The sequence below is a fragment of the Exiguobacterium sp. CH10 genome (genome assembly GCF_018617635.1).
Taxonomy (GTDB): domain Bacteria; phylum Bacillota; class Bacilli; order Exiguobacteriales; family Exiguobacteriaceae; genus Exiguobacterium; species Exiguobacterium aestuarii_A.
Genome location: NZ_JACSKO010000003.1, coordinates 1 through 115343, shown reverse-complemented (window position 1 = coordinate 115343; position 115343 = coordinate 1). Strand labels below are relative to the sequence as shown.

Annotated in this window: 112 protein-coding genes (1 of these 112 running past the window's edge); 36 read left to right on the top strand and 76 right to left on the bottom strand. The window is 46.0% G+C overall.

Annotated features, from left to right (window positions below; translation table 11 throughout):
- Window positions 1-200 carry the beginning of a MerR family transcriptional regulator gene (locus KNP04_RS11045; RefSeq protein WP_214876060.1) on the bottom strand. The gene continues 247 nt to the left of window position 1, outside the view, so only the first 200 of its 447 coding nucleotides appear in the window; its start codon is at window positions 198-200; the stop codon falls past the left edge of the window.
- 81 nt (window positions 201-281) lie between these two features.
- Here KNP04_RS11045 and KNP04_RS11040 point away from each other — a divergent pair, with 81 nt between their 5' ends.
- A complete protein-coding gene (locus KNP04_RS11040) occupies window positions 282-1031 on the top strand; it encodes an SDR family NAD(P)-dependent oxidoreductase (RefSeq protein WP_214876059.1) in 750 nt (249 codons plus the stop codon).
- 82 nt (window positions 1032-1113) lie between these two features.
- On the opposite strand, the gene KNP04_RS11035 is transcribed toward KNP04_RS11040, so the two are convergent.
- The 4 genes from KNP04_RS11035 to KNP04_RS11020 all read right to left on the bottom strand — a co-directional run bounded on the left by KNP04_RS11035 (window position 1114) and on the right by KNP04_RS11020 (window position 7016).
- Entirely contained in the window at window positions 1114-1971 is an 858-nt protein-coding gene (locus tag KNP04_RS11035; protein WP_214876057.1) for an MBL fold metallo-hydrolase, read from the bottom strand.
- 31 nt (window positions 1972-2002) lie between these two features.
- Window positions 2003-2713, bottom strand: a complete 711-nt coding sequence (locus KNP04_RS11030; RefSeq protein WP_214876055.1) for a P-loop NTPase family protein — start codon at window positions 2711-2713, stop codon at window positions 2003-2005.
- A 2-nt stretch (window positions 2714-2715) separates the two neighbouring features.
- Window positions 2716-5886, bottom strand: coding sequence for an EAL domain-containing protein (locus KNP04_RS11025; protein ID WP_214876053.1), 3171 nt, complete (start codon window positions 5884-5886; stop codon window positions 2716-2718).
- 137 nt (window positions 5887-6023) lie between these two features.
- The gene (locus tag KNP04_RS11020; RefSeq protein WP_214876050.1) at window positions 6024-7016 is read right to left on the bottom strand and encodes an LLM class flavin-dependent oxidoreductase; all 993 of its coding nucleotides are present in this window, start codon (window positions 7014-7016) and stop codon (window positions 6024-6026) included.
- A gap of 260 nt (window positions 7017-7276) precedes the next feature.
- Here KNP04_RS11020 and KNP04_RS11015 point away from each other — a divergent pair, with 260 nt between their 5' ends.
- Both KNP04_RS11015 and KNP04_RS11010 read left to right on the top strand, forming a co-directional pair.
- Complete coding sequence (locus tag KNP04_RS11015) at window positions 7277-8650, top strand: YjiH family protein (protein WP_214876048.1); 1374 nt, start codon at window positions 7277-7279, stop codon at window positions 8648-8650.
- A 73-nt stretch (window positions 8651-8723) separates the two neighbouring features.
- Window positions 8724-9374, top strand: a complete 651-nt coding sequence (locus KNP04_RS11010) for a C39 family peptidase (RefSeq protein ID WP_214876046.1) — start codon at window positions 8724-8726, stop codon at window positions 9372-9374.
- Here the strand turns inward: KNP04_RS11010 and KNP04_RS11005 are convergent.
- The gene (locus tag KNP04_RS11005) at window positions 9340-10164 is read right to left on the bottom strand and encodes a hypothetical protein (RefSeq protein ID WP_214876043.1); all 825 of its coding nucleotides are present in this window, start codon (window positions 10162-10164) and stop codon (window positions 9340-9342) included. The genes KNP04_RS11010 and KNP04_RS11005 overlap by 35 nt on opposite strands.
- A gap of 92 nt (window positions 10165-10256) precedes the next feature.
- Here KNP04_RS11005 and rluF point away from each other — a divergent pair, with 92 nt between their 5' ends.
- The gene (gene rluF, locus KNP04_RS11000; protein ID WP_015880301.1) at window positions 10257-10967 is read left to right on the top strand and encodes a 23S rRNA pseudouridine(2604) synthase RluF; all 711 of its coding nucleotides are present in this window, start codon (window positions 10257-10259) and stop codon (window positions 10965-10967) included.
- A 33-nt stretch (window positions 10968-11000) separates the two neighbouring features.
- Here the strand turns inward: rluF and KNP04_RS10995 are convergent, their stop codons facing one another.
- Entirely contained in the window at window positions 11001-11438 is a 438-nt protein-coding gene (locus KNP04_RS10995; protein WP_214876030.1) for a hypothetical protein, read from the bottom strand.
- 60 nt (window positions 11439-11498) lie between these two features.
- Complete coding sequence (locus KNP04_RS10990) at window positions 11499-12248, bottom strand: SDR family NAD(P)-dependent oxidoreductase (RefSeq protein WP_214876028.1); 750 nt, start codon at window positions 12246-12248, stop codon at window positions 11499-11501.
- Window positions 12249-12347: 99 nt separating this feature from the next.
- Here KNP04_RS10990 and KNP04_RS10985 point away from each other — a divergent pair, with 99 nt between their 5' ends.
- Window positions 12348-12998, top strand: coding sequence for a TetR/AcrR family transcriptional regulator (locus KNP04_RS10985; protein WP_251129925.1), 651 nt, complete (start codon window positions 12348-12350; stop codon window positions 12996-12998).
- A 32-nt stretch (window positions 12999-13030) separates the two neighbouring features.
- On the opposite strand, the gene KNP04_RS10980 is transcribed toward KNP04_RS10985, so the two are convergent.
- The 4 genes from KNP04_RS10980 to gloA2 all read right to left on the bottom strand — a co-directional run bounded on the left by KNP04_RS10980 (window position 13031) and on the right by gloA2 (window position 17474).
- Complete coding sequence (locus KNP04_RS10980; protein WP_214876025.1) at window positions 13031-14467, bottom strand: glycoside hydrolase family 32 protein; 1437 nt, start codon at window positions 14465-14467, stop codon at window positions 13031-13033.
- Window positions 14468-14529: 62 nt separating this feature from the next.
- Entirely contained in the window at window positions 14530-15915 is a 1386-nt protein-coding gene (locus KNP04_RS10975; protein ID WP_214876023.1) for a PTS transporter subunit EIIC, read from the bottom strand.
- Between the two features lie 128 nt (window positions 15916-16043).
- Window positions 16044-17030 (bottom strand): LacI family DNA-binding transcriptional regulator, encoded by a 987-nt coding sequence (locus tag KNP04_RS10970; RefSeq protein WP_214876021.1) that lies wholly within the window; start codon window positions 17028-17030, stop codon window positions 16044-16046.
- 63 nt (window positions 17031-17093) lie between these two features.
- On the bottom strand, window positions 17094-17474 hold the full coding sequence (gene gloA2, locus KNP04_RS10965; protein WP_214876019.1) for an SMU1112c/YaeR family gloxylase I-like metalloprotein: 381 nt from the start codon (window positions 17472-17474) through the stop codon (window positions 17094-17096).
- A 278-nt stretch (window positions 17475-17752) separates the two neighbouring features.
- Here gloA2 and htpG point away from each other — a divergent pair, with 278 nt between their 5' ends.
- The gene (gene htpG, locus KNP04_RS10960; protein WP_214876016.1) at window positions 17753-19621 is read left to right on the top strand and encodes a molecular chaperone HtpG; all 1869 of its coding nucleotides are present in this window, start codon (window positions 17753-17755) and stop codon (window positions 19619-19621) included.
- 34 nt (window positions 19622-19655) lie between these two features.
- Here htpG and KNP04_RS10955 read toward each other — a convergent pair whose 3' ends face one another.
- The 5 genes from KNP04_RS10955 to dcm form a co-directional block, all read right to left on the bottom strand.
- Complete coding sequence (locus KNP04_RS10955; RefSeq protein ID WP_251129924.1) at window positions 19656-20342, bottom strand: HNH endonuclease; 687 nt, start codon at window positions 20340-20342, stop codon at window positions 19656-19658.
- Window positions 20343-20492: 150 nt separating this feature from the next.
- Entirely contained in the window at window positions 20493-21917 is a 1425-nt protein-coding gene (locus KNP04_RS10950; protein WP_214746574.1) for a 3'-5' exonuclease, read from the bottom strand.
- Between the two features lie 196 nt (window positions 21918-22113).
- Window positions 22114-24738, bottom strand: coding sequence for a hypothetical protein (locus KNP04_RS10945; RefSeq protein WP_214876010.1), 2625 nt, complete (start codon window positions 24736-24738; stop codon window positions 22114-22116).
- Entirely contained in the window at window positions 24731-27760 is a 3030-nt protein-coding gene (locus KNP04_RS10940; protein WP_214876007.1) for a UvrD-helicase domain-containing protein, read from the bottom strand. The genes KNP04_RS10945 and KNP04_RS10940 overlap by 8 nt, the downstream gene beginning before the upstream one ends.
- 253 nt (window positions 27761-28013) lie before the next feature.
- Window positions 28014-29348, bottom strand: coding sequence for a DNA (cytosine-5-)-methyltransferase (dcm, locus tag KNP04_RS10935; RefSeq protein ID WP_214785481.1), 1335 nt, complete (start codon window positions 29346-29348; stop codon window positions 28014-28016).
- Between the two features lie 178 nt (window positions 29349-29526).
- Here dcm and KNP04_RS10930 point away from each other — a divergent pair, with 178 nt between their 5' ends.
- Window positions 29527-30861, top strand: coding sequence for a MutH/Sau3AI family endonuclease (locus KNP04_RS10930; RefSeq protein WP_251129923.1), 1335 nt, complete (start codon window positions 29527-29529; stop codon window positions 30859-30861).
- A gap of 69 nt (window positions 30862-30930) precedes the next feature.
- The gene (locus KNP04_RS10925) at window positions 30931-31377 is read left to right on the top strand and encodes a very short patch repair endonuclease (RefSeq protein ID WP_214746560.1); all 447 of its coding nucleotides are present in this window, start codon (window positions 30931-30933) and stop codon (window positions 31375-31377) included.
- A 13-nt stretch (window positions 31378-31390) separates the two neighbouring features.
- On the opposite strand, the gene KNP04_RS10920 is transcribed toward KNP04_RS10925, so the two are convergent.
- On the bottom strand, window positions 31391-32077 hold the full coding sequence (locus tag KNP04_RS10920) for a BglII/BstYI family type II restriction endonuclease (protein WP_214876001.1): 687 nt from the start codon (window positions 32075-32077) through the stop codon (window positions 31391-31393).
- 318 nt (window positions 32078-32395) lie between these two features.
- Here KNP04_RS10920 and ahpC point away from each other — a divergent pair, with 318 nt between their 5' ends.
- Window positions 32396-32959: an alkyl hydroperoxide reductase subunit C gene (gene ahpC / locus KNP04_RS10915; protein ID WP_015880295.1), complete on the top strand. Its 564-nt coding sequence runs from the start codon at window positions 32396-32398 to the stop codon at window positions 32957-32959.
- An 11-nt stretch (window positions 32960-32970) separates the two neighbouring features.
- Entirely contained in the window at window positions 32971-34494 is a 1524-nt protein-coding gene (gene ahpF, locus KNP04_RS10910) for an alkyl hydroperoxide reductase subunit F (RefSeq protein ID WP_074036831.1), read from the top strand.
- Window positions 34495-34533: 39 nt separating this feature from the next.
- Here the strand turns inward: ahpF and KNP04_RS10905 are convergent, their stop codons facing one another.
- On the bottom strand, window positions 34534-34935 hold the full coding sequence (locus KNP04_RS10905) for a hypothetical protein (RefSeq protein ID WP_214875998.1): 402 nt from the start codon (window positions 34933-34935) through the stop codon (window positions 34534-34536).
- 138 nt (window positions 34936-35073) lie between these two features.
- On the opposite strand from KNP04_RS10905, the gene KNP04_RS10900 reads away from it, so the two are divergent.
- The 3 genes from KNP04_RS10900 (at window position 35074) to KNP04_RS10890 (ending at window position 37285) form a co-directional block, all read left to right on the top strand.
- Window positions 35074-35421 carry a PadR family transcriptional regulator gene (locus tag KNP04_RS10900; protein WP_214696655.1) on the top strand — a complete coding sequence of 116 codons (348 nt, stop codon included), beginning with the start codon at window positions 35074-35076 and terminating at the stop codon, window positions 35419-35421.
- Window positions 35408-36370 (top strand): HAAS signaling domain-containing protein, encoded by a 963-nt coding sequence (locus tag KNP04_RS10895; RefSeq protein WP_214875994.1) that lies wholly within the window; start codon window positions 35408-35410, stop codon window positions 36368-36370. Before KNP04_RS10900 ends, KNP04_RS10895 begins: the two co-directional genes overlap by 14 nt.
- 78 nt (window positions 36371-36448) lie before the next feature.
- Entirely contained in the window at window positions 36449-37285 is an 837-nt protein-coding gene (locus tag KNP04_RS10890) for an aldo/keto reductase (RefSeq protein ID WP_214875991.1), read from the top strand.
- Between the two features lie 31 nt (window positions 37286-37316).
- Here KNP04_RS10890 and KNP04_RS10885 read toward each other — a convergent pair whose 3' ends face one another.
- From KNP04_RS10885 to KNP04_RS10870, 4 genes are all read right to left on the bottom strand, one after another.
- Window positions 37317-38132 carry a MetQ/NlpA family ABC transporter substrate-binding protein gene (locus KNP04_RS10885; RefSeq protein WP_214875988.1) on the bottom strand — a complete coding sequence of 272 codons (816 nt, stop codon included), beginning with the start codon at window positions 38130-38132 and terminating at the stop codon, window positions 37317-37319.
- A gap of 20 nt (window positions 38133-38152) precedes the next feature.
- Window positions 38153-38815 carry a methionine ABC transporter permease gene (locus KNP04_RS10880; RefSeq protein ID WP_214875985.1) on the bottom strand — a complete coding sequence of 221 codons (663 nt, stop codon included), beginning with the start codon at window positions 38813-38815 and terminating at the stop codon, window positions 38153-38155.
- Window positions 38808-39554, bottom strand: coding sequence for a methionine ABC transporter ATP-binding protein (locus KNP04_RS10875; RefSeq protein ID WP_214875982.1), 747 nt, complete (start codon window positions 39552-39554; stop codon window positions 38808-38810). The genes KNP04_RS10880 and KNP04_RS10875 overlap by 8 nt, the downstream gene beginning before the upstream one ends.
- 109 nt (window positions 39555-39663) lie before the next feature.
- Complete coding sequence (locus tag KNP04_RS10870; RefSeq protein ID WP_214875979.1) at window positions 39664-40404, bottom strand: hypothetical protein; 741 nt, start codon at window positions 40402-40404, stop codon at window positions 39664-39666.
- A gap of 194 nt (window positions 40405-40598) precedes the next feature.
- Between KNP04_RS10870 and adhP the strand changes: the two genes are divergently transcribed.
- The 3 genes from adhP to KNP04_RS10855 all read left to right on the top strand — a co-directional run bounded on the left by adhP (window position 40599) and on the right by KNP04_RS10855 (window position 42802).
- Window positions 40599-41630: an alcohol dehydrogenase AdhP gene (adhP, locus tag KNP04_RS10865; protein WP_214875976.1), complete on the top strand. Its 1032-nt coding sequence runs from the start codon at window positions 40599-40601 to the stop codon at window positions 41628-41630.
- A gap of 111 nt (window positions 41631-41741) precedes the next feature.
- A complete protein-coding gene (locus tag KNP04_RS10860; protein WP_214875973.1) occupies window positions 41742-42167 on the top strand; it encodes a MarR family winged helix-turn-helix transcriptional regulator in 426 nt (141 codons plus the stop codon).
- A gap of 80 nt (window positions 42168-42247) precedes the next feature.
- Window positions 42248-42802 (top strand): CarD family transcriptional regulator, encoded by a 555-nt coding sequence (locus KNP04_RS10855; protein ID WP_251129922.1) that lies wholly within the window; start codon window positions 42248-42250, stop codon window positions 42800-42802.
- Window positions 42803-42953: 151 nt separating this feature from the next.
- On the opposite strand, the gene KNP04_RS10850 is transcribed toward KNP04_RS10855, so the two are convergent.
- Together KNP04_RS10850 and KNP04_RS10845 are read right to left on the bottom strand one after the other, a co-directional pair.
- Entirely contained in the window at window positions 42954-43151 is a 198-nt protein-coding gene (locus KNP04_RS10850; protein WP_214875970.1) for a hypothetical protein, read from the bottom strand.
- A gap of 116 nt (window positions 43152-43267) precedes the next feature.
- Window positions 43268-44767 (bottom strand): malate:quinone oxidoreductase, encoded by a 1500-nt coding sequence (locus KNP04_RS10845; protein ID WP_214875966.1) that lies wholly within the window; start codon window positions 44765-44767, stop codon window positions 43268-43270.
- Window positions 44768-44958: 191 nt separating this feature from the next.
- Here KNP04_RS10845 and KNP04_RS10840 point away from each other — a divergent pair, with 191 nt between their 5' ends.
- From KNP04_RS10840 to KNP04_RS10830, 3 genes are read left to right on the top strand one after another with little or no spacing between them, the layout of a single operon-like run.
- On the top strand, window positions 44959-45417 hold the full coding sequence (locus KNP04_RS10840) for a DUF2691 family protein (protein WP_214875962.1): 459 nt from the start codon (window positions 44959-44961) through the stop codon (window positions 45415-45417).
- A gap of 27 nt (window positions 45418-45444) precedes the next feature.
- Window positions 45445-45705 carry a histidine phosphatase family protein gene (locus KNP04_RS10835; RefSeq protein WP_214875959.1) on the top strand — a complete coding sequence of 87 codons (261 nt, stop codon included), beginning with the start codon at window positions 45445-45447 and terminating at the stop codon, window positions 45703-45705.
- On the top strand, window positions 45702-45986 hold the full coding sequence (locus tag KNP04_RS10830; protein WP_483297973.1) for a histidine phosphatase family protein: 285 nt from the start codon (window positions 45702-45704) through the stop codon (window positions 45984-45986). The genes KNP04_RS10835 and KNP04_RS10830 overlap by 4 nt, the downstream gene beginning before the upstream one ends.
- 26 nt (window positions 45987-46012) lie before the next feature.
- On the opposite strand, the gene KNP04_RS10825 is transcribed toward KNP04_RS10830, so the two are convergent.
- From KNP04_RS10825 to KNP04_RS10810, 4 genes are all read right to left on the bottom strand, one after another.
- Window positions 46013-46876, bottom strand: coding sequence for a DegV family protein (locus tag KNP04_RS10825; RefSeq protein ID WP_214875953.1), 864 nt, complete (start codon window positions 46874-46876; stop codon window positions 46013-46015).
- 116 nt (window positions 46877-46992) lie between these two features.
- On the bottom strand, window positions 46993-47475 hold the full coding sequence (locus KNP04_RS10820; RefSeq protein ID WP_214875950.1) for a methylated-DNA--[protein]-cysteine S-methyltransferase: 483 nt from the start codon (window positions 47473-47475) through the stop codon (window positions 46993-46995).
- Window positions 47462-48355 (bottom strand): DNA-3-methyladenine glycosylase family protein, encoded by an 894-nt coding sequence (locus KNP04_RS10815; protein WP_214875947.1) that lies wholly within the window; start codon window positions 48353-48355, stop codon window positions 47462-47464. Before KNP04_RS10815 ends, KNP04_RS10820 begins: the two co-directional genes overlap by 14 nt.
- Window positions 48352-48900: a bifunctional transcriptional activator/DNA repair enzyme AdaA gene (locus tag KNP04_RS10810; protein WP_214749608.1), complete on the bottom strand. Its 549-nt coding sequence runs from the start codon at window positions 48898-48900 to the stop codon at window positions 48352-48354. Before KNP04_RS10810 ends, KNP04_RS10815 begins: the two co-directional genes overlap by 4 nt.
- 172 nt (window positions 48901-49072) lie before the next feature.
- Between KNP04_RS10810 and mprF the strand changes: the two genes are divergently transcribed.
- Complete coding sequence (mprF, locus tag KNP04_RS10805) at window positions 49073-51565, top strand: bifunctional lysylphosphatidylglycerol flippase/synthetase MprF (RefSeq protein ID WP_214875944.1); 2493 nt, start codon at window positions 49073-49075, stop codon at window positions 51563-51565.
- Between the two features lie 47 nt (window positions 51566-51612).
- Here the strand turns inward: mprF and KNP04_RS10800 are convergent, their stop codons facing one another.
- The 4 genes from KNP04_RS10800 to KNP04_RS10785 all read right to left on the bottom strand — a co-directional run bounded on the left by KNP04_RS10800 (window position 51613) and on the right by KNP04_RS10785 (window position 55962).
- Window positions 51613-54003, bottom strand: coding sequence for a carbohydrate binding domain-containing protein (locus tag KNP04_RS10800; protein ID WP_214875940.1), 2391 nt, complete (start codon window positions 54001-54003; stop codon window positions 51613-51615).
- A 181-nt stretch (window positions 54004-54184) separates the two neighbouring features.
- Window positions 54185-54727, bottom strand: coding sequence for an NUDIX hydrolase (locus KNP04_RS10795; protein ID WP_214875937.1), 543 nt, complete (start codon window positions 54725-54727; stop codon window positions 54185-54187).
- Window positions 54728-54740: 13 nt separating this feature from the next.
- Complete coding sequence (locus tag KNP04_RS10790) at window positions 54741-55235, bottom strand: LURP-one-related/scramblase family protein (protein ID WP_214875934.1); 495 nt, start codon at window positions 55233-55235, stop codon at window positions 54741-54743.
- A 61-nt stretch (window positions 55236-55296) separates the two neighbouring features.
- Entirely contained in the window at window positions 55297-55962 is a 666-nt protein-coding gene (locus tag KNP04_RS10785) for an HAD hydrolase-like protein (RefSeq protein ID WP_214875931.1), read from the bottom strand.
- A 145-nt stretch (window positions 55963-56107) separates the two neighbouring features.
- Here KNP04_RS10785 and KNP04_RS10780 point away from each other — a divergent pair, with 145 nt between their 5' ends.
- Entirely contained in the window at window positions 56108-56557 is a 450-nt protein-coding gene (locus KNP04_RS10780; RefSeq protein WP_251129920.1) for a hypothetical protein, read from the top strand.
- Window positions 56558-56613: 56 nt separating this feature from the next.
- Here KNP04_RS10780 and KNP04_RS10775 read toward each other — a convergent pair whose 3' ends face one another.
- The 3 genes from KNP04_RS10775 to KNP04_RS10765 form a co-directional block, all read right to left on the bottom strand.
- Complete coding sequence (locus tag KNP04_RS10775) at window positions 56614-57984, bottom strand: alkaline phosphatase (protein ID WP_214875924.1); 1371 nt, start codon at window positions 57982-57984, stop codon at window positions 56614-56616.
- A gap of 136 nt (window positions 57985-58120) precedes the next feature.
- Window positions 58121-60895, bottom strand: a complete 2775-nt coding sequence (locus tag KNP04_RS10770) for a glycoside hydrolase family 3 protein (RefSeq protein WP_214875921.1) — start codon at window positions 60893-60895, stop codon at window positions 58121-58123.
- A complete protein-coding gene (locus tag KNP04_RS10765; protein WP_214875918.1) occupies window positions 60892-61968 on the bottom strand; it encodes an alpha/beta hydrolase in 1077 nt (358 codons plus the stop codon). The genes KNP04_RS10770 and KNP04_RS10765 overlap by 4 nt, the downstream gene beginning before the upstream one ends.
- 120 nt (window positions 61969-62088) lie before the next feature.
- Here KNP04_RS10765 and KNP04_RS10760 point away from each other — a divergent pair, with 120 nt between their 5' ends.
- Together KNP04_RS10760 and KNP04_RS10755 are read left to right on the top strand one after the other, a co-directional pair.
- Entirely contained in the window at window positions 62089-62460 is a 372-nt protein-coding gene (locus tag KNP04_RS10760; protein WP_214749576.1) for a hypothetical protein, read from the top strand.
- Window positions 62461-62569: 109 nt separating this feature from the next.
- Window positions 62570-64015 carry a DEAD/DEAH box helicase gene (locus KNP04_RS10755; protein ID WP_214875915.1) on the top strand — a complete coding sequence of 482 codons (1446 nt, stop codon included), beginning with the start codon at window positions 62570-62572 and terminating at the stop codon, window positions 64013-64015.
- Between the two features lie 195 nt (window positions 64016-64210).
- Here the strand turns inward: KNP04_RS10755 and KNP04_RS10750 are convergent, their stop codons facing one another.
- Window positions 64211-64639, bottom strand: coding sequence for a hypothetical protein (locus tag KNP04_RS10750; RefSeq protein WP_214875912.1), 429 nt, complete (start codon window positions 64637-64639; stop codon window positions 64211-64213).
- 14 nt (window positions 64640-64653) lie between these two features.
- Complete coding sequence (locus KNP04_RS10745) at window positions 64654-65847, bottom strand: DUF4317 domain-containing protein (RefSeq protein ID WP_214875896.1); 1194 nt, start codon at window positions 65845-65847, stop codon at window positions 64654-64656.
- A 268-nt stretch (window positions 65848-66115) separates the two neighbouring features.
- Here KNP04_RS10745 and KNP04_RS10740 point away from each other — a divergent pair, with 268 nt between their 5' ends.
- Window positions 66116-66748, top strand: coding sequence for an HNH endonuclease family protein (locus KNP04_RS10740; RefSeq protein WP_214875893.1), 633 nt, complete (start codon window positions 66116-66118; stop codon window positions 66746-66748).
- Between the two features lie 19 nt (window positions 66749-66767).
- The gene (locus KNP04_RS10735; protein WP_214875889.1) at window positions 66768-67010 is read left to right on the top strand and encodes a hypothetical protein; all 243 of its coding nucleotides are present in this window, start codon (window positions 66768-66770) and stop codon (window positions 67008-67010) included.
- A gap of 19 nt (window positions 67011-67029) precedes the next feature.
- Here KNP04_RS10735 and KNP04_RS10730 read toward each other — a convergent pair whose 3' ends face one another.
- A complete protein-coding gene (locus tag KNP04_RS10730) occupies window positions 67030-67524 on the bottom strand; it encodes a peptide-methionine (S)-S-oxide reductase (RefSeq protein ID WP_214876411.1) in 495 nt (164 codons plus the stop codon).
- A gap of 72 nt (window positions 67525-67596) precedes the next feature.
- Between KNP04_RS10730 and KNP04_RS10725 the strand changes: the two genes are divergently transcribed.
- A complete protein-coding gene (locus KNP04_RS10725) occupies window positions 67597-67854 on the top strand; it encodes a hypothetical protein (protein ID WP_214875886.1) in 258 nt (85 codons plus the stop codon).
- 8 nt (window positions 67855-67862) lie between these two features.
- Here the strand turns inward: KNP04_RS10725 and KNP04_RS10720 are convergent, their stop codons facing one another.
- The 8 genes from KNP04_RS10720 to KNP04_RS10685 form a co-directional block, all read right to left on the bottom strand.
- On the bottom strand, window positions 67863-68777 hold the full coding sequence (locus KNP04_RS10720; RefSeq protein WP_214875884.1) for a hypothetical protein: 915 nt from the start codon (window positions 68775-68777) through the stop codon (window positions 67863-67865).
- 21 nt (window positions 68778-68798) lie between these two features.
- Window positions 68799-70250 carry an MBOAT family O-acyltransferase gene (locus KNP04_RS10715; RefSeq protein ID WP_214875883.1) on the bottom strand — a complete coding sequence of 484 codons (1452 nt, stop codon included), beginning with the start codon at window positions 70248-70250 and terminating at the stop codon, window positions 68799-68801.
- Window positions 70251-70299: 49 nt separating this feature from the next.
- Window positions 70300-71706, bottom strand: a complete 1407-nt coding sequence (locus KNP04_RS10710; protein WP_214875881.1) for an AMP-binding protein — start codon at window positions 71704-71706, stop codon at window positions 70300-70302.
- Window positions 71703-71948 carry an acyl carrier protein gene (locus tag KNP04_RS10705; RefSeq protein WP_214875879.1) on the bottom strand — a complete coding sequence of 82 codons (246 nt, stop codon included), beginning with the start codon at window positions 71946-71948 and terminating at the stop codon, window positions 71703-71705. The genes KNP04_RS10710 and KNP04_RS10705 overlap by 4 nt, the downstream gene beginning before the upstream one ends.
- Before the next feature lie 172 nt (window positions 71949-72120).
- The gene (locus KNP04_RS10700) at window positions 72121-72675 is read right to left on the bottom strand and encodes a GNAT family N-acetyltransferase (protein WP_214875877.1); all 555 of its coding nucleotides are present in this window, start codon (window positions 72673-72675) and stop codon (window positions 72121-72123) included.
- Window positions 72676-73047: 372 nt separating this feature from the next.
- Window positions 73048-73251, bottom strand: coding sequence for a hypothetical protein (locus tag KNP04_RS15380; RefSeq protein ID WP_251129919.1), 204 nt, complete (start codon window positions 73249-73251; stop codon window positions 73048-73050).
- Between the two features lie 164 nt (window positions 73252-73415).
- Window positions 73416-73898, bottom strand: coding sequence for a TIR domain-containing protein (locus KNP04_RS10690; RefSeq protein ID WP_214875875.1), 483 nt, complete (start codon window positions 73896-73898; stop codon window positions 73416-73418).
- On the bottom strand, window positions 73898-75340 hold the full coding sequence (locus tag KNP04_RS10685) for an SIR2 family protein (protein ID WP_214875873.1): 1443 nt from the start codon (window positions 75338-75340) through the stop codon (window positions 73898-73900). Before KNP04_RS10685 ends, KNP04_RS10690 begins: the two co-directional genes overlap by 1 nt.
- A 371-nt stretch (window positions 75341-75711) precedes the next feature.
- Here KNP04_RS10685 and KNP04_RS10680 point away from each other — a divergent pair, with 371 nt between their 5' ends.
- Window positions 75712-75966 (top strand): hypothetical protein, encoded by a 255-nt coding sequence (locus KNP04_RS10680; RefSeq protein ID WP_214875871.1) that lies wholly within the window; start codon window positions 75712-75714, stop codon window positions 75964-75966.
- Window positions 75967-76533: 567 nt separating this feature from the next.
- Here the strand turns inward: KNP04_RS10680 and KNP04_RS10675 are convergent.
- From KNP04_RS10675 to KNP04_RS10580, 20 genes are all read right to left on the bottom strand, one after another.
- Entirely contained in the window at window positions 76534-76743 is a 210-nt protein-coding gene (locus tag KNP04_RS10675; RefSeq protein WP_214875869.1) for a hypothetical protein, read from the bottom strand.
- A complete protein-coding gene (locus KNP04_RS10670; protein WP_214875867.1) occupies window positions 76722-77798 on the bottom strand; it encodes a hypothetical protein in 1077 nt (358 codons plus the stop codon). Before KNP04_RS10670 ends, KNP04_RS10675 begins: the two co-directional genes overlap by 22 nt.
- A gap of 203 nt (window positions 77799-78001) precedes the next feature.
- Window positions 78002-78481 carry a 23S rRNA (pseudouridine(1915)-N(3))-methyltransferase RlmH gene (rlmH, locus tag KNP04_RS10665; RefSeq protein WP_074034007.1) on the bottom strand — a complete coding sequence of 160 codons (480 nt, stop codon included), beginning with the start codon at window positions 78479-78481 and terminating at the stop codon, window positions 78002-78004.
- An 83-nt stretch (window positions 78482-78564) separates the two neighbouring features.
- Entirely contained in the window at window positions 78565-78726 is a 162-nt protein-coding gene (locus tag KNP04_RS10660; protein WP_214696548.1) for a CxxH/CxxC protein, read from the bottom strand.
- Window positions 78727-78763: 37 nt separating this feature from the next.
- The gene (locus KNP04_RS10655; RefSeq protein WP_214875858.1) at window positions 78764-80023 is read right to left on the bottom strand and encodes a S1C family serine protease; all 1260 of its coding nucleotides are present in this window, start codon (window positions 80021-80023) and stop codon (window positions 78764-78766) included.
- Window positions 80024-80074: 51 nt separating this feature from the next.
- Window positions 80075-80866: an MBL fold metallo-hydrolase gene (locus KNP04_RS10650; RefSeq protein ID WP_074034013.1), complete on the bottom strand. Its 792-nt coding sequence runs from the start codon at window positions 80864-80866 to the stop codon at window positions 80075-80077.
- 13 nt (window positions 80867-80879) lie between these two features.
- A complete protein-coding gene (locus KNP04_RS10645; protein WP_214785439.1) occupies window positions 80880-81704 on the bottom strand; it encodes a two-component system regulatory protein YycI in 825 nt (274 codons plus the stop codon).
- Complete coding sequence (gene yycH / locus KNP04_RS10640; protein WP_214875856.1) at window positions 81691-83073, bottom strand: two-component system activity regulator YycH; 1383 nt, start codon at window positions 83071-83073, stop codon at window positions 81691-81693. Before yycH ends, KNP04_RS10645 begins: the two co-directional genes overlap by 14 nt.
- Window positions 83073-84914 (bottom strand): cell wall metabolism sensor histidine kinase WalK, encoded by a 1842-nt coding sequence (gene walK, locus KNP04_RS10635; protein ID WP_074034022.1) that lies wholly within the window; start codon window positions 84912-84914, stop codon window positions 83073-83075. The genes yycH and walK overlap by 1 nt, the downstream gene beginning before the upstream one ends.
- A 3-nt stretch (window positions 84915-84917) precedes the next feature.
- The gene (gene yycF / locus KNP04_RS10630; RefSeq protein WP_214696534.1) at window positions 84918-85628 is read right to left on the bottom strand and encodes a response regulator YycF; all 711 of its coding nucleotides are present in this window, start codon (window positions 85626-85628) and stop codon (window positions 84918-84920) included.
- A 121-nt stretch (window positions 85629-85749) separates the two neighbouring features.
- Window positions 85750-87039 (bottom strand): adenylosuccinate synthase, encoded by a 1290-nt coding sequence (locus KNP04_RS10625; protein WP_074034026.1) that lies wholly within the window; start codon window positions 87037-87039, stop codon window positions 85750-85752.
- Between the two features lie 158 nt (window positions 87040-87197).
- Complete coding sequence (gene dnaB / locus KNP04_RS10620; RefSeq protein ID WP_015880235.1) at window positions 87198-88550, bottom strand: replicative DNA helicase; 1353 nt, start codon at window positions 88548-88550, stop codon at window positions 87198-87200.
- A 17-nt stretch (window positions 88551-88567) separates the two neighbouring features.
- A complete protein-coding gene (rplI, locus tag KNP04_RS10615) occupies window positions 88568-89011 on the bottom strand; it encodes a 50S ribosomal protein L9 (RefSeq protein ID WP_214696532.1) in 444 nt (147 codons plus the stop codon).
- Window positions 89008-90999 (bottom strand): DHH family phosphoesterase, encoded by a 1992-nt coding sequence (locus tag KNP04_RS10610; protein WP_214875854.1) that lies wholly within the window; start codon window positions 90997-90999, stop codon window positions 89008-89010. Before KNP04_RS10610 ends, rplI begins: the two co-directional genes overlap by 4 nt.
- Window positions 91000-91150: 151 nt before the next feature.
- Window positions 91151-91381, bottom strand: a complete 231-nt coding sequence (gene rpsR, locus KNP04_RS10605; RefSeq protein WP_015880232.1) for a 30S ribosomal protein S18 — start codon at window positions 91379-91381, stop codon at window positions 91151-91153.
- A 43-nt stretch (window positions 91382-91424) separates the two neighbouring features.
- Complete coding sequence (gene ssb / locus KNP04_RS10600) at window positions 91425-91934, bottom strand: single-stranded DNA-binding protein (protein WP_074034037.1); 510 nt, start codon at window positions 91932-91934, stop codon at window positions 91425-91427.
- Between the two features lie 37 nt (window positions 91935-91971).
- The gene (gene rpsF, locus KNP04_RS10595) at window positions 91972-92259 is read right to left on the bottom strand and encodes a 30S ribosomal protein S6 (RefSeq protein ID WP_074034039.1); all 288 of its coding nucleotides are present in this window, start codon (window positions 92257-92259) and stop codon (window positions 91972-91974) included.
- A 131-nt stretch (window positions 92260-92390) separates the two neighbouring features.
- Window positions 92391-93491: a redox-regulated ATPase YchF gene (gene ychF, locus KNP04_RS10590; RefSeq protein ID WP_214696529.1), complete on the bottom strand. Its 1101-nt coding sequence runs from the start codon at window positions 93489-93491 to the stop codon at window positions 92391-92393.
- Between the two features lie 153 nt (window positions 93492-93644).
- On the bottom strand, window positions 93645-93848 hold the full coding sequence (locus KNP04_RS10585) for a DUF951 domain-containing protein (protein WP_214696523.1): 204 nt from the start codon (window positions 93846-93848) through the stop codon (window positions 93645-93647).
- The gene (locus KNP04_RS10580; protein ID WP_214875852.1) at window positions 93838-94779 is read right to left on the bottom strand and encodes a mechanosensitive ion channel family protein; all 942 of its coding nucleotides are present in this window, start codon (window positions 94777-94779) and stop codon (window positions 93838-93840) included. The genes KNP04_RS10585 and KNP04_RS10580 overlap by 11 nt, the downstream gene beginning before the upstream one ends.
- 171 nt (window positions 94780-94950) lie before the next feature.
- Here KNP04_RS10580 and yyaC point away from each other — a divergent pair, with 171 nt between their 5' ends.
- Window positions 94951-95577 (top strand): spore protease YyaC, encoded by a 627-nt coding sequence (gene yyaC / locus KNP04_RS10575; RefSeq protein ID WP_214696519.1) that lies wholly within the window; start codon window positions 94951-94953, stop codon window positions 95575-95577.
- On the opposite strand, the gene KNP04_RS10570 is transcribed toward yyaC, so the two are convergent.
- From KNP04_RS10570 to mnmE, 5 genes are all read right to left on the bottom strand, one after another.
- On the bottom strand, window positions 95550-96332 hold the full coding sequence (locus KNP04_RS10570; protein ID WP_074034048.1) for a ParB/RepB/Spo0J family partition protein: 783 nt from the start codon (window positions 96330-96332) through the stop codon (window positions 95550-95552). The two genes, yyaC and KNP04_RS10570, sit on opposite strands and share 28 nt — an antisense overlap.
- Before the next feature lie 36 nt (window positions 96333-96368).
- On the bottom strand, window positions 96369-97253 hold the full coding sequence (noc, locus tag KNP04_RS10565) for a nucleoid occlusion protein (RefSeq protein WP_074034050.1): 885 nt from the start codon (window positions 97251-97253) through the stop codon (window positions 96369-96371).
- An 80-nt stretch (window positions 97254-97333) separates the two neighbouring features.
- Window positions 97334-98050, bottom strand: a complete 717-nt coding sequence (rsmG, locus tag KNP04_RS10560; RefSeq protein ID WP_214875850.1) for a 16S rRNA (guanine(527)-N(7))-methyltransferase RsmG — start codon at window positions 98048-98050, stop codon at window positions 97334-97336.
- Between the two features lie 4 nt (window positions 98051-98054).
- A complete protein-coding gene (gene mnmG / locus KNP04_RS10555) occupies window positions 98055-99941 on the bottom strand; it encodes a tRNA uridine-5-carboxymethylaminomethyl(34) synthesis enzyme MnmG (protein ID WP_214875848.1) in 1887 nt (628 codons plus the stop codon).
- A 15-nt stretch (window positions 99942-99956) separates the two neighbouring features.
- Window positions 99957-101336: a tRNA uridine-5-carboxymethylaminomethyl(34) synthesis GTPase MnmE gene (mnmE, locus tag KNP04_RS10550; protein ID WP_214749515.1), complete on the bottom strand. Its 1380-nt coding sequence runs from the start codon at window positions 101334-101336 to the stop codon at window positions 99957-99959.
- A 170-nt stretch (window positions 101337-101506) separates the two neighbouring features.
- On the opposite strand from mnmE, the gene KNP04_RS10545 reads away from it, so the two are divergent.
- On the top strand, window positions 101507-102259 hold the full coding sequence (locus tag KNP04_RS10545) for a nucleotidyltransferase domain-containing protein (RefSeq protein WP_214875846.1): 753 nt from the start codon (window positions 101507-101509) through the stop codon (window positions 102257-102259).
- An 18-nt stretch (window positions 102260-102277) separates the two neighbouring features.
- On the opposite strand, the gene KNP04_RS10540 is transcribed toward KNP04_RS10545, so the two are convergent.
- From KNP04_RS10540 to rpmH, 4 genes are all read right to left on the bottom strand, one after another.
- On the bottom strand, window positions 102278-102823 hold the full coding sequence (locus KNP04_RS10540) for an HdeD family acid-resistance protein (protein ID WP_214875844.1): 546 nt from the start codon (window positions 102821-102823) through the stop codon (window positions 102278-102280).
- Window positions 102824-102924: 101 nt separating this feature from the next.
- Window positions 102925-103785, bottom strand: coding sequence for a membrane protein insertase YidC (yidC, locus tag KNP04_RS10535; RefSeq protein ID WP_214749506.1), 861 nt, complete (start codon window positions 103783-103785; stop codon window positions 102925-102927).
- A 105-nt stretch (window positions 103786-103890) separates the two neighbouring features.
- A complete protein-coding gene (rnpA, locus tag KNP04_RS10530; protein ID WP_147537828.1) occupies window positions 103891-104235 on the bottom strand; it encodes a ribonuclease P protein component in 345 nt (114 codons plus the stop codon).
- A 154-nt stretch (window positions 104236-104389) separates the two neighbouring features.
- On the bottom strand, window positions 104390-104524 hold the full coding sequence (gene rpmH / locus KNP04_RS10525; RefSeq protein ID WP_015880216.1) for a 50S ribosomal protein L34: 135 nt from the start codon (window positions 104522-104524) through the stop codon (window positions 104390-104392).
- Between the two features lie 764 nt (window positions 104525-105288).
- Between rpmH and dnaA the strand changes: the two genes are divergently transcribed.
- The 7 genes from dnaA (at window position 105289) to KNP04_RS10490 (ending at window position 115084) form a co-directional block, all read left to right on the top strand.
- A complete protein-coding gene (dnaA, locus tag KNP04_RS10520) occupies window positions 105289-106668 on the top strand; it encodes a chromosomal replication initiator protein DnaA (RefSeq protein WP_214749500.1) in 1380 nt (459 codons plus the stop codon).
- A gap of 196 nt (window positions 106669-106864) precedes the next feature.
- On the top strand, window positions 106865-108004 hold the full coding sequence (gene dnaN / locus KNP04_RS10515) for a DNA polymerase III subunit beta (RefSeq protein ID WP_026824743.1): 1140 nt from the start codon (window positions 106865-106867) through the stop codon (window positions 108002-108004).
- Between the two features lie 126 nt (window positions 108005-108130).
- Window positions 108131-108346: a S4 domain-containing protein YaaA gene (gene yaaA / locus KNP04_RS10510; protein ID WP_015880213.1), complete on the top strand. Its 216-nt coding sequence runs from the start codon at window positions 108131-108133 to the stop codon at window positions 108344-108346.
- Between the two features lies 1 nt (window position 108347).
- The gene (recF, locus tag KNP04_RS10505; protein WP_074034078.1) at window positions 108348-109466 is read left to right on the top strand and encodes a DNA replication/repair protein RecF; all 1119 of its coding nucleotides are present in this window, start codon (window positions 108348-108350) and stop codon (window positions 109464-109466) included.
- A gap of 49 nt (window positions 109467-109515) precedes the next feature.
- Window positions 109516-111444 carry a DNA topoisomerase (ATP-hydrolyzing) subunit B gene (gene gyrB, locus KNP04_RS10500; protein WP_214696486.1) on the top strand — a complete coding sequence of 643 codons (1929 nt, stop codon included), beginning with the start codon at window positions 109516-109518 and terminating at the stop codon, window positions 111442-111444.
- A 22-nt stretch (window positions 111445-111466) separates the two neighbouring features.
- A complete protein-coding gene (gyrA, locus tag KNP04_RS10495) occupies window positions 111467-114037 on the top strand; it encodes a DNA gyrase subunit A (protein WP_214875842.1) in 2571 nt (856 codons plus the stop codon).
- A 57-nt stretch (window positions 114038-114094) separates the two neighbouring features.
- Window positions 114095-115084 (top strand): HD-GYP domain-containing protein, encoded by a 990-nt coding sequence (locus KNP04_RS10490; RefSeq protein WP_214875840.1) that lies wholly within the window; start codon window positions 114095-114097, stop codon window positions 115082-115084.
- Window positions 115085-115343 lie beyond the last annotated feature (259 nt).

The window sequence follows — 115343 nt, the reverse complement described above, 5'->3', positions numbered from 1 at the left end:
GAAACGTACGATCGAATTTGATCAATCGGCATATGCGTCTCACGCAATCGAAGTACGAACCGAAACCATGTCACATCCTGGTCATTGTATCGCCGGTGACCATTTTTTCGTTTCGGAAACAGAAGTCCTTCTTTTTCGTAATAGCGAATGGTATGGGCACTCGTCGCGGTCAATCGACTGAATTCAGAAATTGTATACATGTAACTCACCTTTCTGCTTGACTTAGAGTTCACTCTAAGAATTAGACTTTCACTATACCAAATTGCAAAGGAGCATGCTACATGAAATACACCGTAATTACAGGAGCTAGTTCAGGAATTGGATATGAGACTGCCAAATTACTCGCAGAAAAAGGAAAATCACTCGTTCTTGTCGCCCGCCGGACATCAGAACTTGAAAAACTTCGAGATGAGGTCAAACATCTTTCTCCAGAGAGCGATGTCATCCTCAAATCGGTCGATCTCACCGACAACCAAAATGTCCACGATTTATACTCAGACCTGAAGGATCTTGAAATCGAAACGTGGATTAACAATGCAGGGTTTGGTGATTTTGACCTTGTCCAAGACATCGACCTCGGAAAAATTGAAAAGATGCTTCGCTTAAACATCGAAGCGTTGACACTCCTATCTAGTTTATTTGTCCGCGATTATCATGATGTCGAAGGAACGACACTCGTCAATATCTCGTCTGGTGGTGGATACCGCATCGTTCCAACCGCCGTCACATACTGTGCAACTAAGTTTTATGTCAGTGCGTACACGGAAGGTCTTGCACAGGAACTGCAAAACAGTGGCGCGAAACTACGCGCAAAAGTTCTCGCACCGGCTGCGACAGAGACGGAATTCGCTGATCGTTCCCGTGGCGAATCTGGATTCGACTACAGTAAAAACGTCAAGAAATACCATACGGCTGCTGAAATGGCAGGCTTCTTACATCAGTTGATTGAAAGTGACGAAATCGTCGGCATCGTCGATGGAGAGACGTATGAATTCAAGTTACGTGGCCCATTGTTCAATTATGCAGGATGAAATGAGTAAAAACGAGTCAACACAAAGTCCCTCTTTTCAATTTGAGAAGAGGGACTTTGTGTATAGCTAAAATTGAGTTGCTTCATGTCTCCTTTGTCCCATTCACAAAAAACGAAATCAATTCCTCCTCTTCCTCGTTGATCTCACGATTGACGAGTGAAGCGTATAATTGAGTGATATTATCACCATTTCCCGGGAAATCACGTGAAATGGTGGCGATTCTTCTCAATGCAAGGCAATCTTCTGCGAACGCTTCACGACTTACCATCTCACCGTGTGACCAGACGATCTGTTGTGCATCAAATGTCTCTAGTACATGTAATAACCGAAGTGTCTCTTCTGGTGTCATTCGCCATGTCGGGGCATACAAATTTGCATACAGCGCGTCTCCTAAAAATAAGATGCGTTCTTCCACGAGATAGATAACGACCGAATCTTTCGCATGGTCGCCACCGACATGCCTCAATATGACATGGATCCCACCAAGATCGAGCGTCAACGACTCCTGAAACGTCAATGTTGGCAGAACGATTTGAATGTCTCGCGAATCACCATACTCTTCGCGGATTGCCTGGGCACAAAATTCGATTTCAATCCCTTCAGCGACTCGTTGATTCAATGATGCATCATCCCAAGCGTAAGGGACGAGTTTTTCCATCTCGTGTTTCGTCGCCTCGCTTGCGATCGAGACCACTCCTTCTAAGGCAGGAAGACCGAAGATGTGATCCCAGTGCCAATGTGTCAATGCGACCATCGAAGGCGTACGGAGGCCACGCTCTTGAAGCTGTCCTAAAAAGGTTAAGACATGCGCCACGGAGTTGCCCGCGTCAATGAGTAACGTATGGGTGTCACCAATAACGGCACCAAGAATCGGACGGTCCGTATGCGCAACCGGCGTCATATACCAAAAACGTTCCGAATGTTTGATCAAGGTTTGCATGAACGACTCGACTCCTCTTCTATCAATTTGGTTAGTTCTTCAAATGAAGAACGCTCATCATTTTGGATTCGGACATGACGAAACGGGATCCGATCAAGCAATGTAAGCTCACGTCGCTGTCTGTCTGCCAATACCGCAATCGTCCCGGTACACCGACAAGGTTACGTTTCGATGCATAGGACCCTGTCGTGTAATACTCGACAAACCCCTGTTGCCATTCAATCGGCCGTTCATTATAGACGACTGGAAATATACGGGCGACGTCGTTCAACTCTAAATAAACGATGGTCGGTTCGATTGGTTTTAGAATCGATGAAACCTCTTGAACGTATGTTTCAATCGCCTCTAACGAAACGTCTTGGGCGACCATCCCAATCGTGAACGGATTTTGAAGCAACGCACATTCAAAGATGACGTCACGTTCTTCCTGCTCGAATTTCGTTACATAACGTCGCCATCGTTCGCACATGATTCGTGTGTGGAGTGCAAAGGGCAATTCATAGACATCCGTTCCTACGCGCTCTTCCCCTTCATCGTAACGAACGAGCCATCCGCCTTCAATTTTATCAAGAATCGTACCATGTGAAGGTGGTTCCGTTACCCAGTAGATTTCATGCAGATCGACGGGGTGAGCAGCGTCCACTTCCGAATAGAAGACACCTCCTTTCAACGCACATATCTTTTCAGCAAATGTGGATTTTCCACTTCCCGGCAACCCCTCAATCAACCACAATTTCCCCATACTTAAAACTCCTCATCATTTGAATATCCATCGTATTGAAACCATTGGTTGCCACCATTATTCTTCGCAATATACATAGCCGCATCCGCTTGCTGAAGAATCGAATCAATCGTTGAGGTAGATTGGATTGTGGCGACCCCGATACTTACTGTAAGACGTATGGTTTCACCATTTGACGCGCTTATTCCCTGGGAAATAACGTTGTTCATCTCCTTTAAGCCAACAGGTCCTTCCTCTTGAACGACAACGAATTCATCAGCTGAAAATCGATATACCTGACCTCCGAACGTTTCCACGAACCCGCTCAATCGTTGTGCGATTTCAATCAATAACTCATCTCCGATCAGGTAACCATATTGATCATTAATCCGTTTGAAGTCGTCTATATCGATCAACAACAATGTGACTGTTTGTGAACGCTGAATCTGTCTATATAAATCGGTCATCAGTGTATATCGATTACAGAGTTTTGTTAGTTGATCTTGTGTCGCAATCCGAATCATTTCGCGTTGTTTCCGCTCTTTCCGAATGCCGTTCTCTAACCATCTTGCAAGCAACCGAATCGTGTCTGCCAACTCTTGCAGGGTTTCTTCGTCGAGTTGATCATTTAAATTCCCTTGCTCCGCCAATAAGACAATCCACCCGAACACTTGGTGTTTATGTGTCAAAGGGAAGCTGACAATCGTTGTGAACTCAATTCCATCTACAATCAGTTCTCCTTCTTGAAGAGTTTGTGAACCGACCGTCGTCAGTTGATGGAGGGTGCGTAGCTCTTCTTCCTCCCACATCAGACGAGACACCCCGTTCTCGACCAAGAGACGATGTGAGGATTCACTTGAGAAGATCACGGCATGCGAGTAACCGACCCATTCCAATAAGATTTCTTGAACTCGTGCCAACTGGTCTTGAAACGGCATACGAAGTGCCGTCGCTTCATACAACGCCTCTACGACTTGTTGGCGTTTGATTTGTCGCCGTGACATTTCTGTATGTTCAATCTCTGCCATGACCCAGTGTGTGAACGACTCGAGCGCATGTAGATTCTCTTCAGTGAATGTTCTCGCCTGAGCATCTACCACACAAAGCGTACCGATGACGTGACCTTGTTTCGTCCGGAGCGGCACCCCGGCATAGAACCCGACTTGTTCGAGCCACGGACTGTCACTCTCAAATGCTTCAGCTGCCACATCTTCAATCACAATCGGACGTTCCGACGTGACAACTCGCGTACATAGCGTCCACTCCCGCTTAAGATGAGAAGATTCGAGTTCGATCCCGACACACGATTTGAACCATTGCTGGTCCGTCGTCATGATGGAGATGAAGGCAATCGGCATCTGAAACGTTTGTGCGACCAAACGGGAAATCCGATCAAACCGTTCTTCGTGTGGCGTGTTTAAAATCTCCAATCGTAAGATGGCCTTTATTCGCTTTATCTCGCGTTCATCGAGTGAAGGATGAAGTAACTGCGACGGCTGTTCAATTTTTGATAAGACCGCCTGGTGAGAATACAAGATTTCGAGTGCCTCATCTAGGTTTTCGAGCGCCATCGGGCGGCTAAAGAAATAACCTTGAATTTCATCACAGCCGAGCTGACGTAAAATACGATACTGTTCTTCCGTTTCAACGCCCTCAGCTGTCACTTCAAGTTCTAACTTTTTAGCGAGTGACACAATCAGTTTGACGATTTCGTATTCTTTCATCCCATTCTCTTGATCGAGTTGTGCAACGAATGATCGGTCAATCTTGATGCCATCGATTTCAAATAGCTTCAAGTAATTTAAAGAAGAATAACTCACCCCAAAATCATCAATCACCAATCGGAATCCTTGCTGCTTCAACGATTCAACCGTTTTGATGGCTGCGACCGGTTCATGCATAAGTGTGTGCTCCGTCACTTCGAACTCAAACTGCTCCGGCTTCAGGTCATATGACGAAATGATGGTCACCAATTCATTCATGTGATGCTCATGAAACAAATTCGGTGACACATTCACGGCGACACGACGACCTTCGAATTGCTCTGCATGTGCAGATACGTCCTGACAGACTCGATTCATGACGAACTGTGTCACGTCTTCAATAAGCAGTGACTGTTCCGCCACACGAATGAACGTTTCAGGAGAGACGAACCCCAGCACCGGACTATCCCAACGAATGAGCGCCTCGAAATGAATCGACCCGTCCATCGACACTTTTGGTTGATACACCATATATAGTTCATCTTGTTTGAGAGCTTTCACTAATTCCGTTTCAATCATAATCTCGTCAATGTAACGTTGTACATACTCATCATGTTCATATAGATGAATTGTTTGGTTACCGTTCTGACGTGCCTCGAGTAAAGCCGTTGAGGCGTTCATGATGACGCGATCGGCGTCAGCAGTTCCCGAACCGATGCCGATACAACTTGATAATGGGAATTCTGCATCGGCCACTTTGTAAGAATGACTCGCGATGACATCAAGTAAATGTTCCGCATACATATAGGCCGTCTTCATCGGGACGTGGGGCAAGACCGCGATAAAATCTTCCCCATCGACCCGACCGATAATGGAACCTTGCGGGAGTGTATTCGCCAATTGACGCGTGATGTCTTTAATCAATTCATTCGAGCGCTCCACCCCTTGGAGCGACATCATCATCTTGAAACGATTGATATGTAGGCGCATCACACTCGTTTCTTCCGTGCTCTGGCGCTCAAACAGTTGATCAAGATCCAATTTGACTTTCATCAAATTCGGCATTCCCGTCAAATAGTCCATATGTTCGATACTACGCAACAACTTGATTTCCGCTTCTTCTGACAAATCCGTCGTCAAACTGAGCACATAGCGCACGACACCCGATTCATCTTCGATCGGCACAAGCATAGAGGAGGCGAATCGGGCCGTATTGGATTCGACATTCATTTTTGACATAAAATAGACCGGTTCCCCCGTCTCGACGACCGCATCATAATGTCCAATCAATTCATCTGCCACTTCTGAGCGATACATCTCATGTAAATACTGACCTTCCACATCATCAGGAAGCGAGGAAGCGACTTTCCCTTGATCGCTCACATGAACATAACGATAGCCTTCATCCGTCACTTCCATTAGAAATACCATTCGATACAAGCGTGTGAACAGCTCGAATAGATAATATGGGTCGCCTTTCATCCGTTGCATCGTATACCTCCACCTGTTCCTTTTTCTTATAGTGTAGTTGGTTTCGCTCCGACTAGGGAGAAAACCTTTGAAAAAATGGGAAAACGTTTTTCATTCATACAAAAACACCTCCTCAATCTGAGAAGGTGTTCGTCGAATCAAAGCAACTCGTTCGCGAGTAGGCGATAGACGTTCAAGCGATCTTCTTGCTTATGCTGGATGCTACAAATCATCGCTTCATCGAAACCATAGCGTTCCGATTCATCTCGCAACTGTTCCGCGATTTGTTTTGGCGTCCCCACGAGGTGGATCGCTCGGTTGTTGGCGATATGAATTTTATCGACTTCTGTAAGCGGATAGTCGTGGGCTGCTTCTGGACTCAATAATTGTCTCAACTGTCCGCGCATCAAGAAGAGTCGCGACAAATCAGACGGCCGAGCCAAATATTCCGCCTCTTCTTCCGTCTCTGCAGTCGTGACCAAATACGTGACGCTGATGTCCGGTTTCTCCATAAAATCAGAGGGAGTGAAGTGGTGGCGATACGTATCGAGTGTTTCGGCACTCAGTTCGCCATTGAAAAATTGAGCAAACGAATAACCCAGTCCCATTCGACCGGCTTGCACGGCACTGTTCCCGCTCGATCCGAGTAACCACGCTTCTGGTAGCGTGACGCCTGTCGGGGCTGCCGGCGTGTTCTTATACCACCGCTCTTCCGGTGCTTCATCTTTGATTAATTGAAGCGTCGTATCAAGCTTCTCGTAAAGACCGTCCATCATTGGCTTCTGCCCTTGTGACATCGCATAGATGGCGTTCGCGTCCCCGCCTGGTGCGCGTCCAACACCAAAGTCGATGCGTCCTGGTGCTAGGGCGCTGAGCGTCTTGAACACTTCCGCCATCTTCAGTGGCGAATAGTGCATCATCATGATGCCGCCTGATCCGAGACGAATCTTGTTCGTTTTCGCCGCCAGATAGGCCGCAATCACCTCTGGAGCCGAACTCGCGAATGACATGCCGCCATGGTGCTCAGCCATCCACATCCGGTAATATCCCAACTCCTCTGCGACTTGCGCGAGCTCGACCGCACTCTTCAGCGCATGCTCACCTGTATGACCCGACGTGACTGGTGCCTGGTCTAACACACTCAATCTCATGATGCATTCTCCTATCTCTATAATGAAGTTACTAAATATCTTGAATTTGTTGGACTCGCCGTCATCATACTAAATGCCTCTATGGAATACGAATGTTTTGCCTAGTGTCCACTTTATATTTTTCAGAAAATTTACGCATTCGGTTGATAGCACCTGGTCATATTTTTTATACTAATAAAGAAATACGTTTTAATTAGGGCTGGATGTGTAATGGGGATACATAGACAGCACAAACACTTCGGGGAAATGGGGAATGCATCATGAATGGTTCATCAACACCAGACGGAAAGAGAACTTCTTTTTCGAGTCGAGACTTTTTTAAGTTCTTGATTCCATCGCTCATCGGCATCATGTTTTTCATCGTACCAATCTCATCAGAAGAAGGCTTTACGATTCCGGTTGCCTTCTTGTCCAATCAATTGATTGAGTGGATTGGCGAGTTCGTCCCGACACTCGCTGTCATCATGATGGGTGTTTCAATTGTCGGGTCCTTATTGTTATTTACGGCACGTCCTGCTTTTATGGTGGAACGCCCGTCCATCAACGCACTCTTTAGCGTGACACCGTTTTGGTTCGTCATGCGCATCATCGGTTTTGTCGCCGGTGTCATGACGCTACTCACACTCGGACCAGAGATGATTACGTCAGAATTTACTGGAGGCTTGTTGCTCTTTGATTTGATTCCAATCTTGTTTGCGACATTCTTTTTTGCAGGTATGTTGTTACCGCTCCTCTTGAACTTTGGACTTCTCGAGTTCGTCGGGACGTTCTTGATGAAAATCATGCGCCCACTCTTCCGCTTGCCAGGGCGCGCCTCACTCGACTCGCTCGCTTCATGGGTCGGGGATGCAACGATTGGGATTCTACTGACGACAAAACAGTATGAGGAAGGCTATTACACGAAACGGGAAGCATCGATCATTGCGACGACCTTCTCCGTCGTCTCGATCACGTTCACCATCGTCGTCTTACAATATGTCGAACTCGACCAATATTTCTTGCCATACTACGGAGCGATTGTCTTATCTGGCTTGGTCGCAGCGCTCATCATGCCACGGATTTATCCACTATCTAAAAAAGCAGATACGGCTTATGAGAAGACCGAGCTTAAACCGGAAGAAGAGGTGCCGTCAGACGTTTCACTCGGGAAGTGGGCGTTGATACAAGCGCTACAAAAGTCACGTTCGAGTAAAAGTTTCCTAGAGACACTCAAAGACGGCTTCAAAAACGTCCTCGATATGTGGATCGGTGTTCTCCCTGTCGTCATGGCGGTCGGAACGATCGCGGTCGTCATCGCAGAATATACGCCGTTCTTTACCATTATCGGGAAGCCGTTCGAACCAATCCTGATGCTCTTGCAAGTACCTGAGGCATCGGAGGCCGCTCAGACGATGGTCGTCGGCTTCGCTGATATGTTCTTGCCGGCCGTCCTCGGAAGCGGCATCGAGAGCGAATTGACACGTTTCGTCATCGCCACACTGTCTGTCACTCAGCTTATCTACATGTCTGAAGTCGGGGGCTTGTTGCTCGGTTCAAAACTACCGATCTCATTCCTCGACCTCGTCTTAATCTTCTTGTTACGCACCTTCATCACGCTGCCGATCATCGTCGGAATCGCGCATCTTGTCTTTTAGCGAAAACGACGCCCTTTCTCTTTTATGAGACGGGGCGTCCTTTGTATACTAAAAGAAAAGGAGGGAGATCAAGATGGAGCACCCATTTGCAGGACAACTCGAGGTCGCGAACAACGGCTATGCTGGAATCATCAATCCAGAGCTTTACGTGAACGATCGGTATCACGGACGCTGGACATTAAAGCGCTCCGTACAGATTGAAGGCGTGCCCGTCTTGCTCCAACGCCAGTTCGAGAACGGAAAGAACAACTGTACGTTAACGTCCATTACCGCCATTTTCCGCTTTTACCGAGACCATGGGTATACGAATATCCCAGATGATGTGACACAGATTCAAGAGGATGTACGCGAGATCGCCTTCATACATCATTTCAAAGACGAGAAAGGGACGCCCCCGACTCAAATCGCCACCATCATCACGAAATTATGGAAGCGATACGGGTATGAAGGTCGAGGGAGTTCCCGCTATCTATGGAAATGGTCGACGTTTGAGCGTGAGCTGAAAGCGAGTCGCCCATTTGTATTGAATATGGCGAACGGCTTTTATAAAAACCATTCCGTCACGGGAATCGGTTATTTACAGTTTGAAAAACGAGGGTTCCCAGACGTCATCTTGTTAGCCGTGCTCGACAACCGTTCAAAAGACGTGCGCTACATCGACTTTAACGAATTCAATTTCTGGGGAAGCATCACGCGCGTCCACCCTCCAGCCACTCGTCCATAATCACTTCAAGCGCTTGCCCGATTCGTAACAGATGCTCGCGCTTGGCATATGACCCGTAATGCAGCCCGTTTGAATCCCGACCATTCCCGAGCCCGACGAACACTTCAGACGGCTTCATATGAAGTCCAATCATCGGGATGCCCGATTCATGGCGTCCGATTTCATAGGTGATGGCAGGATAAGCTACCAGTCTCCCCGTCGTCGAGAAACCTGTGAAGGCACGACAATTCTCTCGCCCGAGCACTATCAATCGGGTCGGGTTGATGGTTGTAATTGTGCGCTCTAATAACTCGATTGAGGTCGGGTGCTCCATCCAACCGCGTCCGGCCTTCATCTTTCCCATTTGTTCATACGTGGCAAGTTTAAAAAAATCGACGTGGATGACAGAGGGCGAAGCGTCATAGAACGACCGCCCCATTCCATTCAACATCGCCTCAAGTTTGGCCCCACCTGGTTTCCCGAACCAGCTCGTTGTCGCGCGACCCGATTCGAAATAAGACGATGCTCGTTCAATCGTTTCTTGCAGCGCCTCTTCATTTCCGAGGTAATCTTCAAACGAGAGCGCGTTCCGCCAATAGAACTTTTGGTGTTGCCCCATTCTCGGTGTCCCGTCTCGATGTAAAAACTCGCCGCGTGACGGGTTCGTCCCAATAGTCAGCCATTGATTCGCACGAGGACGACCGTACCAAAGGACAGGCGATGCCTCCGAAATCAGTTCTTGACCAAACGATGTCTCACATAACGTTGCTTGAAATCGGATTGCATCTTGTAACAATTGTACTGCCTCCATGTCATCCCTCCTCTCCCGTTCGTTTCCCGCTTTCGAGAGTTCATAAAATGCGTTATAGTGATAGGACGAAGCCAAATAAAGGACGTGTACAAATGCGCATCAATAAATTCATCAGTGAATCAGGCAAGGCGTCCCGTCGCCAAGCCGATCGTCTCGTCGAAGAGGGACGCGTCACCATCAACGGGAAAAAAGCAAAAATCGGCGACCAGGTCAAACCGGGGGATGAAGTCCTCGTCAACGGTTCGGTCGCACGTGTCGCACGAAACAACGTGTATATCGCCGTACATAAACCGGTCGGGATCACGAGTACGACAGAGAAGAAAGTAAAAGGAAACTTGGTCGACATGGTCAACCACCCGCTCCGCATCTTCAACATTGGTCGTCTCGATAAGGACTCAGAAGGTCTCATCCTCATGACGAACGATGGCGATATCGTCAACGAAATCCTCCGCGCAGAAGGCGAGCACGAGAAAGAATACATCGTCTCGGTCGATAAGCCGATCACACCGGAGTTCGTCGAACAGATGGAAGCCGGCGTCAAAATCCTCGGGCAGAAGACGCTTCCGTGTAAAGTTCGTCCGCTCTCGAAGTTCGACTTCAACATCACCCTCACGCAAGGACTCAACCGCCAAATCCGTCGGATGTGTGAGGCGCTCGGCTACGAAGTGTTCCGTCTTCAACGTGTGCGTGTCATGAACATCACGCTCGGGAAACTCCCACCTGGACAATGGCGCGACCTTTCGAAAAAAGAGCGCGAGCAGTTGTTCCGTGAATTGAATTACGAACCGAAAGAATGGTACTAAAACAAGCCTAGACGCGCGTCTAGGCTTGTTTTTTTATTCTGGTCGAAGCGATGCGACATGGTCGGTCTCACGGCGAATGAAACGTTTGAGTTGAGCGCTCAAGTCGTCGAGCTGGTCCATTGTCGTTCTCATTCTACATTTCATATGAATGTGGTCAAATGAGTCAAACTGCCATTCATCATGAATGAAAATATCGACTTGGATGGTCCCGATGCGGTCAATCAACGTGAAGGTTAGATTGACTTGCAAATCATCCGAATCCTCTTCTTCATCGAGCAGTCTCCATGTGATTAGTTCTTTGCCCCACGCTTGATTGAATTGATCGATCTTTTGATGAAGATCCTCAAGACTCGCATCATCTAAATAAATCAACTGATTACTGGTGCAGGCAGAAGACCGAAGTTGAAGCTGAACTTGATAAAACAGCTCCGTTTCATCCATCCATACTCGTTCCATCTCAAACTGAATCATGACTTCACCTCTTTTTCTTAATATAACACGAGGTGTCATCACATCAGGATGCTCTCTCGATTATTTCGCTGTCACGCCACCGTCTACCGGAAGTTCGATCCCGCTAATATGATTCGCCTCGTCTGACGCGAGGAATAGGACGGCTGCTGCCACTTCATCCGCTTGTCCGAGATTCGGCAAAGCGATTTGATTCAAAAAGTGTTGCTTATAGTCTGGATGTTCCATGTGTGGCGCACTCATCGGTGTCACGATGTACCCTGGATGCACCGAGTTGACCCGAATGTTTTGCTTCCCGTAATCGACGGCCGCTGCTTTTGTGAGAGAACGGACCGCACCTTTTGAGGCCGTGTATGCACCCGCCCCTGCCATACCGGTCAATGCAGAGATGGAAGAGATGTTGACGATCGATCCTCCGCCATTTTCCGTCATGAGCGGAATCGCATACTGTGTCCCTAACATGACCCCATCGATGTTGATGCGATACGTGCGCGCCCAGTCCTCTTCTGTCTGTTCCAAGAACGGTTTCGCGAGTGCGATTCCGGCATTATTGATGAGGATATCCAATTTGCCACACGTCGCTTCCACTTCTGCAAACACGTCTTCCCAGCTTGAACGTGAGGTCACGTCATGCTTCACCGCGACGGCTTCCCCACCTTGTGCACGAATCGACTCGACTACGCTTTGCACCCCTTGTTCATTGATATCTGTCGCGACGACCGTCGCTCCTTCTTTGGCGAATAGACGTGCCGTCGACTCTCCCATACCGCTTCCTGCCCCTGTGATGACCGCTACTTTCCCCTCTAAACGCATTGTTCCAGCTCCATTCGTTAAATTATGATAGTCTAACTATCATAATAATAATTGGATGTGACATTAATCTCAACGAAACTGCTCGAAGACGATATACTTATGACAGACAATGAGGTGATGGAATTGAGTAAACGACAACAAAACAAAGAAGAACGAATCCAGCTGATTATCCAAGAGGCCGAACACTTATTTTTAGAGAATGGCTTTGAGAAAGTTCAAATGCAGGACATTGCGGATGCGGCAGGGATTGGGGTAGCGACACTGTTTCGCTATTTTCCGAAGAAAGACCAATTGATCGTCGCAGCGGCCGTCAAAAATCTACAGCCGACACTCGAGCGATTTGAACAGTTTGTGAATGAGGAAGGCAACGCCTATGAACGGCTCGAGATCATCTTGAACCACTTTTTTGAGATGCAGTTGGAGCGGACGGACCACGCCCGTTTTCGTGAGGCGTTCGAGAGCTATGCATCGTTCGTCGCCACACCCCTTCCTGGCATCGAGACATACATTGACGTACAACGACGAATCATGCAGACGCTTGAACCGTTGATCGAAGACGGAAAGCGTGATGGCTCGTTCCGACCAGATATCGATGTGAAAGTGACAATTGTTACGATCATCAATGCATTCGGGACGTTCGGCAACAATATCATGTTAAAGTCGCACATCAGTTATTTAGAGGACGATATCGAACCGGCTGTGCAAATCAACGTATTAAAAGAGGTGTTGCTCGCATCCATTCGGGCATAAGAAAACCCCTTCCTCGTGAAGGGGTCACTCATTTACTTTGATTTCTGAATTGGAGAGAGCTCATGAACCCTCCCTATGATTCCGTCGACTTCCATTTTCCAATCCCCAGTTAAAAAGAACCTACTCGTAAATACCGTCGCTCCCTCATCCACAAAAATTTCGATACTTGAGGCATCCACAAACACTCTGAACGTTTGCTTCATCTCTGTAAGGCGTGTCGCTTTGCGCACTGTTCCGTAGTCTGTGGCATACAACTCAGACATACCCGATCGATTTAACGTATAGGTTTCTCCATCAGAATAGAATTCAATCGCCTCTCCTTGCTGATTCGCAATCATGAAGCGAAATGTCTGTTGTAACGTACCCTCTAATTCAAATGACTTTTGGACCATATCCATTGATGGCATGAATGAGTATGATCGCTGTCGAAGTGCTTTTAATTCAGGAAGTGGTGTCTGTAGCAATCGATTTCCACGCACTGTCAATTCACGAGGAATTGTTAGCATGTGCGCCCACATGTTTCGATCAGTCGGGTACGTACTTTTAGAGTTTCCCAGCCATCCAAACATAATTTGTCTCCCTAAACCATCTTGATAGACTTGCGGTGCATAGAAATCAAAACCTTTATCCATTTCGATATAAGGTTGATGTTTGAATTGGCCGGATTCAAATGTTAGCGGCTCCCCAATCAGATAAACAACGGAAAACACATTTTGAAACTCGTAAGGATCTTCGGAGTATGCTCCCTGTGGTGAAAAAATGAAGACACCTTTCTCATCAAGTTCAAAATAAGATGGACATTCCCACATATATCCGAACTTTTGTACGTTAAGTTGTATAGGACCAACAAAAGACGCTTTTTCATCTTCCTGCCTATACAACAGAATCATTCCCTCGTGATTCACACTTTCCGCACCTACCAGTAGATAAGTTTCCCCATTTTTTTGATACGGAACAGGATCTCTAAAATTATAGGTCGTTAGTGTCAAATCAGGTTCAATCAATGGTCCTTTTTTATAAATGATGCCATTCGTATCTTGTTTTGCTAAACACTGAGATTGTACAAATTCACCTTCACTATTTTTAACGTTGCCCGTGTAATACAGATGAAGCTCATCATTTTTAGAAATGGCACCGCCTGAAAAACACCCATGTTGATCGTATGGCATGTCAGGTGTCAACGCTACTCCATGGTCCAGATAATTTACGAAATCCTCAGTAGACACATGATACCAATGTTTTAATCCATGGACGGGGCCTAACGGAAACCATTGATAGAAAATATGATGTTTTCCATTGTGATATACCAGTCCATTTGGATCATTCAATAATCCATGTGGCGGCGCAATATGAAAGGATGGATAGTAAGGATCTAACTGCGCTTTCTGCTGAATATCCGAAATATATGTGTCCTCGATTTCATCTAACGCGATGAAACGATTTGCTCTATCTGAAAAATCAATAACCATGGGTAAACTCTCCTTTTCGTACAATGTGAAAGAAGGAGTTTCCTCCCTCTCTCATCAATCACTTACGCGACCTGTTTTTCTGTTTTCGATTCTTTCTCTCTATATGCCAATTTTGTAATCGTGAACGAAGTGAGTAATGCGACCATGATCACAAGAACATAGAGTAAGAGACCGTCTCCGATGTAAAGAAGCATACCCGGAATCATGGTCGATCCTGTCCCTGCCGCTGCTAACCCTAAAACTGATGCGAGTCCACCACCGACTGCACCACCGATGCAACCGAACAAAAATGGAGAACCTTTTGGTAAGTTAATGGCGAACATAACGGGTTCTGTGATACCGAAGAAAGCTGGGATGACAGAACTGAACATCGTTGATCGTTTCACTTTGTCTTTGATGGACATCACGATTGCCAAAGCTGCGCCAGCTTGTCCAGCAATGGCAGCAGTTCCAATCGGATTAATGATGTCATAACCCGTTTCAGCTACCATTTTAACCGTTACAGGTACGATAGTATGGTGCATGCCTGTGACTGCCAAGAATTGAATCAACCCTCCATAAATGACACCACCAATTCCAAACGGTAATTCAAAGAAATACATGATAGCGTCCGTTAGCATGTTCTCGATTAACAAAATAAATGGACCAACTAAGACGAGTCCTAGCACTAACGATGTCAATAATGTTAAGAAAGGCGTTAAAATGAGATCCAGCACGTTTGGAACAATCTTTCTAAATGTTCGCTCCAAGCGAGCGGCTAACCATCCGATAAACACGGCTGGCAGAATGGAGCTTTGCATGCCTGTAATTGATAAATCAAGACCAAATATAGAAACTACTAACGGCTGTGCCTCGCCGAAAGCGACAGCCCATTTATCTGGTAATTGTGGTGCTACCAACATTAAACCGAGTACGACCCCAATGACTGGAGTACCACCAAAGTTCTTCATGGCTGACCAAGTGACGAGGACAGGAATAAAGATGAATGCCGTATCCGTCAACACTTGAGAAAGCGTTAACAATTCTGGAGACAATTCAACTCCAAATCCATCTACGATGAGTCCCCGTAACCCCATCAATAGTCCTGTAGCAATAAGGACTGGAATGATTGGAATAAAAATATCTGCTAGCGACTTTACAAGACGCTGAGGCTTCGACAGCTTTTCGTTCGCCGCCTCTTTATGATTTCCTTCATCGACACCACTCTCTAACAGATGTTGATATACCTTATTAACGAACCCTGTCCCTAAAATAACTTGATGTTGACCGGATTGATAAAAGTAGCCACTCACACCATCAATATCTTCTAATTTTTTCTGGTCGACTAGATTCTGATCTTTTACAACCACTCGCAATCTCGTAGCACAATGTGTCATTGACTGAATGTTATCTCTGCCCCCTAAGGCATCTAATACTTTCGATGACACCATTTCGACATTCTTACTCATGTGAATATCCTCCTGTCAGAAAGCTATTTTTTGAATTGAAACGTTTCCAAAATTAATTAAAATTGAAACGTTTCCATTTTCGTTCTAAAAAAAGAAAGCGGATCCGTTACATCAAAAATAAACCGCTTTCATTCAGATGTCAATAGCTTTGTTGTATTCCCTTCGAAGAATTCAACAGGAATGATATATTTTCTATTCGTTTCCATTTGATTCACTTGCATCAACAACGCATCGACCGCGGTCAAAGCCAACGTTTCAATCGATTGCCTAATTGTAGAATGTGTTAGACGATCTTCCATACTCTTACGAGTTCCGTCAAAACCGATAATCTGTAAATCACGTGGTACCTCTTTTTTCAACTCGTTACAGACTTCAAGCGCAGCGATGGCCCATGCATCATTCATGCAAAACAGCCCATCGATTGAATCGTTCTTTTGAAGAAAGTCTCTTATGACATGATGTTTGTCTGTAATCGGCTCATTCATTTCCACAATTTCATATGAAATCGCATGTTCAGATGCGTATTGTTCGAATCCGACTTTTCTCAACATCGATTCGTTTTCGATTTTCGATTTACTTCCAACATATGCAATCGATCGACATCCGCGTTTGACCAGTTGTTCGCCTGCAATCCGGCCGCCCTGCAAGTGATCACTCGATACATATACGACGTCTTCACGGAAATGTCGGTCGATACTGACAATTGGCAAACTGCTCGTCACGTAAGAATCAATTTCTTCACTGTATGTGATTGCAATGATGCCATCGATTTGATTTTTCTTCAGCATATCAATGTACTCGATTTCTCGCTCGGCTTCATTACGAGAGTTACATAAAATTAATTTAAATTGACGACGAAATAATTCTCGCTCTACATGATAAGCAAATTCAGAATAGAACGGATGCCATACTGTTGGAATGATTAATGCAATCGATTGAGACTGTCGCTTTTTAAAATTTCGTGCCGCTTCGTTCGGTTCATACCGCAATTCTTGAATTGCTCGTTCGACTTTTAATCGCGTACTTTCTTTCAAAGAATCTGGCTGATTGATGTATCGAGAAACAGTCCCCACACCAACATTTGCCCGAAGCGCAACATCTTTCATGGTCGGCATATCCTATACCCCCAAACTTCTTTATCTATATCTAGTATAACGTTTAAAGAATGAAGATGGGATTCATTCGTGCAGTTCTAACGGTAGTCCATCGGGATCGAAGAAGAAAGTCATCTTCTCTCCTGTAAAATCATCACGACGAATCGGTTCTGTCCCAATCCCACGTTCGTTTAATTCGGCAACGACGGACTCGATGTCGTGGACTTTAAACGCCAAGTGTCGAAGACCGCGCGCCTCTGGGAAATTTGGACGCTCGGGACTATTCGGTTTGATGAACAGCTCGAGCTCATATGTACCAAGACGTAAGTCGATTTTGTGATCCTGTTTCTCCGGGCGGTGGTGTTCTCGAATCACTTCGAATCCGAGTGCCTCGACATAAAACTGCTTGGCTTTATCGTAATCCGACGCAATGATTGCGACGTGGTGAATCGTATGTAAGTTCATCATTCTACCCCCGTATACAAAAAATGAGCACCTCTCACTAGAGGTGCTCTCGAAAGTCTACCGCGACGGACCACGCTCCACAACGTGCTCCTCAAGGGAATGTCCGCCGTCTTACATAGACCAGCTCATCGCATGTACTCAACTATATGCGAAACCTACGTCCTCGTCAATCTTTTCTTCAAATCCGGTTGACATCTTCCTAATTTTTAGGATAATCAATAGTGTTAGCACTCTTTATACGAGAGTGCCAAAATACAGACAAAAAAGGGAGAACGATCATGACAAAGAAACAGTTTCAAACGGAATCGAAACGAATTTTAGAGTTGATGGTCCACTCAATTTATACACATAAGGACATCTTCTTGCGCGAGCTCATCTCGAACGCAAGTGACGCGATCGATAAGATGTATTATCGCGCCCTCTCCGACGAGAGCATCGAGTTCAACAAAGACGATTACTTCGTCAAAATCGAACTCGATAAAGAGGCACGGACGATTACGATTCGCGACACGGGCATCGGGATGACAGAAGAAGAACTTGAAACGAACCTCGGAATTATTGCAAAGAGCGGTTCACTCGCCATGAAACAGGCAACGAAGATGGAAGAAGACCATAGCCTCATTGGTCAATTCGGGGTCGGATTCTATTCTGCGTTCATGGTCGCTGACCGTGTGACGGTACGGACTCGCTCGATTGACAGTGATCAAGGATACGTATGGGAGTCAGAAGGCACAGACGGCTATTCAATCGAACCGACAGACAAGGCGGACATCGGTACAGAAATCACGCTCCACTTGAAAGCAGACACAGAAGATGACGCATATTCGTCGTTCCTTGAAGAGTATGAAATTCGTTCGCTCATTAAGAAACATTCGGACTTCATCCGTTACCCAATCAAACTTGATGTGACGAAACATCGTCAAAAAGAGGACTCAGAAGAGTATGAGGACTACAAGGAAGAAGAGACCGTCAACAGCATGGTGCCGATTTGGCGGAAGCGGAAGAGCGAACTCAAAGACGAGGATTATAAAGCGTTCTATCACGAGAAGCGCTACGGTTTTGATGAGCCGCTCAAGCACCTTCACTTGAACGTCGACGGGACGATTCGTTATCAATCGATCCTCTACATCCCGTCAACGGTTCCGTTCGACTATTACACGAAAGAATTTGAGAAAGGGCTCGAGCTCTACTCGAACGGCGTGTTGATCATGGAGAAGTCACCAGACCTCTTGCCGGACTATTTCGGCTTCGTCAAAGGGATGGTCGACTCTGAAGACCTCTCACTCAACATTTCCCGTGAAATGTTGCAGCAAGACCGTCAGCTTCGCGTGATTGCGAAGAACGTGAAGTCCAAAATCAAAGGGATGCTCGAGAAGATGCTCCAAAACGAACGTGAGGACTACGAGAAGTTCTACGAGTCGTTCGGTCGTCAATTGAAGTTCGGCGTGTATGACCAGTTCGGCGCAGCCAAAGACGAATTGAAAGACTTGATTCTCTTCTATTCTTCTCACGAGAAGAAACTCGTCTCGCTCAAAGAGTACGTCGAGCGGATGAAAGAAGATCAGAAGTATATCTACTATGCGACTGGCGAATCGATTCATCGTATCGACCTCTTACCACAAGCAGAGCGCTTAAAAGAGGAAGGATATGAAATCCTCTACTTCACAGAAGAAATCGACGAGTTCGCAATCAAGATGCTTCAGTCGTATGAAGACAAAGAGTTCAAATCGATTGCGAGCGGCGACCTCGGTCTCGATGACGCGGAAGCGAAGTCTCTCAACGAGGACAACCAAGACTTGTTCGCCTTCATGAAAGAAGAGCTCGGAGACCGCGTCAAAGAAGTGCGTGCCTCGACACGCCTCAAGTCACATCCAGTCTGTCTGACGGTCGCGGGTGACGTCTCGATTGAGATGGAGAAGATTTTGAACGCGATGCCAAACGGTGGCGACATGAAAGCGGAGAAAGTGCTCGAAGTGAACGCCGACCACGTCATTTTCCAGACACTCCAACGTGTGTATAAGGAAGATGAAGCGAAAGCAAAACAATATACAGACCTCTTGTATCAACAAGCCCTCCTCATTGAAGGGTTACCGATTGAAGATCCGGTAGCATATTCGAATGCGGTTTGTGCGTTGATGGCGGAGTGACGGTGAAGACAGAGGGCGACCTCTGTCTTTTCATTTATCTGTTGTTCATCAGCTTCCGTAGCTGATTTGGTGACAGTACTTGTTCAGTTCTCCGGTGAATCATCCTATGACAATTAGAACAGACGGGAATCAAGTCAGTTTTAGGATTTACTATTACAGGTTCATCTAGAGTACTCAATGGTTTTAAATGGTGTACTTCAATAAAATCTTTACCTCTCTCACCGTACACAGACTCAAAATTGAAGCCGCACACGATACAGTTGACCCCTTGAAATTCTATGGCTTTTCTCCGGTTCGAAGCATCTCGTTCATACTTTTTACCGTAGTAGTATCTCTCTTTACCTTCATAAACAAAATTACCATCTTCTGCTTCTTCCGCTCTGATATCTTCCATTGCGTTATATTCGCCTACATCAACTTCCGATAGAACTGCAACGATATTTTCATAACCCTTTTGACTCTTAAGTTCTTCAAACATCTGTTCTAATGTAAAACCTTTAAACACTGACTTGAATGCCTTCTTCAAACCCAGATAATGAAGAATCCCCATGGATTGGTAACCCTTTGATTCTTCTGAATCTAAACCTAAGAATCTCTCATCCATCTCTCTATGTGTCAATCCATCCATCAAATGTCCGATAATCACTTGATATCTTTGTAATTCACTATATTGTTTAAATTCTCGGTCCCTACCACTAGGTTGCAACGGTGGTAAATACATAAACATCCTCCTATTTTTACAAATTTCATAAATCCATTATAAAAAACCTCTTTTTAGATTGATTGAAACGGTTAGAATTCAAGTGATAAATTCTTCACGAAATCGCTCTTAAAAGAGGTTTTGCTTAACTTTATTTTTTTCTCCAAAAACCTAGATATATGAGATGAGGTTATATGTCGCTTTATCAAATTCGTCCATAAAGCGACTCATTTTCTTGCCGTATCCAGTTAAGAAAAGCCTGCTCCTTGCCCTTGTCATCGACACATATAGCAATCTTCTTTCCACTTGAATAGCGTCCTCAACTTCTTCTTCATCTACATTTTTTAGATTCGGAAGATTTTTGTCGGTAAATCTCGGAATAATGACAATATCGAATTCGAGCCCTTTTGCGGAGTGCATCGTCACGAGTTTAACTCCGGGTGTTAAACAACTCCCGTTCTCCTTTTCGATATGCTCATTCGGGATATTGTAAGGCAGCATCTTTATAAATCCTTTGAGTTGTTTGTTGTGTCGGAATAGAACACCAATTGTAATGTCTTTATTCGTAGTTTTATCCCACTGCTCTTTAATCAATTCTACGAGACCCTCATACTCATCTTGGTAAGTATCATACTGATAGATTTCTGGGGTGAACCCGCTACTCTTTTTAGGTATAACAAGCTCTTCTCGAGCTTCTTCACTGTTTTTTGAGGAATTGCTGTTCAAATCTTTGTTATAGAGCGGAAGTGCCATGGTGACAATTTCTCGGCATGATCGATGCATCTCTTCCAAATGTTTTGTGCGTCCTCCGACAATATTAATTCCAACACTTCTCCAAGTGAAATCTGTCTTGTAAATACGTTGACCAATATCCGCAGAGACAATTAGGCTCTTTGGGTTCAACTCTCTCAATACGATGAGCTGAACTTGTGTTAAATCCTGAGCCTCATCAATCATTACGTAATCATATGTCTCTCTCGCTTTAACCACATCAAGATTTTTGTATAGTTGGATGCCGTAATCATCGAAAGGAACAAGAGATTTCATAGCCAAGCCCTTATCCAGGTGCTTCATGAATGCGAACACTTCTTTACGATCAGGTTGCTGAAGACTGACTACACGTCCACTCCGTCGCACGTTCAAATACTCTTCCTCAGAAATGATGCCTTTCCCTTTAATCCATTTAATCTCGTCTTTCAAGAATGATTTGAATTTCTCATCGCTATAGAAGCGATGATTTGTCGTTCTTCGATCCTCATAACAGTTATCAAAAAGCGTAGCCTCTTGATAAGATGAGGAAGAAAACCTTCCCTTAATCGGTTTCAAGTACTTATACGCCCAAGAATGAAACGTGCGCACCTCTAGGTTTCTCTGACTGTATCCTCTGTCTGCTAAATACTTCTGCGCATAGGCGGCCAATGTCTTATTGTATGTAATCAACAAAATTTTAGCACTTGGATTTGTTTGTAAAATCTTTTCAATTTTCATTAAGAGGACAGTCGTTTTCCCACTACCCGGAGCTCCCTTGATTAACACGTGCTCTGCCTGAAAGTTGATGGCGTCGTTTTGCTGTTTTGTAACGGTGATTTTAACCATGTGATCACTCCATCTTTAAAAAAAGTCGTCTTCAAAAAAACTCTTCCGTCTTTGTTCCTCTAATTCTTGATCCTGCTTTTTCAAAACACTTAAATCGGTAATTTCCTGCCGAATCCCTTGCGGCTCTCTTTTCACAAGAGGTATTATCCATGCCGATATAAACTCTTGACTCAAGGTTTCGAACTTTTCTCGATTCCTATTTTTCATCATCAATCGCGTAATGCCCCTCTCGACATATCTCTAGAAACTCACAAAATCGACAATGGTTTCCTGGGTTAGCTAGACTGTCAGTTGTCAGATTAGGTGAATTATAAAATAATCTAAATTTCTTCAAAGAACCGTTATAACTAACGTTTTCGATTTTATATCGATCATCTTGACGAGGATATTGGGCAACTTCATTTTTAACCTCCTGCAAAATTAACTTCTTGTATGCCCCGCTCAACTGCGGATAGAGGCAAGAAAGATACATCTCAGTTTTTTCCCAATTTTTGAAGGTATGATAAACGCTTCTCAACATTTTCTTATATAAAAGTTGTTGATGGAACCGAGACGAATAAGTGCCAAAATCATTCAAGATATATGAGAATGTAGCACGTTGTGGACATTGATTGGCCTCATCTATTAAGAGTCTATCTTTAAAATCTGGTAAGGAAATATCGTCTTTCTTTTCTGTTGAATCAATCTCTTCATTTTTTAGGTTCAAAGGTTCTTCGATGAAATTAGCCACTTTGAAATAGTAAGCCATGTCTAAATCGTAACCCGTTTCTAAATTTCTTACGTACGAAATCCTTACATCATCTGCGCCAATTAACAACGTATATAACAAATATCTAGTTATGGCCCCAGAGAGATCCTTCAACTCTTTGAAAAGGTGTAGCTCTGATCTGAAGACGCTCAATTCATCGATAGTTTTACTTGAAAGTGGCCAGATTTTATATTTGGTACTCATCGGTAACGCGTCCGCATCAGTGAAGCCCAGGTGGATGTTTCGTTTTTGCTTAAACGCCATCCCATCTGCGACGAATAGCGCTCCCACCTTGTCTATCATCTCTTCTTCATCGTCATAACTTTGTAGTCCAGATTGGAGATAAAAACGTAAACCATCCATGATGTCTAATAGTGAGAATTTCAAAGTCTCATCTTTCAATTCTCCAAGTTTCATCATCAAGTCTTTCAACAAGACTACTTCTTCCTCATGACGTTTCTCTTCGGCAGAGACACTGACATAGGTCTTGAGTTTTTCAAGATGTTCTCCAATTCTCACGTCAGTTTCCACTTCGAAAAGTTGATGAACCATTCGACCAATCATAAGGAGACCCTGTTGTATCACTTTCATATCTTCGATGCTTACTTTGAAATAAGAAAGCTGCTCAAGAGGCCTCCCGTGGAGGCGATGGACACGTCCCGCAGGCAATGGACGGAATGATTCCCATCTCATTTTTTCTTCTATCAAAAAATTTATCTTTTCAAGCCATTCTTCTATTGTCAGAAATTGAGCCTCTCGTCCATCAAGAAATCCTTCACCAAGGTAAAAATAAGGAAGGAGCTGGTCTAACTGTTTTGTGTACATGGACATGTTGATTTTGGAACCATCTTTTCCATCGACATAAAGATGTCCACTGTTAAATAATCTTTGTAATACATCTGGTTTCAATACCTTTTCAATAACCGAAGAATTATTGTGCGGTGTTTTTTGCTCTGTGTACAAGTTATGCAGTTCGAATAGAAAACGACCAATAGGATAATCAATTAATGATGGCGCTTTTTTTTCAATCAACCCAGCATAGTATAACTGTTCCCGTATTTCTCCACCTCGACAAGAAACGAAATGTTCATATTTTTCATCTTTTTCACGCTCTCGAACTTCCCGTTCCTTCGAAAGAAACTCTAGCATGTTCGAATACACAGTCACTTTTCCTAGTTCTTCTTCTTTGAAAGAATGGAATTGACGACCTTCAATCCCCTCTAACAACTGTACCGAGTATGGATGTTGGACAGCTGGTTCGTTGAATGAGGCTGACCACGGCACCTCATCTTTCCATAGGAATCGTTCTACCGTTTCATAAGTATGAGGCAAAAGTTCATCATAATAATTCACGAATATCAATTCAAACTGTTGTTCTAAATGCTTGAAAAAATACTCCTGCAACGGGGTAATGAAGTAAAAGCCATGTAAGACTATCTTTCTTTTACTTAAAGAAGCCTCAACCCGATCATTAATCTGCTCTTCTTCACCAACATTAAACTGATGCAGATTATTCTTGGTTTTCGAATTCTGCTGCAAGAACTCTTTTACAATTCGAGAAAAATACGCGGGGTTTGACAGTAGTTGTTTTTCCCATTCGACCGGTCGAATATCATCACGCATCTCACTCATAATGTCATGGAGCAATAACTCTTCATCACTTTTGTCGACAAGAGTCGAAAACACATTGTCTAACCGCAACTCTTTTAATAATCGGATAGTATAAATCAGTTCTTTTCTATTTTTTTCGAATGACAGAATATGTTTCCTCATTCGAACGTCAGCTTGCGACGAAGACTCCCATCTATTTCTAAGAATTTGTGAAATCTCTAAGTATTGACGCATTTGATTCTTTTGACCACTCCACGCCTTGCCTTGCACCTCTTCTAACAATGGATTAATCGTTAGAAGCGGTGATTTTAACCATTGATATATCCTCAGATTCTCATTAATTGATTCATGTAACGTAGGTGTCGCTGCGATATGGAGGACATCATTATATTCTTTTTGAAACTTTGAGTCTTTCCATGTTAAGTCACTCGGCACCCGGTAAGTAAGTACCTGTCTATTCATTTGATGTTTCCTTTCGTGCAGCAGTTCGTATTAATTTTTCCCACGTGTCCTTATCCCTTAATCCCTTTTGAGTATGAGGTCGAGCCGCATTAATCCATAGACGTTGTTCGGCTCGGGTCATCGCAACATAGAGCAGTCTCGTTTCTTCATTTAACGTTTCGGCGATATCCTCAGCTTTTATCGTTTTGAATGAAGCTGTAGTCACAACTTCATCACCTTCTTTAAAGTGAAAAGCTAATACTTTTTCATGATTGCTCAGACCTTTAGAAGTGAGTAGTACTTTATGTTGATGACCTTGTATCAGACTTGAATCGGTAAACGGAAGGAATACAGAGTGGAATTCAAGTCCTTTCGCCTTGTGAACAGTCATAACTCGAATGACTCTATCTTCGTTAATATCTTTGGAATCGATATCGGCTTCATCTTCGTCTCGATTCGTTGCCACTTGAATTTTCAACCAATCATATATAGAGACTGGATCGTTGACCTCGCCCTTCAAACGTTTGACTGCAATATCTAGTATTTTATACAGATTTCTTTCATACTGAATGAGTTCGTGTGGTTGGTACCCTTGTTCTCCCATGATTCTCTTATACGGAAGTTCCATCACGGCGTTTTGAAGCACTTTATAAAAAGGTTTGATTCGTAAATCTTCTCGCGCCTTGCGTATCCACTGCCATCTTTCGTCATCTAGGTTTCGATTCATCTCTAAAGTCAGTCGAGCAATATCCCCTTCGTACTGCACAAGATGATTAACATCAAACACGTCCTCAACGAAAGATGATTGACGAAGAGCAAAAAAGCTTTCCGGACAACCCTCATTTTTTAATACACGAATCAGCAGAAGGAGGTCTTTGGCCGCTGACGATTTAAAGAGACCTCCACCTACGGAAACTTCAAATATTAAATCATTTCGACCATTTTTCCTTATACCTCTTAATAACTCCTTTATTTTTTGTGCCTCTTTGTTCTTTCTTACTAAAATACCAAGTACTGATTGTTTTTTATCATCTGATGGCAATGTATCATACATGTGAAGAATGATATCGTCGAGTTTAGGATTTTTAGTTGTCGAGATATTTAAAGTTTCTTTTTTATCAACTGACGAGGATAGATGAGAAATTAATCTACCCGTATCAATACCATTTTTCATTTCATTTGGTAATCGACCTTTCTGCTTCCATGCTTTGAACAGTCTTTCCATTTCTACTAGCAACGCTTTCGAACTTCGGTAATTAATTGTCAATTCATAAGAGAGAAAGTCATTTTTTAGTCGTTTTAAACTCTCAAAGGCTGTATGACTCGCCCCACGAAAACGATAAATCGCTTGTTTGATATCTCCCACTACGAACAACCTGGCTTTCAGTGAGTTCGATAAAGATACGAGTAATTCGATTTGAGGATCATCCGTATCTTGAAATTCATCAACAAAGATATAATCGATGTTAGGCTCTATCGACAGTTGTCGATTACCTTTAACAACTTTTAATAAATCGCGTTTTATGTCCGACAACGTCAGGGCATTATCTCTCAATTTTTCTTGCTTGATTCGATTCGCCATGCGCTCAATTACATATTGGGTCGCTTGCTGATACTTCATGTCTCTCTGGCTGTCTTCTGCAAGATCCCAAGTGAGAGACTCGCTGTCACCGCTTAATCCTTTTTTATCTAGTTCGCTTTGGACGTGCATGAAAAATTTAATCATTTCATACTCTTTAACATCAGAAAAATAAGAAACCTCTTCTTCGTCAATCTCTTCAGTAAGGTACCTTGCAAACTCTTCTCGAATGATTGTTTCTGTTCGATATTTATATGATGCAACACTGACAGTATTCCCCCAGCCTTCGACCACACCTAATTGCTCAAACAAATATTTGGAGAAGGCATCTATCGTCATAATTCTCATACTATTGACTTGCTCCATCAAATCTAAATATTTAATTAGATTTGTAGTCTGATAATAAGATTGGAGACGTTCTTTAATTTTTTTTCGCATATGCGCCGCAGACTCTCTAGTGAATGTAATCATCACTATAGAGTCTAGTTTGACGTCACTTGTATGAATTAAATACATGATGCGCGAAATCATCGTGGTTGTCTTCCCGCTACCGGCACCAGCGTTCACTATAATGTCTGCAGTTGATGGAGCGTGTTCAACACGATATTGACCCCAGTTGAACCGGGAACTCAAATGGTTGTTCTCTATGTAACGTTCATGCTTCGAAGACATCCGGCCATCATTAATCAAAAGCGTCTCATCAACTTTTTGAGAAAGCTCATATACCGCAAGGTTCTTTTGCTCTTCTATGCTACTTATATTTCTTGTAATGACGTCAACCTTCGTCCCCTGCGTTGCCCATTTTTTTAGCTCTTCTATTCGACAATTTGAAAGCTCATTTTCAATCAATAAGATTGAATAAGGAGTCTTTTCACCATTACGGTAAGCCTCTTTGGTCAGATGAGGTGACAATGATATAAATTGATTTGGAACTGCAGAAGAATCGACTTTATTCGGAGACTCTTTTATGAAGATTTCAGCGATGTGTTCGACATCGGCACGACTATACAATTCATATGTCGTATTTCCATTTTTAGTTTTTCTCCGTTGCGGTCTAGCAAATTTCCCACCCAATGGAAAGTAGTATTCTTTTATCCCTGACTGAATGGATCGCGTTTTAAGGGCGTTCGACATTTTTGATGTTTTTTCATCTTCATCTCCAGCAAACAGCTGAATCCCCATAAAGATATCGTCTTTTTTTATAATGATATCTAGCTTCATCTGAAGATCCGCTTCTTCATGATTGATTACCTCATCGAAATATCCTGATTCTCTAAGAAGGAGTGCGAAATGGAAATCTCGAACCAGTCCTAAATATGCTGTTTGTGCCTTACTTTGAATATGGTATTTTACTAACTCTAACTGGTTAACGTTTGATAATACAGATTCGGTGAAATATTCCGCAAACTCCTTTACAGTGGGTAATCTGTCTAATAAAAAAATTTGCTTTCTTAATTTTGACAAAAAACTAGGGAGTCCAAATGTCGTTGCCGGATGTGTCTCTACCGGAATAACTTCTGGAATTTCATTATATTTTGAATAAGTATTATCTAAAAACTCTTCAACTTGTTGTGAGGAATTTAGAATGGTAAGTACTGAACGCTCTATCTTAAACTACCACCTTCACATATTTTTCTTAATTACATAATAACAAACATGGGGATACTTTCTAAATACAAAACAAAAAACTCCCATTTTTTATAATGGGAGTTTTTTGTCATTTGAAGTTATTGTACGTCCCCAAAAGCTGCATCTGTTTCACTTCATGCAACAAGCTCTTTTCATCTTCTTGCTCATGAATCTCCGCAATTCGATGGCCCATCCGCTCAATCAAACCGACGACGAGAGCATTCCCCATCGTGAAGTATCGCTTGCGGTCTGTCATAGTCGCAGTCCATCCGTATGGGAAGCCATTCAACCCTTCACATTCTTCCGGACGTAAATAGCGCAATTTTTTCGTATGCGGGTCTTCGATGACATGGCTTGAACGGTTGCACGTCCCTTCGCTTGTCAACATCGTTCTACCTGGAAGGTCTAACGAATCCGGATAGGACATGCCTCCTTCAGCATAGACATAGACGTGCCCGCTCGCAGAAGTACGTTCGATTTTTTTCGGCCCTTTCATATAAGCCAATTCCTCTTTTTCCGTACGCCCAGATTTTTTAACTTTTTCCGTATCTAGATAGTAATGTTCTGGGGCAGGACCAAACTGTTCATACACCTCTTGGACAATCTCTCCGAGCGTCTTAGGCGTTTCTCGAACCGGGAGTGTCTCAAGCGTCGTCACTTGATTTCCCGTCATGACACCCGCATTTCGATAAGTCGCAGAGAATGTGTCCGATATTTCAACGATGTCTTTCGGCAACTCGAACGTCGAACCTGGATGCTTCTCGCTCGTCATCTCCATGACCGGGAAAGTCGGTGCAAAGAATCCGTCTTTCAACAACCACTGCTCAGGATTTGCTTTGCCCGCTCGGGTTGAATGCTTCAAATCCGCTCGTGTCGCAAAGATGAAGATACGGCGGCGGCGTTGGGCAAATCCGTAATCAGCAGCATTGATGACTCTCCACTCGACCGTATATCCTTGATCGGCAAATGCACGAAGCATGACACTGAAATCACGTCCTCTTTGTTTCGCAGGTGACTTCATTAGGCGATCGACATTCTCGAGTAAGACGTATGGCGGCTTTTCCTGTTCGATGATGTTCATGATTTCCCAGAACAAGACACCCTTCTTCCCTTGAATCCCTTGCTCATTCTTCAAGCTACGTGACACGCTGTAGTCTTGGCACGGGAAGCCACCCACAAGCAAATGGTGTGGTCCTGCTTCCATCCACGACAGCGCGATATCCTCATTCACGTGTTGACCACGTCCTTTAAAACGTTCAGCATAGCAATCAAAGGCCGGTTGTACCTTCGTCGCCGGCTCCCACTGATTGCCCCAAACCACATCGAATTTGTCGGATGTAGGCTCGGCATTCACATCTTCAATTCCTTCAAGCGCGATGCGGAAACCTCCTACACCGGCAAATAACTCAACTACTTTAATCAATGGGAACACCCTTTCGTATTTTCTATCTTTAATTTACTTCATTTACACATTTCTCTCAATGAAAACAGTTTATCACCTATGAAAAAAATGATCAACCCTTCTCTTTTTTATTTCATCATTAGAACCTAAAACATTTTATAGTAGAATGTTAATCATAACCAATAATGGAGGTATCATTTTGTTAAAATTCAATTCTATAGATGAACTATTACTCAAAACAGCCGGAATAGTGGGTAAAACATTTGGCGAGTTAGACAAAGAGGGGTATTTCGAAAAAAAATCTAACGATAAGGGCATTCTTGGAAAAATAGTTGAAACTGGATTTTACGGATACCCTAACAATAATAAGGCGGAAGCAGACTTTAGCGAGTTAGGCGTAGAGCTGAAGGTTTCTGGCTTCGTAACTACAAAAAAGGGAGTTTGGTCTGCAAAGGAGCGAATTTCACTCTCGCAAATAAACTTTCATAAAATAGTAAGTGAAGATTTCAAATTTAGTTCATTGATTTCGAAAAACAGAAAGATTTTGTTTATTTGGTATGAATTTATCAAAGACGGAGATCCTAGAGATTTTATCATAAAAGATTATCAATTATATGACATGACCGGGATTGAACCCGTGATAGAAAAAGACTATAAAATAATCCAAGAAACAGTTAAAAATGGGTTGGCCCATAAATTATCTGAAGGGGATAGCGTTATCTTAGGTGCCGCAACTAAAGGTGGCGCCGGTCAAACGCAAACTCAACCTTTTTCTGAAATCCGCGCAAAAACTCGCGCATTCTCAATCAAAAATTCATTCATAAAAGGTGTGCTTAAAGAACATCAACTAAACTACAGTGTTTCTTTGCCATCAGAGTTGACCCCAGAAGAGTGGTTATGGAATAAATTTAAAAAGTACAAAGGTATGACTCAAATGGAATTATTGAAGCACTTAGATCCTCAATCCTTCAAAATTAAACCTCAATACAACATAGGAAATATGATTCAAAGACGTATCATCGGTAAGAATTCTGAGTTAGAAAAAAACGAGTTGTTTAGTAAGCTCACTTATGAAATCAAGACCACTCCAATAACTGAATCTTATTTCCCTATTGAGAAGCCTACATTTAAACCTCTCCAAAAAGATGAGTTTTTAGATGATTGGGAAATTTCTGATTGGAAAATTTTCTTTGAAGAAAGTACTTTTTTTTATATAGGCTATTTAGAAAAATCCACACATAGAGGCAATGGTTTCAGAAAATTACACTGTTTATTCAAAGTCACCTTTACACCTGAAGAAGTAGAAGAGTTTAGTAAAACATATAATGATATTAAAAATGCTGTAAATTCAAATGACATAGACTTACTTCCTACTGCCACAAAATTTCCTGAAAGATACCTTGTAATATCCACAAAGGGTTCAGGAGGAGATAAATGTTACCAACAGTTTATGAATGGTGAGAAAAAAGTATGTTTTATGTTTAATAAAGAATTTATTTATAAAAAGTTTAATGAAGGCCTCACCTTGAAATAGGCTGAACAACATCCTGAAGAGCTTATCCATTTTGCATTCGGGAATAAGTTCTTTAGGGAGGTTGGGGATATGGCCAGAAACGTACCGAAAGCATCGAGTCCAGCCGTGTTCAAGACGATGAGCGGAAACCGTGGGAAAGATACGAAGATGGAAGTCAAAGTCAGAAAAGCGCTGTGGGCGGCCGGATATCGGTATCGCAAGAACAATCGCAAACTTTACGGGACGCCCGACATCTCGTTTCCTGGATTACGCGTCGTCGTATTTCTGGACTCTTGCTATTGGCACGGCTGTCCCCTCCACTTCAAATTGCCGAAGACGAATGCCGATTTTTGGCGTCAAAAGATTGGACGTAACATCGAGCGTGATGCCGACGTCACACAACATTATGTAGAGGAAGGTTGGATCATTCTTCGATTTTGGGAACACCAGGTCAATGATGATTTTGATCATGTCATCTATACCATCACTCATTTCGTTGATATGGCCAAGCAAAACCGACACATACGAAGTGGCTGAGATTAAAAGTGCGTCAGTCCAAGTCTTCATCGAACATCGGTTCATCATAGGTCTCGGTCGTTTCATCGACAAGCAGGTTCGCGTAGAATTCCTCTACGCGGCCTCTTTTTTCGCCTTTCTCGTTTAAATATTCAACGATTTTGAACGTATCAGGTGCTTCAAGTCCGATAATGACAATCGGTACGGTGAGTTGCGTGTTCAGCGGCTTCAAATGGTGGACATATTTCTCATAGGTCCCAATGGCGCCATCAAAATTACCAGCACGCTGTAATCGTTGAGTCGCACAAATGATTACTCCGATTCTTGTTTGAATCGCCTTTTCGACGTGGTTCAGTTCGCTTGCGATGACTGGTTTCAATAAGTTCCAAGCGATGGTACCCGCATGGTTGAATCCGACCTCGAGCGAGATATTATCTTTGGCGAAATCAAGACGCCACACATTCTCTGAATAGTCACGGTCCTGAAAAATCGGACTCTCGCTCATCCATCCTCTTCTCAAAAATTCCAGTCTGAATAGTTCGTTCAAAGCCTTTGATAGACTCTTGTTCTTTTTAGCGTATTTTCCATTAAATAATTTGATGATGTCATCGTCGCTAATTGACTGAATGATGTCATGAATCTCTGACCAGATTTCCTTGAACTCTTCATCATTCTTCAATATCGTCTCACCGAATCGGTGGGAATGAACTCGATAATTCATAATAAATCTCCCGTCTGTAAATGATAATCACGAACAGAAAGACGAGAATAACGATACACTTTCCATCTTTCAATCGAGTTTGTGACTCATTTAATATTTTGTAAAGATACTACTTAAAGAAAGAAAATACATCATTATTGTAATCGTTTTCTTCATTGATATTAAGCTAATCATAAATAATTATGAGTTATTTCAACACATTTCAAAGCATGCAAACGCCTTGACAATTCCAGCTCGTTATATGAAGTTAGTATTACATTATAATTATTCTAGTCGAGATAGAAACGCTAGAGTAAAAAAACAAGGAGGACATAACCCATGTCATTAATCGGCAAAGAAGTACTACCATTCAAAGCACAAGCATTCCAAACAGGTGAATTCCTCGAAGTTACAGAGAACGACCTCAAAGGCAAATGGAGCGTTGTCTGCTTCTACCCAGCTGACTTCACATTCGTCTGCCCAACTGAACTCGAAGACCTTCAAAACGAGTACGCTACACTTAAAAACCTCGGTGTAGAAGTATACTCTGTCTCAACAGACACACACTTCACACATAAAGCTTGGCACGAAACATCTGAGAAAATCGGAAAAATCGAGTACATCATGATCGGTGACCCATCACACGTCATCTCACGCAACTTCGACGTCTTGAACGAAGAAGACGGCCTCGCAGACCGTGGTACGTTCATCATCGACCCAGACGGCGTCATCCAAACTGTCGAGATCAACGCTGGCGGCATCGGCCGTGACGCGAGCACGCTCGTCAACAAAGTCAAAGCAGCACAATACGTACGCAACAACCCAGGCGAAGTCTGCCCAGCGAAATGGGAAGAGGGTTCTGAAACACTCCGCCCAAGCCTTGACCTCGTCGGTAAATTGTAAGGAGCGATTGCATGTTAGAAGCAGCGATTAAACAACAGCTCGACCAATATCTCCAGCTCATGGAGGGCGATGTCGTCCTCCGTGTGAGTGCTGGGGAAGACAAAGTCTCAAACGAGATGCTCGAGCTCGTCAACGAACTCGCCAGCATGTCATCACGCATCTCGGTCGAACGCGCGACACTCGAGCGTACACCGAGCTTCAGCGTGAATCGTCCGTCTGAAGAAACAGGAATCGTCTTCGCGGGGATTCCACTCGGACATGAGTTCACATCACTCGTCCTCGCCCTCCTCCAAGTGAGTGGGCGTGCACCGAAAGTCGATGCGGACACGATCAAACAGATCCAAAATATCGAAGGCACGTATCACTTCGAGTCATACATCAGCCTCAGCTGCCACAACTGTCCTGACGTCGTGCAAGCGCTAAACGTCATGAGCGTCCTCAACCCGAACATCACGCACACGATGATCGATGGAGCCGCGTTCAAGGATGAAGTTGAAGCAAAAGAAATCATGGCTGTCCCGACGGTCTTCTTGAACGGAGAATCGTTCGGTAACGGTCGGATGTCACTCGAAGAGATCTTAGCGAAACTCGGTACAGGTCCTGACGCTTCTGCGTTTTCGGACAAAGACCCGTATGACGTCCTCGTCGTAGGTGGCGGTCCAGCGGGTGCGAGCGCAGCCGTATACGCGGCTCGTAAAGGAATCCGTACCGGAATCATCGCAGAGCGCTTCGGCGGCCAAGTGATGGACACGATGGGCATCGAGAACTTCATCGGTACCGCTTATACAGAAGGTCCAAAGCTTGTCGCAAGTCTAGAAGAGCACGTCAAAGAGTACGGGATTGACGTCATGAACCTCCAACGCGCGAAGCGTCTTGAGAAAAATGACCTCGTCGAAATCGAACTCGAGAACGGCGCAGTCTTGAAGAGTAAGAGCGTCATCCTCTCAACCGGTGCACGCTGGCGTAACGTCAATGTCCCAGGTGAGGCGGAGTTCAAAAACAAAGGGGTCGCTTACTGCCCGCACTGTGACGGCCCTCTCTTCGAAGGGAAACGTGTCGCGGTCATCGGTGGCGGTAACTCTGGGATCGAAGCGGCTATCGATCTCGCAGGGATTGTCAAACACGTAACAGTCCTCGAGTTCGCTCCTGAACTCAAGGCCGACCAAGTGCTTCAAGACCGTCTCCACAGCCTCCCGAACGTGACTGTCATCACGAACGCTCAGACGACAGAAATCACGGGTACGGACAAAGTGAACGGCATCTCGTATGTGTCTCGTGAAACGAATGAGTCACATCATGTCGAACTCGAAGGCGTCTTCGTCCAAATCGGCCTCGTCCCGAACACGGACTGGCTCGACTCGGTCGAACGCAATAACTTCGGGGAAATCGTTGTCGACCGTCATGGTGCGACGAACGTCCCAGGCGTGTTCGCAGCAGGAGACTGCACGAACAGTGCCTACAAACAAATCATCATCTCGATGGGTTCTGGTGCGACAGCCGCACTCGGCGCCTTCGACTACATGATTCGCAACTAACACAAAGACTCGCCCTCTATCATGAGAGCGAGTCTTTTTTTACAGTTCAAATGTTTTCCCGGAGTCCGGGATGAACAAGACCGATTCTCCGCTCCCCGTCTCAAATCGGTAGCCCACTCGAGGCGTGAATGGGTTCCACTCCCCCCCGGTCGTCGGTACGCTTTCCATGTACGTCACGTCATTGTACGTTTTATTCAGCGTCTCTTGTGCTTCCGCTACTGAATAACTCGGTACGGATAACACGATTCCAATACTGACGCTAATCACCCCAAACGCCACAATCCATCGAGTCGATATGGGCTTTCGAAAATGGGTCATGACCAATAGCGTGATCATCCATCCAATCGGCACATCGAACGTTGCGGCTCCACCATATATCCGAACGTTCACTTCCATCAACACGACAATTACGATACCGCCAACTATCCACCACCACTTCATGAACATCACCTCCCCTTCATTATCCCAAAATCAGGAAAAGACTCAATTTCTTTTTTAGATAATTAACTACATTGATGTATGATGACTTATAGTGTATGATATACAGTATAAAGATGAACGAATGAAGGAGGCGAAAAAATGTCCGATGTCAAAGCCTCGTTGGTGACAGAGTTGCGTCGTGGTACGTTGACGATTGCGGTGCTCAGTCAGTTGAAGACACCACAGTATGGTTACTCGCTCGTCCAGGCATTACTTGATGCCGAGATCAACATTGATCAAAGTACGCTCTATCCGCTCTTACGTCGACTGGAAAAACAAGGACTCGTCACAAGCTCCTGGGATACGACGGAAAGTCGACCTCGAAAGTACTATGTGCTCAGCCCCGATGGAATGGCTATTTTGAATGAGTTGTACGAAGAATGGATGAAGATGTCGAAAACGTTGACCCGTCTAATTGAAGGAGGAAATGATCATGAATCTTCGTGATGTATATATCGATGAAGTCACCTCTCGAATCCCTGAATCGATGCGGCAAGATGTCGCCCTGGAATTGGAGTCGACAATTGATGACATGACTGGAAATGACCCGTCTGAAACTGCCTTGTTTGAAGCGTTGCGCGAACTCGGCGACCCTCATGTTCTCGCTGCTCGTTATGCGAATCGTCCCCTCCATCTCATCGGACCAGCTTTCTTCACCCAGTACGTGAACATCATCAAGATCGTCTTACCGATTGCCGTCACGGTTGTCACAATTCTCTCCATCATCGGTTATTTGACCAACCCGATTGACGACACGTCTTGGAGTCAATTCTTGATTCAAGCATTCCTTCAAACCGGGGCTGCCATCTTCAACGTTGTCGTCCAGACGCTATTCTGGATTACCCTCACGTTCTTCATCATCGAACGGTCCGTACCTGAGGGCGAAGTCCCCTTCTCGAGTTGGAAACCTGAGCAACTGAAAAAGGTGAAACCTCGTTCGACCTCAATCTCTCTTGGTTCAATCTTGTTTGATGTTGTCGCCACTGTTTTGATGGTCGTATTATACGTCAACGCCGAGCAGTTGATTCGGGTCGTCACGGATGGCGAATCCTATCCGCTATTCAATTCGTCTGTCTTGAATCAATTCTTCCCATTTGTCATTGCTTTGGCCGTTTTCGGCATTGCGATTGCCATTTACAAATGCATCGTTCGACACTGGACGAAGCCGCTCGCCTTGTGGAACGCCCTCTTCAATATCGTATGGATCGTCGTCACGGCACTCATTTTACTGCAACCTGATCTAATTTCGACCGAAGCCCTCTCTTTGATTGCTGAACAAACGAATATCGACATCGAAACAATCAGTCGCTGGGGTGTATGGAGTATTTTGTTCACGATCATCGTCGTGTGTATCCTCGACCTGGCCGAAGGGTTGATCAAAGCCTTTCGTCGTTGACCTCACATTCAAACGTTTCGTTTCCGAGGAAAGTGGAATAGCGGAGAAGAGAACGGATTTTGAATGGGGAGGCATTTGATGGGTATTCCAACAATGAAGTTACATGATGGTTATGAGATTCCGGCCATTGGACTCGGAACAGTTTATTTGAAAGGTGAAGCAGGGGTCGACGCCATTACGTGCGCCATCCGAAACGGATATCGACTCATCGATTCGGCGATTCGTTATGATAATGAAGGTGCGGTCGGTGAGGCGGTTCGCCAATCTGGCATCCCGCGCGAACAACTTTTCTTAACATCAAAATTGCGCGCGCAATATTATGACTACGACCAGGCACTCGAGATGATTCGGGAGTCCTTGTATCGGGCAAACCTCGACTATTGGGATTTGTTCCTTTTGCATTGGCCAAATCCGAAACAAAACAAGTACGTCGAGGCATGGCGTGCCTTGATTCAGGCGAAGAAAAACGGATGGATCCGCTCTATCGGGGTCTCGAACTTCATGCCGGAGCACCTTGACCGCTTGATTGAAGAGACGGGAGAAACACCGGTCATCAACCAAATCGAGCTACATCCGTACTTCTCGCAAGTCGAGCAGCGTCAAGCCGATAAGGAGCGTGGCATCATCACAGAGGCATGGAGCCCGCTCAGTCGCGCCCGTACGGTCATCCACGACGAGAAGATCACCGAACTCGCCAAACAAAAAGGCAAGAGCGTCTCTCAAGTTATCTTGCGCTGGCATATCCAGCTCGGTGTGATTCCGCTCGCCCGTTCATCTAGCGAGTTGCATCAGAAAGAGAACCTCGATGTCTTCAACTTTGAATTGACCGACGAAGAGATGGAGACGCTCAATGCGTTGACGAAGCCGGACGGTCGCATCGATGACCAAGATCCAAGAGAATACGAAGAGTACTAAAAAAGATTGAGCCGACGAGGCTCAATCTTTTTTATTCAAAGGCCGGAATCGCCGTTTCTGCATAGTTTTCTTCTAAGAATGCACGGACTTCATCACTCGTGAGCGCCTCACCGAGTTTTTGGATTGCTTCGTCGTCCTGGTTGTCTTCACGTGCGACGAGCGTGATCGCGAAGTCGTTCTCGACACCTTCTGTCAGGAGTGCATCACTTTTCGGTGTCAAACCGAGAGGTGCCGCGTAAGCTGGTGTCATCAAGACCGCATCGACATCATCGTATGCACGAGCGAGCATCAACAAATCGACTTCTTCAAACTTGAAGTTTTTCGGATTCGATGTGATATCGGCTTGTGTATAGTACGTGCCTTCTTTCTCTCCGAGCTCGATCACGTTATGTTGTGCGAGAAGGGAGAGCGAACGGTCGATGTTCGATACATCGTTAGCGATGGCGATTGTCGCGCCTTCCGGAATGTCTTCCATACCATCATAGTTTTTCGCGTATACACCGTAGTTTGCGAAATAAATCGGTTCGATCGGAACGAGATTTGCATCGTTGCTGCGGTTGAACTCTTCCATGTACGGGACGTGTTGGAAGAAGTTCGCATCGACTTCTTTCGCCGCAAGTGCCGAGTTCGGTTGGACATTGTCTCCGAGGACTACGATTTCGAGTTCGATGTTCTCTTCTGCGAGCTGTTCTTTTGCGATTTCAAGCATATCTGTCATCGGTGGGATGAGTGACGCGACTTTCAATGTCTGTGGTTCGTTCGATTGTTCTGTTTGTGTTTCTGTGTCGTTCCCACATGCGGCGAGGACGAGTGTGAGCGAGGCAAGAAATGCCATCAATTTTTTCATATTCATTTCCTACTTTCTGTTTAGCGTTTGTCGATAATTCGTGCCACGGTCGTGCCCGCGAACTGGATCAGCTGTACGAAGACGAGCATGATGAGAATCATATAGAGCATGAGTTCTGTCTGAAATTGCTGATACCCATAACGGATGGCAAAGTCACCGATGCCACCGCCCCCGACGACCCCCATGATTGTCGAGTATGAGATAAAGCTGATGATGGATGTCGTCAATCCGAGTACGAGACCGGATCTGGCTTCGACGTAAAGAAACTTGAAGATGATATCTTTCACCGACGCCCCCATCGAAAGCGCCGCTTCGACAACCCCGCGCGGAACATCAATCAATGATTGTTCGACGAGGCGCGCATAATGCGCGATGGCAATGATGGAAAGTGGCACCGTCGCCGCCGCTGTTCCAATGGCCGTCCCGATGATGAGTCGTGTAAATGGAATCAAAAACACGACGAGTAACAAGAACGGGAATGACCGGACGATGTTCACGACTAAGTTGAGGACAGAGAAGACGACTTGGTTCTCTAACAGCTGTCCTTTACGCGAAAGATAAAGCCATGTGCCTAACGGAAGTCCAACTAGAATCGCAGCGAGAATCGATACCCCGACCATGATGAACGTCTCGGCGATGGACTGCCAAATCTCCGATTGATAGCGCAACAAGATGTCAGGCATTCGGTGCGCCCTCCTTCCGTAGCTGTTCAACGAACCAACTCGGATTCTGATCGATGGCGACTACACCCGTCGGCTCTTGTTCAATCGTCTCATGTACTGCTCCTTCTGCCATGACGGTGACGCGATGACAGATTTGACGAATGACATCCATCTCATGCGTGACGAGGACGACGGTGACGCCAAGTTGTTCATTGACCGACTGAAGGACACGCAGCACTTCTGCCGTCGTGTTCGGGTCAAGGGAAGAGGTCGGTTCATCGCATAAGAGCACGCTCGGTTCGCTTGCGAGTGCCCGAGCGATGGCGACGCGTTGCTTCTGCCCCCCACTCAACTGGGAAGGATATTTATCGCGATACGCTTCGAGTCCGACGAACTGGAGACATTCCATCACGCGTGCTTCCCACGACGCTTTCGGGCGCTTGGCAAGCTTCAGTGAATCGAGGACATTATCAAAGACGGTCTTATTCGCGACAAGATTAAATTGTTGAAAAATCATACCGATCCGATGTCGCTTCTTGCGGAGTTCCCGACTGGAGAGTTCGGTCAACTGGTCGCCATCGACTATGACACTTCCACTATCGGGTCGCTCCAACACATTCATCAATCGAAGAAGCGTCGACTTCCCGGCACCACTTGCGCCGATGATGCCGTAAATCTCTCCTTTTCGAATGTGAAGCGATACATCACGAACGGCCATCTCTTGTCCATAATGCTTATGGACGGACGACAATGTGATCATGGCGGACATCCTTTCTACATCTCGTGAGTGAGTCAACCGTTTACCATTTTAGCGAAGTAAAGAGTCGATGTCAGGTCATGTGCTCACATGAAAAGAACCGCAGTGCGGTTCAGAGTGGATGTCGTTTGAAATGTTCGGCAATGTGTCGCTTCATGGCGTCTCGATTTTCGGCGAAGATGCGATGGCGATGACCGTTCCCACCAGACGGGTGTGGGAACCCGCTCACTACGCGATCCTGATCCAAAAGCCCTCGCTCAACCAATAATTCCACAGCTCGCTTCACATTGACGCCCATCGGTAAGATGAGTGCATCTTGAAGATGTGTCATCTCTTCAGCGAAAGTTCCTTCCACGTACGGTCGAAACAAATCCGTTCGAATCATATCTGGGCTCGACCCGTTATAGTTTTTGCCCTTATAAAAGACCGGATAAGGGAGGACCGCCGTGTTTTGCACGAGATGGTTCGCTGATTCAAACAAATCGAGGGAGGAATCGATTCCTAAGTGATGATGTAACGCTAAATCATCCAGCATTGTCACCAAGTTCTTCCGAATCGGACCGGAAAAACTGCCACGTTGTTTGACGGCTCGAAGCGCCTCTTCGTCTGGCGCGTCCCTCAAGTCACGAATCGCCTCGAACGACTGACGCATTTGATACAAACCAGGTGTGATTCCCGCGATGACGACTTTCGCATTTGGATTAATGTATTCGAATGGTGCGTAATAGATATCGAGTTGTTTCTTTTCGTCACGGTCCAATAAAAACTCTTCGCTTTTTAACGTCTCTTCCTCTAAATCTGTTAACTGCAAAATTTTCGATTTGTATGTGTGAAATAACTCTGTCCGCGTCATGTAACTGACACTCCTTTCATTTGCTTCATTCATCTTTACTTCCCTAAATCTTCATGTGACAAAAGTTCATGTTTCAGACAATTGCTATCCAAAAATAAAGCGCTCTCATTCCATTTTTTGTGATATTCTGACGGTGTGATTCAGAATGTTGTTTAGGCAGATTCGCTAATTTCTCACAAGGAGTGTGTTCAAACATGAAAGCAGTCGTTGTCAATTCAGCAAGCAAAGCCAACATTGAAGTCGTGGAAAAGGAAATTCGTCCATTACAATCTGGGGAAGCGCTCGTTGATGTCGAGTACTGTGGCGTTTGTCATACGGACCTTCACGTCGCGGCCGGAGATTTCGGTGATGTTCAAGGACGTGTGCTCGGTCATGAAGGGATTGGAATCGTGTCAAAAATCGCGGACGATGTCACGAGTCTAAAAGTCGGAGACCGCGTCAGTATCGCCTGGATGTATCATGCATGTGGTCGCTGCGAATATTGTACGACGGGACGTGAGACGTTCTGCCGAAACGTTCAAAATGCCGGTTATAGCGTTGACGGAGGCATGGCCGAGCAAAGTATCGTCGTGGCAGATTATGCCGTCAAAGTGCCAGAAGGCTTGGATCCTGCACAAGCTTCAAGCATCACATGTGCGGGCGTCACGACGTATAAGGCCATCAAAGTCGCGGACGTGAAGCCTGGGGAGACGGTCGTCATCTATGGTTGTGGCGGACTCGGGAACCTAGCCATTCAATATGCGAAACACGTCTTCAACGCGCACGTCATCGCTGTCGATTTGAACGACGACAAGCTCGAACTCGCCAAAGAAAGTGGAGCCGATTTGACGATCAACCCTTCGAACGAGGGGGATGCGGCGGACATCGTTCAAGAGAAGTTCGGCGGAGCGCACGCCGCAGTCGTCACGGCCGTCTCAAAAGTTGCCTTCAATTCAGCGGTCAATGCCGTTCGAGCCTGCGGGAAAGTCGTAGCCGTCGGTCTTCCTTCTGAAACGATGGATTTGAACATCCCCCGTCTCGTTCTCGATGGGATTGAAGTCGTCGGTTCGCTCGTCGGAACACGTAAAGACTTAGAAGAAGCTTTCCAGTTCGGGGCTGAGGGACTCGTCGTTCCGGTCGTTCATAAGCGTTGCCTTCACGAAGTACAAGACGTGTTTGAAGAGATGGAACAAGGGAAAATTCAGGGACGGATGGTCATCGATTTTAAAAATAAAGATTGCCAGTAAAAAACGGGGCCTTGTGCCTCGTTTTGTTCTAGATTGACGTTGACGGGGTATAGTTGCTTTTGTATAGTTAGGAACGTCTAAAACCTGGAAACGAAAGAGGAGTGACTTGATTTGACTCCATCAACGTCAACCCGTCTACTTGATTTACTGACAGAACGAAACGATCAAGTGCGACGCATAAGTGAACAATCCTGGAATGAACAGAGTGACATCCACATCTCAAACTCTGAATGGTACATTCTTGCTACACTTTATCAAGCTAAAACGACCATTGCCGAGGTCACGCGAGACGTTCATATCTCACGGCAAGCGATTCATAAACTGATTAAGAATCTAGAAGGTAAGGCGCTCGTCCTCGTGACGGACCATCCGCAAAATCGAAAGGACAAATGCATCGAGCTGACCTCTCTCGGTCACACTTGTTATGAACAGAATGAGGCGCTCAAAGCGCAACTCGAGCAACGGATCCAAGAAGGCATCGGACAAGAGGCGTTCAATCAGCTGAAAACCATTCTACGTATGGACTGGAAACTGTAATCGTGTCGGGTTCACTCGTCACGATTTTTATATGCACACCTTGCACTAAACGTCAACCGAGTTGACATTTCACCTTCTGAATGACTATGCTTATAGGTAAGGAAGAGGTGATCGACTTGTTTAAAGCTGGAGACTTAATCATCTACTCGACCCATGGCGTATGTCGGATCGACGACATTTCGGACAAAACGGTCGCAGGAGAAACGAAATCGTACTATACGCTTCACCCCATCAACAACTCACAGAAGTTGCAGATTAGCATCCCGGTCGATAATGAGAATGTGATGATGTTGACGTTGCTCGAAGCAGACGAAGCATTAGAGATTTTAGAGTCGTTCCGCTCGCCTGGCGTTGAATGGAATCCACATTCGAACAATCGCAATCGTGAATTTTTAAATGTTGTCCATTCAGGAAACCGTCACGAGATCGCTCAAGTCGTGAATACGTTGAGCCGTCGTCAAATCGAGTCGCTACAGGCAAACAAAAAGCTGTACGAACAAGATCGTAAAATTTTAGAGAACGCCAAAACCATTTTGGTGAAAGAACTCTCGCTCGCTCTTGAACGTTCAGAGAGTGACCTCGAACGTCAAATCGGTGAATACTTACATGAAAGCATGGCGACACTCACACCTTGACCCTTCCACGTGGAAGAGGTCTTTTTTGTGTTGCCATGCTCGAACAACGATGTAAAACGTTCTTAAAGATAGTGCAGAGATAACTGCATACAAAAACCGTTCAACATAAGCTAAGGCTTCTTGCCTTGCTCCGATGGAACGATGTTGTTATTCAAACGCTCTTTTTACGTCTTAACAATTGTACAATTGAAAGAATTAACATGATCGCAAGTATCGGTAAAATGAACACTAAATCTGCGCGAATAATAGGACCTTCTTCGGTCTTTGCCCAGTCATAAACAAAAAACTCCCAAACACCCCACGCAATAAACAATATAATCGTTGTGATTTGGATTTTTGTAAGTTTCATTCCAATCCTCCCTCAGTTGTAATGTTTTTAGTATTTATTATTTACCCAAGCGATATATAGATTACGCTAGGTACTGAAAAAAGCGAGCATACGATTGTATACTCGCCTCATTCTCTTCAGTTGTGGACCATGTCCTTTTCTTCCAAACCGAGCGTGACCGCTGTCGATTCGTGAATCGTCTTGAACAGGTCCGGATGTTCCGAAAGTTTCAAGCCATATGACGGAACCATCTCTTTGATTTTCTCTTCCCACTCCGGTAACTGTTGTGGGAAGCACTGCTCGAGCACTTTCAACATGACATGAACAGCTGTCGATGCGCCTGGAGAAGCACCAAGAAGTGCCGCAACGGAACCATCTTCCGCGCTGACGACTTCTGTTCCGAACTGAAGTGTCCCTTTTCCTTGCAGTGTATCTTTGATGACCTGAACCCGTTGCCCGGCCACAACGATTTCCCAATCTTCGTTCTTGGCGTTCGGGATGAATTCACGAAGTTCATCCATGCGCTTGTCGTGTGACAAGAGCACCTGTTCGATCAAGTATTTCGTGAGCGGCATCTCTTTTGCCCCTGCCGCAAGCATCGTGATGAGGTTGTTTGGTTTGACCGAACGAATCAAATCCAAGTTCGATCCTGTTTTCAAGAACTTCGGCGTGAAGCCGGCGAACGGTCCGAATAACAACTCTTTTCGTCCATCGATAAAGCGTGTGTCGAGGTGCGGTACCGACATTGGTGGTGCCCCGACCTTCGCCTTCCCATACACTTTAGCGTGGTGTTGCTCGATGACCTCACGATTTTTACAGACGAGGAAGAGTCCACTGACAGGGAACCCGCCGATTTGTTTCGACTCCGGAATCCCTGTCTTTTGTAAGAGTGGTAAACTTCCGCCACCGCCTCCGATGAAGAGGAACGGTGCCGTATGCGTCTCAATCTTGTTCGCAGCCAAGTCTTTCACTTTCACTTCCCAAAGACCGTTATCGAGACGCTTCACGTCCTCGACGCTATGGCCGTAGTTGACCTCGACTCCGTTTGATGTGAGATGGTCAAACAACATCCGTGTCAACGCGCCGAAGTTCACGTCCGTCCCTGAATCGATTTTCGTCGCGGCAATCGGTTCGTCCGATGTCCGTCCGTCCATGATGAGCGGGAACCATTCCCGTAGCTGATTCGGATCGTCCGATAAGACCATGCCTTCAAATAACGGATTCGTTGTGAGCGCTTCCAAACGGCGTTTCAAGAAATCGACATTCTTTTCCCCTTGGACCATGCTCATATGTGGAATCGAACGAATGAAGGCACCCGGATTTTCAATCAATCCTTGCTTGACGAGATGTGCCCAAAACTGGCGTGAGATTTGGAATTGCTCGTTGACGTTGACCGCTTTGGAAATATCAATCGTCCCATCCGCGTTCTCCGTTGTATAGTTTAATTCGCAAAGTGCGGCATGTCCCGTACCTGCGTTATTCCATTCGTTTGAACTTTCTTCCCCTGCTGCATCGAGCTTTTCGAACACTTTGATGTTCCACTCCGGTACGAGCTCTTTAAAGAGTGAACCGAGCGTTGCGCTCATAATGCCTGCCCCAATTAAAATGACGTCTGTTCTCGTTTGCGTACTGCTCATGAAAACCCCATCCTTATCCCCTGAATTTTTTGTCATACAACCGAAGAATCCCCATTCCTCAATCATATATTTTATAATCGTTATACCGATTATAACTCTTTTGTGATGAATGATAAGGGTTATGTATGATTTTTTGTGCTGAAACTTTTTATGAAATTGTCATGATTCCTTGAAACGAAGGAGGTGTTCTTGTGAGACGCGGTCTAAGTTTTACAATCCCTAATCAATACCGTCATTTTTTACAAGATATTTTGACTCCTATCCCTCTCGACCAATATCAATGGAAGGTAATTGATGAGGAATCCTATGTTGTGAAAGATGAACAACTTGACTGTTTGTTGTTTCCGAAGTCGACCATTATCAATGGTCGACAACTCAATGAACGGATCACTCAACAACACTATTTGATTTTTGTTGATATAAAAGCGTTCCACTCTAATATGTCCTCGGAAATCGTAACGTATGAAGATTTTCTACATAGCACGTGCGAGTTTGTGCTACTTGTAACGGACAGTCAGTACGTGACGATATACTGTAAAGACCAAGAGATGCTCAACTCCCTCTACGAAAATGCTTTTTTGCATGAATTCGAAGAGATTGCATACATCACAAGTCATAATGACTCGATGACACGCTTATCTTGCTGGTAATTGAGCATTTCAAAAAGGAGAATCCACATGTCCACACTCTATCTGATTCGTCACTGCTCGGCCTCCGGTCAAGAACCTGACGCACCACTCACGGAAGCGGGTCACGAACAAGCACACCTGCTCCTTGATTTCTTTCGTGAAATCCCGATTGACCGGATACTCTCAAGCGACTACACCCGAGCGGTCGCTTCGGTCACACCTCTTGCCGAAGCCCACCAACTTCCAATCGAACGTGAACCGTTGTTACGAGAGCGTATTCTGTCTGATGGACCCTCGAAGACTGGCTGACACCGCTACGCCAGTCGTTCATCGACCCGACGTTCAAGTTGCCTGGTGCTGAATCTGGTGAGGAAGCGACTCAGCGAATCATGCAAGTGATCGAGCGTGTCCAGTCTCAACATGGCTCGATACTACTCGTGACTCACGGTAATCTGCTTGCGCTCCTCTTACAACGGCTTGATCCTAAATATGACTTTGAAACATGGCGTACGATGCGTAATCCAGACGTCTATCGTCTCGATTTAAGTAACGAAGAGCCCGTCATCAAATGCATATGGCCACATAAATAAGCCGCCTCGACATGAGACGGCTTTTATTATTTCTCCACGAAGAACATCGAAATGGCTCCGAGACCAACGTGTGTCCCGACCGAGACCCCCATCTGCATGAGGTAAATCTCACCTGTGAAATCTGTTTCGGTTTCAAGCTTCGCTTTTAAGTTCTCGGCAATCCGCTGATCGGATGTGTACCCGATGATTACGAAATTCGTGATGTCCGGATTCACGCGCTTCACGAACTCGTCCGTATAATGCTTCAACACTTTACGTGTGCCTCGCTCTTTGGCAACAATGGCACCTTTCCCGTTCTTCATGCTCATAATCGGTTTCACCATGAGTAGTTTTCCGATGATGGCACTCGCGTTCGAGATGCGTCCACTCTTGATCAAATGGTCCAAGTCATCCACGGACAAGAAGTGCTTCACTCTCGTCTTATACGTCTCGTTAAAATCGACGAGCTGTTCGAACGTCGCACCGGCTTCACGCATTTGCGCACTCTTTAGCAGCAACCAGCCGCTGCCGTGACTCATTGATCGGGAATCGACGACATGGATTTTCACTGTTGATTCGGGATGCGCCTCTTCGAAGTACTCTTTCCCGATGACCGCTGACTGATACGAGCCGCTCGTGCCACTCGACATGCAGATACATAGAATCTCTTCATGCCCGGCAGCGACCGCATCTTCCATCAATGCTAAGAACGTCGCCGGACTCGGCATCGCCGTGGTCGGGAATTCCGGGAGCGCTTCCAACATTCCGTAAAAATCATCCGGCTGGATATCCACCCGGTCCTGGTAAGACATATTGTTCATCGTAATGATCAACGGCGCGACCCCGATGTTGTACTGTTCAAGCACTGCATCTGATAAGTCACACGTTGAATCTGCTAGTAATTTAATCATACATTCCTCCAAAAACCTTCTCCATAAGTGACGGGAATCATCCTACAACTTCGTCGATTCAGACGTCACGATAGGACCTCCTTTAGTGTAGCAGATTTGGAGGGGAAAATGTTTTTTTACTGGGTTTGATGTGCGACTTGTTTCTCGTGGTGTAAGAGCCATTCTTTTCGCCATAATCCACCGGCATACCCTGTCAATTTCCCGTTCGATCCGATGACACGATGACAAGGCACGACGATACTCAGTTTGTTGCGTCCATTCGTCGCCCCGACTGCCCGAACAGCCGTAGGTCGCTTCACACGACGGGCGAGTTCACGATATGATGTCGTCTCCGCAAAAGGAATTGTTTGTAACGTACTCCACACATCCCGCTGGAACGGCGTGCCTACTTGTTCAATGGGAAAGGTGAACGTCATCCTATCCCCTCGAAAATAAGCATCGAGCTCATCCTTACACTGTCGCAACACATCAGGTACATTCGGTTCAGGTAATTGCGCCACTTCGCGTTCAACGAATAAGATCGACTGGATGATTTTCTCGGTCCCAACGATTTCAATCACGCCAACCGGCGTCTCCATGTCTAATTTATACGTTTCCATATAATGACCTCCATAGATAAAATGTCGCGTATGCTTCCCAACCTTGCCATCGCTCCCCGTATCGTTTCACTTCTTCAATCGTCGGCTTTTTAGGCGTACCTAATTGATGTTGAATCGCTTGATGCAATCCGACATCCGCGACTGGAAAGGCTGATGCGTCTTGAAAACATTTCATCAACACATAGTCCGCCGTCCAAGCCCCGACACCTCGTATGGAAAGCAAGCGTTGACGAATATCGGATGAAGATTGCGACTGTAGAGCCGATTTTGATAACGTCCCACCTGTTATTTCCCGTGCAATATCAATAACATACTCCGCTTTCCTTCGACTAAACTGAAGCTCACGTAACGCTTCCGGCTCAAGCAGGGCGACTCGTTCCGCACGTGGGAACGTCCAGTACGTTCTTCCCTCGATGACTCGCTGTTCGCCATATCGTTCCACGAACCGCCGCTTGATTGTATAGGCGAAGGAGAGCGTGATTTGTTGCCCGATGATGGCCCATGTAAGCGCCTCGAACAAATTTGGGAAACCAATCATTCGTAACCCACGATGTGCTTCAACCAAAGGAGCCAGCAATTCATCCTCTGCCCCCATCGCCTCAAACGGTGTGAGGTCACGATCAAGGTCTAGCCAGTCACGAACCTCACGTTCAATGCTTTCTGTTTCCGTATCCGAGACGTCATCGACCGGGAACAGGATACGAATGTGGTCTTGCTCTCCTTGAAGTTCGACGAGGATCAGGCGTTCCCCGATTCGCATCAGCTTTTGAACTACTTTGTCCGTCGTGACATGGAGTACCTCTTGTTCGGACCGACTTAAAAAGACGAGACACTCATGAAAATCAAACGGTTGTGGAACGTCTAGTAGCAAATCGTTCATATGTCCCCTCCTTTTCGATACATATTCGGTGTGCACCCTTTCACTTGACGGAAGACACGGTAAAAATTCGATGGCGTTTGAAACCCGACCTCATAGCAGACTGTCAGGTTGCTCATCGTGGTCGTTCGTAATAAATACGCCGCCTTGTCGATGCGAAGTCGTTCCAATAGCTGCCTTGGCGTCTCTCCTGTCGCTTGGGTAAATGTCCGCTCCAAATGGAACGGGCTCAATTGGACATGTTCGGCAATCTGTTCGAGGCGAATCGGCTGTTTATAATGTTCCATCAAATACACAGTCACTTGTTGTACGAGCGCTCGGTGTGGGGCATGCTCGACTTCCGGCTGGCATCGCTTGCACGGTCGGAAGCCGTTCGTTTCTGCCTCTTGTCTTGTGATGTAAAAATCAACATTCTCTTTTTTCGGTTTGCGGGAACGGCACGATGGTCGGCAATAGATTCCTGTCGTCTTCACGGCCGTATAAAATAACCCATCATACGTTGCGTCACAAGCGAGCACTTTCGCCCACTTTTCCTCAAATGTCAGCATGTCCACACCCCTTCCTTACTCTCACTGTAGCAAATATAAAATCAACATTTCGTCCTCTTTCTTGCGCTTACAATCCCCTCTTTTGAAACGTTTTACAGATTTCAGTCGTATCCTATAGTACGATTTAGTTAGAAGACGCTGTCAGCCATATGACAGATAAGGAGAAAATCTCATGCGCACTCGTTTTTCATGGAAACAATTAAAATGGCTCATCCCTATAGCGTTAATCGGATTGATTTTAATCCAGAGCGGACAGGAGTTAAAAGACCTCTCGCTCGCGACCGCCTTCACGACATTGAAACAACTGACCGGGTGGGAACAGTTCACGCTCATTCTACTCGGTGGATTCGCCGTCCTGACGATGACAGGATACGATTACTTCCTGCTTCGTTCTTTACATATTGAGTTGCCGAAGCGAAAAGTCGTGCAAACGGCATGGATCACGAACTCGATGAACGGGATGCTCGGATTCGGCGGGGTGATTGGAATCGCCCTTCGTACTTCCCTGTATCGTCCTTACACGGATACGAAACGCCTACTCCGTGCCATCGGTTGGATGACACCGACACTCATCAGCGGTCTTTCGATCCTCTCCATCGGTGTGCTTCTCGGAATTTTCCCGGCAGGTGCACTCGTCGGGACGAAACCTTGGATTTGGCCGGTGTTGCTTGCGGTGAGTGCGATGCTCCCGTTTTACCTGTTCGTCACCTCACGCCGATCAAACATCGGTTGGTCCACGTTGATCGGATACACGATAACTTCACTTGCGGAATGGGTCACCGCAGGGCTCGTCGCCATCTACGCGTTATCGTTACTCGACGGGTCGGCCTCGTTCGTGCAACTCTTTGGTGTATTCATCGTCGCGACGGTCGTCGGTGTCGTCTCCCTCGTCCCAGGGGGCGCCGGAACGTTCGACTTATTATATCTTGTCGGAATGACACAATTGGGGATTCATCAAGACATTGTCCTCTCATCTTTGATCATCTACCGATTCGTCTATTTCGTCGTTCCTTTTTTGATTGGACTGTTTCTCGCGGCCATCGCGTTCGGAGACCAGGTCGTCAAACAAATCGAATATCGACCAATCATCGGATCTTCTTATGAGATTGGGACCGTCGTATGGCGCATCGTTTCCCGGACACTCGCGAAGATTGGGCGCTTGACCGGGAGTCTTATTGCCTTGATGAGCAGTCTATTGATTTGGTTCCAGACACTTCTCCCGAGTGTGACACCACTCTATGAAGTGAATCGTTGGTTTGAGTGGATTGGAACGCTCTTCTTATTGAGTGCCGGACTTCTCATGTTCCTGTCCGTATATGGCATGTATGTGCGGACAAAGCGAACGCTCTGGTTACTCAATACGGCGTTCATCTGGGCGACCATCGGGGTCATCGCTCGAGGCTTGAACTTATTCGAAACATTCGTCGTCATCGGTTTCGCTGCTTTCGTCTGGTTGACACGAAAACGCCATGTCCGATACCGCTCCATTTTAACGACTGGTCGTCTCATTCGAAACCTGTTCTACGTTTTGCTGTATGTAGGCTCTCACGCCCTCTTGTTGCAATCTTTCGCAGGTACCGACGACTTGTTCTTCACATCGCATCAGGCTGGTTGGTTGACGGTGTTCCTTCTCCTCTTCACGTCGCTCGTAGCAAGTGCGCTTCTGCTTCTGTTCGACCGTTGGAAGCGTCCGGCGCTCGGCGAGGCATACGATGAAGATCGAATCAGACAGTTTCAAGCAACACAGCACACATCGAGTGGTTATGACTTAGCCCATATGGCAGATAAACGCTTCTATATGAATGAGAATGGAAACGCATGCCTCTTATTTGCGACAGCACGAAACCATGCGATTGTCCTTGGAGATATCCAAGGTGAACGACAGGCCGCGACTGAACTGTTAACGCGTTTCATTGAAGATGCGGACCGAATTGGATATATTCCTTTATTTTATCAAATCACACCGAATTGGATGCCACGCCTTCATGATGCCGGCTTCACGTTCTTCAAGCTAGGGGAAGAGGCGACGATTGACGTGTCGACCTTCTCGTTGTCGGGTAAGAAGCGTGCGAATATGCGCTCCCTTTACAATCAATTCGAAAAGAAGGGAATCACGTTCGAGATCGTCTGTGAGCCGAGCCTCCTGTTATTAGAGGAGTTAAAAGAGATCTCAGACGAGTGGATTGGAAATCGGAACGAGAAAGGGTTCTCTCTCGGTTTCTTCGACTACGAAACGCTGACACGTTATCCAATCGCTCTGTTACGAGATGCGGATGGTGTCGTCGTCGCCTTCATTTCGTTGCTCCGAGGGAATGGAACCCTTTCAATCGATTTGATGCGTTCGAAAAATGATGCGCCGTCCGGAGCAATTGAAGTGCTGATTCTTCACATCATCGAATGGGCACGTGCGGAAAGCTATGAACATGTCGGACTCGGCGTGGCACCCCTTGCCGCCGTCGGTGAGCAGACATTCTCCCATTGGCCAGAGCGCGTCGCCGCCGATATTTTCGAAAACATCAGTTACATTTATCCGTTCAGCGGATTAAGGCAGTTTAAACAAAAGTTCAAACCGTCATGGGAAGGGCGTTATCTCGCGTTCCGACAACGTCGTAAACTACTGCCATCAATCTTACGGACAGCGCGATTGATTAGTCGCAAACGTTAAAAAACAGGAATTTCTCATCGTGAGAAATTCCTGTTTTACGTATAATCTTATTTCAACGTCACACTCACATTATCAATCGTGATGTTATGGGCACCGAGTGGTGATCCTTCTGTACGTCCCATCAAGAACTTCAATCCTGTCATATCCGTTACTGGCATAGTCACTTCAAACGTATACGTGTTCGTTTCCGGTGTGACTGAAACGACTTCGCTTAAATAGCGATAGTACCCGGCATTCTCTAACGTCACTTCGAATGAACGAGCGACTGTAGAAGATGCATCGAATTGTACGACGTACGTTTGGTCTTGTTGTAACTCAAGACCGCCTTGCTCCATGAGGACACTCCACGCCTCGTTCCCTTCTTGAGTAATCGAGATACGTGCTGCCTCATTCACCGCTTCGACAGCAGCCTGTGCGTCAAAGTGTACATAGGAGCCCCAGTTTGTGAGACCTTCTGTGAATGCTCCATTTTTAAGTGGAGACGGATCGATATAAACTGGTGTGACATCGCGCAATTCGACGTCATCGATTTCAATCACACCTTTTTCAGAACCGAGAATGAACTGAAGCTGACTCATGAGGTCAGTTCCGGCTTCCATCGTGAACGGAATTTCATACGTATCGAACGCTTCAGATAGAGCGACACGCTGGAGTGGGAGATAGGCATCTCCATTCGCTCCGTTCAATCCTATTTGAAGACCATCTACACGTTCTGCCCGTGCTTTGAAGCGGAGAACGTATTCATGTCCTTCTTGTAATTGAATGCCTTGCTGCACCAATGTTGCCGGTGCTCCTTTTTTCTTGTTCGTTTCAAAACGGAAGAGACGCTCTACCGGGTCGACCGTTCCTGTCCCTTTCGTGATGCCTGGGTCGAACGTCCAATACGTCATGCGATCCATCGCACCTTGGTCGAACGTACCGTTATACACATGGTTCCCGTCTCCAAGCTTCGGTTTTGTCGCATTCGGATCGAACGCCTCACGAGGTGTCTGCTCGACACGGACGTTCCCGATTTGGACACCAGACGTACTGAGTCCAACGTTGAACTCAAGACGTGCCGCAAGGTCAGTCTCTTCTGTCATATCGAATGTCATGGAGTACGTTTGGACGTCTGTCGTCAAATCAAATGACCCTTCATCTGAATATTTCGCATAGCCTCGGTCTGGACCACCACCGACTTTAACGGCGATCGAACGCGCCGCGTCCGCTTTGGCGTCAAACGTCACTTTATAATGTCCGCCTTGTCCGAGCGATACGTTTTGAATCAATTGATGCGAGTACGGCTGACTTCCTGCCTGATCAATCGAAATGTCGGCAAAACGTGATCCTGCCAAATCGATTACATCGACTGAACCGACACCACCAAAGTCAGGAAGCGCCACATAGTTCCAATACGTCGGGTTGAGCGCCTGTGCACCGTTCGTCACCGTCGTGATCGGTTCTGTATAGTCTTCATCATAGACGAGGTTCCCGTCTTCTAAAGGTTGCTTCGCCCCTTCTGGCAATACGACTTCTTCATCCGAATATGTCGGCTCGACAGCATCGCGATACTTCCCGTTCTTCAAGTCAAAGACACGGACGTAATCGACTTCCATCTCCGCCGGGAATGGTGTCGTCTCATCGACGTCCCCATCAAACCATCCACCGACTGCCAAGTTCATGATCAAATAAAAATCTTGGTCGAATGGCGCAGGATAGCTATATTTCGATGCTTTGTTTGCTTCTTTCGCATACCAGTCGTTTTGTGTTTGATAGAGCTGACCGTCTACATACCAACGAATCTCACCTGGTTCCCACTCGACCGCATATGTATGCCATTTGTCGATGCCGTCACCTTCTGCGAAGTGATAGTCTTTCCCCGTATACTTGTTGTTCGGCCATGTTTCCCCGTAATGAATGGTTCCGGCGACTTTGTCCGGCTGACTGCCCCATGACTCCATGATGTCGATTTCACCAGATGCTGCCCAACCACCGTAACGGTCCTCTTCAGGTAGCATCCAAAATGCTGGCCAGAGCCCTTTTCCTGTTGGAAGTTTCGCTCGCATCTCGTAACGACCGTATGTCTTACTGAACGTGCCCTTCGTCGTCAACTTCGCCGACGTGTAATCATATGTGCCGAATTGATCGGATGCTTGCTCTTTTTTTGCACGGATGACGAGTTTCCCGTCTTTTACGAAAGCGTTTTCGTTTTTGTCCGTATAAAATTGCTTCTCGTTGTTTCCCCAACCGGCAGCGACCGGATTTCCGTCTTTGTCGACAATCCAGTTCCCCGTTTCAAAGTTCCATTTCGAATGATCGATTTCCGCCTGACTAAACTCATCTGACCAGACAAGTTTCCACTTGGCGTCGTCGGCTTTTGAGCTCTTTTCAGCAGGTACTTCTTGTGGCAATGACAAGACGAGACCTGTTCCAAGTGCGAGTGCAACCCATTTCTTCATCATGTGTCCTCCTTCAGGATAAGTGATGGCAATATATCAGTCCGTTCTTTTGAAAGCGATTTCCGAAAGCGCTTTCGTTAATGCTATTATAAAATTTTATCCATCCCAACTTCAACCACTTTTCGGAAGTGAAATCAAAATGACATAAAAAAGCACCGACTCATGTCGATGCTTCCCACATTTAAGAATCCACTTTCACTGCGGCCTTGTGATTGATTCCTCCCCATTGTCCTCGCATCGCAAACAGCAGCGGAATCATCGGTTCATGGTATGGAATGAACTCGTGCTGTCGAATCATTTGAAGAATCGTCGCCTCGTCCGCCCACTTCACGGCTTGCACTTCAGATTCTTGAAGCGTCAGCTCATTCAAATCCACTTCCATTTCGACCAAATAGATATCGTCAAATCCTTCGTCAAAATTGACTGTCAGATGCGGTCGTGTCTGAGATAGATCAAGCTTGAGCCCAATCTCTTCTTCGAGCTCCCGCATCGCGGCTTGTTGGCTCGTATCTCCTACCGTGGCACTTCCACCGACTGTGATATCCCACATATTGGCCCATCCATTCTTGAACGGTTGGCGCTGTTGAATCAACATCTCACCCTTCTCGTTAAAGATACATACGTGGATGACGAGATGATATCCCCCTTCTGGCAATCGACTTCCCCGTTGCCACGTGCGACCGGTCTTTTCTCGGTCCACGTTATAGACGTCCCAAAATTCCATTAGATACTCCCCTTTATGTTGCTGCACTTGATGCCGCTGCTTGATCTGCTTTCGCACAATCGATGGCTACGACGATTGAGATGAGAAGGTGCTCCATCTCTGGTTCTTCGACACGAATCTCATAACTGTCGCCCCATGAGAACCACTTCTTTTGAACACTTCCAATCGATTGTCCATTTTTCGTCACGTCAAAATCCATGTCCCACCAGTCCCCTTGGACATCGATTCCGGCCGCATCGATCGAATACTTCGGTTTAAAGAATGAAAACTCTTTTGAGATGGTCATCATATCCGTACCATCCACTTCTACACAAAACTTCGGTAAAAAACTGAATGTCTTTTTCGTTATGGTTGTGACCGTTTGACCATTCACGTCTTTAATTTCAAACGACTTCGGAAACTTCATAAAGCTACCTTCGATGAAATATTGATCATGTCCGCCCGCATCTTTAATGGTGAAGCGGCCGCGTAGACTGAACACTTTTTGTTTCATGTAGAGCGTGTGCATAATGATCCCTCCGATTTGTTGTAGTACTTTACGTACGAACCCAAACTCGAAATCGATTCACTTATAGCGAAACCGTCTCCTGTAGAACGATGTCTAGCACTTCCGACAAGTGATTCACGACGTAATCCGCTTCTTTCAATTCTGCTTCTTGCGCAAAGTCAAAACGACAGCCGATTGAAGTAAGTCCGTTCGCTCGTGCAGCCATGATATCCGATAATCTGTCTCCGACTACGAAGCCATCCTGTAGTTCATACTTATTCACGATTTCAGCCACTAAATCCCCTTTATCCAACGTATCGATTTGCTGAATACTGTATGTTTCGGTAATCCAATGGTCCAATTCATAGTGCGTTACAATCGCTTGTAAATAGGCAACCAAGCCATTGCTCGCAATGAAGACTGGATAACCCCTATGATTCAATTGTTCAAACAACTCGAGTACCCCGGTATATAATGCACCATTCCCGTTTTGAATGTTTTTGATGAGTCGTCTTAAGAAATAGGCATCTGCCGCTTCCCGAATCTCTACCGTTTGTTTCGACAGCAACGTCTCCCATACGACAGGTAATGGTACTCCCATGATGTTCCGGTATTCGTCAATCGGTGTCGATCCTGTCCATTCTCCATTTTGTCGTAAGTAATCAAACGTTTCATTGAGTGCCAACTCTAAAATCAAATCTGTTCGAAATAATGTTCCGTCCATATCAAAAATGACTGCGTGTTTCATTCGTTTCCCCCTCGTTGGTTGAATCATTACTTGTCTGTCTATCATACGATTCTTTCTGTAAGCTCAGCTCATTCTTTCATACTTCTTATCGCTCGAGTAAGATGTTCTTAGTAGTAATCTTTCAAAATTGATGAGGTGAGCAATGATGTGTCATCAAATTTACATTGAGATTGATTTTGATTCATTAACATACTCTAATCAAATTATTGGTGAAATCAACTTTGTCATTGATACATATGATTATTTCCCGGGAGTCGGTTGGTCTGATTTCGTTGCTGTCCTATTAAAATGGTGGATTGATAGCTGTCGCGCAATTTTACACGCTCCACTTAAATCTGTTCATACGTTTCCATTTATGGATGGTCCCCTTTCGATATCAGCCAAAAAAATATCTTTGTCTGAACTCGAATTATCATTTATGAAAGATGGTCAAATGGATACAGAAATCGGTATCGTTTCAATTGAAGAATTGAAAGTTGCTCTTATTAAAGCAACACGACAGTTCATCAATGCAGTAGACCGATTAGGGTGGGAAAACGAAGAGGTCGATGTATTGCGACATGCAATCAAATCACTAGAAGTATATGAAAGATGATACCTTCAAAAAAAACTACGCGGGAATTCCCACGTAGTCTTAAGGTATATCCTTACTTATTTGATTTTCCCTTTATTCTTCAACAAGTTGAAGATCCGTTTCGCCTGATCCGTGTTGTCGCTCATGCCAACGAATTTCTCTTGTTGTGGTCCGAACGCATATACTGGTACGTCGTCACCTGTGTGACCGTCCGTCGTCCAGCCTGTTCCCGAACGTTGATCAAAGATTTTTTCGATGGCGTTATCGATTTCTGTCACGTCATTCGTTTCAGCCGCTTTCTTCACAGAAGCAATCTCTTCAGACGTCAATTCCAAATCGATGTTCTCACGTAAGACGGCTTCCACGTCCGCTCCACCTTCGATTTCTTTCGCCATGAAGTCCGGTGTGCGTTTCGCTGCTTGAATCGGTGTCGGATCCCAGTTGTAATTTCCGTCCGCTCCGATTGAAATACCGCCTGTCGAGTGATCCGCTGTCACGACGACCAACGTCTCCCCATTCTCTTTGGCGAAATCACGAACGACCTCGAACGCTTGCTCAAAGTCTTTCATCTCACTCATCGCACCGACGACATCATTATCATGTCCGGCCCAGTCGATTTGACTTCCTTCTACCATGAGGAAGAATCCATCATCGTTCCCTTTTAGGCGATCAAGCGCCGAGGTCGTCATGTCCGCAAGACTCGGTTGCTCCTCGTCACGGTCAATCATCTTATCCATGCCCACTTCCGCGAAGAGACCAAGCACTTGCTCGTTGTTGTCTTGCTTCATTTCCTCAGCAGACGTGACATAGCTGTAGCCGTCTTCTTGGAACTGCTTCGCAATATTTCGATCCGAGCGTTCGAAGAATTTCGTTCCGCCCCCGAGCATGACGTCGACTTTATGTTCACCATTAATCAAATCATCGTAGTAATCGTTGGCGATGGCATTCTCACTCTTACGTTGCTCCTCGTGCGCGCCGTAAGAAGCCGGTGTCGCATGCGTGATCTCTGACGTCGCGACAAGTCCTGTCGACATGCCGTTCTCTTTTGCTTGTTCAAGTACCGTTTTCACGTCTGTTTTGTCGTTATCCACAGCGATCGCATTGTTGTATGTCTTTACGCCAGAACTCATCGCTGTCGCCGCTGCGGCCGAGTCTGTTACGTTTTCTTCTTCGTCCTCAGGGTATGTCGATTGCATGCCCACCAAATGTGAATCGAACGCAGTCGGTTCCATTTCTACCGTCTCTTCATTATCGTTCATGTAACGAAGTGCTGTCGTATAAGGCACGCCCATCCCGTCCCCGATCATAAAGATGACGTTTTTCGCTTTATGATTCTTTGAATCCTTTGCTGCTTCTGCTTCGTTTTGTTGCTGAACGCCAACGATGCCCCCGAGTGCAAGCGTCGAAACGACTGCGAGTGGAACGAACTTTTTCATTGTCTTTTTCATCTGTAAACCCTCCCGAATGTTTGCTACTTCTGTAGCCTAACGGACTTTTGTAAAGATACATTTTCAGAATGAATACAGATGTGTATGCTTTTTGTAAATAGAAAAAGGACGCCTCATTGAGACGTCCTTGCATCCATTATCCGTTCTTCATACTGAATTCATCCGCAAGTGTGAAAGACACGTCCTTCACTTCTAGACCGCTCAATGCGAAATAGAGTTGGAGATAGTTATGCTGGTTCAGGAAGAAGACCTGCTTCGTCTGTGTCACCCATTCCCCGTCCGTCCCGTTAAACGTGAACGTCGCACCCGGGATATTGTTTGCAAACAACGTCACCGGCATCTGCGCCAACTCCCCAGCGTTCGAACGGGCCGTCAACGTGATGTCATACGTCCCGGTCTGGTCGACCGAGATGGCGAAGACGTGCGTGTTCCCTGTCGAGGTGTCGATTCCTGACAAATCGACATGCTCCCCGTTTTCGAGATGTTGATAGTCCAACTCGAATGCGTCCTGTTGATTCGTCTCATCTTCAAAGCCGAGCACCTCGACCGAACCATCATGAATTCCGAGAAGACGCTCCATCGCCGGTGATTTCAAGATAAATGAACAAATGTTGCGCGCGCTCCGCAACAACTCACCCCGTGTGACCACCCCTTCTTCGAGCGATGCCATCGTATTATCCTCGAATGAGTTGAGGTCCGGACGGTCGACGACCATATACAAATCGTTTTGCGAGCGGACCATCGCTGCCGTATTTTGACGGTTGGCCGACTCATCCTCACGGAAGTTCACTTTTGCCCACCAGTCCGTCATGACAATCCCTTCAAAACCCCACTCGTCACGTAAGATGCGCGTGTTTTGATCGTATAATCCGGCCGTCCAAATCCCGTTGACCGCACCATATGTTGTCATAATGGATGAAGCCCGACCTTCTTTCACGGCCATCTCGAACCCTTTCAAATAAATCTCGCGTAACGCCCGCTCCGAGACGACCGAATCGATATCGTGACGATGCGCCTCCTGGTTGTTGGCGCTGAAGTGCTTGAGCGTTCCTGTCACACCGACACGATGCATCCCATTTAATTGAGCAACTGCCATCTTCCCTGTCAAATGCGGGTCTTCCGAGAAGTACTCAAAGTTCCGACCGTTCAACGGGTTGCGATGAATGTTCATCCCTGGTCCGAGCAACGTATCGACACGGTTTTTCCGCATCTCAAGCCCTGTCATCTCGAACAAGTCTTCGACGAGGTCGACGTTGAACGTAGAAGCCAAGAGAGTCCCGTTCGGAAGCGCAAACGCCTTCGTCCCGATATCCATGCGAATGCCTGATGGACCATCGGCACAACACGCAGCTGGAATCTCAAGCGCGTTCAATCGATCGGACACGCCACCGAACGCAGCTGCCGTACCCGGCGTGACACGCGGCGAGTTCATCCCTTGTCCGCGGACGATTGTCGCCAAATCCTCATCCGTCAATTGATCTAAGAATGTGTCGAGTGATGCCTTCTCGTGATATACATCGCTCAATTTGATACCTTGGTCACCCGTGAACACTCGCGTCTCAGGGCGTTCTTCCAAATAACGTGTCTCGACGTCAACGGCGCGAAGCGGTGTCGACTCGTAGCCCACTTCAAATCCCTGTTCGCCTTGAATCGGTTTCATCCGTTCGAACGGGAGGACAGGCGCCATATTTTCGCTTAACGTCTCGAGGACGCGTTGCTCCTGCTGCTCGACTTCGAAAGCAAGTGAAGCCGAACGCACATCCGTTCCAACATATAAGCGATATGTTCCTGATTCGAGAACGAAGCTCGATTCATGACCCGTCACGCCAGAGTCGTCGTAGCTCGCAAAATCAGTCATGCGGACGTTAAACGAAAGGGTTTGTCGCTCACCCGGTTCAAGAAGCAATGTTTTCTCAAACGCTACTAAAGACCGGAGCGGATTTCCGAGTTTTCCTTGCGGTTTCTCGACGTAGAGTTGGACGACTTCTTTCCCGTCACACTCACCCGTGTTCGTCACTTCCACCTCAACCGTTAAAACGCCATCGACTTCTGTCGTACGCTTCACTTCAGTATGGAATGTCGTATAAGACAGTCCGAATCCGAACGGGTACAAGACGTCGTCTTTCGCGAACGTTTCAAAGTAGCGGTAACCGACATAGATGTCTTCCTGATAAATCCCTTTATCCGCATGACCAAAGTTCTTTGTCGACGGATAATCCTCGATGGATCGGGCAATCGTATCTGTCAGTTTCCCGGAAGGACTTACGTCTCCGACAAGCACGTCGACGAGTCCTTTTCCGCCTTCCATCCCACCTTGCCATGCATAGAGGATTGCACTCGGCTCATTCGCCCACTTCATGTCGATGATGTTTCCGACGTTCAACACGACGACCGTCTTGTTGAAGCGCTTCGTCACGCGCTCGATCATCGCGTGTTCGATATCCGTCAATAAGTAACTGCCCGGGTCGGCCGTGTTGTCACGGTCTTCCCCAGCCGTACGTCCGATCATGATGAGCGCGACATCCGACTCCTGCGCGGCTTGATCGACGAGTTCATCCGATACGTCCATCTCCTGTTGTGACCACGGTTCTCCGGCCCAGCCGACACCTTGGTCGAACGGGTTCTCTTTCACCCACTCCTCATACGTCGCATAAAGCGATTCATTGATGTGAATGTCTGTACGTTCACGTAGTGCCTCGAGCGGTGTCGTAACATGTCCGACGTTCACCATCCCACCTGAACCGGTACCGCTCTTATAGTAATGGAATTGACTACGCCCAAATACGGCAAGCTTCGTTTCAGACTGCAACGGGAGGGTTTTCTGTTCGTTTTTGACTAACACGACCCCTTCCGCGACCGCTTGACGTGCCAATTCTTCATAACGTTTCCAATCCAATGTATACTGTTTCATTTCGTCAGCTCCTTAAGTCCTTTTGCGATTTCATTCATACAATCTTCTGCCTGTGGGTAGTCTCCTAATTTGTCCATAAAGGCATGATCCATACCCCGATATTGAATCAGTCGAGTCGGAATACCAGCTTCTGAAAGTTTTCGGGCATATTCCTCCCCTTCAAGTCGTAAGTAATCGTACTCGGCTGTCACAATCAAGGCTGGCGGTAAAGTCGTGACGTCCTCTGCCAAAAGTGGTGAGACGAGTGGATGCGTGACATCCGTCTTCCCTTGAAGGTAGAGGTCATTTAATAGCGAATCTGGATCTGCAAGAGCGAGTACGACACCTCGAATCAGGTCGTGATGGTGTGAGATATCGTACGCATCGAGTGTCCATTCAAAATCATCTGTCGGAATCGATCCCAGATTGACGACGGGATAGACGAGTGCTTGATAACAAATGCGCCCCTCCCCTCGTTCTTTCTCCATCAGACAACAAGCGGTCGCCAAATTCCCTCCGGCACTGTCACCGGCGACCGCGATTCGGTCTTGGAGAATGTTCAACTCACTCGCATGGTCATACACCCATTCAAAGGCTCGGTAACAATCGTTCAATCCGGCCGGGAACGGATGCTCCGGGGCGAGACGATAATCGACGGAGATGACGACTGCGTTCGCCCGTTCCGCCAGAAACTTACATGGATTCTCGACCGTCTCGAGCGTCCCTCCGAAGAAGCCGCCCCCGTGGAAAAAGAGAATCGCTGGGATGGCTTCAGTGTGATGCGGACGATACAGGCGAACCGGAATGTCACCGTCCTCACTTGGAATCTTTACATATTCGGTTTTGATGTCGATTGTCGTCTGATCCTGATTCGGCCACCCCATGCCGGCACGTGCCGCTTCGAGATTGAATTCGCCATCCGGTTCATCATCTGAAGGATGATTCGAAGGCAGCGTCGCAAAGACGCGTGGATCGAGGTCACCGGTACGATCTAAATCTGGAATTGGTTTGATGATAGTTTCGAGATGGTTCGCGTGCGTTCGATATTGGCTTTGTTGAAGGTGTTGGACGAGATATTTATAATCGGATTCCATTATGTAAGCCCCTTTCTTTCAACATTTCTGAACCTGATAAAATATTGTTATTGGATAAAGTTGTACATCGGCTCATCGCATGATACGTTGTTGGAACAGATCACTAAAGGAGTGTTATTGATGTATAACTGCGTCAGCTGTAATAAATCATTGAACGAACATGAAGTCATCCATACAGATGAACTCGGTCATTTCGGTGATCCAATCAAGCATTATTGCGATGCTTGCTTCATTGAGGGAGCAAAAATCGGTTTTCACAAGATGGAGATTGGTTGCTGCACAGCATGCCAACAACCGTTAGTTTTACAATTTGATCAGGAAGAAACCGCTAGCCTGGCTCGTGAAGATGGAACAGTTCATTACATATGTCCTCAATTGCTAGAAGCGTATCAACAACAAAATGAAGAGCTGATCGAACAGTTAGAAGATGTTCATGACCAGTTTATTTTTTATGTGATTCAACCCGACCCGACGTTGCCTGACTTCGGATAATGGATTCTCATTCGCTTTCCTACCGTCTTTCGGTCTATAATGGACTGTATTGCAAATAGACATTGAAATTTTCTGAAGCAGAAGTTTTCACGAAAGAATGAGGTTACCCATGAACAAACAGCAATTTACTGATTATCGCCTGAGCGATGAGATTACTCGCGCATTAGGCATTATGAAATACGAATCACCGACTGAAGTACAACAACACGTCATCCCCCGTGCGCTCGAATGCGAAGACTTGATTGTCAAAGCACAGACGGGAAGCGGAAAGACAGCTGCTTTCGGGATTCCGGTCATCGAGCTCATCGATTGGGCCGAAAACAAACCACAAGTCCTCGTCTTGACACCGACACGCGAACTCGCCGTTCAAGTACGGGAAGACATGACGAACATCGGACGTTTCAAACGAATCAAAGCGACTGCCGTCTACGGGAAAGAACCGTTCTCGAAACAGCGTGAAGAATTGAAACAAAAGACGCATATCGTCGTCGGTACACCTGGACGCGTCATGGACCACATCGAGCGCGAGACGCTCTCACTCGACCGCATCGAATACTTGATCATCGATGAAGCGGACGAGATGCTCAACCGCGGCTTCCTCGCCGACGTAGAGAAAATCCTTCAACAGTTGCCGAAAAATCGCGTCACAATGGTCTTCTCAGCAACATTCCCACAAGATATCGAACGTCTCTGTCAGAAGCATATGAATGCTCCGGCACGTGTCGCCATCGAATCGACAGGTATGACGGCTTCGACAATCGAACACCGTTTACTTCCCGTTCATCGGAACGAGAAACTTGCTGTCCTTCAAGACATCACGGTCGTCGAGAACCCGGATAGCTGTATGATTTTCTGTCGGACGAAAGAGAACGTCGACACGGTGTACGCCGAGCTCGACAAAGCCGGCTATTCAGCTGAACGCCTCCATGGCGGACTTGAGCAAGAAGACCGTTTCGCCGTCATGAACGGCTTCAAGATGGGCAACTTCCGCTACCTCGTGGCGACAGACGTCGCAGCACGTGGAATCGATGTCGACAACGTCGAACTCGTCATCAATTATGACGTTCCTGTCGAAAAGGAGAGTTACGTGCACCGGACCGGTCGTACTGGACGTGCCGGCAAACAAGGAACAGCAATCACGCTCATGACCCGTCAGGAAGAACGTCTCATCGGAGCTATCGAATCATACGTTCAATTCGAAATTCCGATGATCGATGCGCCGACGGAAGCGGAAGTAGCGGCTAACCAAGATGCCTTCGAGCAAAAGTTGAGCGGACGACGCGTCGTTCGCAACAACAAGACAGCTCGCATCAACCAGGACATCATGAAGCTCCACTTCAGTGGCGGGAAGAAGAAAAAACTTCGCGCTGTCGACTTCGTTGGAACGATTGCCAAAATTCCTGGCGTATCTGCTGACGACATCGGGATCATCACAATCAATGACCAGATGACGTACGTCGATATTCTTAACGGAAAAGGCTCGATCGTCCTTCAAGCGATGGAGACGACGCCTGTCAAAGGGAAGAAACTTAAAGTGAGCAAAGCACGTAAATAATGCAGATTCAGCCTCAAAGATGATATTCGTCTTTGAGGTTTTTTATTACCTCACAACAATCGAAAGCGCTTTCGATAAACATTAAAAAAATATGGATTTTGGAAAACGTTTTCACCTGCATCATACCTGTATCAAATCTCAAATTCAACCTTCCTCACTCGATTGTCAAAAAAGAGCCCAATCTGTCGTTTGGGCTCAGTTTTCCAAGTGAAGAAAATCAAATTTTGAGTCGATGGTTGAACTGTGGCTCGTTTGATGAATCGATTCGTCACGACTCACGAGATATGTGTACTCAGCATCCGGTTCTGTCGAAAATTTCACGAACAATGTATGAGGATTCATACTCTCAAATCCGTTCTCCCCATAAGGAATAGAGCGGACGGTGATGATTTCGGTCGGATATCGGTCCTTGAGATACGCTTCGAGCACTATTTTTTCTTCCTGTACCTGTTGATTCACCCAATAAGGACGAACTGCATAGAATATTCCGTACGCTAATATACAACACACCGTCGCGACCCGTATACGCCTGCGCCATTTCCCATGAAATTGAAACGACAGCAAAACCAATACAACCACGATGGCGAACACAATCAACAGATCAATCAACTCAAGCGGATGCATCAATTTTCCTCCAGTCAGTCTAGCGACTCTTCAGAGATGAGTTTGAAGCCTTCAATCTCCGTCTCTTCTTCCACTTCAATCAACAGACATGGTTTTCCTTTATAGTTCACTTGCTTCACGTATTTCAAATCTTGTGGACTGACAGAAATATTGGCGACTTTTGTATTGATTTTAATCGATTTTGACGTATATTTCGGAACGACACTCGTCGCTTTCATCTCATATTTCGTGTCATCCACGACTTGTTTGAACGCCTGCTCGACTTTTTCTGTCGTCACATCTTCCACACCGCTCGCCCGAAGGACGACCTCGACCGCACGAGAGTCGAGCATCGCTACCCGCTCTTCTTCCTGTTCGTTCTCTTCTTCGGCGACAATGATTTGATTGATCTCATCGTAAACGGTCGCGAGCGTCCGTGAATTGACTTCTTCCCCGATGACCGCTTTAACGACTTCTTCGAAGACCGCCTTCTCTTCCACTGCCGTAACGATTTCTGAACCGTTCAGCACGTTCTCAATGAACGTCATATCCGGTTGATGCGCTTTATGTGCCGAATAGAGGACATGGTTCACATCGGCCGCATTATCCGTGAAACACGGGAATAAGAATCCACCAATTGGCACCTCGAGTTTGATGATTGGATTTACAATCAAGCTCGCTTTGAATTCCCGCTCGACGAAGTCAAAGACGAGTGACTTTTTCGGAAGTTCTGTCGGGCTGATACTGCCGAGGATGAACTTCGTAGTATACACTTCATCGTTCGCGTGAATCTCAGACTCTTCCGAATACCGGTTCGTCGGCTTATTGTAATTACCCCGGATGAACGTCACGACCATGTCTTTTTCAAATGGCGTGTCTTTCACCATCTTCAAGGCGATGCGTTGCATATAGTCCGTCCACACGTCTGTTTCTTCCGTACGAAGTCCTTCATACAGCAATCCTTGCGTATGGTCGACTTGGCCTTCCTCCGGATATTGGAACTTCACTTCGAATAGTTTTTCATCGAGTTTCCCACCGAGCACTTTTTTGAAGTTTGTCAAAAACAATTCCTGCTGTTCTTCTTCAAGGAACGGGAACGGGCGCAACTCTTCGTAGTAAATCTCATTCGTTTCCTGCCGGATGTAAATCGTATATAAGTCAGCAATCTTCAGCTTCGTCGCATTCACTTTAAACTGTCGGCGAATCGCCGCAATCTCTTTCTTGTTCATTCCATCCACCTCTTCTTTTCTCTCAATCCATGTCATTCATTATACCAGTCCTGATCGCTCACTAGTTCCAAAGAAATAACACGAGATCGCTCGCTAATGCTAGAGAAGGATTTGCGATAGTCTTTCTAATCATTTTGCAGATTTTCACACTTTTTCAAAATCGTCCTGTGTATGATCAAGTTGAATTTATTGCGTGATGTTTGTCTCACGAAAGGTTGCCCACTTGCTCGACAAGTGTTCATTCCAAATACATAGTAGGAGGCTTTTTATGTTGAAGAAACTCATGTCTGTCGCACTCGTCACATTGCTTGTCTGGATTTCCGCGTCATTTGACGCGACACCGGTCTCTGCATTCCCACCGAATATCCCTTCGAAAGCGGATGCGCTCACGAAACTGAATGCGCTCACTGTCAAAAATGAAGGGTCGATGACAGGATACAGTCGGGACCTCTTCCCGCACTGGTCGAGTCAAGGAAGTGGTTGTAACACGCGTCATATCGTCTTGAAACGGGACGCTGACTCGGTCGTCGACCAATGTCCGGTAACGACGGGCTCATGGTACAGTTACTATGACGGTTTGACGTTTACGTCGGCATCTGACATCGATATCGACCACGTTGTTCCGCTCGCTGAAGCATGGCGCTCTGGCGCAAGCAGCTGGACGACAACCAAACGTCAGAGCTTTGCGAACGACTTGAACGGTCCTCAGTTGATCGCGGTATCCGCTTCATCGAACCGCTCAAAAGGAGACCAAGATCCATCGACATGGCAACCACCTCGCACCGGCGCGCGTTGTGCATATGCGAAGATGTGGGTCGAGACGAAGAGTCGTTGGGGCTTGAGCCTTCAATCGTCAGAGAAGTCAGCACTCACGACAGCCATCAACGCTTGTATTTATTGAGACAGAAAAGGAGTCATTCATGAACAAACTTACTTCTACCTTTAAGGCAACCCACGGTGTCATGACAGAAGAAGTCGGTGTCATCAGTGGCGATTTGGAATTGACGACGGCGTGTCAGGAAGATGGTTCCTTGACACTCCACATCACGTACGTCGGAGCGAAAGATGTGTACACGCTCCCGGGGAGTCCATATCAGCTGCATGACACAAACGACCATGACGTCGTTCATCAAATACTCGTGAACATTCTCGAGCGGACGTAAAAACATCGCCAACTCCAGATTAAGGGGTTGGCGATGTTTCGTCTTTCCGATATTTCGTTAACAACTCTTTCGGTATGTGACAATAATCGTCCGGGCAACGCGTCAGGCGATCCTGGTGTTCGTCCGCACTCCGCACATAGTTCGTGAGCGGTTTGACTTCAACAGCAATCCGTTCTGCATCAGGGCGTCGCTCAATGAATTCTTGTGCCTCCATCAAATGTCGTGATTCTTCACTGTATACGCCCGTTCGATACTTCTCCCCGACATCGATTCCTTGTTTGTTAACGCTATATGGATCAATGATTTCGAACAAGTAATGCATCAAATCTTCGACCGTCACTACGTCCGGATCGAACGTAGTTTTGACACACTCTGCGTAACCGTCATACTCTCCATCTAACGTACCGGTCGTCCCGTTCGCGCGTCCTGCTTCAGTTGAAAGGACACCAGGTAACGTCCTCACAAATTCTTGAACACCCCATAGACATCCGCCCGCTAAATAGATTGTTTCGATGTGAATCACTCCCCGTCTATTTGAATCTTTTCTAAAGCATACACGTAATGATGAGAGAAGGGAGAGATTTGATTGAATAAACAACGTTTTCTCACCACATTGACCAGCTCCATCATCCTCTTTGTTGCCATGATCTTTATTTTTCGTAACGACTATTCTCTATTCGCTGAAATGTCGATCATCTTTCTAGCGGTCGTCATCGGCCAAACAATCCTCGAACGACTATTTCGACGCTTTGCGGAGGAGCGGGTATCGAATCAGACGGTATTCGTCTCATTCCTGTCGATGCTAGTGATATTATGGACGTTCGCAGGCATTCTTTTTGATTGAATACGATGTCACTTTTCTTGAACATACCCCAACCGCTTCAAATCTTCATAAACGAGTGAAGACAACAGCGTCCGCCCATCACCGTTCAAATGGTCCGGGTTATGGAAGAATGACTGCTCATGAATGAATCGTTCATCCCCCATATAATTGAGGAACGGGACATCTAAATCCAACTTCTCTAAATGCTGAAACACGAGGTGCTCCATGACTTCCTCATCAAAATACGTATGATACGACGCATGGACCGGCTCCATCGCCAAGACGACACGATACCCTTGTCGTTTACAGTAATCGATGATGTCTTGTAAATGCGACATGTTCTCTTCAATCTCATGATGGTTCACGGCATTCTCATATTGAGCGGCCACTTCCTCATACTTACGCTCTGAGTAGTTCAGCCCACCATTCTCCCATGGCTTATGCGCATCAAAGCGAAAATCTCGGATTTCCCGGGAAATGGCGGCATAGGCACTTCCGCTGTTCAATGCCGGGAACTGTTCATGCGTATAATACTGAAACAGGCTGACCGGCTCGATATCTTTACGGTCCAAGACGCGATAGTAATTCGCCTTCCGACCAACGTCCGAATTGCTGAATGTGATTTGAGATAAGGACACGATCACGACCCCGCCTGGCTTCAGGTGCTCATCGTATTCTTTTAGCATCTTCAAATCATATTCAATCGGTTGACTCGGTAACGCCAAGTCGAGATGCGACAATCCGGTCGGTTTAAAATAATACCCGTACATCGCATGGGACGTCCCCAAATTGATGATATCGACAGGATGAGGGTCTTCCTTGAAGGCAAGGACAGCTCGGTTATTATTATATTCCCACGAGTCCTTCACGAACTCGTTGACAGGAATAAAGATAGCGATCATCACGAGTAACACAACGACGATTTTAATTCCTAAACGCTTCATGCTAATTCCTTTCCGTGCATTTTAAAACCCACCGTATACAAATCCTTGGCTCGACACACCAAACAAGAAAGCCGAGACAATCAAGAACAGGTTGATGGCCACGCTCGTCACCGCAGATTGACGTGCCATCCAATCCCAAGCTGAACCTTTCGTTCGTTCAATATGTTGGAACAGGTGAACGACGACAAAGACGACGAGGAATATGATTAAATCGAGTAACGAGAACATTTGAATCGCCTGCATCATGCCTGACGGTGCCCACGAAGAGGGCGTCACGTACAATTTGGCATGCGAGAACGCTTCTGCCATCGAATGCGATTGAAAGAAGACGCGCGAGAAGCAGACGAGCTGGAACGTGATGGCGATTTTCCACCAACGATGCAGTGTCGGCACGCGGTCAAATCCGACCCATGACGCCATTTTTTCGCGCTGCTGTTTCGTATGGTCTCCGAACACACGATAGATTCCATGAATAAGTCCCCATAAGACGAAATTCCACGCGGCACCATGCCAAATTCCACTCACTAAGAATGTTGCGAGGATGGCACCATAAATCTGTTCGCGCTTCTTCTTCCCTTTCGCGAGCGGCATAAAAATATAATCTCGCAACCACATCGAAAGTGTGATGTGCCAGCGGTTCCAAAAGTCGGCAATCGATACGGCAAAGTGTGGCTGTTTGAAGTTCTCCGATAATCGAATTCCGAGCAATCGTGCACAGCCGATGGCAATATCACTACACGCCGAGAAATCGGCGAACAGTTGAATCGAGAACAACATCGTCGCGAGCACAATCTCTGAACCAGTCGGATCTGGACTATTGAATACACTTGCGACAATCGGAGCCAATCGGTCAGCGATCAACGTCTTCTTGAAGAATCCCCAAATGATGCGCTGAATCCCATAGCTGATATTGTCGTAGTCGAGATGCTGCTCTGTCTTCAGCTGGGGAAGCAGTTTTTTCGCCCGCTCAATCGGACCCGCCACGAGTTGCGGGAAGAAGGCGAAATAGACCGAGAAATAGCCGTAATGACGCTCTGCTTTTTGCTTCCCTCGCGAGACGTCCACGACATAACTGATGGCTTGGAACGTATAGAACGAGATGGCCAACGGCAACACGATCTCTTTATACGGCACATCATAATCAAATCCGCTCCATGCGGCGAACGAACGGAGCGAATCGTTGACGAAATTAAAATACTTAAACCATCCGAGGAAGAAGACAAGAACCGAGACACCGACCCACATGAGCCGTTTCTTCTGTTCTTTCTTTTCTTGCTTTTCAATCAGAATCCCAATCACATAGGTGAAGGCGGTACTGATCAACAATAGCGGAATGAATTGAACGCTCAACGTAGCGTAGAAGACATAACTCGCTAAGAGGAGGAGCACCCATCGGAATCGATGCGGGACCACGTAATACGTTCCAACGATGATTGTTAAAAATAAGAGAAATTCAATCGAAATAAAAGTCATATTTACCACCTGATGTTATGAAACTTGACGATGTACCGATTCCTGACAATCAGGTGGTCACAAGTTCTCGCTTCGGCAATGCGGCATAACGAATCTTTCCAAACGAATTACGTGGAATCTCGTCAATCTGCATCACCCGAACACCTTTCACCTTGATTTGTTCTTTGATGATTTTTTGAATGCGTGCGACGTCATCTTGCAACGTATACACATATAGTTGGTCGTCTTCCCCGGCACAGACACAGTCATGTCCGTGCTCTCGAAGGAGGGCCTCGACTTCGTCCAGGCTGATTCGACTTCCATATAGTTTAATCATGCGCTTCATGCGGCCGACGATGAAGAAATACCCATCCTCGTCACGATACGCCATGTCACCTGTACGCAAGACACCGTGATTGTCGTCACCTTTTGAAAGGTCCGCTAACGAGGTCGCATACCCAAACGACACGTTGTCGCCTTGATATACTAACTCGCCTGTCACGTTCGCATCTTTGATATCGTTTCCGACTTCATCTCGTAACGAAAGCGTTCCACCAGGGATGGCGATGCCGATACTCCCTGCTTTTACCGCATGCATCCGATTCGGTAAATACGACATCCGGGCCGTTGCCTCTGTTTGACCATACATGATAAAAAATTGAATCCCTTTTTCTTCACATACCGTCGCAAAGTGATGCGCGAGCGTTGGGTCCAACTTCCCACCTGCTTGCGTCAACTTCTTTAAACTTGGCAGATCATACGTCTCAAACTTCAAACGCTTTAACATTTCGTAATGAAACGGTACCCCACCAAACGTTGTCGCCTGCTCGGCACGACACAACTCCCAAAACTCTTTTTGAACGATCGAGCGGTCTGTTAGGATGATGGTCGCTCCTTTCAACAGATGACTGTTGATAATCGAGAGCCCATACGAATAGTTCATCGGTAGCGTCGTGATCGGTTTATCTGTTTGATCGATGTCGAGATAGTCGATGATCGATGTGGCGTTCGCTGATAGGTTGTTATACGTGAGACGGACAAATTTCGGACTTCCGGTACTCCCTGAAGTCGTCAACAGAAGGGCCAACTCTTTATGAAGTTCATGGTGAACTGTTGCTCCTGTTTCAAACAAGGCGTAACCACCGTAACCATAGTAAGCATCCAACGCGTTCGCCAAATCGTCTCTCGATTCCGGTGCCCATACGTGTGTCGGTTCATAGCGTTCCATCAACTTCTGTAATTGCTCGGCTGGAATATCCGCGTCTAACAAGACGGGTACGACATGTCCTCGAATAAAACCGACATAGCCGAAGAGCGACTCGACCCGGTTGGCACATAGACAGAAGACAAGCGACCGTTCTTCGACTTCCTGACAAATCGAGTCGCCGACCTCCAACATCTCGCCGTATGTGTAAGAACGGTCCGCATAGACCGCCTCACGATTCGTGTACTGCTCGAGTGTTTGAAAAAGCGTCATGACTGGATGTCCACACCGAGGCGCTGCAGTAATGCGATGCCAGACTGATATGAATGAAACTCTGTCATTTCTTCCGAGTCGATATAGACGTCAAACGCATCTTCGATTTCTGCGATGAGGGTCATGTGTCCAATCGAATCCCATTCCGTTGATTCTCCGAGCTTCATGTCCTCGAGAACCACATCGTCCTCTAATTCCAATCCGTTTTTAAATGCCATGTTATATGCTTCAAGCGTGCTCATTGTATTCATCCTTTCACGTTCACTCCAACGGTTCGATTTCATCTATTATTATCGACTGATAATGATAATCATTTGCCTTGTGATTCTATCACAATTTTTTGAAATCGGTCAATTCTTCATAGGAGAAAAAGCTTGGAGTTGAGCGATTTTACACATGAAAAAGACCACATCGTTACGATGCGGTCTCAGGAGACGATAAAACATATTCGAGTTGCAAATCGAGTGGTTCTTCTTTATAGATTTCTGGCACGATTTCTTCGGCTACTATGCATCCCATCGCTTCATAGAAATGATATGTATCGACGGACGGGTTCGCTCCGATGTATAGCTTTTTCGCGCCTCGTTCGATTGCTGCCTGACAGACACGTTCAAATAACACCTTCCCGATTCCCTGACCGCGACAAGGACGACTCACATGCATGAAGCCCAGATTTAAATACTGGCCTTCCGTTCCGAGCAGGTGTCCATCCAGTCCGGCAAAGCCAAGTAAAGTTTCACTTTTTTGGATTGCCACAACAACGCCGCCACGGTCGATGTAGTAGTTGAGAATCTCAATGATCTGTTGTTTTTTCGCGTCATCCCATTCATCGATGTAATGCTCGTCTTTTTGATAAAGCTCACCATTTGAATCCACGGCATAAATGCGATGCGTTTCCTGAAAACGTTCAAAGGTTGTTAGAAAATCGGGAGCGATTCGTTCTGTTAGGAGTTTGATGGTGTAGATCATGTTTGGCTGCAGCTCCATTTCCTTGATTGAAAATATTACAGTTCGATGCAAAATCCATCGATTTGATGAATCCTATTGTCCAATCTAATTTTTACTTAGATTCATCTCATCTATGAATGCATTGAGGCTCTTCCAAGATAACAAGGTGTAAGGTGGTTCCGTATCACTCGTTATAGGAAAACCTTCAGCAATGAGACTAGCCCGTTTGACGAATGGATCCCTTTTGCCAGACTGATACACGGCAATTTTTCGAGGCATGTCCTCATCGTCATCATATCTTCTTTAGCTTTAAATCATCGTTCCAATTTTCTAGCTCGATTCTCCTGTCAATAATCTCTACAGCATTTTGTTTTACGTGATCGTGTAATCGTCCTAGCTTCCATGCTTCCATTGAATAAGTGCAAAGGAAAGCCAAAAAAGTGTCATTTCTTCAGCATCTAATTCATCTACGCACTCTTGAATGATTCGTTCACTCGCTTGTTCATTCGAATAGCCATCCCCTAGTAAATCTTTGTAGCTAAATCGAATACCTTCGGCAAGATCATTCGATAAAATCGTCACTCCCCAAACACGCATATGATTCAACTCCTAAAAAAGTCATTTAGAACAAGTGTAAAACAATGTTCTAGATGACTTTTCAACAAATATTTATTTATGATACGACTTTCCGTGGTAAATCTGATTGCGTTTTTCTAACATAAAGTGATTTCATTAAAAAATACCATTGAGTAAATAGTATTTTATTTACCTGCTAAAGCAGAAGCCTCTTCTATCCACCTAGAAAAATTATGATAACCATCATTTAAATCCCAGAAATATGTCTTGAAATAACTCGAAGCTTTCTTTATCTTCCCATCAACAGTTATATAAACGTTATCTAAAGGGTTTTGTCCTCTTTCATCCTTCTCACCATCCTTATTTTTTAGACGGTGAATGTAAATTCCAAGCAATCCATTTCCCTTTTCTACGCTCTTTTCAATTTCGTATTTTATCCATTTTCTATCTGCTGTTTCGTTACCGATTAGAACTACGGTAACTGATGTTCCTTTCATCTGCCCTTCAATCCAATCTTTAATTGCCTTGTCACCTTTTCTCTTTATCTCTTCCCATTCTGCCTTATCAACATAACCCTTAATTAATTGAGTTATATTTGAATTTCTAACTTGCGCTGCTCTCCAAGCATCTCTTTCATAATGAAAACTAAAAAATACCTTTTTAGCCATCACACTCTCCTCCTAATATTATCTATTATTTTACCAACCTCTGATATTATTTTTTGTTGTTCTTTCTCATTTTCTAAAACAGCTATAGAGTTCTCCAAATACCAAAACTGTTCTATATCATCCCTTATTTCTTTGAAAATAATCTCAGCCGCATATCCGGTGGAACCAATAGGGATGATAAATTTGCCTTTTTCCCTTGCTATGTGATATTCCTCTAGCATTCCATCAGCTTCAACCACTTTTCCATCAACAAGTTTATTTCCAAAAACAAATATCATTACGCCTGATTCACTTATCATATCTTTACGGTATTCAGTCCAAAGTTCTCTTAATGTCTTTCCACCCGATTCAGCCTGAGGGAAAGGTCTTAGCGTTAGATAATCATTTATTTTTTTTCCCTTATTTGCAAATATTTCTTCTAAAGCACCGTTGATAACAAAACTCCCTACCCCTAATCCAAACCCAGATATTATATGATGATTATTAATCACTAATGTTTTAGAAAGATTATGTAATAAGTCTTTGGCTTCCTCTTCTGAAAAATCACCATATTCTTCAGCGCTTCCAGATATGAATACTTTATTGACTTTAAACTTTTTTTCAATGTTCTTAAGAATACTAGTAATGTCTGAGTACTCTTCAATTAAAACTGAATTAATACCAAATCGCTTGAGGTCTTTGACTTTTAAATCCAACTTTACCTTATCGTAGTTGTACTCTTCTTCATTAAATTTCCCAGTGTTATTGTAACGTTCATCTGACTTATTTATATTCCTAAAGAAACAGTAATGATTTTTTGGACTTGCGCCCAGCAAATCAATTCGAATTTTACTTAGAATTTGCTCTAAATTAGGATCTTCAAAACTAAAACCAATAAAAACAAATGTTTTTGATATTAGTTCACCTTTAAGCTGAGTAGTAAATAGCGCTCTATCAGTCCCATATTTTTCATAATCATCTCTCGTTATGACTGCGTCATCCGGAAATTCTTTATCACCATGCATTTTGTAAACTACAACATCTCTATTAGGTTTAAAATTCTTCATTTGACTTTGCTTAATTTTCACATCTACTATCTTGCCAGTTTCGTTCAATGTATCTTCGATTATAGAATCATAGTTTGTTGACCAATATGTATCAATTGGTAAATTAGACAATATATTCATATTCTCATTTTTTTCAGCCGTTTGCTGGAATTCGTCTATAATCGCTTCGTTGATTGTCTGTCTCCCATTTGCATTTAAATGATATTGTGCGACAGAAACTAAATCCAGTTCTTTATTAATATCCAAATTTAATTCCATTGCTATATCTTTTAACAGACCTCGCCAATCTACAAAACCTGAACCTCTTGAAAGCCCAGCACCAGCAAAAATTGCTAAATTATTATTTCGAAGTTCTTTCAAAATTGCTTTTTCAAAACTTGCAATAGAGGTACTCACAATTACACCTTCCTTCACAATAATTCTAATGTGTAAATTGTAACATACAATTACAAAAAAATACATTTTATATAGTGATTTTACTGTACTGGAGAAAGCATTTTTGGATTTTCATTTGATTAAGGTTTCATATTCATCAAGTTTTAAAAATGTAACTGTATGTTATCTTCCTAAATATTTTGAGAGGATGAACCTATTCATTCAAACTGGGAAAGCATCCATGAGTAAACTCATCTTCCACGAATATCAGATTAGGCAGCTTGAGTTAAATCCGAACATGGAGTCAGTCGATCCAGTATACAGGCTCGGGTCGCTCTTAAAAATCAAGAAGGAAAGGGTCCTTCCCAAATCTCGAGGAGACCGGTTTCAACATGATGGTGATTGGGCGTATGGAGGTGAAGTCTACCTTGGAATGCTGGCGCAAGACCTATCAAATCTATAACACGGAGGAACTGTTGACCGGTCGTCACGGGAAACCGAAAGTGGGCGGGCGACATTCGCTCGAGCAACGACTCGCCCAGGCGACGCAGGAGCACAAAACGTTGCGGAATCATCTGAACCGTCAGTTCAAGCAAAATGAGCCGGAAAAGTTTTTCGTGACAGACATCGCCTATCTCCCGACTTAAAAGGGTCAGAACGTTTATCTCTCTTGTGTGAAGGACGTGGCGACACATGAGATTGTGGCGCATTATCTGTCGACGAGCCTTCACATGGGCCTCCTCTTTCAGACAACGAGGAAGCTCGAAGAGCACCTTTAGCCTCCCGAGGCGATAATTCATTCGGACCAAAGGGTTCCACTATACCCATCCGGTCTATCAATACCGGATTCGCGGACTGAGATTGGTCCATTTCATGTCACATCGTGGGAACTGTCTCAACAACACACCAATCGAGTCCTACCTTGGACACCTGAAAAATCATATCGACCATCAATCGGTACTGGACCTCAGCGTAGTTCGTTCGATGGTCGACTACTACAACAGCGAACGCAAGCCATGGAATCTAAAAAAAGATGACCCCGGAGCAATACCGGGGTCATCTAATCGCCGCATAGAGTTCGAGGCACTTTTTATTAAACTTTTCGTAAAACAAGGCTCAGTTCAATTTGGGATAAACTCTAAAATCTCATTTTCTTATGATATGGTTCACCATAATAGATCTAAATGAGATTTTTCTAAAGAATAAAGAGTAAACTATTGGTCTACTCTAGCCTCTTCTTTAGTTGTATCTGTTTCATAAACTGATACTTCATGGAATTTTATATTTAGTTCGTTAAGCTTTGATAACTTGTGATTAAATTCCTCAAGTTTCCTTTGCTGTTCTATATTAATCTCGCTTTGTGTTTTAAAAGAAAGCTTTCCACTTTTAGTTTTAAGCTTATCTAATGCAATATCTCTCCACATTCTCTTTGCCCCTTTCTTTGCTCTAGATTTAAACAAAGGGAATGAATTAAACGATAAACTTCTCTTGTCTCCATTATACTGTCACTAAGAAGGAAAAACAAAGCCTTTGAGTTATCTTCATCAGCATGAAAATTAAATACCCATGTATTATTATTATTCATCTTCATACTGAATGATACAATAAATCGATTTTTATATGGTGTATCAAATTCAGGCTCATACCTATCTTCTCTTGGGCGTAAAGCTCTTAATACAGCAAATTCTCCATCACTAATATCTTGTGGAACTATAATCTGCTCGGGTGAGTGCCCGGTAGTACCAATATCTGCAATTTTATCAAGGTGATTTCTATTACTATCATCCATTTCGTAAATAGTAAAACCAGCAAAGAACTTTAAAGAATAAATCTCAAAGCGATTATTTACAAATTGATAGAACACAGTAACTATTTCTTTAATAAGTTCCACAACCAAAGAACTTTGCTCTTGTAAATCTTTGAATTCTTGTTGAAGAGCCAAGTAATTATCATTTGCTTGCTTAACATATTCTTCATGTTGTTTTTTTTGGGAATTAATTTGCTCTTCTTTTATTAATAACTCTTGCCTACTAGGATTATGAGTAACAACCTCATCATATAGTCCAAAAAAAGAGAAATCGTAAGGTAAATACTTCACAAAGAGCTCATACTCCTGCTTTTTTGCAATTCTATAAGCACCTATATGGAAGTTTTCTGTATCTTTCAAATTAATCATTCTGAGAAAATGAAGTGTATAAGTGAACAACAAAGCTAACAAAAATGTTATTAAACCACTTATCACTTTTGTTAAAAAAGTAACTTCGGTGGATACAATTCCTAAACTAATTAGCAGCCAAATAATTAATGGAAATAGAGATTTTATAATCCCCCAAAAAGTTGACTTGGTAAAAGGAGCTATTAATAATGTTTTACCCCAAGGAGCTAACTTTTCATCATTATAACTTTTTTGTAGTGTTCTGAAAAAATCATCAAAATCGCCACTAAGGTTTAATAAACTTTGTTTGAAGTTTGTACTCATATATTTTCCCCACAATACTAGTTCTAATCGTTAGTTATTTCCTTGTAATAGTTCCTACCTTAATGTTTGTTGTATTAGAAAGTTTATCAAAATCTTTTATATTTTTAGACTCACTGTTTAAGAGTCTCAGTGTTCTTTATAAAAATGTCCTATAAAAAACAATTTAAAACATGGTAAAGACACTTTTTATGAATAAACCTCATTTATTTATGGTACGGTTCATTCCGATTGATCCGATACGCTCGATAAATCTGTTCACACAATACGAGCTTCATGAGTTGATGCGGGAACGTCATCTTCGAGAACGAAATCGTATCATCCGCTCGCTTCATCACATCGTCCGACAGACCGAGCGACCCTCCGATGACGAAGGCGATTTTACTCTTTCCATACGTCGCGAGTTGATCGAGTTCACGAGCGAACTCTTCACTCGTCCGCTGCTTCCCTTGAATCGCCAACGCGATGACGTGCGTGTCTGGGGATATCTTCGCTAAAATCCGCTCGCCTTCTTTTTGTTTTACTAATAACATATCTGCTTCACTTAAATGCTCGGGTGCTTTTTCGTCTGAGACCTCGATTTCCTGCACTTTTGCGTAGGCGGAGAGCCGCTTTGTATACTCGGCAATTCCTTGTTTTAAATATTTTTCTTTTAGTTTGCCTACCGTGATAATTGAAATATTCATCCAATTCTTCCTTTTTCCACAGTTTTTTTGGAGTTATCCATAGGGTTATCCACAGAGTTATCCACAAATCCACATGTTGATAATTAGTTTTTGCTTGACACAACATATGTTGCGTCGGCTTCACAGAACTCACATGTCACTTGTTCACTTGTGGATAATTCCTCTAACAACGGGTACTCCCCTGTTTCATCCACAATGATGTCTAAAGCGATTTCAACATGTTCCTTGCATACTTTTTTTTCCACAGTTTTTCCTCCTTAAAAAAGAAGCGTCGCCGCTTCTTTATGTTGCTTCAGTTAACGTCGCCTCGGTTTCACTTGCTTCACCACGACGTAAATACTCAATCGTAATCGTATCACCGACCGTTGCGTCTCGATAGAGTGCATCGCGTAAATCGACGTATCGTTTAATCTCGCGATCTCCGATTTGCGTGATGATATCGCCGACGCGAAGTCCTGCGTCTTCAGCCGGACTACCTGGTGTCACTTCTTCGACGAAGACACCGTCTTCTTGATCGAATGAGATGCCGTACTCTTCCCGAACGTTACCGGGTACCGCAATGACTTCTTGAATCGTGACCCCGAGCTGTGCCCGTGTCACTTTCCCATCGCGTTCTAACATGTCAATGACCGGTAGCGCCACGTTCACTGGAATCGAGAAACCGACCCCTTCTACGCTCGCTTCGGCGATTTTCATCGAATTGATCCCGACGAGCTCCCCACGAATATTGATGAGGGCACCGCCCGAGTTCCCTGGGTTGATGGCCGCATCGGTCTGGATGACTTCTGCGTTGTAATCCATCAAGCCGTCGCTATTCGTATCGACCGGCACCGTCCGCTCGACACCACTGACGATACCACGGGTGACCGAGTTTGAGAAGACACCGAGCGGATTTCCGATGGCCATGACGGTCTCACCGGCTTGTAGCACGGTCGAATCACCAAGCACGATCGGTTTCGCATCGATATTATCTGGCAGCTCAACTTCTGCGACCGCCAAATCATTGAGCGGGTCTTCACCGAGAATCTTTGCCGACGCGATCTGACCGTCGGAAAAGGCGATGTTGATTTCGTCCGCCTCTTCGATGACGTGGAAATTTGTGACGATGTATGCCGTATTCCCTTCCACTTTATAAATGACGCCAGAACCAGCGCCCGCTTCCCATTGCGAGTCCGAAGTGAAGGCCCGCTGAATGTTCGTAATACTGACAACGGACGTCTTCGCTCCAAGGACAGCGGTCGTGACGTCGGATTCGGTGACGGTCACGGCTTGCTCGGTCCGCGTCAGTTCGTTCGTCACAAAACGAGAGGTCGGCGAATCCCAGAGCATCACTGTGACAAAAAACAAAGCCGCTCCTAAGAATCCGCCAACCCCTCCGAGTAACAACGGTTTTATATTCGGTCTCGGCTTGTGGCGTACGTGCTCCTCTTGCTTCGGACGCCATTCGCTCCGAGACGGATACGTCGGTTTTTCTTCTGTTGCTTCGTGTACTTCAGGTTCGACGTCTTGAGGTTCATACTCATGGTGTCTCTCTTCGTTCACGACGCGTCCCCCCTTCAAGACAGTGTGATAACTGTCTTTTCCCAAGTTTCCTTATAAAGAAACGAGCGAAGTGGGGATTGTCGGGTCCGTATCGCACAATTTGATTCGACCTAAGTCGACGTCTCGCATGCCGAGTGTTTGCGAGACGCTCATTTGTGCGAGCTCTTTCATGTTGTTGTCTTTGCTTAAGTGCGCCAAGTAGATCCGTTTCGTCCGGTCACCGATGACCTCACTCATCGCAATCGCCGCATCCTCATTCGAGACGTGACCATAGTCCCCAAGGATACGTCGTTTGACGCTCCACGGGTAACGTCCCATCTGCAGCATCGAGACGTCATGGTTTGACTCGAAGATAAAGTCGTCAGCCCCTCGAATGACCCCTTTCATCCGGTCTGAGACGTAGCCGGTATCCGTGATATGGGCCAAACGTTTCCCATCGTGGGCAAACTGATAAAACATCGGGTCCGCCGCATCGTGACTGACATTGAACGTTTCAATCTCAATATCACCGAACTGCTTTATGTCCCCGACCTCGATGTGAAACTTCAAAGCCGGGTCAATCTTTCCGATGAGTGATTCCATCGCCGCCCACGTCTTCGCATTCGCATAAATCGGTAAGTTATACTTTCGTGCTAATATCCCTACTCCTTTAATATGGTCGGAGTGCTCATGGGTGACGAGCAGTGCATCGATCCCATCAAACGACCGACCGATCGCTTCGATGCGTTGTTGCATCGCTTTCCCGGTCAATCCGGCATCGACGAGCAGCTTTGTCCGTTCCGTCTCGATATAGAGGGCGTTCCCGGTCGACCCGCTCGCTAACACACTATACTGTAAACTCACACCATCACTCCTTTCATTCTTTCGTTTCAAACTCGACGCGCTCTACCGTTCCGTCGATGGCATTGACGAAATATACATGATCGTCAATCGCGACCGACCAGAGCGGTGGCATGATAATCAAACCGCCAGAGCTGTCGAGGGGTAAGCTATAAAAACCGGTGTTGATGGCCCGCATCTCCTGGTTCGGTTGGAAATACTTCCGTGACGCAAGTTGAGAGATGGCTTCGCTGGCCGTTAACACGAGATCGTCTTGCGGTTTTGATGAAATATCTTTCAAGTGACGTTGCTTATAATCCGTCACTTCAAACGCCTCATTCAATTGAATCAAGATGAGGGACGGTCCGATATACATCTCCGAATCTCCCTCAACTTCAGGTGCCGAGAAAATCTTATTATCTTCAAACGTTTGGACGAAAGCGATTTGTCTCGTCTTTTCATCATATCGCCAGTAGGCATATTCTTCTCCGAACGGGACATATTCCGCAACAAACGTTGAAGCCGTTGTTCTCAATTCTTTTGCATCGAGCGGTACCGGCTGTTTCAGCTCGACTTCGAGTTGCATATTGTCGAGCGTCGTTGCCAGTTGTGCCTCTCGATTTTTCGTAATCATCGCGGCCGACATCTCTTCAGACGAACCTGTCAAATAGCCGATATCCCGACCCATTCGTGGCAGTTTTGCCGGGTCGACGTTTCGTTGGTCCAAAATTTGTGCAATCGACGTGTTATCGTTCGTCACGACTTCGGTCGCCCATGTCTCAGTCACCAATTGGAACAACAGATAGATGTTCAAGGCGAGGAAGGCGAAGATTAAAATGGTTTTCGCTTTACTCCAATCCACGATACATCATCCTTTCTGTCCAATCTTCTGACTGGTTGTACGGGACCCAACGTCCCGCTTCACGTACGAACCAATTCGGTGAGAACGTCACATATCGGCTCGTATCCTCGTTATACTCAATTTCATAACCGATTCGAATCTCGGTCACGTTCTCAAACCGTCCAGAGTTGATGAGTGTCCCGAGTACTTCTTCTGCGTCAGCCAGCTGTGTCGTGCCGACTGTGATCAAGCGGTCAATCTCTAAGTGATGTCGTGTGATGGACCGGACTTGCGCCCCGTCGTTTTCCACACGCATTGTGGATAAGTCGATGGCGTCATTGTTGATAAACGCCTCGCGTTGGCTAAAGACCGGGAATCCTTTCACATGAAAACGGAATACGGTCGTTTCAAAGCCTTTGTTCGCCGGTGTGATGGCATCGAAACGAAGCGAGAGTCCTTGATTCTCCGAAGACTCGTCGACCCATCCACCATGGAAATTCACGAATTCGACAATCGAATCCAATCCGAGTGCCGTTTCCCGCTCAGTGCTGTTTCGAGACAAGTTCCGATAGCGACTCGCGTTCAGCTTCGCGTCATATTCCGCCACACTGACACCGTTCGTCAATGCACCGACCGAACTCGCCGGGTCGACTTCTTGGACGTTCGGGTCGCCTGGGAAGAATGTGTCCCGCATCCAGTCGAGGCGCGCATCGATTTGAATCGACGATACGTCATATGCGAACAACTCATTCATCTCCGGTCCGACGACCGGGATATAGTTCACACGTTCATCCGTATACGTCACTCGTTTCATCGTTCGACTCGAGTTTTTTAGGAATAGACTGTTCACGTCGCCGTTTCCGACCTTCGTCAACTTCCCTTCCCAAATCGATTGGTCACTCATGATCGTTCGGATGGTAAACGCATTGTCTTCCATGTAGATGAGCACACGTTGCGGAATCTTTCCAGACAGACTGTACGTGCCCGGCAGCATATAGCTGAGCGTATCCGCATAATAGGCTTCCGGTAAAATCAATTCGAGTCCTTCGTTGATATCCGTGTAAAAGCTCGGGATATTTTTTGCGGCGAGGGGTTTGAATTCACTCGCTTCAAACGTATCCCGAATGACCCGCATCAACTGCTTCGGGGTGTTCTTCGAAGCGAAGACGGCGTTGTTATCATGAACGACCGCTTGAACCGGGATGACGACTTGATTCGCCCGGCGTTGTAGTGACTCGTCCACCGTCGTCAATTGCGTCTCCGATTGGACTGCCTGATAGGTGGGATGATAATCCCACAAAATGATGGTTTGAACAATCGACGTGACGATTAACGTGAGCAAAAGCAACGATTTCCACAGTTCTGGCTTTGCAATCGTAAACCGTTTCATCAATCATTCACCTCCACAATCGTATCGAACGGAATCGTGAAGTAAATCGTCGTGCCGCGGCCAAATTCACTCTCTGCCCAGATGTCGCCACCGTGAGCGGATACGACTTCTTTGGCAATCGATAGACCGAGTCCGGTCCCACCGATATTACGCGCCCGCGCCTTATCGACACGATAGAAGCGTTCGAAAATTTTCTTCAAGTTCGACTTCGGAATCCCGACCCCTTCATCCTTGATGCCGATGACGAGGCGTTTCGCCCGAAGCATCGTTCGGAACGTGATCGTACCGCCTTCTGGTGAGAACTTGATGGCGTTCGTGATGATGTTATCGATCACTTGTGTCATCTTATCCTGGTCGGCATGCACGTACACACGACGTTTCATCAGCTTCCGACGGAATTGAATCGCGTCCCCTTTCGTCATCTCATGACGATCAATGATGTCGTTAAAGAACTGCACAAAGTCAAACTTCACTTTCTGCATCTTATATTCTTTACTGTCCATCTTCGAGAGTTGCAACAAGTCATTGACGAGGCGAATCATTCGCTCTGTCTCGTTTTGCGTCGTCTCTAAGAAGCGCGGCGCCAACTCATCATCCTGATAAGCCCCTTCCGCAAGGACCTCCAAATAACTACGCATCGTCGTGAGCGGCGTGCGCAACTCGTGACTAACGTTTGCGACGAATTCACGGCGATCTTGTTCGACTTGCTCTTGTTCAGTGACGTCATGCAAGACGACGATAAGACCTGTGATTGGTCCACTATGTTTTTGAATCGGTGAAAAATAAGCTCGAACAAGGAACAGTTCCTCATCTGTACTGAGGTCAATCAGTTTCGCCGGCATCGTCCCATCCTCAGGGATGACGATTTCCTCTTCGAACGCGAGAAGACTCTGCAAGTTCATGCCCATCGCCTCTTCTTCATCGACCCCGATCATGTCACGTGCCTGGTCGTTCATTAAGATGACCCGTAACGAACGATCGGTTGCAACCACACCGTCAGACATGTTCTCGAGGACACTCGTCAATCGACGGCGCTCTGCTTCTGTCGTCGCATTCGCTTCCATCAACTCGTCCGTCAATTCATTAAACGCGTAGGCGAGTTGACCGACCTCATCATCCGAATACACTTTAACTTTCCGCGAGAAGTTCCCTTTTCGCATCTCGACGGCTTGCCGACGCATATCGGCAATCGGTCGTGTGATCGTTCGAGATAACAAGATACCGAGGAAGGATGTGATGATCAAGGCAATGACCGTCCCGGTTGCGAGGATTCGGATGACTTGTTCCATCTGGTTATAGATAGACTGCATCGATGCCTCGATATAGATCATGCCGATTGTGGTCCCGTCTACTTCTGACTTGACGGGAACGGCGACGACGCGCATCCGGTCATTCGAATCTTCATAGACGAGCGTCTCTTGGGCGCCGCCTGTCGCGAATGACTTCTGGATAAACGTACTTGCCGTCCGTTGTCCGACGAGACTTTGATTGTTCTGGTTCGAGGTCGCCCGTACGACACTGTTCGTATCAATGATTTGGACTTCTCGAATGTCGTCAGCTAGCGTCGTGCTCTCGGTAAAGTCAGACAGCAGCTGATCCAGTAACTGGTTCAACTGCTGGTCCGTGGTCGAGTCACTCTCGTTCGCGGCGATCCCCTCACTGACGTTATAGCTCAGTAGGTTCGCCCGGTCGACGAGTGACTGCGAGAAGTTGTTGATGTATTGCCGTTCCAAAGAACGCACAAAGTACACGCCGATGACTTGCATCGCAACGAGAATGAGCAGCGCATAGATGACGACGAGCTTCCACTGGATTGATTTAAAGAAGTTCGTCCGTTTCATCGTTTAATCTTCTTCTCCTGCCTTCAAATAATACCCGACCCCGCGACGCGTAATGATATACGTCGGTGTCGATGGGTTGTCCTCCACTTTTTCACGAAGACGACGCACGGTAACATCCACAGTACGAACGTCCCCGAAGTAATCATAGCCCCAAACCGTTTGAAGTAAATGCTCACGCGTCATCACTTGTCCGATGTTTTGCGCGAGGTAATGAATCAATTCGAACTCGCGATGCGTCAGCTCGATCTTCTCTTCCCGCTTCGTCACCATGTACGAATCCGGGTGAATCGTCAAGTCGCCGATCACGATATCGTTCGCGTTCGCCCCTTTTGCTTCAGGCGCAGGCGCCGTCGCATGACGTCGCATGTTCGCTTTGACGCGAGCCAATAACTCACGAGAGCTAAACGGTTTCGTGACGTAATCGTCTGCACCGAGCTCTAGTCCGAGCACTTTATCAATCTCTGAGTCTTTTGCCGTCAACATGATGATTGGCATGTCATACTTCTTCCGTACCTCGCGGCATACTTCCATGCCGTCTTTGAGTGGAAGCATGATGTCGAGTAAGATGAGATCCGGTTGAATCTCTTCTACTTTCACGAGCGCTTCTTCGCCGTCATATGCGACATGCACTTGGTAACCTTCTTTTTCAAGTTTAAACTTCAATATATCTGCGATTGGTTGTTCGTCATCTACCACTAAAATCGTACGATCCATTCAGTGAGTCCTCCTCTTATCATTAAACGTACATGCCTACATTGTAACTCTTTTTATACAGCTTAGAAAGCGTGGTCCATTTCCGTGGAAATGAAAAAGAGAGCCGCAAAGGCTCCCTTTCTTATGCTTCATAAATGTCACGCAAGATGACCGTCTGCTCACGGGCCGGTCCGACCGAGAAGGTCAATAACTCAATACCCGTCAATTCTTCGATGCGACGCACGTAACGTTTCGCGTTTTCTGGAAGGTCGTCGAAGTTACGGACGCCCGTAATGTCTTCTGTCCAACCAGGAAGTTCTTCGTATACTGGTACACACTTCTCAAGGACGCGGAAGTTCGGCGGATATTCGTCAAGATGCTTTCCTTCGTACTCATACGATGTACAAATCTTGAGCGTCTCAAGACCTGTCAATACATCGATTGAGTTGAGGCAAAGATCTGTGATCCCGCTGACACGACGTGAGTGACGGACGACGACCGAGTCGAACCAGCCGACACGACGTGGACGACCTGTTGTCGTTCCGTATTCTTTCCCGACTTCACGGATTGTATGACCGATCTCGTCATCGAGTTGTGTTGGGAATGGACCGTCACCGACGCGTGACGTATATGCTTTACAAACACCGACAACGTGATGGATTTTTGATGGACCGATTCCGGCACCACTTGATACGCCACCTGACGCTGCGTTCGACGATGTGACGAACGGGTACGTTCCGTGGTCGATATCGAGAAGGACACCTTGTGCTCCTTCAAAGAGAACCTTCTTCTCTTCGTCGAGTGAATCGTTCAAGACGACAGATGTATCGCATACGTATTTCGCAAACTGTTGGCCATACGCGTAGTACTCTTCGAAGATGTCATCAAATTCAACTGGATCGACCTCGTACATTTTCACGAACATGCGGTTTTTCAACTCGAGAACGGTCTTTAATTTTTCTGCGAACACTTCTTTGTCGAGAAGATCTGCGATACGAATCCCGATACGCGCCGCTTTGTCCATGTATGCTGGACCAATCCCTTTAAGTGTTGTCCCGACTTTCGCATCACCTTTCGCATCTTCTTCTAAACGATCCTGAAGCTGGTGATACGGTAAAATGATGTGCGCCCGGTTCGAGATACGAAGGTTATCTGTGCTCACACCGCGCTCATGTAAGTAAGCGAGTTCTGTCACGAGTGATTTCGGGTTGACGACCATTCCGTTCCCGATGACACACGTCTTATCCGAATAGAAGATACCAGACGGAATGAGGTGAAGTTTATATTTCGTATCATTGAAGACGATCGTGTGACCAGCGTTGTCTCCCCCTTGATAACGCGCGACGACTTCGGCTTGTTTCGATAAGAAATCGGTAATTTTCCCTTTCCCTTCATCGCCCCACTGCGTTCCCACTACGACTACTGATGACATAATGAATCCTCCTTATTGATCAACGTTCTGTTCAAACCATCCGTAAGTGTACACTTGAAAAGCGAGAAAGTCAATCCAATACCGAACGTTTTATATAACATATAACTATTCGTTCGTTATTTTACAAATCACCTATATAAAAAAAGACACCACCGACGTTACATCGGTGGTGCGAAGGCTTGTGTCTCCATATTGACGAACTTGTTGTACTCTTTCCGGAAGGAGAGCTTGACCGTACCGGTCGGACCGTTACGTTGTTTCGCAATGATGATTTCAATCGTATTGGCGTCTTCACTCTCTTTATCGTAATAGTCATCACGATAGAGGAAGGCAACAATATCGGCATCCTGCTCAATTGCTCCCGATTCACGGATATCCGACATCATCGGTCGCTTGTCTTGACGACTCTCTACCCCACGAGAGAGCTGTGACAAGGCGATAACAGGTACTTGAAGTTCACGCGCAATCGCTTTGAGCGTACGTGAAATTTCCGATACTTCCTGTTGTCGGTTCTCGCCCGGTTTGCCGTTCCCGACGATGAGCTGCAAGTAGTCAATCATAATCATCCCAAGACCGTGCTCTTGCTTCAAGCGACGACACTTCGCCCGAATCTCGTTGACACGAAGACCCGGCGTATCGTCGATGTAGATGCCTGCTTGTGAGAGTGAAGACATCGCAAGTGATAAGCGACCCCAATCTTCCGCTTCAAGGCGTCCGGTCCGGAGGCGCTGGGCATCGATATTTCCTTCCGCACACAACATACGCATGACGAGCTGTTCCGCCCCCATCTCTAAACTGAAGATGGCGACGTTCTCGCCCGTACGGACGGCAACGTTTTGCGAGATATTCAAGGCGAACGCGGTCTTCCCGACAGATGGACGAGCGGCCACGATAATCAAATCGTTTCGTTGGAAACCGGCCGTCATCTTATCTAAATCCGTGAACCCTGTGGCAATCCCGGTAATCTCACCGCTCGACTGATGCAGTTTTTCAATCGTCGAATAGGCATCCGATAGAACGGAACCAATCGGGTGGAAACTGGACTGCCCTTTCCGTTGCGATACTTTTAGAATGTTCCGCTCCGCGTCCGAGAGGACAGAATCGACCTCGTCCTGACGCTCATAACCATCTGAAACGATGTTCGTTGCCGTTCGAATCAGACGACGAAGTGCCGCTTTTTGATCGACGACATTCAAGTAATAGCCGATGTTCCCGATAGCCGGGACGGATTCAGCAACCTCCGCTAAATAGTTGAGACCGCCGATTTCGTCTAAAATACCTTGCGCCTGGAGCTCTGAACTGAGCGTGACCAAGTCGACAAGTTCGCCCCGGTCATTGATTTTTAACATCGCTTCAAAGATACGCTGGTGGCTGACGCGATAAAAGTCGTCCGGGTCGACCCGCTCTGAGGCCGTGATCAACCGGTCCGAATCGAGGATGATCGCCCCTAAGACGGCTTGCTCCGCTTCCACGCTATGTGGTGGTGTATTGACTTGAATCGCATCACTCATCCGTCTCTACCTCACCTTCAAGCTTCTTGTACATGTACGTTCAACGTCGCAACGACGTCATGGTGCAACTTCACTGGCACTTTCGTGAAACCGAGCGCCTTGATTGGGTGCTCGAGTTCAATTTTACGCTTATCAATCTTGTAGCCCATTGATTTGAGGGCATCCGCGATTTGCTTGCTTGTGACCGATCCGAACACGCGACCACCTTCACCGGCTTTTGTCGTGACGGCAATCGTCTCTTTTTCAAGTTTTGCCTTAAGTTGCTGCGCTTCTTTCAACTCTTCTTCTGCAGCCTCTTCAGCACGACGTTCTTTCGCCGCGAACGCTTTTAAGTTTCCAGGTGTCGCTTCAACCGCCAAGTTTTTCTTGAACAAGACGTTTTTGGCGTAAGCGTCTGCCACGTTCTTCACTTCTCCAGCTTTTCCTTGCCCTTTTACATCTACTTTCAAAATGACTTTCATTCTAATTCCTCTCCTTCAGTATCATCTGTCATATAATGATCAATCGCTTCTTTTAACAAGACGTTTGCTTGTTCGCGACTCATTTCGAGTTGTGTCGCTGCATTCGTCAAATGTCCGCCGCCATCGAGCATTTCCATGATGACTTGAACGTTGACGTCACCGAGTGACCTCGCACTGATCCCGGTTCGTCCATCCGGTAAAATCGCGATGACGAACGAGGCTTTGACGCCCTCCATGTTCAGCAACTGGTCTGCAGACTGGGCAATCAATACCTGGTGATGGGCCTCATCGTCAGAAGCGACCGCAATCGCCATGCCATCTGCGTAAATCTCGGTGTTTTTCAAAATTTGTGACTGTTCGATATAGGCATCAAGGTCTTGACGCATAAAGTGTTGCACGAGTACCGTGTCAGCCCCTTGAATACGTAAGTAGGACGCCGCATCAAACGTACGTGAACCTGTACGGAGCGTAAAACCTTTCGTGTCGACCATAATCCCTGCAAGAAGTGACGTCGCTTCTAAAATCGAGAGCTTGCGACTTCCTGCCTGATACTCAATCAACTCCGTGACGAGCTCACACGTCGACGATGCATAAGGTTCCATGTACACAAGAACCGGATCCTCGATAAATTCTTCACCACGTCGGTGATGGTCAATCACGACAACACGCTCCGCCCGATACAGGATGTCTTTTGAAATGACAAGTGAAGGACGATGCGTGTCGACGACGACGAGAAGCGTCTGTTCATCGATGAGCGGTTGTGCTTCATATTCGGTTAAGAATTGGCTGTATAACGAGTCATCGTTCTCCACTTCTTGAACGAGACGTTGAATACCGATGCTCGTCTCACCTGACGGCACCACCACGTACGCCTCACGTCCGACAAACTCGGCCAACTTCATAATCCCGATCGAAGCACCGAGCGAGTCCATATCTGGATTTTTATGTCCCATAATGAGGACGCGGCTCGATTCCCGAATCAAATCACGCATCGAGTTCGAAATGACACGTGCCCGGACCCGCGTTCGTTTTTCCGTCGGGTTTGTCTTCCCTCCAAAGAAACGAACCTTTCCGTTATGACGCTTGACGACAGCCTGGTCACCACCGCGACCAAGTCCAAGGTCTAGACTTGACTGCGATAGGTTGCCGAGCTCTGTCAATGTCGTTTCTCCACATCCGATTCCAATCGATAACGTTAACGGAATTTTTTGTTCCTTTGTCGCATCTCGTACTTCATCCAAAATGGAAAAGCGATTGTTCTCAAGTTCAGATAACGTTCGCTCATTCATCACGAGGAAAAAGCGATCTGCTGCCGTACGGCGCATATAGACGTGATGTCGCTGTGCCCATTGGTTGAGAAGCACCGTCACACGACGGTTCACTTCACTTCGCACTTGCTCATCCACCGCAGTCGACATCTCATCATAGTTATCGAGATACAAAATACCAATAACCGTCTGCGTTTGAGCATATTTTTGCTCAATCTCTGCTTCTTCGGTCATGTCAAACAAATAAAGGGTTTGATGTGTTTGGTTGTAATAGACACGGTAGACGCGGTCGCCCACTTCAATCGTGGCTTCATCCTCTTCCTCTTCAATCAATTCATCGAATGCAGAATGGAGCGCATCAAGCGGTACACCAATCGCCATATCAAGTTCAAAGATCAATCGCGATTGTTCGTTATACCAACTGATTCGTCGGTCTTGATCGAAGACTAAGATCCCAATCGGCATCGTCGTCAACGCTTCTTTTCCGACCTCTTCGATTTGATGAGAGAGTGAAAGGACATACTGTTCCCAATTTTTACGTTCCCGTCGCATCGTCACTTGCTGATAGATGAAAAAGATCAGCGTGCCCATAAACAGGGTGATTGCCGCCACAATGCTGTAGAACGCCAATCCTAACGAGACAAGAAATCCAACCACATATGGAATCATGTGCCGCGCGTATTGGTTCTTCACGGATGTTATTGCTTCACCACTGTGCATGTATGCCTCCTAAAATGAGTAATGTTCACCCATGGAATCGTAAAGGTTTCTGCTCTATCATACCATATTCGTCGGTTTCACTTACACACTTACAAACGAGGTAAAATACAAAAAAACGACTTATCCAAAAGGATAAGCCGTTCGTCAAACATTACTCTGCAACGTATGGAAGCAAAGCCATTTGACGTGAGCGCTTGATAGCGACAGTAAGTGGACGTTGGTATTTCGCTGAAGTACCAGTCACACGACGTGGAAGAATTTTACCACGCTCCGAAACGAAGCGTTTGAGCAATTCTACGTCTTTATAATCGATATGAGTGATGTTGTTCGACGTAAAGAAACATACTTTACGACGACGACGACCTCCTGGACGACGTGCCATGTGAAGACCTCCTTTATAAGTTAGTTTTTATTGTCAACAATGATTAGAATGGCAAATCATCATCTGACAAGTCGATTTTGCCGCCACCCGAGAACGGATCTGCGTCAAAACCTTTATTCGAATTCGAGGACTGAGATGAAGTCGAAGCAGCTCCTGCGCCCCATCCTGATCCACTTGATTCACCACCACCGAAGACATCTCCAGATGGTGCTTGCTCACGTTGCCCTGCGGCTCCGCGTGGTTCAAGGAAGCGTACGCTGTCGGCGACTACTTCTGCCCGGTAACGACGTTGGCCATCTTGTCCTTCGTAACTACTGATTTGAAGGCGACCGTCAACGCCGGCCATGCTGCCCTTTTTCAAGTATTGTGCTACGTTCTCTGCTTGTTTGCGCCAAACGACACAATCAATAAAGTCCGTCTCGCGCTTCCCATCTTGTCCAGCGAATGGACGATCGCAAGCGAGAGTAAGGCGTGTTACGGCGATTCCGCTCTGCGTGTAACGCATTTCCGGATCGCGAGTCAATCGACCAACTAACACAACTCGGTTAATCATCTCCAAGCTCCCCTTTCACGATACGAGGCGTTAAGGATTAACGCTCGTCTTTTGTTGTCATTTGACGGACAACGTCGTCAGAGATCTTCATGAGACGCTCTGTTTCTTGGATCGCTTTAGGTTCAGCAACGATGTTAAGAAGAACGTAGTGTCCTTCGCGCATCTTGTTGATTTCATAAGCGAAACGACGTTTACCCATGTCTGTTGTTTTTTCAACAGTACCACCGTTTTCAGTGATGACGTTGTTGAAGCGCTCGATCAAAGCTTTCTTCGCTTCCTCATCAACTGATGGACGGATAATGTAAAGAAGTTCGTATTTACGCATTATCTTTCACCTCCTCTTGGACTAACGGCTCCTACCGGTTTGTAGGAGCAAGGAGCAAACAATTGTTTTACTCACGTCATAATATACTATCAAACTTCCTTGACTTTTACAACACGTTTCAGCAAATCAACTTATACGTTGAAGCGGAATGTGACAACGTCGCCGTCTTGGAAGACATATTCTTTACCTTCCGAGCGAAGTTTCCCTTGTTCTTTCACTGTCGTCATGTTGCCAGCTGCCGAAAGATCTTCATACGCGACAACTTCAGCACGAATGAATCCACGTTCGAAATCAGAGTGAATGACACCGGCACATTGTGGGGCTTTCATCCCTTGTTTGAACGTCCAAGCGCGAACTTCTTTTTCACCTGCCGTGAAGTATGTCGCAAGACCAAGTGTCGAATACGCAGCACGAATCAATTGATCGAGTCCTGACTCTTCGATACCGAGATCTTGCAAGAATTCGAGGCGCTCTTCCGGTTCGAGCTCTGAAATTTCTTCTTCGATACGTGCACAGATGACGATGACTTTTGCCCCTTCTGTTGCCGCATGGTCACGGACCGCTTGTACGTACTCGTTTGAGTCCGCGTCCGCCACTTCGTCTTCACTCACGTTCGCCACATAAAGCATCGGCTTCATCGTCAACAATTGGAAGTGTTTCACGATGGCGAGTTGGTCGTCCGTTAATTCAGCGACACGTGCCGGGCGCTCCGACTCAAGAACGTCACGTACGATTTCAAGTGCTTCAAGCTCTTGTACCGCTCCTTTATCTTTTGCTTTTACCATTTTTTGAACGCGAGCGATTCGTTTATCGACTTGTTCAAGGTCGGCTAAGATCAATTCAAGGTTGATCGTCGTAATGTCGTCAATCGGTGAGACGCGTCCCGCGACGTGCGTGATGTTCTCATCTTCAAAGCAACGAACGACTTGGCAAATTGCATCGACTTCGCGGATGTTCGCCAAGAACTTGTTTCCGAGTCCTTCACCTTTTGATGCACCTTTGACGATTCCAGCGATATCTGTAAATTCAAACGCTGTTGGCACCGTCTTTTTCGGTTTGACGAGTTCCGTCAATCGATCAAGACGTGCATCTGGTACTTCAACGACTCCGACGTTCGGGTCGATTGTCGCGAACGGATAGTTAGCCGCTTCGACTCCTGCTTGTGTAATCGCATTAAACAAAGTCGATTTCCCGACGTTTGGTAATCCGACAATTCCTGCTGTTAATCCCACTAGTAGTTCCTCCTCATCCGGTGTTTCCCGGGAAATGTTAAGCCGTCTGTGGAGTGGGTACCTTCAGTACACCACACCGTCACATCCTTCACAATTATAGATAGTCCACGATTAAACCGCAACTCACGTTCATAACCTAAAGAAAAACGCCGCTTATTCTGCGGCGTTCCCTTGCTCAAGCACTTTCTTGAATCGCTTATCAAAGTCACGGCGTTGCATGAGTACACTTGCTCCGCAGCCTTGACATTTGATGCGAATGTCCATCCCTACACGTGTGATTTGCCAGCGGTTCGTTTTGCAGGCATGTGGTTTTTTCATTTCCACAACATCGTTCAACGCATAAGTTTTACTGTGCATTTTCTGCTTCTCCTCCTTTAGGAGTTGGGTTCGGTGGCAACATGACCGTGCGTGGGTATGGAATTTCAATACCACGTTGGTCGAATCCTGCCTTCAATTCTTTATGCAAAATTCGTCCAGCTGCGAAATGTTGAGTCGGTGGTACTTCTGCCATCAAGCGATAGACGACTTCCGAAGCCCCGAGTGACTGTACTCCTGCGAGTGTGATTGGTTCGATGAAGAGGTCGTGATACTTCGCCTCGACTTCTTTCGCAATCTCTTTAATCGCCGACTCGACATGTTCCATGTCCTCTTCGTAGGCGACACCGACATCGACAACCGCCACACTATTTTCTAGTGAGTAGTTCGTCACTTGCATAATCTGTCCGTTCGGAATGATAGAAACTTGTCCGTTCAATCCTTTTAGTTTCGTGGTGCGAATGCCGACCTCGATGACGACTCCTTCGACCTGTTGATTCAAACTGACATAATCCCCATTTTTATATTGGTTTTCAAAGATGATGAACGCGCCTGTAATGACGTCCTTCACTAAACTTTGCGCACCGAACGAGATGGCAAGACCTGCTACCCCGGCTGATGCGATTAAACCGGCGATATTGACGCCGAATTGTCCGAGCACTGTCAGGACCATAATCAACCCGATCACATAACGAATCGTGTTTTGTGCGAGTTTCAAAAGTGTCTCATTTTGACGCTGAGCGACAATATCGTGTTCTTTTATTTTTCGAATCGTAAATACGCGCTCCACCATCGTCGTCAAAATTCTTGTTGCGATATATAAACCAAGGATGATGAGCGCCACACCAGTGAGCTTGATTCCTAAACCAATCCACATGTCTGTATCTTTAAAGTACTCCACGAATTGGTTCACGCTATCCAATGTTTCGTCTGCCACCGTGCTTAAATCTTTTTCTGTATTTTGCGAAGCCATCTTTTCACCTCAAAAGTCGTAGATTCTAAATCATCAAAACATATTTCGCGACTTTTCTCAAACGCCGCATTCGGAAGTTTAGAAGTTTTCCACTTTTGGGAATGGGTTAATACGAGATCAATCCCCTAACTGCAACTAGGAATAGGCAGCTCAGAAGAGAGGATGAGATTCATGCCGTTTCGCTTAAAACCTCATAAACCATACTCTTTCTTCATTGAACACACTGAGCGGAGTGGATCCAGATTACTTGCGGACCAGCTTCATGAACAGTTGGTCAATGAAACACATCGCCCCATCGTCCTTGTTTGCATCGGTTCAGATCGTTCGACCGGTGATTCACTCGGCCCCCTCGTCGGAACGTTTTTAGAAGAACGTCGCATCCGCAACCTACACGTATACGGTACGTTAACGAAACCCGTACACGCGCTCAATTTAGTGGAGACGTTACATGAGATTCAAACCCGCTTCCATCAACCGCTCATCATTGCCATCGATGCCTGTCTCGGACGTTTGTCGAGCGTCGGCTACGTCTTCTTTTCAGAAGGACCACTCGCCCCGGGTGCAGGCGTCCAAAAAGAACTCCCTGCCGTCGGTGCTTATAATATCAAAGCCGTCGTGAACGTCAGTGGCTTTATGGAAATGATGATTCTTCAAAATACACGACTCCATCTCGTCTATGAACTCGCACGCTTCATCACGGAAGGATTCGTCGATTTCGATTCACGCATCGGACGCCTTCATCACGAAGAGGCTGCGATCACTAGACTTCGTCAGTCACGAGACGAGTCAAAGTCTTGAGGCGACAACAATGTAAGGAGTTGTTCTAAATCGTCTTGTGAGAAGTATTTTAGTTCTAAAACTCCTCCCTTTCGACGAGGACGAATCGACACATCCATTTGAAGACGCTCTGCAAGCACTGCTTCGACCGCTTCGATATCTGCGTTCGATTGCTTCAGCGTCTTTTTTGCTGTGCGCTCTTTTTGTAAGTAACGCTCGAGCCGCCTTACCGTCCAATGTTCGGCAATCACTCTTTTTGCAATCTGTTCCATCGCTTGTTCTGATTTCATGCCTGTAATCGCCCGTGCATGACCCATCGTCAAATCACCGACCATGACCGCGTGCTGAACCGCGCTCGGCAAACGAAGCAGACGCAAACTGTTCGTCACATGACTTCTGCTTTTCCCGACCCGGTCTGCCAACTGTTGTTGTGTCAGGCCGAGTGTCTGCATCAATTGTTCATAGGCGACGGCTTCTTCGATGGCGTTCAAGTCGGCACGCTGAATGTTTTCAATCAAGGCCAACTCCATGACGCGATCCGAGTCCGCCGTGACGACTAGAGCGGGAATGTCTTCTTTCCCGGCAAGTTTTGCTGCTTGGAATCGTCTTTCCCCAGCGATGATCTCATAGTAGCCGGTCGCTTTTCGTACGACGATTGGTTGCAACACGCCATACCTTTCAATCGACTGGCGTAACTCTTCTAGTTTCTCCACCTCAAATTGTTTCCGGGGTTGGTTCGGGTTTGGGCGAATGAATTTTAACGCTAATCGTTCCATCTACAAACCTCCTTCATCGTATGAAAAAGCACGGACTCATTTTTGAGGCCGCGCTTTCGGGATGCGAATTCGAATTTCAACAAATTCCTCTTCGTCTACTTCTTCAGTTTGGACATCAATCCCTGTTTTCCCAATCAAATCGATTGAGTCACGAATCGTATTGATGGCGATTCGCGTATCGCGCGCAAAACTTTTCGTCCGGCGACGTTGTTTTTTCGGTTTACGCTTTTCTTCTTCGATCGGCGTTGTCAAAAAGGCGACTCGTTCTTCTGTCTCTTTAACATTATAATCCTGTTCCAACACTTCAACGAGCACTTGGAGCTGTAACCCCTCTTCTTTTAACGGTAACAACGCACGGGCGTGTCGTTCGTTGATGCGACGATCGCGAAGTGATTGTTTCACGTCTTCAGGCAACTTCAACAGTCGCAACTTATTCGCAATCGTAGACTGGCTCTTCCCCAGACTCTTCGCTAATGCATCCTGCGTCAAACCGTTCAAGGCGAGTAAACGGTCGTATGCTTCCGCCTCTTCAATCGGACTCAACTGCTCCCGTTGCAAGTTTTCAATCAAGGCGAGCGCAGCCGTCGTATCGTCATCCATATCGCGAACGATTGCTGGAATCGCTGACCAGCCGAGCGATTTCACGGCTCGGAAACGACGCTCCCCGGCGATGATTTCATAGCAGTCCCCGTCTGCCTTACGAACCACGATCGGTTGAAGCAGTCCGTGTTCCGAAATCGTCGTTGCCAACTCTTCAATTTTAGCCGGTTCGAATACTTTACGCGGTTGGTATCGGTTCGGACGCAATCGTGACAACGAGAGCTCCTGTACCGTGTCGTCCGCTCGAACTTCTGCAATCTGCGTCACGGCAACTTCGTCTTTTCGATTCACACCGAACAATTTCGCAAATCTATTCTTCAACGTCGGGCACCCCTTTTATGTAAAAAAATAAGCAGACTCCACCACTGGAATCTGCTTTTGTTTCACGTGAAACGACATCATCAGATAAGTGGCTCTTTCGCCGGTGTTCCCGCCTTACGCGGATATTTCCCGGGCGTTTTTCGTAGTTTATCTACAACTACGATATTACGCTCACTCATCTCTCCTGGCAATAGGAACTGGTGTGTCGCTTTTTCTTTCCCGCCAAGGACAGCCAACGCATTTTGGGCGTCTTTCATCTCATCAGATACTTTCGCCGCCTTAAGCGCGACAAAGCTTCCGCCTACTTTTGCGAGTGGTAGGCAGTACTCAGCCAACACCGTCATGCGGGCTACCGCACGTGCTGTGACGACATCAAACTGTTCACGGAATTTTTTATTCTTCCCGAATTCTTCGGCACGCCCATGATGGAACGCGACTCCTTCAAGTCCAAGTGCAAGCGCCAACTCATTCAAGAACGTGATGCGTTTATTCAATGAATCGATGATCGTGACATGTAAGTGCGGGAATAAAATCTTGAGAGGGAGACTCGGGAATCCGGCACCCGCTCCGACATCACATACCGTTTCGACTTTCGTGAAATCGAAATGGAACGCTGCGCTGAGCGAATCGTAAAAGTGCTTCAAATACACTTCCTCTTTGTCCGTGATGGCCGTCAAGTTCATTTTTTCGTTCCATTCAACAAGCATCTCGAAATAGCGCTTGAACTGAGCGAGTTGTGTCTCGTTCAGTTCAAACCCTTTCGCCCGTAACGCTTCAATAAATTGAGATTCGTTCATCGTTTCACTCCACCGTCGCATATTGTCCTTGTTCGATATAGACAAGCAAGATTGACACGTCTGCAGGGTTTACACCCGAGATTCGTGATGCTTGTCCGATCGAAAGTGGACGAACTTGTTTTAATTTTTGTTTCGCTTCTGTCGCAAGACCGCCGATTGCATCGTAATCCAAGTTTTCTGGGATTCGTTTTGCTTCCATGCGACGCATCTTTTCAACTTGTTCGAGTTGTTTTGAGATATAGCCTTCATACTTCACTTGAATCTCGACTTGTTCTTTCACTTCGAACGACAACTCGTCTGTAGATGGGACGACTGTCATGAGCGCCTCATACGTCACTTCTGGACGTTTCAACAAAATGTTGGCATGTGTCGCTTCTTTCAGCGGTTGTGCACCGACCGATTCAAGCATCGCATTCACTTCAGGCGTCGGTTTGACAACAAGTGATGCGAGTCGATTCACTTCTTTTTCAATCGCTTCACGCTTCTCATTGAGATGTGCATGGCGTTCTTCTGAAAGTAAGCCGATCTCGTGCCCGATGTCGCTGAGGCGTAAATCCGCATTGTCATGACGCAACAAGAGGCGATACTCAGCACGCGATGTGAGGAGACGATATGGTTCGTTCGTTCCTTTCGTCACCAAGTCATCGATTAAGACACCGATATATGCTTGAGAGCGATCAAGGATGACAGGGTCTTTGCCGAGCACTTTGCATGCGGCGTTGATTCCCGCCATGATTCCTTGTCCGGCTGCTTCTTCGTAGCCGCTCGTCCCGTTGATTTGTCCCGCTGTAAAGAGTCCTGGAACTGCCTTTGTTTCAAGAGTCGGCCAAAGTTGCGTCGGTACGACCGCATCGTACTCAATCGCATAACCTGGACGCATCATTTCTGACTTTTCAAGACCTGGAATCGTCCGAAGCATCTGATGTTGAACGTCTTCTGGCATACTCGTCGAGAAACCTTGAACGTATACTTCTTCCGTGTCGCGACCTTCTGGTTCTAAGAAGATCTGGTGACGCGGCTTGTCATTAAAACGGACGACTTTATCTTCAATCGATGGACAGTAACGTGGTCCTGTTCCTTTGATTGCACCCGAATACATTGGTGAACGGTGTAAGTTCTCATCAATCAATTGATGCGTACGTTCACTCGTATACGTGAGCCAGCAAGGGATTTGTTCAATTGGATTCAAGTCAGTCGACGTGTACGAGAAGAATGATGGATTCTCGTCTCCCGGCTGAATCTCAGTCTTCGAGTAATCGATCGTTTTCCCATCAATTCGTGGCGGTGTCCCTGTTTTGAATCGAACTAAATCGAGGCCGAGTTCTTCTAAATGTTTTGAAAGCTCGACCGATGGCATTTGGTTGTTTGGACCACTTTCGTATGCCAATTCACCGATGATGATTTGACCACGCATGAACGTTCCCGTCGTGACGATGACTGCTTTCGCGCGATATTCTGAACCCGTGTTCGTTACCACGCCACGCACTTCTCCGTCTTCGATGAGCAATCGTTCAACAAGTGCCTGACGGAGCAATAGATTCGGCTCGTCTTCTAGCACTTTCTTCATATGATTTTGATATTGGAATTTGTCCGCCTGTGCACGTAGCGCACGTACCGCTGGACCTTTCGACGTGTTGAGCATCTTCATTTGGATGTACGTCGCATCAATCGCACGACCCATTTCTCCGCCGAGTGCGTCGATTTCACGTACGACGATCCCTTTCGCCGGTCCCCCGATTGACGGGTTACAATACATGAACCCGACCATATCAGGGTTCATCGTCAGCATCGCTGTTTTGGCACCCATCCGAGCCGATGCGAGTGCCGCTTCAATCCCTGCGTGTCCGGCCCCGATGACGATTACGTCATATTCGCCTGCCGTATAAGCCATATTTGTTCCTCCTTATTATTTCCCAAGACAAAACTGTGAAAAGAGCTGATCGATCAAGCTCTCTTGAACGGTATCTCCATTGATTTCACCGAGCGTATCCCACGCCCGACGTAAATCGATTTGGACCATATCGATTGGCATATTCATGACGGCACTACCGAGCGCCTCATCAATTTGACCAATCGTTCGTTTGATTAATTGAATGTGTCGAGCGTTTGAGATATATGTCATATCTTGCGACTCAACGCCTTTTGCAAAGAAGAGGTTCGCAATCGCCGCTTCAAGTGCATCGATTCCCTCATCTAGTAAGAGCGACGTCGCCACGATTGGACGGCCTGCCGCTAGTTTCTCTAGCTTAGAAGAATCCATGTTTTGTGGCAAGTCTGTCTTGTTGATGATGATGATGGCATTCATCCCTTTGACGGCCTCAAACAACGCCTCATCTTCGACAGTCAGCCCCTCATGTCCGTTTAAGACGAGAAGGACCAAGTCTGCCGCTTCTAACGCCTTCCTCGATTTTTCTACGCCGATGCGTTCAACGATATCTTCTGTCTCGCGAATACCGGCGGTGTCCACCAACTTTAGCGGAACACCTTTCACGTTGACATATTCTTCAATCGTGTCACGTGTCGTCCCCGCAATCTCAGTGACAATCGCTTTCGTCTCCTGCACGAGCGTATTCATGAGTGAGGATTTTCCGACGTTCGGTCGCCCGATGATCGCCGTCGCCAAACCTTCGCGCAAGATTTTCCCTTGTCGCGCCGTCTCGAGCAATTGCTCCAAGATTCGTTTGACTTCGCCCGCCTTCTCTTCGACGATCGCTTGTGTCATCTCTTCGGCGTCATACTCCGGATAGTCAATATTGACCTCGACTGCCGCAATCGTCTCAAGCAGTTGTTGACGCAATTCGCGAACGAGTCGTGACAAACGTCCTTCCATTTGAGACATGGCCACGTTCATCGCCCGATCCGTTTTCGCACGAATCAAGTCCATGACCGCTTCGGCTTGTGATAAATCGATGCGGCCATTTAAAAAGGCGCGTTTCGTGAACTCGCCCGGTTCTGCTAAGCGGATGTCGGGTTGGTCGAGAATGAGTTCTAGCACACGATTGACCGCCACGACACCTCCGTGACAATTGATTTCGACGACGTCTTCTCGTGTAAACGTCTTTGGTGCTCGCATGATACTGACCATGACTTCATCTACGACTTCGCCCGTATCAGGACGTTTTAATGTTCCATAATGAATGGTATGTGAATCGACCGTTGTTAAGTCTTTTCCAGAAAACACATTGTTCACCGTTTCGACCGCCAAATCGCCTGATAATCGGACGATTCCAATGGCACCTTCACCCATCGGCGTCGAAATCGCTGTAATCGTGTCAAACTCTAGCATCTTTCTCCCTCCAAACCTAAACCATCTTCCTCTATCATATGCATAACGAACCTACTATACACGATATTCGACTTGAACGAAAGAGTTCACCCGCCGATGAAGTCATTGCAGTTCCTATCATTATTTTCGTACAATAAAGGAATATATTTACAGAGACGAGAGGGATGAACATGAAGCAACAGGAAGCGATTCAACTCATTACGGAACGATTAAAACAGGATGAGGCAGTTCAAGCAATTTTTTTGAAAGGCTCTTTCGGCAGGGGAGAAGCCGATGAGCATTCAGATATCGACCTTTATGTCATGGTGCACCCCGATGAGGAGGCCTCCTTTCTATCTAGACGCCTCGAGCATTTAAACGCTTACCGTCCGATTCTGTTAAAAGACGAGATTCACATCGTTGCGCCACAACTCATCGTCGTATTCGACGATTTTCTTCACCTCGACCTGTTCACGGTCACGCAAGATACGTTGAACCATCAAGACTCGATTCATGTGATCTACGACCCACAACAGCGACTTGCTAGACACGCCACTTCCTTGCAGTTAGACGAAGCAGCAATCAGTGACCATGCCTTCGACACCGTTTGGTTCTTTTTCCAATATACGAAATCAAGAAATCGTGGTAACGACATTTGGGCAGCCGAAATGCTTCGTCAAGGAATGGTCCATTTTGCATATGTGTTAGCCGCTCACCATACACCGGATCGGGCTTCTCTTGGTTTAAAGGATATGACGCAGCGACAAAAAATCGACCTACATCCATTTTATAATCAATTGACCCCAGCGAATCATGAAAAAGCCGCCCGACTCTACATCGAGCGACTCAAAGAAGAACACCCTTTCTTCCAATCCTTATCCGGCTACAATGTGTTCGGATCGTTTATGGAACAGTTGCTTCAACGAGAAACAAACCGCCCTTGAAAGAGGACGGTTTGTTTTTTAGTAACGTGCTTGTCGTTTCGTCGAACGAATCGTGAAATAGAGGAACAATTCTAGAATTGCAATGGCGATGAGGATTCCACCGAAAAGCTGGAATAAGACAAGTAGGCTACTGAACGGATTCGTCAACATGAGAATCCCGACACCAATCCACAATAGACTGCCAATCAAAAACCAGAGCCATCGTCCTGCCATCGATTGACGGTAACCGAGCGCCTGAATGAGGCGAATGATTCCTCCAAATAAAAACAGCGCCCCGATTAAAATCGGGAGTAGACTAGCCAGCGTCTCGGCGAAGAAAAAGACGACCGCTGCCAAAATCAAATAGATGAGACCCATAAAGAAAGCCGACGGTAAACCACCCTGTCGTCTACGAACCCCTTGAAAAATCATCCATATACCCAGGACAGCCAAGTATCCGGCAATCACGTACACCATGACATCAAAGAAAAATCGAGGGTACAGTAGAATAAGAACACCGAGCACAAAGTAAATGATTGCTTGCCATAACGTCGAACGTTCTACACGATGAATAAATGCCTCCATGTTTCCACACCTCCATTTACCCGTTTCTTTCATTATTCCCGTCTTCTCGACATACAATCCCATAAAAAAAGCTGAGTGTCAGATGACACCCAGCTTAACGATTATTTACGTTTTTTCTTTTTGTTTTTCTTTTCTTCTTCAGCAAGCGCTGCACGCTCTGCTTCTTTCGCAGCGATTTTCGCTTCTGCTGCAACCTTCATCTTCTCACGCATCGGAAGCATGATTGCCATCGTGACGATGATTGAGATGATATAACCGACTACCCAGTACAATGAGAGTGCGGCTGGAAGGTTGATCGACATGATGAAAATCATGACTGGGAAGATGTAAAGCATCATCTTCAATTGTGGGTTCTGTTCTTGACCCGCCATTGAGATTTTTTGTTGAACGAACGTCAAGACTGCCGCCAAAATTGGCAAGATGAACGTCGGGTCCGGAGCACCGAGGTCGAACCATAAGAAGTCCGCTTCGAAAATTTCAGGAGTACGACGAATCGCATCATAGAACGCGAAGAGAATCGGCATTTGAATCAAGATTGGCAAACAACCTGCGAGCGGGTTGATTTGGTATTCCTGATAAAGTTTCATCATCTCTTCTTGGAGTTTACGTTGTGTTTCTTGGTCTTTTGAGCTGTACTTCTCACGAAGCTTCAACATTTCCGGTTGCAAGACTTGCATCGCACCCATACTCTTCGTCTGCTTGATCATGAGCGGGAGAATCAACAAACGAACAATGATTGTCGCGATGATGATTGAAATCCCGTATTGCCATGGGCCACCGACTAAGTAAGCAACTTCCTTCAAGAGCCATGCGAGCGGCCATACAAAGTACTTCGCCCAGAAACCTTCTGTGTCAGCCGTGATTGGTTCGGCTTGGATGGTAGACGGATCCACACAGCCTGCCATTAGCATGATGACCGCAGTCATGGCAGCGAGTAATCCTAATTTTAGCTTTTTGCTCATAGTTCCTCCTACGCTTTCTTTATCAATTCTTTTTTAACGCACACGTCGATCGGGCAATCTTATAAGACTCTGATTATATGAGAGAACAAATTCAGATTGTCATGGTCACCGGCTTTGTTTTTGCCAAACCTTCGCTCGTTTGAATACGTGTTTCAAACTCTCGGTCACTTCCGACTGCGTCAATGCGGTCGCAGGCTTCCGGGCGATGATCACATAATCATTCGGCGCAACGTTCGGTTCAAGCAAGCGAAGCGACTCACGCATCAATCGTTTCATGCGGTTTCGTTCTACAGCATTTCCAAGCTTTTTGCTGACAGAAAGACCCACTCTGAAATGCGTTTGATCCGCTTTGAGCGTGTAGACGACAAACTGACGATTGGCCACGGAGCGTCCTTCGCGAAACACCGCTTGGAACTCTTCATTCTTTTGCAGGCGGTATTCTTTTTTCAAAATTCTCACTCCATCCTTCGCTTCAAAAATCGTCAACTAACATCATATCATATCCGCATCATTTGAACGAGGGAGAATCCATGAAATGCTACGTTTCTGTGACAAACTAAAAAATTGCCCGAGGAAAGGATCCCCGGGCAATCTTCATTCGAAATTATACAGTCAAGGCTTTACGGCCTTTACGACGACGAGCAGCAAGAATGTTGCGACCGTTTTTAGTCGCCATGCGTGCACGGAATCCGTGAACTTTCTTACGCTTACGGTTGTTAGGGTTGAAAGTTGGTTTCATGGTTACAGCACCTCCTCAAGATTAACGCTCTATTAGCAAGTTATAGTTTCATTTAAGGCAGTCTTTAAGATTATATAAATCGAATCAACAATTGTCAATGTATTTTCGAACGGTTTTCGAATCGGCGAGATTACGTGATCGAGAGGTGTCATTGGAGATTGTTTAACTTTGTCTAGAACGGCTTGTATGGAACCAGATTGATACGAAACCTTTACGTATTTCTTAAACGGTCTTTATAAATAGCGATGTTGAGCCATTTTATCCACATATTCACGAAGTTATCCACATTTATATGTGAATAACTCTTCTTTTTTCATATCCGAATTCTTTATTTTTTCATTTTCTTCTTTTACAAAAACTTTCTTTCGATTCACTTCCTCCTCTTTTGTGCATAACTTTTTCAATTGCCATTCTCTTCAAACACCTTTATCCACAACATATCCACAGTTTATCCACAAAACACACAGCATGTGGATAAGTGGGTGTGGATACTTTTCTTTATCTGTGGATAAATACCGAAAAGCATTGCCACGTCTATTTTATTTTGCTAAACTGAATGTGCACAAACTTGTGGATGAACAATTCGTGATTCCGAGATATACACAGGCTGTGGATAAGTGTTATCCCCATAATGAACACCATGTGGATAACTTTATCCACAGTTTTTGTTCTCTGGGGATAACCCTAGTTTCTACTATAGAATAGTGTATGTGTATATCGTGTGAATAAGTTTTACCAAACATGTGAGTAAAGGAGGTCTTTCATTGAAGAATGCTCGCGAGATTTGGAGAAACGTTTTATCTGTGATTGAAGAAGAGGAACGAACTCCAAAAGCTAGTTTTGACATGTGGTTGAAATCAACCGAAGGGATATCACTGATGGGGACGACACTCGTTGTGTCGGCGCCGGCCAGTTTTATCGTTACGTGGTTAGAGCGACAGTACTTGTCACTTTTACAAGATACGGTCGAAGAGATCACAAACAATAAGCTCGAAATTCATTTTATTGAAGAATCTCAAGCACACAAGTATGCTCCAGCGGATGGATCGTCACAAGAATCCATTGCCGTGACAGAAACAAGGGAACAGCCTTTACCATTACCTTCAAAAGAGGAAGGGGATCTCGGCCAGCTGAATGACAAATACATCTTCGAGACGTTTGTCATCGGATCAGGGAACCGATTTGCCCACGCCGCATCACTCGCTGTTGCTGAAGCGCCAGCACGTGCATATAACCCACTATTTATTTACGGGGGAGTCGGACTTGGGAAAACGCATTTGATGCATGCGATTGGTCATTATGTAAAAGGACAAAAACCAGGAGCTCGGATTGCGTATGTCTCTTCTGAAAAGTTTACGAATGAATTCATCAACTCTATTCGAGACAATAAAACAGGCGAGTTCCGTAATCGCTATCGGAACATTGATGTGTTGCTGATTGATGATATTCAGTTCTTGGCAGGAAAAGAACAAACGCAGGAAGAGTTTTTCCACACTTTCAATGCGCTACACAATGATCAGAAACAAATCGTCATTTCAAGCGACCGACCACCAAAAGAAATTCCGACGTTAGAAGATCGCCTACGTTCGCGTTTCGAATGGGGACTCATTACGGACATCACACCACCTGACCTCGAGACACGAATTGCGATTCTCCGTAAAAAGGCGACTGCTGAAGGTCTCGATATCTCAAACGAGGTCATGCTTTATATTGCGAATCAAATCGATACGAACATTCGTGAACTAGAAGGGGCGTTGACACGCGTTGTCGCTTACGCAAAACTAGTTGGGCGACCGATTGACCCAGACGTAGCAGCAGAAGCGCTTCATAACATCATGCCGGTCCAGGAAGCGAAGAAGATCGTCATTCGTGACATTCAAGAAATAGTCGGTCAACACTTCAACATTCAAGTAGAAGAGTTGAACTCGAAAAAACGCACAAAAACGTTGGCATTCCCACGTCAAATCGCGATGTACCTATCTCGTGAGATGACGGAGAGTTCGTTGCCGAAAATCGGGGAAGAGTTTGGAGGGCGTGATCATACGACTGTGATTCATGCACATGAGAAAATTAGCACGCTCCTGAAAAACGATGTGGAAATGCAAGAGACGATTCAAACGTTGAAAAAAGCACTGTCTAACTGATGACGGATTCTCTGTGGATATCCTGTGGATAAACCACCTTGGTTATCCACAAGTTATTCACAGGCGAAATGGCTTTATACGTATGCTTAAGGGGACTTATCCCCAGTATCCACAGCCCTTATTACTATTATGACTTAATTAATACTATTATTATCATTAGTAAATGACTCATTTCACCTTAGGAGGAATTATCCACATGCATTTAACGATTCAACGAGATGTATTCATGCAAGCCGTACAAGATGTATCAAAAGCTGTGGCTTCACGAACAACTATTCCAATTTTGACAGGCTTAAAGCTGGAAGCTCATGCGGACGGTTTAACATTGACAGGAAGTGACACTGAAATTTCGATTGAACGTTTGATCCCAATCGAAGAAGGTGGAATTGAACTCATTCAAATTCAACGTGCCGGAAGTGTCGTATTGAATGCACGCTTTTTAGGAGAAATCGTGAAGAAGTTGCCGACAAACGAAGTCACACTCGAAGTGTCACCAAACTTCATGACACGAATTGAGTCTGGCCAGGCAGAATTCCATTTGAACGGTCTCGACCCGGACGAATATCCTCGCCTCCCAGAACTTGCGAGTGACCGTCGTTTCTATCTACCAGCGGATCTCTTGAAGACCATCATCCGTCAGACAAGTTTCGCTGTTTCTTCACAAGAGACACGCCCCGTTCTAACAGGGGTCAACTTCTCTGCTGAGAAAGGCTTCCTCACATGTGTAGCGACAGACAGCCACCGCTTGGCGCTTCGTCGTGCTCGTTTTGAGACAGATAACGACTTGACGTTCCAAAATGTCGTCGTCCCTGGTCGTTCGCTCAACGAGCTCGCTAAATTGCTCGATCGTGAAGAGTTGCCGATTGAAATCGTGCTGACGGACCAGCAGATCTTGTTCCGCATGAAAAATATCTCATTCTTCTCGCGTTTGTTAGACGGGGCGTACCCAGACACGTCACGCCTCATTCCGGAAGAATATCGTACAGCGGTGCGCATGAATGCGAAAGAATTCTTACAAGCCATCGACCGTGCATCACTCTTAGCACGTGCTGATCGGAACAACGTCATTAAATTTGTCGCGGAAGATACGACAGCAGTCGAAGTATCTTCACATTCACCTGAAGTCGGTAAAGTGTCTGAGCGTGTCAGCATCTTATCGCTTGAAGGGGAAGAATTGAAAATATCCTTCAACTCTAAATTTGTAATGGATGCGCTTCGTGCGCTCGATGCATCTGAAATCGAAATCCAGTTCACGGGTTCGATGCGACCGTTCATTCTACGACCGGTTGAGCAAGATAGCGTTCTTCAACTGATTTTACCAGTCCGCACATCGTAAGCAGCGGATAGGGATGATGAGGTGTCTGACCTTGTCATCCCTCTTTTTGCCTTATTCGACGATTTTCGATAAACTAATATGTATGGCGATTTTTTCAGATCAGCATGTGAGAAAGGAAGTGACGACATGGAAAAAGTGTCGATTACAACCGAGTATGTAACGCTCGGACAATTTTTAAAATTAGCAGATATCATCTCAAGTGGGGGACAAGCAAAGTTCTTTTTAGAAGATGTCATGATCAAAGTGAACGGTGAGCAGGACCAACGCCGTGGTCGCAAATTGAGAGATGGAGATACAATCGAGGTCGAAGGCTTCGGGGAATATCAAATCGAGGGAAACTGACGTGCATTTAAAGTCGATCCGATTGCAAAATTATCGCAACTACGAAACCCTCGAGCTAGATTTCTCAGAACAGACGAATGTTCTAATTGGTGAGAATGCCCAAGGAAAAACGAATCTTCTCGAATCGATTTACGTACTTGCGCTCGCAAAATCGCATCGGACGACACAAGACCGAGAATTGATCGGTTGGGAAGCTGATGCCGCAAGTATCGAAGGACGGATTCATAAACGTACCGGCGAATCCGTGCAGAGTCTTTCATTTTCTCCTAAAGGAAAAAAAGCAAAGCTCAATCATTTAGAACAACGTCGTCTCAGTGACTATGTCGGCGCATTTAACGTCGTCTTGTTCGCCCCTGAAGACTTAGCCATCGTCAAAGGCAGTCCACAAGGGAGACGGCGATTTTTAGATATGGAAATCGGTCAGGTCAGTCCCGTGTACTTACATGAGCTCAATCAATATTTGAAGACGTTAAAACAGAGAAACGCCTTGTTGAAGCAGTTATCCACAAAGGGTGGGGACGAGACGTTACTCGAAGTATTGACGGACCAATTGATTGAACTCGCCGTGAAGATTGTGATGAGACGCTATCATTTCATCGATCAACTCGAAAAATGGGCCAATCCGATTCATTCTGGGATCACACGTGAGTTAGAGACACTGACGATTCAATACGTTTCTGACACGTTCCAAAAAGAACGTTTCTCAAAAGAACAGATGTTTGAAACGTATCGTCAAAAGTTTGATAAAATAAGAGAGAACGAACGAAGAAGAGGTGTGACCTTATTTGGTCCGCATCGTGACGATTTTGAATTGTACGTAAACGATCGAAACGTTCAAACGTTCGGTTCACAAGGTCAGCAACGAACGGCGGCCTTGTCATTGAAGCTAGCTGAAATTGAATTGATTCATGAAGAAGTGGGCGAATATCCTCTTTTGTTATTAGACGATGTGTTATCTGAACTTGACGATCATCGCCAAACCCATCTACTCGATACGATGGGACGAAAAGTACAAACGATTTTGACGACAACAAACATTGATGGAATCGCACATGAAACCATTCAACAAGCCAAAGTGTTTCACGTGAAACAAGGAGAAGTCGAAACAGAATCCGTGTAATCGTGGTAAGAAGGAACACCAAATCATGTATAGTAGGTGAAAATAACCGATGAGTAATGAAAACGAAAAAGAATTGCAAGCGTATGGCGCCGATCAGATTCAAGTTCTTGAAGGCTTAGAGGCTGTTCGTAAACGTCCAGGGATGTATATCGGTTCCACAAGCTCTCGCGGTCTCCACCACTTAGTATGGGAGATTGTCGATAACTCAATCGATGAGGCGCTTGCAGGTTATTGTGACACGATCACAGTGACGGTTGAGCCAGGAAACTCCATCGTTGTCGAAGATAACGGACGTGGGATTCCAGTAGACGTTCAAAAGAAAACAGGTCGACCTGCCGTTGAAGTTATTTTCACGGTATTGCACGCCGGCGGTAAATTCGGCGGTGGCGGATACAAAGTTTCAGGTGGTTTGCACGGTGTAGGGGCGTCGGTTGTTAACGCACTATCGACAAAACTTGAAGTGTTCGTCCGTCGCGACGGCAACGTGTATTATCAATCGTTCAAACGTGGCGTGCCACAAGGTGAACTTGAAATCGTCGGAACGACAGATACGACAGGAACGACTGTCCGCTTCTTCCCGGACGGCGATATCTTCCAAGAAACGCTCGAGTACGACTTTGATTTGCTAGCAACACGTCTTCGTGAGCTTGCTTTCTTAAATAAAGGGTTACGGATTGTCGCAAAAGATGATCGTAGCGATGAGACGATTGAACGCAATTATCACTACGAGGGCGGAATTAAGTCTTACGTCGAGCACTTGAACCGTTCGAAAGCATCGATTCATGAAGAGCCTGTATATGTGCACGGAACGAAAGATGGAATTGAGGTAGAGATTGCCCTTCAGTACAACGAAGGTTTCGCAAGTAACATCTACTCATTCACGAACAACATCCCGACACATGAAGGTGGGACGCACGAGACTGGATTTAAAACAGCACTCACACGTTCAATCAATGATTATGCGAAGCGATTCGGATTGATGAAAGAGGCCGACGGTAGTCTCTCTGGGGATGATGTCCGTGAAGGATTGACGGCGATCGTTTCCGTCAAACACCCGGCACCTCAGTTTGAAGGACAGACGAAGACGAAACTTGGAAATGCCGATGCTCGTACGGCGACAGATACGTTATTCAGTGACACGTTCGAACAATTCTTGCTCGAGAATCCATCAGTCGGTCGTCTTATTGTCGACAAAGGATTGATGGCAGCACGCGCACGTCTTGCTGCGAAACGCGCACGCGAGATGACACGTCGTAAAGGTATTCTCGAAGTCAGTTCATTACCAGGGAAATTGGCTGACTGTTCGTCGAAAGACGCTTCGAAATCTGAACTATACATCGTTGAGGGTGACTCAGCGGGTGGTTCGGCAAAATCTGGTCGTGACCGTCACTTCCAAGCAATCTTGCCGATTCGAGGGAAAATCATCAACGTCGAGAAAGCACGTCTTGACAAGATTTTGGCCAACCAAGAAGTCCGGACCATTATCACGGCTCTCGGAACAGGGATTGCGGATGAGTTCGATTTATCAAAAGCACGTTACCATAAACTGATCATCATGACCGATGCCGATGTCGATGGAGCGCACATTCGTACGCTGTTATTGACGTTCTTCTATCGTTACATGCGACCACTCGTGGAGAGTGGATACGTCTATATTGCGCAACCACCGCTCTATGGTGTGAAGCACGGTAAAGAAACAATCTATGTTCAAAACGAGCGAGAGTTACAAGCTACACTTGCACAACTTCCTGAAAACGCACGTTATAGCGTTCAACGTTACAAGGGTCTTGGAGAGATGGATCCTGAACAGTTGTGGAATACGACGATGAACCCGGAAACGCGTTCGATGCTTCGCGTTGATCTTCAAGATGCGATTGAAGCAGATGAGATTTTTGAAACGCTCATGGGTGACAACGTCGAACCACGCCGTGACTTTATTCAATCTCACGCCCATTACGTGAAGAACCTCGATATTTAATAAGAAGGGTAGGCAATAACGAATGGCAGAACAAGAAAATATCAAGGATATAAATATTAGCCAAGAGATGCGAACGTCGTTCATGGACTATGCGATGAGCGTCATCGTATCACGTGCCCTTCCGGACGTGCGAGATGGTTTGAAGCCGGTTCACCGTCGTATTTTGTATGCGATGAACGAGCTCGGAATTCGTGCGGACAAGCCACATAAGAAATCGGCGCGTGTCGTCGGGGACGTGATCGGTAAGTATCACCCACACGGTGACTCTGCCGTTTACGAAACGATGGTTCGTATGGCTCAAGATTTCAGTTATCGTTACGAACTAGTCGACGGTCACGGGAACTTCGGTTCAGTCGATGGCGACTCGGCCGCTGCGATGCGTTATACCGAGGCACGTATGTCTAAGATTGCGATGGAACTCGTACGAGACATTGGCAAAAACACAATCGATTACCAACCAAACTTCGATGGTGAAGAGAAGGAGCCGGTCGTTCTTCCGGCGCGTTTCCCGAACTTCCTTGTCAACGGAACGAGCGGGATTGCGGTCGGGATGGCAACGAACGTTCCACCGCATAACTTGAATGAAGTCATCGATGGGGTTTTGGCTCTTACTCATAACCCGGACATCACGATTGCTGAATTGATGCAACACATCCCAGGCCCTGACTTCCCGACAGCGGGAGAGATTTTGGGACGCAGCGGGATTCGTCGTGCCTATGAGACCGGACGTGGGTCAATTACGATGCGTGCGAAAGCCGAAATCGAGACGTTGAAAAACGGTCGTGAACGAATCCTCGTTCATGAAATCCCATATCAAGTCAACAAGGCACGTCTCGTTGAGAAAATTGCCGATTTGGTACGTGATAAAAAAATCGAAGGAATCACAGACTTGCGTGATGAATCCGACCGTAACGGGATGCGGATTGTCATCGAAGTTCGTCGCGATGCAAATGCGAGTGTCATCTTGAACAACTTGTATAAGCAAACGCCGATGCAGACGACGTTCGGAGTGAACATGCTTGCCCTCGTAGGCGGTCGCCCGAAAACGTTGAACATCAAACAAGCCATCTATTACTACATCGAACACCAAAAAGAAGTCGTACGTCGTCGTACGCAATTCGATTTGGATAAAGCGGAAGCACGTGCCCACATCTTAGAGGGACTTCGTGTTGCGCTTGATCACTTGGATGAAGTCATCGCCATCATTCGTAGTACACGTACTGGTGACGAGGCGCGTGAGAAGTTGATTGCTCGCTTTGGACTTTCTACTGAGCAAACGCAAGCGATTTTAGATATGCGTCTCCAACGATTGACTGGTTTGGAGCGCGAGAAAATCGAAGGCGAATACCGTGAAGTGAAAGCGTTGATCGAGGAACTTCGTGCGATTCTTGGTGATGAGGAGTTGCTTCTCGACATCATTCGTAACGAGTTGCTTGAAATCAAAGAGCGGTATGGTGATGCACGTCGTACGGTGATTCGTACAGACATAGTTGAACTTGAGGACGAAGATTTAATCCCGGTTCGTGACATGATGATCACGTTAACGAGCGAAGGTTACATCAAGTCAATTCCATCCGATTCATATCGCGCACAGCGTCGGGGTGGACGTGGGAAACAAGGTATGGGAACGAACGATGAAGACTTCGTACTTCGTTTGCTGTCAGCATCGACACACGATACGATTCTCTTCTTTACGAACTTCGGTCGTGTCTTCCGTCTAAAAGGATATGAAATTCCTGAGATGAGTCGTACCGCAAAAGGAATGCCAATCATTAACTTGCTTCAAATCGATAAAGGTGAAAAAGTTGAAACAATGATTCCTGTCGATTTCAACAGTTACCTGGCAAACCAAACGGTGGCAGAGGATGCGCAAAATGAATCGGAAGAAGAAGTGGCAGATGAGCAATTGTCTCTTGTCTTCATTACAAAAGAAGGTTTGATTAAGCGTTCACCACTTTCGGCATACGCTCGAATCAACAAGAACGGTCTTCGTGCCATCAGCTTGAATGAAACAGATGAGCTCGTCACCGTCCGCCTTGCGAAGAGCGATGATGAAATGTTGATTGTCACTCGCCAAGGAATGTCGATTCGTTTCCCTCTCGAAGGAGAAGTTCGATCGATGGGACGTACGGCACGTGGTGTTCGTGCAATTCGTTTGAAGAAAGACGATGATTTGGTCGTTTCAATGGAAATCGTTCGCACAACGCAAGACGTCTTGATTATCACTGAAAAAGGATTCGGGAAACGTACAGCTATGGAACAGTTCCGTACACAAGGTCGTGGCGGTTCCGGAATCATTGGAATTAAGACAGATCGTGGAACAGTCGTTGGTATGCGTGTCGTTGATGAAGATGATGACATCATGTTGATGACTGAGCACGGCGTTGCGATTCGAATCGATTCGCAAACCATCTCTCAGATGGGTCGAAGCACACGTGGTGTGAAAGTGATGAACATTGAAGATGGCGATCGTCTAGCGACTATCGCAAAATTGAAAAAAGATGAGTTAGAAGAGGAATCAGCAGTCGATTTGGAGAATGGGTTTGAGGTAGAAGCACCTGAAACCGACGAATCGTCTGATGTGAATGAGTAAGACGAGAGGTCGAACGGTGTTTCCGTTCGACCTTTTTCATATATAGGAGGGATTCGCGTGCGTTTGAACTTATCCGCTGTACATGTTGGTATGACGTTATTGTCACCCGTTTCTTCCTTAGAGGCAGGAATTCATTTAACGAATGAACATTTACGTTTGCTCCGTTTCTTAAAGATTGAAGCAATTGATGTTGCACCTGTTGAACAATTAATCTTCACTTCTATAGAAGAAAAGCTTCTTTGCGAACAGGTTCTACAATATGAGAAACACTATAATCAGTGGGAAGAGCGAATCGCTCCGAATCCTTACGAAGGTTTAGAATTTATTCATCAACTATTTAGTCAGGAACTCCCGCTTTCAGCAGTCGTTCATTTTTTTACGCATCAACCGTTGCGAAAAAACCATGTCATTTACCATGCGATCTATCGAGCACTCGTCGCGCGCGCCTTATCGAAATATCGAGGGGATGAGCACCAACTTCAATTTGATTACGGAATTGCTTCTTATTTCGCTGATGCGAGTTACGCTAAAATTCGAAAATGGTCTCATATGCGTTATTTCACAAAAATGGAACGAGAGCTACTATACCAACACCCACTTGTCTCGGCAGCGATGCTCCCAAGTAATCAAACGCTACGAGGGCGTATCTATCAATTGATCACAGAGCATCACGAACGTCTAGATGGATCCGGTTTTCCTAAACGTCTAACCGAGCGGGAGTTGAATCCCGCGTCTCCTTTATTTATTGTCGCTGATCGATTCTGTCAGTTAACCGCACCACGAACGTTTCGAAAACCACTTTCGCCAGAAGAAGCATATTTTTATATGTGGCAGAATAAAGCCTATGATGAGGAGGCCTTGTCGCTTCTCGCTACGTTGCTCGGGTTTTATGAAATCGGTCGAACCGTTTTATTGAGTAGCGGAGTGCGTGGGAAGATTCACGCATATACGAATCGTATTGAGCGACCTATTGTTATAGAAGATACGGATGAGACTGAATATGATTTATCGCGTTTGACTGAAGTGAAAATTGTATCGTTTCAATAAGAAGAGACTGGCGATTCCTCTCAGCAAAAATGATAGGAATCGTCTTTATTTATTCTTTTTTAAAAAACTTTATTTTTATAGTTGACGAACATAAAGTCAGATGCTATTATAAATGAGTCGCTAAGAGCGGCAGACGAACTTTGAAAACTGAACGATGAGGCAAAAATAAGTTTTACAATTTTTGAATGAAGCGCAAGCTTCGTCAATTTAAGAGCTATATCAAATTCTTTGGAGAGTTTGATCCTGGCTCAGGACGAAC

What these genes read in the sequence shown, in the direction of transcription:
- KNP04_RS10680 (WP_214875871.1), top strand. Translation starts at nt 75,712, where the DNA reads ATGATGGTGATTGGGCGTATGGAGGTGAAGTCTACCTTGGAATGCTGG.
- KNP04_RS10710 (WP_214875881.1), bottom strand. Translation starts at nt 71,706, where the DNA reads ATGACGCTTTTTCAAACACTCGAGCAGTACACGAATCGTGAGGCGGTC.
- KNP04_RS10905 (WP_214875998.1), bottom strand. Translation starts at nt 34,935, where the DNA reads ATGAAGTGGTGGTGGATAGTTGGCGGTATCGTAATTGTCGTGTTGATG.
- KNP04_RS10850 (WP_214875970.1), bottom strand. Translation starts at nt 43,151, where the DNA reads ATGAAACTTACAAAAATCCAAATCACAACGATTATATTGTTTATTGCG.
- rlmH (WP_074034007.1), bottom strand. Translation starts at nt 78,481, where the DNA reads ATGAATATTTCAATTATCACGGTAGGCAAACTAAAAGAAAAATATTTA.
- KNP04_RS10585 (WP_214696523.1), bottom strand. Translation starts at nt 93,848, where the DNA reads ATGCACAGTAAAACTTATGCGTTGAACGATGTTGTGGAAATGAAAAAA.
- yyaC (WP_214696519.1), top strand. Translation starts at nt 94,951, where the DNA reads ATGCCGTTTCGCTTAAAACCTCATAAACCATACTCTTTCTTCATTGAA.
- KNP04_RS10995 (WP_214876030.1), bottom strand. Translation starts at nt 11,438, where the DNA reads ATGATTCAGTTTGAGATGGAACGAGTATGGATGGATGAAACGGAGCTG.
- walK (WP_074034022.1), bottom strand. Translation starts at nt 84,914, where the DNA reads ATGAAACGGACGAACTTCTTTAAATCAATCCAGTGGAAGCTCGTCGTC.
- KNP04_RS10690 (WP_214875875.1), bottom strand. Translation starts at nt 73,898, where the DNA reads ATGGCTAAAAAGGTATTTTTTAGTTTTCATTATGAAAGAGATGCTTGG.
- KNP04_RS10570 (WP_074034048.1), bottom strand. Translation starts at nt 96,332, where the DNA reads ATGGAACGATTAGCGTTAAAATTCATTCGCCCAAACCCGAACCAACCC.
- KNP04_RS11025 (WP_214876053.1), bottom strand. Translation starts at nt 5,886, where the DNA reads ATGCAACGGATGAAAGGCGACCCATATTATCTATTCGAGCTGTTCACA.
- KNP04_RS10580 (WP_214875852.1), bottom strand. Translation starts at nt 94,779, where the DNA reads ATGGCTTCGCAAAATACAGAAAAAGATTTAAGCACGGTGGCAGACGAA.
- KNP04_RS10820 (WP_214875950.1), bottom strand. Translation starts at nt 47,475, where the DNA reads ATGGAAACGTATAAATTAGACATGGAGACGCCGGTTGGCGTGATTGAA.
- KNP04_RS11020 (WP_214876050.1), bottom strand. Translation starts at nt 7,016, where the DNA reads ATGAGATTGAGTGTGTTAGACCAGGCACCAGTCACGTCGGGTCATACA.
- KNP04_RS11040 (WP_214876059.1), top strand. Translation starts at nt 282, where the DNA reads ATGAAATACACCGTAATTACAGGAGCTAGTTCAGGAATTGGATATGAG.
- KNP04_RS10855 (WP_251129922.1), top strand. Translation starts at nt 42,248, where the DNA reads ATGACTATGCTTATAGGTAAGGAAGAGGTGATCGACTTGTTTAAAGCT.
- KNP04_RS10975 (WP_214876023.1), bottom strand. Translation starts at nt 15,915, where the DNA reads ATGAGTAAGAATGTCGAAATGGTGTCATCGAAAGTATTAGATGCCTTA.
- KNP04_RS10990 (WP_214876028.1), bottom strand. Translation starts at nt 12,248, where the DNA reads ATGCGTTTAGAGGGGAAAGTAGCGGTCATCACAGGGGCAGGAAGCGGT.
- KNP04_RS10970 (WP_214876021.1), bottom strand. Translation starts at nt 17,030, where the DNA reads ATGCCGACCATGAAAGATGTTGCGCTTCGGGCAAATGTTGGTGTGGGG.
- yycH (WP_214875856.1), bottom strand. Translation starts at nt 83,073, where the DNA reads ATGAAACGGTTTACGATTGCAAAGCCAGAACTGTGGAAATCGTTGCTT.
- rpmH (WP_015880216.1), bottom strand. Translation starts at nt 104,524, where the DNA reads ATGAAACCAACTTTCAACCCTAACAACCGTAAGCGTAAGAAAGTTCAC.
- KNP04_RS10760 (WP_214749576.1), top strand. Translation starts at nt 62,089, where the DNA reads ATGTATAACTGCGTCAGCTGTAATAAATCATTGAACGAACATGAAGTC.
- KNP04_RS10845 (WP_214875966.1), bottom strand. Translation starts at nt 44,767, where the DNA reads ATGAGCAGTACGCAAACGAGAACAGACGTCATTTTAATTGGGGCAGGC.
- KNP04_RS10880 (WP_214875985.1), bottom strand. Translation starts at nt 38,815, where the DNA reads ATGCCTGACATCTTGTTGCGCTATCAATCGGAGATTTGGCAGTCCATC.
- yycF (WP_214696534.1), bottom strand. Translation starts at nt 85,628, where the DNA reads ATGGATCGTACGATTTTAGTGGTAGATGACGAACAACCAATCGCAGAT.
- KNP04_RS10735 (WP_214875889.1), top strand. Translation starts at nt 66,768, where the DNA reads ATGAACAAACTTACTTCTACCTTTAAGGCAACCCACGGTGTCATGACA.
- rsmG (WP_214875850.1), bottom strand. Translation starts at nt 98,050, where the DNA reads ATGAACGAATCTCAATTTATTGAAGCGTTACGGGCGAAAGGGTTTGAA.
- KNP04_RS10810 (WP_214749608.1), bottom strand. Translation starts at nt 48,900, where the DNA reads ATGCTGACATTTGAGGAAAAGTGGGCGAAAGTGCTCGCTTGTGACGCA.
- rplI (WP_214696532.1), bottom strand. Translation starts at nt 89,011, where the DNA reads ATGAAAGTCATTTTGAAAGTAGATGTAAAAGGGCAAGGAAAAGCTGGA.
- KNP04_RS10815 (WP_214875947.1), bottom strand. Translation starts at nt 48,355, where the DNA reads ATGAACGATTTGCTACTAGACGTTCCACAACCGTTTGATTTTCATGAG.
- KNP04_RS10870 (WP_214875979.1), bottom strand. Translation starts at nt 40,404, where the DNA reads ATGACGCGGACAGAGTTATTTCACACATACAAATCGAAAATTTTGCAG.
- KNP04_RS10715 (WP_214875883.1), bottom strand. Translation starts at nt 70,250, where the DNA reads ATGACTTTTATTTCGATTGAATTTCTCTTATTTTTAACAATCATCGTT.
- KNP04_RS11035 (WP_214876057.1), bottom strand. Translation starts at nt 1,971, where the DNA reads ATGCAAACCTTGATCAAACATTCGGAACGTTTTTGGTATATGACGCCG.
- KNP04_RS10955 (WP_251129924.1), bottom strand. Translation starts at nt 20,342, where the DNA reads ATGTATTTACCACCGTTGCAACCTAGTGGTAGGGACCGAGAATTTAAA.
- KNP04_RS10890 (WP_214875991.1), top strand. Translation starts at nt 36,449, where the DNA reads ATGGGTATTCCAACAATGAAGTTACATGATGGTTATGAGATTCCGGCC.
- KNP04_RS10770 (WP_214875921.1), bottom strand. Translation starts at nt 60,895, where the DNA reads ATGAAACAGTATACATTGGATTGGAAACGTTATGAAGAATTGGCACGT.
- mnmE (WP_214749515.1), bottom strand. Translation starts at nt 101,336, where the DNA reads ATGCTAGAGTTTGACACGATTACAGCGATTTCGACGCCGATGGGTGAA.
- KNP04_RS10675 (WP_214875869.1), bottom strand. Translation starts at nt 76,743, where the DNA reads ATGTGGAGAGATATTGCATTAGATAAGCTTAAAACTAAAAGTGGAAAG.
- KNP04_RS10700 (WP_214875877.1), bottom strand. Translation starts at nt 72,675, where the DNA reads ATGATCTACACCATCAAACTCCTAACAGAACGAATCGCTCCCGATTTT.
- gyrA (WP_214875842.1), top strand. Translation starts at nt 111,467, where the DNA reads ATGGCAGAACAAGAAAATATCAAGGATATAAATATTAGCCAAGAGATG.
- KNP04_RS10800 (WP_214875940.1), bottom strand. Translation starts at nt 54,003, where the DNA reads ATGAAGAAATGGGTTGCACTCGCACTTGGAACAGGTCTCGTCTTGTCA.
- KNP04_RS10980 (WP_214876025.1), bottom strand. Translation starts at nt 14,467, where the DNA reads ATGGTTATTGATTTTTCAGATAGAGCAAATCGTTTCATCGCGTTAGAT.
- KNP04_RS10540 (WP_214875844.1), bottom strand. Translation starts at nt 102,823, where the DNA reads ATGGAGGCATTTATTCATCGTGTAGAACGTTCGACGTTATGGCAAGCA.
- KNP04_RS10945 (WP_214876010.1), bottom strand. Translation starts at nt 24,738, where the DNA reads ATGAATAGACAGGTACTTACTTACCGGGTGCCGAGTGACTTAACATGG.
- rpsR (WP_015880232.1), bottom strand. Translation starts at nt 91,381, where the DNA reads ATGGCACGTCGTCCAGGAGGTCGTCGTCGTCGTAAAGTATGTTTCTTT.
- KNP04_RS10795 (WP_214875937.1), bottom strand. Translation starts at nt 54,727, where the DNA reads ATGGAATTTTGGGACGTCTATAACGTGGACCGAGAAAAGACCGGTCGC.
- ahpC (WP_015880295.1), top strand. Translation starts at nt 32,396, where the DNA reads ATGTCATTAATCGGCAAAGAAGTACTACCATTCAAAGCACAAGCATTC.
- KNP04_RS10755 (WP_214875915.1), top strand. Translation starts at nt 62,570, where the DNA reads ATGAACAAACAGCAATTTACTGATTATCGCCTGAGCGATGAGATTACT.
- htpG (WP_214876016.1), top strand. Translation starts at nt 17,753, where the DNA reads ATGACAAAGAAACAGTTTCAAACGGAATCGAAACGAATTTTAGAGTTG.
- ahpF (WP_074036831.1), top strand. Translation starts at nt 32,971, where the DNA reads ATGTTAGAAGCAGCGATTAAACAACAGCTCGACCAATATCTCCAGCTC.
- KNP04_RS10780 (WP_251129920.1), top strand. Translation starts at nt 56,108, where the DNA reads ATGTGTCATCAAATTTACATTGAGATTGATTTTGATTCATTAACATAC.
- KNP04_RS10925 (WP_214746560.1), top strand. Translation starts at nt 30,931, where the DNA reads ATGGCCAGAAACGTACCGAAAGCATCGAGTCCAGCCGTGTTCAAGACG.
- KNP04_RS10785 (WP_214875931.1), bottom strand. Translation starts at nt 55,962, where the DNA reads ATGAAACACGCAGTCATTTTTGATATGGACGGAACATTATTTCGAACA.
- KNP04_RS11010 (WP_214876046.1), top strand. Translation starts at nt 8,724, where the DNA reads ATGGAGCACCCATTTGCAGGACAACTCGAGGTCGCGAACAACGGCTAT.
- KNP04_RS10895 (WP_214875994.1), top strand. Translation starts at nt 35,408, where the DNA reads ATGAATCTTCGTGATGTATATATCGATGAAGTCACCTCTCGAATCCCT.
- KNP04_RS10625 (WP_074034026.1), bottom strand. Translation starts at nt 87,039, where the DNA reads ATGTCATCAGTAGTCGTAGTGGGAACGCAGTGGGGCGATGAAGGGAAA.
- dnaN (WP_026824743.1), top strand. Translation starts at nt 106,865, where the DNA reads ATGCATTTAACGATTCAACGAGATGTATTCATGCAAGCCGTACAAGAT.
- KNP04_RS10610 (WP_214875854.1), bottom strand. Translation starts at nt 90,999, where the DNA reads ATGCACAGTGGTGAAGCAATAACATCCGTGAAGAACCAATACGCGCGG.
- mnmG (WP_214875848.1), bottom strand. Translation starts at nt 99,941, where the DNA reads ATGGCTTATACGGCAGGCGAATATGACGTAATCGTCATCGGGGCCGGA.
- KNP04_RS10790 (WP_214875934.1), bottom strand. Translation starts at nt 55,235, where the DNA reads ATGCACACGCTCTACATGAAACAAAAAGTGTTCAGTCTACGCGGCCGC.
- mprF (WP_214875944.1), top strand. Translation starts at nt 49,073, where the DNA reads ATGCGCACTCGTTTTTCATGGAAACAATTAAAATGGCTCATCCCTATA.
- rpsF (WP_074034039.1), bottom strand. Translation starts at nt 92,259, where the DNA reads ATGCGTAAATACGAACTTCTTTACATTATCCGTCCATCAGTTGATGAG.
- KNP04_RS10875 (WP_214875982.1), bottom strand. Translation starts at nt 39,554, where the DNA reads ATGATCACATTGTCGTCCGTCCATAAGCATTATGGACAAGAGATGGCC.
- KNP04_RS11030 (WP_214876055.1), bottom strand. Translation starts at nt 2,713, where the DNA reads ATGGGGAAATTGTGGTTGATTGAGGGGTTGCCGGGAAGTGGAAAATCC.
- KNP04_RS10750 (WP_214875912.1), bottom strand. Translation starts at nt 64,639, where the DNA reads ATGCATCCGCTTGAGTTGATTGATCTGTTGATTGTGTTCGCCATCGTG.
- adhP (WP_214875976.1), top strand. Translation starts at nt 40,599, where the DNA reads ATGAAAGCAGTCGTTGTCAATTCAGCAAGCAAAGCCAACATTGAAGTC.
- KNP04_RS10765 (WP_214875918.1), bottom strand. Translation starts at nt 61,968, where the DNA reads ATGGAATCCGATTATAAATATCTCGTCCAACACCTTCAACAAAGCCAA.
- KNP04_RS11015 (WP_214876048.1), top strand. Translation starts at nt 7,277, where the DNA reads ATGAATGGTTCATCAACACCAGACGGAAAGAGAACTTCTTTTTCGAGT.
- KNP04_RS10920 (WP_214876001.1), bottom strand. Translation starts at nt 32,077, where the DNA reads ATGAATTATCGAGTTCATTCCCACCGATTCGGTGAGACGATATTGAAG.
- KNP04_RS10775 (WP_214875924.1), bottom strand. Translation starts at nt 57,984, where the DNA reads ATGAAAAAGACAATGAAAAAGTTCGTTCCACTCGCAGTCGTTTCGACG.
- yidC (WP_214749506.1), bottom strand. Translation starts at nt 103,785, where the DNA reads ATGAGCAAAAAGCTAAAATTAGGATTACTCGCTGCCATGACTGCGGTC.
- KNP04_RS15380 (WP_251129919.1), bottom strand. Translation starts at nt 73,251, where the DNA reads ATGCGTGTTTGGGGAGTGACGATTTTATCGAATGATCTTGCCGAAGGT.
- gyrB (WP_214696486.1), top strand. Translation starts at nt 109,516, where the DNA reads ATGAGTAATGAAAACGAAAAAGAATTGCAAGCGTATGGCGCCGATCAG.
- KNP04_RS10720 (WP_214875884.1), bottom strand. Translation starts at nt 68,777, where the DNA reads ATGAAGCGTTTAGGAATTAAAATCGTCGTTGTGTTACTCGTGATGATC.
- gloA2 (WP_214876019.1), bottom strand. Translation starts at nt 17,474, where the DNA reads ATGAACTTACATACGATTCACCACGTCGCAATCATTGCGTCGGATTAC.
- KNP04_RS10885 (WP_214875988.1), bottom strand. Translation starts at nt 38,132, where the DNA reads ATGAAAAAATTGATGGCATTTCTTGCCTCGCTCACACTCGTCCTCGCC.
- KNP04_RS11005 (WP_214876043.1), bottom strand. Translation starts at nt 10,164, where the DNA reads ATGGAGGCAGTACAATTGTTACAAGATGCAATCCGATTTCAAGCAACG.
- KNP04_RS10745 (WP_214875896.1), bottom strand. Translation starts at nt 65,847, where the DNA reads ATGAACAAGAAAGAGATTGCGGCGATTCGCCGACAGTTTAAAGTGAAT.
- KNP04_RS10670 (WP_214875867.1), bottom strand. Translation starts at nt 77,798, where the DNA reads ATGAGTACAAACTTCAAACAAAGTTTATTAAACCTTAGTGGCGATTTT.
- KNP04_RS10740 (WP_214875893.1), top strand. Translation starts at nt 66,116, where the DNA reads ATGTTGAAGAAACTCATGTCTGTCGCACTCGTCACATTGCTTGTCTGG.
- KNP04_RS10825 (WP_214875953.1), bottom strand. Translation starts at nt 46,876, where the DNA reads ATGATTAAATTACTAGCAGATTCAACGTGTGACTTATCAGATGCAGTG.
- KNP04_RS10900 (WP_214696655.1), top strand. Translation starts at nt 35,074, where the DNA reads ATGTCCGATGTCAAAGCCTCGTTGGTGACAGAGTTGCGTCGTGGTACG.
- KNP04_RS10985 (WP_251129925.1), top strand. Translation starts at nt 12,348, where the DNA reads ATGACAGACAATGAGGTGATGGAATTGAGTAAACGACAACAAAACAAA.
- KNP04_RS10705 (WP_214875879.1), bottom strand. Translation starts at nt 71,948, where the DNA reads ATGAGCACGCTTGAAGCATATAACATGGCATTTAAAAACGGATTGGAA.
- KNP04_RS10950 (WP_214746574.1), bottom strand. Translation starts at nt 21,917, where the DNA reads ATGGTTAAAATCACCGTTACAAAACAGCAAAACGACGCCATCAACTTT.
- KNP04_RS10545 (WP_214875846.1), top strand. Translation starts at nt 101,507, where the DNA reads ATGAAGCAACAGGAAGCGATTCAACTCATTACGGAACGATTAAAACAG.
- yaaA (WP_015880213.1), top strand. Translation starts at nt 108,131, where the DNA reads ATGGAAAAAGTGTCGATTACAACCGAGTATGTAACGCTCGGACAATTT.
- ssb (WP_074034037.1), bottom strand. Translation starts at nt 91,934, where the DNA reads ATGATTAACCGAGTTGTGTTAGTTGGTCGATTGACTCGCGATCCGGAA.
- dnaB (WP_015880235.1), bottom strand. Translation starts at nt 88,550, where the DNA reads ATGAGTGATGCGATTCAAGTCAATACACCACCACATAGCGTGGAAGCG.
- KNP04_RS10835 (WP_214875959.1), top strand. Translation starts at nt 45,445, where the DNA reads ATGTCCACACTCTATCTGATTCGTCACTGCTCGGCCTCCGGTCAAGAA.
- rluF (WP_015880301.1), top strand. Translation starts at nt 10,257, where the DNA reads ATGCGCATCAATAAATTCATCAGTGAATCAGGCAAGGCGTCCCGTCGC.